General features: G+C 63.2%; 104 protein-coding genes and 3 tRNA genes (1 of these 107 running past the window's edge). 67 read left to right on the top strand and 40 right to left on the bottom strand.

The genetic code is table 11. The features are described 5' to 3' along the window. Positions 1-129 precede the first annotated feature (129 nt). Complete coding sequence (locus ACKAMS_RS12370; protein WP_408989087.1) at positions 130-399, top strand: putative quinol monooxygenase; 270 nt, start codon at positions 130-132, stop codon at positions 397-399. A gap of 26 nt (positions 400-425) precedes the next feature. Here the strand turns inward: ACKAMS_RS12370 and ACKAMS_RS12365 are convergent, their stop codons facing one another. The 4 genes from ACKAMS_RS12365 to ACKAMS_RS12350 form a co-directional block, all read right to left on the bottom strand. Beyond that, on the bottom strand, positions 426-1,157 hold the full coding sequence (locus ACKAMS_RS12365; RefSeq protein ID WP_408989086.1) for a DUF6226 family protein: 732 nt from the start codon (positions 1,155-1,157) through the stop codon (positions 426-428). Positions 1,158-1,186: 29 nt separating this feature from the next. Continuing rightward, positions 1,187-1,510, bottom strand: coding sequence for a hypothetical protein (locus ACKAMS_RS12360; protein ID WP_021344742.1), 324 nt, complete (start codon positions 1,508-1,510; stop codon positions 1,187-1,189). 26 nt (positions 1,511-1,536) lie between these two features. Beyond that, positions 1,537-1,695 (bottom strand): hypothetical protein, encoded by a 159-nt coding sequence (locus ACKAMS_RS12355; protein WP_003945304.1) that lies wholly within the window; start codon positions 1,693-1,695, stop codon positions 1,537-1,539. 118 nt (positions 1,696-1,813) lie between these two features. Further along, a tRNA-Arg gene (locus tag ACKAMS_RS12350) sits at positions 1,814-1,889 on the bottom strand. Between the two features lie 97 nt (positions 1,890-1,986). Between ACKAMS_RS12350 and ACKAMS_RS12345 the strand changes: the two genes are divergently transcribed. After that, complete coding sequence (locus tag ACKAMS_RS12345; RefSeq protein ID WP_020908246.1) at positions 1,987-4,122, top strand: cytochrome c oxidase assembly protein; 2,136 nt, start codon at positions 1,987-1,989, stop codon at positions 4,120-4,122. Positions 4,123-4,303: 181 nt separating this feature from the next. Continuing rightward, positions 4,304-4,717, top strand: coding sequence for a single-stranded DNA-binding protein (gene ssb, locus ACKAMS_RS12340; protein ID WP_408989085.1), 414 nt, complete (start codon positions 4,304-4,306; stop codon positions 4,715-4,717). Positions 4,718-4,721: 4 nt separating this feature from the next. On the opposite strand, the gene ACKAMS_RS12335 is transcribed toward ssb, so the two are convergent. Continuing rightward, on the bottom strand, positions 4,722-5,180 hold the full coding sequence (locus tag ACKAMS_RS12335) for a MarR family winged helix-turn-helix transcriptional regulator (RefSeq protein WP_003945320.1): 459 nt from the start codon (positions 5,178-5,180) through the stop codon (positions 4,722-4,724). A 106-nt stretch (positions 5,181-5,286) separates the two neighbouring features. On the opposite strand from ACKAMS_RS12335, the gene ACKAMS_RS12330 reads away from it, so the two are divergent. The 7 genes from ACKAMS_RS12330 (at position 5,287) to ACKAMS_RS12300 (ending at position 16,689) form a co-directional block, all read left to right on the top strand. After that, the gene (locus tag ACKAMS_RS12330) at positions 5,287-7,104 is read left to right on the top strand and encodes an ABC transporter ATP-binding protein (protein ID WP_053061983.1); all 1,818 of its coding nucleotides are present in this window, start codon (positions 5,287-5,289) and stop codon (positions 7,102-7,104) included. A 94-nt stretch (positions 7,105-7,198) separates the two neighbouring features. Further along, on the top strand, positions 7,199-8,377 hold the full coding sequence (locus tag ACKAMS_RS12325) for an acyl-CoA dehydrogenase family protein (protein WP_269577852.1): 1,179 nt from the start codon (positions 7,199-7,201) through the stop codon (positions 8,375-8,377). Between the two features lie 166 nt (positions 8,378-8,543). Continuing rightward, positions 8,544-10,223 (top strand): energy-dependent translational throttle protein EttA, encoded by a 1,680-nt coding sequence (ettA, locus tag ACKAMS_RS12320; protein WP_007730925.1) that lies wholly within the window; start codon positions 8,544-8,546, stop codon positions 10,221-10,223. A gap of 4 nt (positions 10,224-10,227) precedes the next feature. Continuing rightward, positions 10,228-10,647 (top strand): thioesterase family protein, encoded by a 420-nt coding sequence (locus tag ACKAMS_RS12315; protein ID WP_019749099.1) that lies wholly within the window; start codon positions 10,228-10,230, stop codon positions 10,645-10,647. A 99-nt stretch (positions 10,648-10,746) separates the two neighbouring features. Then, entirely contained in the window at positions 10,747-15,594 is a 4,848-nt protein-coding gene (locus tag ACKAMS_RS12310) for an NAD-glutamate dehydrogenase (protein WP_097387216.1), read from the top strand. Further along, positions 15,591-16,010 (top strand): thioesterase family protein, encoded by a 420-nt coding sequence (locus ACKAMS_RS12305; protein ID WP_003944573.1) that lies wholly within the window; start codon positions 15,591-15,593, stop codon positions 16,008-16,010. Before ACKAMS_RS12310 ends, ACKAMS_RS12305 begins: the two co-directional genes overlap by 4 nt. Continuing rightward, entirely contained in the window at positions 16,003-16,689 is a 687-nt protein-coding gene (locus ACKAMS_RS12300) for a hypothetical protein (RefSeq protein WP_408989084.1), read from the top strand. The genes ACKAMS_RS12305 and ACKAMS_RS12300 overlap by 8 nt, the downstream gene beginning before the upstream one ends. Before the next feature lie 66 nt (positions 16,690-16,755). Here the strand turns inward: ACKAMS_RS12300 and ACKAMS_RS12295 are convergent, their stop codons facing one another. After that, positions 16,756-18,354, bottom strand: coding sequence for a glycoside hydrolase family 13 protein (locus tag ACKAMS_RS12295; protein ID WP_020970005.1), 1,599 nt, complete (start codon positions 18,352-18,354; stop codon positions 16,756-16,758). Positions 18,355-18,460: 106 nt separating this feature from the next. Here ACKAMS_RS12295 and ACKAMS_RS12290 point away from each other — a divergent pair, with 106 nt between their 5' ends. Then, positions 18,461-18,952 carry a cupin domain-containing protein gene (locus tag ACKAMS_RS12290; protein ID WP_019749095.1) on the top strand — a complete coding sequence of 164 codons (492 nt, stop codon included), beginning with the start codon at positions 18,461-18,463 and terminating at the stop codon, positions 18,950-18,952. A gap of 4 nt (positions 18,953-18,956) precedes the next feature. Here ACKAMS_RS12290 and ACKAMS_RS12285 read toward each other — a convergent pair whose 3' ends face one another. Further along, the gene (locus tag ACKAMS_RS12285; RefSeq protein ID WP_003944464.1) at positions 18,957-19,364 is read right to left on the bottom strand and encodes a globin; all 408 of its coding nucleotides are present in this window, start codon (positions 19,362-19,364) and stop codon (positions 18,957-18,959) included. Positions 19,365-19,546: 182 nt separating this feature from the next. Between ACKAMS_RS12285 and ACKAMS_RS12280 the strand changes: the two genes are divergently transcribed. From ACKAMS_RS12280 to ACKAMS_RS12270, 3 genes are all read left to right on the top strand, one after another. Further along, positions 19,547-20,245, top strand: coding sequence for an HNH endonuclease (locus ACKAMS_RS12280; protein ID WP_020908239.1), 699 nt, complete (start codon positions 19,547-19,549; stop codon positions 20,243-20,245). Positions 20,246-20,391: 146 nt separating this feature from the next. Next, complete coding sequence (locus tag ACKAMS_RS12275; protein WP_007730943.1) at positions 20,392-20,655, top strand: hypothetical protein; 264 nt, start codon at positions 20,392-20,394, stop codon at positions 20,653-20,655. Continuing rightward, positions 20,642-21,121 carry a DUF5130 domain-containing protein gene (locus ACKAMS_RS12270; protein ID WP_019749092.1) on the top strand — a complete coding sequence of 160 codons (480 nt, stop codon included), beginning with the start codon at positions 20,642-20,644 and terminating at the stop codon, positions 21,119-21,121. The genes ACKAMS_RS12275 and ACKAMS_RS12270 overlap by 14 nt, the downstream gene beginning before the upstream one ends. A gap of 71 nt (positions 21,122-21,192) precedes the next feature. Here ACKAMS_RS12270 and pepN read toward each other — a convergent pair whose 3' ends face one another. Together pepN and ACKAMS_RS12260 are read right to left on the bottom strand one after the other, a co-directional pair. Further along, positions 21,193-23,772 (bottom strand): aminopeptidase N, encoded by a 2,580-nt coding sequence (gene pepN, locus ACKAMS_RS12265; protein WP_408989083.1) that lies wholly within the window; start codon positions 23,770-23,772, stop codon positions 21,193-21,195. 65 nt (positions 23,773-23,837) lie between these two features. Continuing rightward, complete coding sequence (locus ACKAMS_RS12260) at positions 23,838-25,073, bottom strand: NAD(P)/FAD-dependent oxidoreductase (protein WP_020908238.1); 1,236 nt, start codon at positions 25,071-25,073, stop codon at positions 23,838-23,840. 166 nt (positions 25,074-25,239) lie between these two features. Between ACKAMS_RS12260 and ACKAMS_RS12255 the strand changes: the two genes are divergently transcribed. Beyond that, positions 25,240-25,863, top strand: coding sequence for a DsbA family protein (locus ACKAMS_RS12255; protein WP_003944541.1), 624 nt, complete (start codon positions 25,240-25,242; stop codon positions 25,861-25,863). Here the strand turns inward: ACKAMS_RS12255 and ACKAMS_RS12250 are convergent. Then, complete coding sequence (locus ACKAMS_RS12250) at positions 25,851-26,729, bottom strand: M48 family metallopeptidase (RefSeq protein WP_021333424.1); 879 nt, start codon at positions 26,727-26,729, stop codon at positions 25,851-25,853. The two genes, ACKAMS_RS12255 and ACKAMS_RS12250, sit on opposite strands and share 13 nt — an antisense overlap. A 100-nt stretch (positions 26,730-26,829) precedes the next feature. Here ACKAMS_RS12250 and ACKAMS_RS12245 point away from each other — a divergent pair, with 100 nt between their 5' ends. Both ACKAMS_RS12245 and ACKAMS_RS12240 read left to right on the top strand, forming a co-directional pair. Next, positions 26,830-27,303, top strand: coding sequence for a ribose-5-phosphate isomerase (locus tag ACKAMS_RS12245; RefSeq protein ID WP_408989082.1), 474 nt, complete (start codon positions 26,830-26,832; stop codon positions 27,301-27,303). A gap of 15 nt (positions 27,304-27,318) precedes the next feature. Beyond that, positions 27,319-28,116 carry an Fpg/Nei family DNA glycosylase gene (locus ACKAMS_RS12240; protein WP_021333423.1) on the top strand — a complete coding sequence of 266 codons (798 nt, stop codon included), beginning with the start codon at positions 27,319-27,321 and terminating at the stop codon, positions 28,114-28,116. Here the strand turns inward: ACKAMS_RS12240 and ACKAMS_RS12235 are convergent. Continuing rightward, positions 28,113-28,907, bottom strand: coding sequence for a hypothetical protein (locus ACKAMS_RS12235; RefSeq protein WP_044480384.1), 795 nt, complete (start codon positions 28,905-28,907; stop codon positions 28,113-28,115). The genes ACKAMS_RS12240 and ACKAMS_RS12235 overlap by 4 nt on opposite strands. A 193-nt stretch (positions 28,908-29,100) precedes the next feature. After that, a tRNA-Gly gene (locus ACKAMS_RS12230) sits at positions 29,101-29,174 on the bottom strand. 399 nt (positions 29,175-29,573) lie between these two features. Here ACKAMS_RS12230 and ACKAMS_RS12225 point away from each other — a divergent pair. From ACKAMS_RS12225 to clpX, 5 genes are all read left to right on the top strand, one after another. Beyond that, positions 29,574-29,647 (top strand) — tRNA-Pro (locus tag ACKAMS_RS12225). A 115-nt stretch (positions 29,648-29,762) separates the two neighbouring features. After that, positions 29,763-31,136 carry a trigger factor gene (gene tig, locus ACKAMS_RS12220; protein WP_019749086.1) on the top strand — a complete coding sequence of 458 codons (1,374 nt, stop codon included), beginning with the start codon at positions 29,763-29,765 and terminating at the stop codon, positions 31,134-31,136. Positions 31,137-31,352: 216 nt separating this feature from the next. Beyond that, positions 31,353-31,940: an ATP-dependent Clp protease proteolytic subunit gene (locus ACKAMS_RS12215; protein ID WP_007730960.1), complete on the top strand. Its 588-nt coding sequence runs from the start codon at positions 31,353-31,355 to the stop codon at positions 31,938-31,940. Between the two features lie 48 nt (positions 31,941-31,988). Beyond that, positions 31,989-32,651 carry an ATP-dependent Clp protease proteolytic subunit gene (locus ACKAMS_RS12210; RefSeq protein ID WP_003944539.1) on the top strand — a complete coding sequence of 221 codons (663 nt, stop codon included), beginning with the start codon at positions 31,989-31,991 and terminating at the stop codon, positions 32,649-32,651. 369 nt (positions 32,652-33,020) lie between these two features. Continuing rightward, positions 33,021-34,301, top strand: a complete 1,281-nt coding sequence (gene clpX, locus ACKAMS_RS12205; RefSeq protein ID WP_003944582.1) for an ATP-dependent Clp protease ATP-binding subunit ClpX — start codon at positions 33,021-33,023, stop codon at positions 34,299-34,301. An 86-nt stretch (positions 34,302-34,387) separates the two neighbouring features. Here the strand turns inward: clpX and ACKAMS_RS12200 are convergent, their stop codons facing one another. From ACKAMS_RS12200 to ACKAMS_RS12190, 3 genes are all read right to left on the bottom strand, one after another. Continuing rightward, a complete protein-coding gene (locus ACKAMS_RS12200; protein ID WP_020908234.1) occupies positions 34,388-35,725 on the bottom strand; it encodes an MFS transporter in 1,338 nt (445 codons plus the stop codon). 203 nt (positions 35,726-35,928) lie between these two features. Continuing rightward, the gene (locus ACKAMS_RS12195; RefSeq protein WP_070797109.1) at positions 35,929-38,151 is read right to left on the bottom strand and encodes a glycoside hydrolase family 3 C-terminal domain-containing protein; all 2,223 of its coding nucleotides are present in this window, start codon (positions 38,149-38,151) and stop codon (positions 35,929-35,931) included. 71 nt (positions 38,152-38,222) lie between these two features. Continuing rightward, positions 38,223-38,897, bottom strand: coding sequence for a TetR family transcriptional regulator (locus ACKAMS_RS12190; protein ID WP_042952259.1), 675 nt, complete (start codon positions 38,895-38,897; stop codon positions 38,223-38,225). 127 nt (positions 38,898-39,024) lie between these two features. Here ACKAMS_RS12190 and aroQ point away from each other — a divergent pair, with 127 nt between their 5' ends. Genes aroQ through ACKAMS_RS12175 form a run of 3 tightly spaced genes read left to right on the top strand, consistent with a single transcriptional unit; the run spans position 39,025 to position 42,262 of the window. Further along, complete coding sequence (gene aroQ, locus ACKAMS_RS12185; RefSeq protein WP_408989081.1) at positions 39,025-39,474, top strand: type II 3-dehydroquinate dehydratase; 450 nt, start codon at positions 39,025-39,027, stop codon at positions 39,472-39,474. Beyond that, positions 39,474-40,352, top strand: a complete 879-nt coding sequence (locus tag ACKAMS_RS12180; protein WP_021333420.1) for a shikimate dehydrogenase — start codon at positions 39,474-39,476, stop codon at positions 40,350-40,352. Before aroQ ends, ACKAMS_RS12180 begins: the two co-directional genes overlap by 1 nt. Continuing rightward, complete coding sequence (locus ACKAMS_RS12175; protein WP_020908230.1) at positions 40,349-42,262, top strand: sugar phosphate isomerase/epimerase and 4-hydroxyphenylpyruvate domain-containing protein; 1,914 nt, start codon at positions 40,349-40,351, stop codon at positions 42,260-42,262. Before ACKAMS_RS12180 ends, ACKAMS_RS12175 begins: the two co-directional genes overlap by 4 nt. Here ACKAMS_RS12175 and fdhD read toward each other — a convergent pair. Together fdhD and ACKAMS_RS12165 are read right to left on the bottom strand one after the other, a co-directional pair. Continuing rightward, entirely contained in the window at positions 42,213-43,082 is an 870-nt protein-coding gene (gene fdhD / locus ACKAMS_RS12170) for a formate dehydrogenase accessory sulfurtransferase FdhD (RefSeq protein ID WP_408989080.1), read from the bottom strand. The genes ACKAMS_RS12175 and fdhD overlap by 50 nt on opposite strands. Before the next feature lies 1 nt (position 43,083). Beyond that, positions 43,084-45,393: an FdhF/YdeP family oxidoreductase gene (locus ACKAMS_RS12165; protein ID WP_408989079.1), complete on the bottom strand. Its 2,310-nt coding sequence runs from the start codon at positions 45,391-45,393 to the stop codon at positions 43,084-43,086. Positions 45,394-45,513: 120 nt separating this feature from the next. Here ACKAMS_RS12165 and ACKAMS_RS12160 point away from each other — a divergent pair, with 120 nt between their 5' ends. The 3 genes from ACKAMS_RS12160 (at position 45,514) to ACKAMS_RS12150 (ending at position 49,245) form a co-directional block, all read left to right on the top strand. After that, positions 45,514-46,521: an iron-siderophore ABC transporter substrate-binding protein gene (locus ACKAMS_RS12160; protein ID WP_003944558.1), complete on the top strand. Its 1,008-nt coding sequence runs from the start codon at positions 45,514-45,516 to the stop codon at positions 46,519-46,521. Between the two features lie 63 nt (positions 46,522-46,584). Continuing rightward, positions 46,585-47,199, top strand: coding sequence for a GNAT family N-acetyltransferase (locus tag ACKAMS_RS12155; protein ID WP_003944518.1), 615 nt, complete (start codon positions 46,585-46,587; stop codon positions 47,197-47,199). Between the two features lie 12 nt (positions 47,200-47,211). After that, positions 47,212-49,245, top strand: coding sequence for a S9 family peptidase (locus tag ACKAMS_RS12150; RefSeq protein ID WP_069146890.1), 2,034 nt, complete (start codon positions 47,212-47,214; stop codon positions 49,243-49,245). 72 nt (positions 49,246-49,317) lie between these two features. Here ACKAMS_RS12150 and ACKAMS_RS12145 read toward each other — a convergent pair whose 3' ends face one another. Next, entirely contained in the window at positions 49,318-49,476 is a 159-nt protein-coding gene (locus ACKAMS_RS12145; RefSeq protein WP_408989078.1) for a hypothetical protein, read from the bottom strand. A 12-nt stretch (positions 49,477-49,488) separates the two neighbouring features. Then, a complete protein-coding gene (locus ACKAMS_RS12140) occupies positions 49,489-50,019 on the bottom strand; it encodes a hypothetical protein (RefSeq protein WP_408989077.1) in 531 nt (176 codons plus the stop codon). Positions 50,020-50,191: 172 nt separating this feature from the next. Between ACKAMS_RS12140 and ACKAMS_RS12135 the strand changes: the two genes are divergently transcribed. From ACKAMS_RS12135 to proB, 9 genes are all read left to right on the top strand, one after another. Next, entirely contained in the window at positions 50,192-52,873 is a 2,682-nt protein-coding gene (locus tag ACKAMS_RS12135; RefSeq protein WP_024487630.1) for a valine--tRNA ligase, read from the top strand. Next, positions 52,870-54,309: a bifunctional tetrahydrofolate synthase/dihydrofolate synthase gene (gene folC, locus ACKAMS_RS12130; RefSeq protein ID WP_080910044.1), complete on the top strand. Its 1,440-nt coding sequence runs from the start codon at positions 52,870-52,872 to the stop codon at positions 54,307-54,309. The genes ACKAMS_RS12135 and folC overlap by 4 nt, the downstream gene beginning before the upstream one ends. Next, a complete protein-coding gene (locus ACKAMS_RS12125; RefSeq protein WP_019749071.1) occupies positions 54,306-54,761 on the top strand; it encodes a DUF4233 domain-containing protein in 456 nt (151 codons plus the stop codon). The genes folC and ACKAMS_RS12125 overlap by 4 nt, the downstream gene beginning before the upstream one ends. Before the next feature lie 18 nt (positions 54,762-54,779). Continuing rightward, the gene (ndk, locus tag ACKAMS_RS12120; RefSeq protein ID WP_042952256.1) at positions 54,780-55,199 is read left to right on the top strand and encodes a nucleoside-diphosphate kinase; all 420 of its coding nucleotides are present in this window, start codon (positions 54,780-54,782) and stop codon (positions 55,197-55,199) included. A 492-nt stretch (positions 55,200-55,691) separates the two neighbouring features. After that, on the top strand, positions 55,692-58,955 hold the full coding sequence (locus tag ACKAMS_RS12115) for a translation initiation factor IF-2 N-terminal domain-containing protein (protein WP_408989076.1): 3,264 nt from the start codon (positions 55,692-55,694) through the stop codon (positions 58,953-58,955). Positions 58,956-59,274: 319 nt separating this feature from the next. After that, on the top strand, positions 59,275-59,586 hold the full coding sequence (gene rplU, locus ACKAMS_RS12110) for a 50S ribosomal protein L21 (RefSeq protein WP_003944533.1): 312 nt from the start codon (positions 59,275-59,277) through the stop codon (positions 59,584-59,586). A 42-nt stretch (positions 59,587-59,628) separates the two neighbouring features. After that, the gene (gene rpmA, locus ACKAMS_RS12105) at positions 59,629-59,898 is read left to right on the top strand and encodes a 50S ribosomal protein L27 (protein ID WP_003944532.1); all 270 of its coding nucleotides are present in this window, start codon (positions 59,629-59,631) and stop codon (positions 59,896-59,898) included. A gap of 212 nt (positions 59,899-60,110) precedes the next feature. Further along, positions 60,111-61,562 (top strand): GTPase ObgE, encoded by a 1,452-nt coding sequence (gene obgE / locus ACKAMS_RS12100; protein ID WP_019749068.1) that lies wholly within the window; start codon positions 60,111-60,113, stop codon positions 61,560-61,562. A gap of 44 nt (positions 61,563-61,606) precedes the next feature. After that, a complete protein-coding gene (proB, locus tag ACKAMS_RS12095; protein ID WP_020908223.1) occupies positions 61,607-62,710 on the top strand; it encodes a glutamate 5-kinase in 1,104 nt (367 codons plus the stop codon). Here the strand turns inward: proB and ACKAMS_RS12090 are convergent. Then, positions 62,683-63,540 (bottom strand): NAD-dependent protein deacetylase, encoded by an 858-nt coding sequence (locus tag ACKAMS_RS12090; protein ID WP_019749066.1) that lies wholly within the window; start codon positions 63,538-63,540, stop codon positions 62,683-62,685. The two genes, proB and ACKAMS_RS12090, sit on opposite strands and share 28 nt — an antisense overlap. A 50-nt stretch (positions 63,541-63,590) precedes the next feature. On the opposite strand from ACKAMS_RS12090, the gene ACKAMS_RS12085 reads away from it, so the two are divergent. Beyond that, entirely contained in the window at positions 63,591-64,112 is a 522-nt protein-coding gene (locus ACKAMS_RS12085; RefSeq protein ID WP_019749065.1) for a VOC family protein, read from the top strand. 44 nt (positions 64,113-64,156) lie between these two features. Here the strand turns inward: ACKAMS_RS12085 and ACKAMS_RS12080 are convergent, their stop codons facing one another. The 9 genes from ACKAMS_RS12080 to ACKAMS_RS12040 form a co-directional block, all read right to left on the bottom strand. Further along, complete coding sequence (locus ACKAMS_RS12080; RefSeq protein ID WP_007731007.1) at positions 64,157-65,089, bottom strand: D-isomer specific 2-hydroxyacid dehydrogenase family protein; 933 nt, start codon at positions 65,087-65,089, stop codon at positions 64,157-64,159. A 9-nt stretch (positions 65,090-65,098) separates the two neighbouring features. Continuing rightward, complete coding sequence (locus ACKAMS_RS12075) at positions 65,099-65,497, bottom strand: ectoine synthase (RefSeq protein ID WP_003944463.1); 399 nt, start codon at positions 65,495-65,497, stop codon at positions 65,099-65,101. A 15-nt stretch (positions 65,498-65,512) separates the two neighbouring features. After that, positions 65,513-66,775 carry a diaminobutyrate--2-oxoglutarate transaminase gene (gene ectB / locus ACKAMS_RS12070; protein WP_020969986.1) on the bottom strand — a complete coding sequence of 421 codons (1,263 nt, stop codon included), beginning with the start codon at positions 66,773-66,775 and terminating at the stop codon, positions 65,513-65,515. A gap of 48 nt (positions 66,776-66,823) precedes the next feature. Beyond that, positions 66,824-67,339, bottom strand: a complete 516-nt coding sequence (gene ectA, locus ACKAMS_RS12065) for a diaminobutyrate acetyltransferase (protein WP_019749063.1) — start codon at positions 67,337-67,339, stop codon at positions 66,824-66,826. A gap of 160 nt (positions 67,340-67,499) precedes the next feature. After that, the gene (locus ACKAMS_RS12060; RefSeq protein ID WP_046378764.1) at positions 67,500-69,599 is read right to left on the bottom strand and encodes a DEAD/DEAH box helicase; all 2,100 of its coding nucleotides are present in this window, start codon (positions 69,597-69,599) and stop codon (positions 67,500-67,502) included. 39 nt (positions 69,600-69,638) lie between these two features. After that, on the bottom strand, positions 69,639-70,460 hold the full coding sequence (locus ACKAMS_RS12055) for a MerR family transcriptional regulator (protein ID WP_021333411.1): 822 nt from the start codon (positions 70,458-70,460) through the stop codon (positions 69,639-69,641). Between the two features lie 69 nt (positions 70,461-70,529). Next, positions 70,530-71,396, bottom strand: coding sequence for a ribokinase (locus tag ACKAMS_RS12050; RefSeq protein ID WP_269577838.1), 867 nt, complete (start codon positions 71,394-71,396; stop codon positions 70,530-70,532). Further along, on the bottom strand, positions 71,393-72,835 hold the full coding sequence (locus ACKAMS_RS12045; protein WP_029255664.1) for an MFS transporter: 1,443 nt from the start codon (positions 72,833-72,835) through the stop codon (positions 71,393-71,395). Before ACKAMS_RS12045 ends, ACKAMS_RS12050 begins: the two co-directional genes overlap by 4 nt. A gap of 243 nt (positions 72,836-73,078) precedes the next feature. After that, on the bottom strand, positions 73,079-74,182 hold the full coding sequence (locus tag ACKAMS_RS12040) for an NADH:flavin oxidoreductase/NADH oxidase (RefSeq protein ID WP_020908218.1): 1,104 nt from the start codon (positions 74,180-74,182) through the stop codon (positions 73,079-73,081). Positions 74,183-74,354: 172 nt separating this feature from the next. On the opposite strand from ACKAMS_RS12040, the gene ACKAMS_RS12035 reads away from it, so the two are divergent. The 11 genes from ACKAMS_RS12035 to holA all read left to right on the top strand — a co-directional run bounded on the left by ACKAMS_RS12035 (position 74,355) and on the right by holA (position 85,899). Continuing rightward, positions 74,355-75,641: a glutamate-5-semialdehyde dehydrogenase gene (locus tag ACKAMS_RS12035; protein ID WP_019749057.1), complete on the top strand. Its 1,287-nt coding sequence runs from the start codon at positions 74,355-74,357 to the stop codon at positions 75,639-75,641. 41 nt (positions 75,642-75,682) lie between these two features. Further along, the gene (locus ACKAMS_RS12030) at positions 75,683-76,594 is read left to right on the top strand and encodes a MoxR family ATPase (protein ID WP_019749056.1); all 912 of its coding nucleotides are present in this window, start codon (positions 75,683-75,685) and stop codon (positions 76,592-76,594) included. Positions 76,595-76,602: 8 nt separating this feature from the next. Beyond that, positions 76,603-78,066 (top strand): VWA domain-containing protein, encoded by a 1,464-nt coding sequence (locus ACKAMS_RS12025; RefSeq protein WP_020908216.1) that lies wholly within the window; start codon positions 76,603-76,605, stop codon positions 78,064-78,066. Positions 78,067-78,084: 18 nt separating this feature from the next. Then, positions 78,085-78,801, top strand: coding sequence for a nicotinate-nucleotide adenylyltransferase (nadD, locus tag ACKAMS_RS12020; protein ID WP_003944462.1), 717 nt, complete (start codon positions 78,085-78,087; stop codon positions 78,799-78,801). 46 nt (positions 78,802-78,847) lie between these two features. Then, positions 78,848-79,294, top strand: a complete 447-nt coding sequence (rsfS, locus tag ACKAMS_RS12015) for a ribosome silencing factor (RefSeq protein ID WP_003944502.1) — start codon at positions 78,848-78,850, stop codon at positions 79,292-79,294. After that, positions 79,291-79,965 (top strand): histidine phosphatase family protein, encoded by a 675-nt coding sequence (locus ACKAMS_RS12010; RefSeq protein WP_019749053.1) that lies wholly within the window; start codon positions 79,291-79,293, stop codon positions 79,963-79,965. Before rsfS ends, ACKAMS_RS12010 begins: the two co-directional genes overlap by 4 nt. Next, positions 79,952-80,734, top strand: a complete 783-nt coding sequence (gene octT, locus ACKAMS_RS12005) for a diglucosylglycerate octanoyltransferase (RefSeq protein ID WP_020969980.1) — start codon at positions 79,952-79,954, stop codon at positions 80,732-80,734. The genes ACKAMS_RS12010 and octT overlap by 14 nt, the downstream gene beginning before the upstream one ends. Positions 80,735-80,738: 4 nt before the next feature. Then, a complete protein-coding gene (locus ACKAMS_RS12000) occupies positions 80,739-81,581 on the top strand; it encodes a DegV family protein (RefSeq protein WP_020908214.1) in 843 nt (280 codons plus the stop codon). Positions 81,582-81,662: 81 nt separating this feature from the next. Then, the gene (locus ACKAMS_RS11995; RefSeq protein WP_408989075.1) at positions 81,663-82,568 is read left to right on the top strand and encodes a helix-hairpin-helix domain-containing protein; all 906 of its coding nucleotides are present in this window, start codon (positions 81,663-81,665) and stop codon (positions 82,566-82,568) included. Further along, positions 82,565-84,925 (top strand): ComEC/Rec2 family competence protein, encoded by a 2,361-nt coding sequence (locus ACKAMS_RS11990; RefSeq protein WP_408989074.1) that lies wholly within the window; start codon positions 82,565-82,567, stop codon positions 84,923-84,925. The genes ACKAMS_RS11995 and ACKAMS_RS11990 overlap by 4 nt, the downstream gene beginning before the upstream one ends. Then, entirely contained in the window at positions 84,922-85,899 is a 978-nt protein-coding gene (gene holA / locus ACKAMS_RS11985) for a DNA polymerase III subunit delta (RefSeq protein WP_003944476.1), read from the top strand. The genes ACKAMS_RS11990 and holA overlap by 4 nt, the downstream gene beginning before the upstream one ends. A 666-nt stretch (positions 85,900-86,565) precedes the next feature. On the opposite strand, the gene rpsT is transcribed toward holA, so the two are convergent. Further along, a complete protein-coding gene (gene rpsT, locus ACKAMS_RS11980; RefSeq protein ID WP_003944567.1) occupies positions 86,566-86,826 on the bottom strand; it encodes a 30S ribosomal protein S20 in 261 nt (86 codons plus the stop codon). A 197-nt stretch (positions 86,827-87,023) separates the two neighbouring features. On the opposite strand from rpsT, the gene ACKAMS_RS11975 reads away from it, so the two are divergent. Genes ACKAMS_RS11975 through ACKAMS_RS11960 form a run of 4 tightly spaced genes read left to right on the top strand, consistent with a single transcriptional unit; the run spans position 87,024 to position 91,346 of the window. Further along, positions 87,024-88,646, top strand: coding sequence for a circularly permuted type 2 ATP-grasp protein (locus ACKAMS_RS11975; protein ID WP_019749047.1), 1,623 nt, complete (start codon positions 87,024-87,026; stop codon positions 88,644-88,646). A gap of 56 nt (positions 88,647-88,702) precedes the next feature. Beyond that, positions 88,703-89,674: an alpha-E domain-containing protein gene (locus ACKAMS_RS11970; RefSeq protein WP_019749046.1), complete on the top strand. Its 972-nt coding sequence runs from the start codon at positions 88,703-88,705 to the stop codon at positions 89,672-89,674. An 8-nt stretch (positions 89,675-89,682) separates the two neighbouring features. Continuing rightward, a complete protein-coding gene (locus tag ACKAMS_RS11965) occupies positions 89,683-90,513 on the top strand; it encodes a transglutaminase family protein (protein WP_007731033.1) in 831 nt (276 codons plus the stop codon). A gap of 59 nt (positions 90,514-90,572) precedes the next feature. After that, on the top strand, positions 90,573-91,346 hold the full coding sequence (locus tag ACKAMS_RS11960) for an aquaporin (RefSeq protein WP_019749045.1): 774 nt from the start codon (positions 90,573-90,575) through the stop codon (positions 91,344-91,346). Between the two features lie 30 nt (positions 91,347-91,376). Here ACKAMS_RS11960 and ACKAMS_RS11955 read toward each other — a convergent pair whose 3' ends face one another. Further along, positions 91,377-91,910, bottom strand: coding sequence for a type II toxin-antitoxin system PemK/MazF family toxin (locus ACKAMS_RS11955; RefSeq protein WP_161120668.1), 534 nt, complete (start codon positions 91,908-91,910; stop codon positions 91,377-91,379). Positions 91,911-91,982: 72 nt separating this feature from the next. On the opposite strand from ACKAMS_RS11955, the gene lepA reads away from it, so the two are divergent. The 3 genes from lepA to ACKAMS_RS11940 all read left to right on the top strand — a co-directional run bounded on the left by lepA (position 91,983) and on the right by ACKAMS_RS11940 (position 95,872). Beyond that, complete coding sequence (lepA, locus tag ACKAMS_RS11950) at positions 91,983-93,875, top strand: translation elongation factor 4 (protein WP_003944564.1); 1,893 nt, start codon at positions 91,983-91,985, stop codon at positions 93,873-93,875. A 6-nt stretch (positions 93,876-93,881) separates the two neighbouring features. Then, positions 93,882-94,811, top strand: a complete 930-nt coding sequence (locus ACKAMS_RS11945; RefSeq protein WP_029255656.1) for a nitronate monooxygenase family protein — start codon at positions 93,882-93,884, stop codon at positions 94,809-94,811. Positions 94,812-94,891: 80 nt separating this feature from the next. Then, positions 94,892-95,872: an ABC transporter substrate-binding protein gene (locus ACKAMS_RS11940; protein WP_256064402.1), complete on the top strand. Its 981-nt coding sequence runs from the start codon at positions 94,892-94,894 to the stop codon at positions 95,870-95,872. A 57-nt stretch (positions 95,873-95,929) separates the two neighbouring features. Here ACKAMS_RS11940 and ACKAMS_RS11935 read toward each other — a convergent pair whose 3' ends face one another. After that, positions 95,930-97,888, bottom strand: coding sequence for a glycoside hydrolase family 15 protein (locus ACKAMS_RS11935; protein WP_003944557.1), 1,959 nt, complete (start codon positions 97,886-97,888; stop codon positions 95,930-95,932). A gap of 82 nt (positions 97,889-97,970) precedes the next feature. On the opposite strand from ACKAMS_RS11935, the gene ACKAMS_RS11930 reads away from it, so the two are divergent. The 6 genes from ACKAMS_RS11930 (at position 97,971) to ACKAMS_RS11905 (ending at position 102,323) form a co-directional block, all read left to right on the top strand. After that, a complete protein-coding gene (locus tag ACKAMS_RS11930) occupies positions 97,971-98,177 on the top strand; it encodes a hypothetical protein (protein WP_003944489.1) in 207 nt (68 codons plus the stop codon). A 123-nt stretch (positions 98,178-98,300) separates the two neighbouring features. Continuing rightward, positions 98,301-98,390, top strand: coding sequence for an Ms4533A family Cys-rich leader peptide (locus tag ACKAMS_RS11925; protein WP_309599318.1), 90 nt, complete (start codon positions 98,301-98,303; stop codon positions 98,388-98,390). Between the two features lie 196 nt (positions 98,391-98,586). Beyond that, a complete protein-coding gene (locus ACKAMS_RS11920) occupies positions 98,587-99,618 on the top strand; it encodes a sulfate ABC transporter substrate-binding protein (protein WP_003944569.1) in 1,032 nt (343 codons plus the stop codon). A gap of 7 nt (positions 99,619-99,625) precedes the next feature. Further along, positions 99,626-100,474 (top strand): sulfate ABC transporter permease subunit CysT, encoded by an 849-nt coding sequence (gene cysT, locus ACKAMS_RS11915; protein WP_003944556.1) that lies wholly within the window; start codon positions 99,626-99,628, stop codon positions 100,472-100,474. Further along, positions 100,471-101,277 carry a sulfate ABC transporter permease subunit CysW gene (cysW, locus tag ACKAMS_RS11910; protein ID WP_003944503.1) on the top strand — a complete coding sequence of 269 codons (807 nt, stop codon included), beginning with the start codon at positions 100,471-100,473 and terminating at the stop codon, positions 101,275-101,277. Before cysT ends, cysW begins: the two co-directional genes overlap by 4 nt. After that, positions 101,274-102,323, top strand: coding sequence for a sulfate/molybdate ABC transporter ATP-binding protein (locus ACKAMS_RS11905; RefSeq protein ID WP_408989073.1), 1,050 nt, complete (start codon positions 101,274-101,276; stop codon positions 102,321-102,323). The genes cysW and ACKAMS_RS11905 overlap by 4 nt, the downstream gene beginning before the upstream one ends. A 147-nt stretch (positions 102,324-102,470) precedes the next feature. Here the strand turns inward: ACKAMS_RS11905 and ACKAMS_RS11900 are convergent, their stop codons facing one another. From ACKAMS_RS11900 to ACKAMS_RS11870, 7 genes are all read right to left on the bottom strand, one after another. After that, positions 102,471-103,367: a universal stress protein gene (locus ACKAMS_RS11900; RefSeq protein WP_019749037.1), complete on the bottom strand. Its 897-nt coding sequence runs from the start codon at positions 103,365-103,367 to the stop codon at positions 102,471-102,473. 55 nt (positions 103,368-103,422) lie between these two features. Continuing rightward, positions 103,423-104,199 (bottom strand): DUF998 domain-containing protein, encoded by a 777-nt coding sequence (locus ACKAMS_RS11895; protein WP_256064280.1) that lies wholly within the window; start codon positions 104,197-104,199, stop codon positions 103,423-103,425. Between the two features lie 94 nt (positions 104,200-104,293). Next, positions 104,294-105,049: a sirohydrochlorin chelatase gene (locus tag ACKAMS_RS11890; RefSeq protein ID WP_020969974.1), complete on the bottom strand. Its 756-nt coding sequence runs from the start codon at positions 105,047-105,049 to the stop codon at positions 104,294-104,296. A gap of 4 nt (positions 105,050-105,053) precedes the next feature. After that, a complete protein-coding gene (locus ACKAMS_RS11885) occupies positions 105,054-106,340 on the bottom strand; it encodes a sulfate adenylyltransferase subunit 1 (protein ID WP_408989072.1) in 1,287 nt (428 codons plus the stop codon). After that, positions 106,340-107,275, bottom strand: coding sequence for a sulfate adenylyltransferase subunit CysD (gene cysD, locus ACKAMS_RS11880; RefSeq protein ID WP_020908199.1), 936 nt, complete (start codon positions 107,273-107,275; stop codon positions 106,340-106,342). Before cysD ends, ACKAMS_RS11885 begins: the two co-directional genes overlap by 1 nt. Next, on the bottom strand, positions 107,272-108,015 hold the full coding sequence (locus ACKAMS_RS11875) for a phosphoadenylyl-sulfate reductase (protein ID WP_046378754.1): 744 nt from the start codon (positions 108,013-108,015) through the stop codon (positions 107,272-107,274). The genes cysD and ACKAMS_RS11875 overlap by 4 nt, the downstream gene beginning before the upstream one ends. Beyond that, positions 108,012-109,742 (bottom strand): nitrite/sulfite reductase, encoded by a 1,731-nt coding sequence (locus ACKAMS_RS11870; protein WP_019749031.1) that lies wholly within the window; start codon positions 109,740-109,742, stop codon positions 108,012-108,014. Before ACKAMS_RS11870 ends, ACKAMS_RS11875 begins: the two co-directional genes overlap by 4 nt. Before the next feature lie 503 nt (positions 109,743-110,245). Here ACKAMS_RS11870 and hemW point away from each other — a divergent pair. Both hemW and ACKAMS_RS11860 read left to right on the top strand, forming a co-directional pair. After that, entirely contained in the window at positions 110,246-111,472 is a 1,227-nt protein-coding gene (gene hemW / locus ACKAMS_RS11865) for a radical SAM family heme chaperone HemW (protein WP_408989071.1), read from the top strand. Positions 111,473-111,507: 35 nt separating this feature from the next. After that, a complete protein-coding gene (locus ACKAMS_RS11860) occupies positions 111,508-112,128 on the top strand; it encodes a CG0192-related protein (protein ID WP_408989070.1) in 621 nt (206 codons plus the stop codon). 26 nt (positions 112,129-112,154) lie between these two features. Here the strand turns inward: ACKAMS_RS11860 and ACKAMS_RS11855 are convergent, their stop codons facing one another. After that, positions 112,155-112,478, bottom strand: a complete 324-nt coding sequence (locus ACKAMS_RS11855; RefSeq protein WP_003944521.1) for a type II toxin-antitoxin system VapB family antitoxin — start codon at positions 112,476-112,478, stop codon at positions 112,155-112,157. A 157-nt stretch (positions 112,479-112,635) separates the two neighbouring features. Here ACKAMS_RS11855 and hrcA point away from each other — a divergent pair, with 157 nt between their 5' ends. The 3 genes from hrcA to ACKAMS_RS11840 all read left to right on the top strand — a co-directional run. Further along, positions 112,636-113,679 carry a heat-inducible transcriptional repressor HrcA gene (gene hrcA / locus ACKAMS_RS11850; protein WP_019749027.1) on the top strand — a complete coding sequence of 348 codons (1,044 nt, stop codon included), beginning with the start codon at positions 112,636-112,638 and terminating at the stop codon, positions 113,677-113,679. Positions 113,680-113,760: 81 nt separating this feature from the next. Next, on the top strand, positions 113,761-114,912 hold the full coding sequence (gene dnaJ / locus ACKAMS_RS11845) for a molecular chaperone DnaJ (protein WP_019749026.1): 1,152 nt from the start codon (positions 113,761-113,763) through the stop codon (positions 114,910-114,912). Between the two features lie 2 nt (positions 114,913-114,914). Continuing rightward, positions 114,915-115,343: the 5' portion of a 16S rRNA (uracil(1498)-N(3))-methyltransferase gene (locus tag ACKAMS_RS11840; RefSeq protein WP_021333396.1), read on the top strand. The gene runs 333 nt beyond the window's last position; the window shows 429 of its 762 coding nt (coding positions 1-429); the start codon lies at positions 114,915-114,917; its stop codon lies beyond the right edge, outside the window.

Below are 115,343 nucleotides of genomic sequence, written 5' to 3'. Positions count from 1 at the left end.
ATATTGCGCCTGTCCGCAAACTTCGAGTCACAACGGAAATGTCGATCTGTCGGAGGTCTACGGCAGACTTCGAGCCGACGGGCTATTGAAGGACAGTCGAATCGGAGAGTCTTTGTGATCAGGGTGTTGGTGCCAACAACGGTGGAGCAGGGCGATCTCGCGGAAGTGCTTCGGTTGTATGACGAACTTGTCACCGAGACCCGAAAAGAGGACGGCTGCATCAATTACGAGTTACTGCAGCGCACCGACAATACCTGCGAGCTCGTGTTGGCGGAGGAATGGGAATCGCAGGAGCACCTCGACGCCCACACTCATACCGAGCACTTCGTCAGGTTGGTTGAGGCGCTGGACAAGCTCGAGACGGCAGCGCCGGCGCAGATCTTCACGAAGGTTCTGTAGCGGCGGGATCGGGGCTCAGCGCCTGCTCATCTTGTAGACGCGAACGAGCGTGCCGTCCAATTCGGGGGCCACGGTGCCGCAGTGAAAGCTGTGGGTTCGTCGAGGTACTGGACCCCGTGCCTTCCGCCGTGAAAAGAAGTTTGAATCGAATAACAGGCGGCTGTGACGTCGACTTCGAGGGAACCGTCGACCACTGACAACACCCAGGTGTCGAATTCTTCGAGCAGTACAGCGGACCCCCTGTCGCATCCGTCGCAGGCACAGTCAGGAATGGACGCCATCGCCACAGCCGGGTTGCCCGCGGCGATCGTGACATTGAACGGGTGGGCGCTGTCGACCGGAGTGTGCGTGGTCAGCACGAGCGGAACCGCACCGTCACTCGAAGGCTCCAAAACGGTGTCGGCCCCGCCGGACTCCAAGGGACGGAGCGCCCATCGCACAGGCGGTACTTCTCGTGCCCAGCCGCGACCGACGAGGACCTTTGTCCACGCTCGAGCTCTTGCCACCACGATCAGGAACTTCTCCGGATCGGTACAACGCTCGTACGAGTCCTTGCGGGGTTGGACGTCGCCGCTGTATGGGCTCAGCCACCCTGGTGTCTGCGCGCCCGTGATGGCGAACGCGGCAGCGACGTCATCGAGTAGGTCGCATAGTTCGCGAGAGAGCCTGGAATCGTCTTCGCTCCAGCCATTTTCGCGGGCGGAGAGGACGTTGTTGTTGTAAGTCTCCCACCACGGCCTCGTCGGGTCCGTAATCATGACGGCAACGCTACTGGCAACTCTGACGATCAGTCTCCGATATATCCGGTCTCCGGGTTGACCTTGCTGAGGAAGTCGCGGATCGACGCACGGTGTTCATCGATAGTTTCGGGCTGAATTTCGTTCGATGGACTGTTCGCTCGGTCGAGGACACTGTAGTAGGAAACACGGTGAAAACTGGAAAACCCGTACCCCTCGTTCGGCCCCGATTTCCAGTCGTAGTCGGACGCGCCCGGCTCCCCGGGGCGGACCGTCACCGTGAAGATTTCTCCATCGACTTCCAGCGTGAATGGCCCATCATCTGCGATCGGACGGCTTTCACATGTCGACTCGTCCTGTTCCTCGAACGTCATGTGTCGACCCTGTCACAAGGGAAGGGCTACAACGATTGGTCGGGTCCGGTCAACGAGGCGGGACCGGTAGTCGGTTGGTGTGCGCCGGTGAACCGCTCGACGACGGATACAACGACGATCGCGAGTGCCAGGATTCCAACCGTCCGGGCGAGTGACTTCAGGGTCTTCGGAAGTGCCTTCTTCATGCGAGGCAGATTACTGCGGACGGCACGTAATTTGTGGGCTAGGTTTCGGTCCGTATCGGACTGCTCTGCCCAGTGGCCGCTCGTCCACGCAGTGTGACTATCCGTGAATCAAATCTTGTGGTGCCCCCGGCAGGATTCGAACCTGCGACCAAGAGATTAGAAGGCTCTTGCTCTATCCCCTGAGCTACGGAGGCGCGTGGAACATCATACTCGAGGGTTCGGGATGTGACGCGCGCCGCCCAACTCCGACGCGTTGTCGTAGTCGGTTCGCGAAGGTCCTACCCTTGAGGTATGGCTACACCCGACCTCGCGCCGACAGATTCCCCACCGGAGTCCACACAGCACAGCGGTGCACCCGCTTCTTCGACCGCGATATTCGTGGTCAGTGGACTCATCGCAGGGCTCACCGCAGCCATCGTGGTGGGATTCTCCGCGTCGCAGGCGCTGACTCTTCTGGGTATCCCGGATCCAGGTCCGATCACCACGTACGGCCTCCCCGCGATGCGCGCACTGGGGGAGATCGCCGCGGTCATCGCGATCGGGTCACTGCTGCTGGCCGCGTTCTTCGTGCCGCCGCAGAAGTCGGGCGTCCTCGACGTCGACGGCTATCGAGCAGTCCGAACCGCATCGCACGCCGCGATCGTGTGGGCAATCTGTTCGTTCATGATGGTGCCCCTGACGCTCTCCGACACGTCGGGTCAGCCGTTCGCCGAAGCGATCAAACCGGCAAACCTCTGGTCGGGACTCGATCAGGTCGAGATCGCCGGCGCCTGGCGCTGGACGGCGATCATCGCGGTTGTTCTGGCGATCCTGGCCCGACTGACACTGCGCTGGTGGTGGACTCCGCTACTGCTGCTGGTCGGTCTTCTCGGACTGATGCCGCTCGCTCTCACCGGTCACTCGTCTTCGGGCGGGTCGCATGACATCGCTACCAACAGCCTGATCCTGCACCTCGTGGCGGCTTCGCTCTGGGCCGGCGGCTTGTTCGCGCTACTGGCCCACGCGCGGCGCGGCGGCGATTACACCGACGTAGCGGCTCGACGCTTTTCGACGGTCGCATCCATCTGCTTCGTCGTCATGGGATTCAGCGGCGTCATCAATGCGATTGTCCGTCTGCCTCTCGACGACGTGTTCACCACGACCTACGGACGATTGATCGTCGCCAAAACAGTTGCACTGATCATCCTCGGGTTCTTCGGTTGGGCTCAGCGGAGTCGGGCGCTACCGGCGCTGGCGGAGAACCCGAAGAGTCGCTCTGCCCTGATTCGATTTGCCGGCGCCGAAACGATCGTGATGGCGGCGACCATCGGTCTCGCGATCGGCCTCGGTCGTACCCCGCCGCCTCCGCCGCTGTCGATTCCCTCGATTCCCGAGGTCGAACTCGGTTACAACCTTCCGGACCCGCCGTCGTTCATGGCGTTCGTGACGGACTGGCGATTCGACCTCATGTTCGGCACCGCCGCAATTGCTGCGGCGATTCTGTACGGCATCGGCCTGCGCAAGCTGGCCAAGCGTGGAGACTCCTGGCCCGTCGGCCGAACCATCGCCTGGATGAGCGGTTGCGCGGTGCTCCTGATCGCCACGTCGTCCGGTGTCGGCAAGTACGCGCCGGCAGTCTTCAGCGTTCACATGGGCGCACATATGGCGCTGTCGATGTTGGGCCCAGTCCTGCTGGTTCTGGGTGCGCCGATCACTTTGGCTCTGCGGGCGCTCGATCCGGCGGGCAAGGACGGCGTGCCAGGCATTCGCGAGTGGATTCTGACCGCGCTGCACAGCCCGTTCTCACGATTCATCACCCACCCGATCGTGGCGGCAGTTCTCTTCGTCGGCGGTTTCTACGCGCTGTATCTCGGCGGAATCTACGGCGCGACCGTCGACTCGCACAGCGCTCACCTGCTGATGAACCTGCACTTCATCCTCAGCGGCTATCTCTTCTACTGGGTGGCGATCGGAATAGACCCGTCACCACGCCAATTGCAGCCGGTGACCAAGCTGGCGATGGTCTTCGGCTCACTTCCGTTCCACGCGTTTTTCGGCGTGGCATTGATGAGCACCACCGCCGTCATGGGCGGCGCGTACTTCCGCTCGCTCGGACTCGGTTGGAACAACGACCTGATCGGCGATCAGCAGCTGGGCGGCAGCATCGCGTGGGCGACCGGCGAGATCCCACTCATGGTGGTCATGCTCGCGCTGCTGGTTCAGTGGTCGCGCAGTGACGGAAGGACCGCGCGCCGAACGGACCGTGCGGCCGAGCGTGACCACGACGCCGACCTCGCTGCTCACAACGCCATGTTCGCCGAATTGGCCAGGCGGGACCGCGAGGGGTGGAAACCGCGTGAGGCTGCTGACGCGGAGACTGCAAGCGAGGACTCTGCGGACGAGACACCCAGCGAGAAGAAATCCGACGAATCCTCCACTAGCACTTAGTTCCGACACTGCCCGGGCCGTTTGGCTCGGGCAGTGCTGTTTCTCCACAGCTGTCCCGCCGATGCACAGGTGGAAATCGAAATCCCGAGCCAGGCGTTTGCCGTTCCACAATCGAAACTGCCGACGCAATGATCGGCCCCGCGACAGTTGGCGGGTTCTGGAGTTCGAAGGGGGATCGGACATGTACGAAACGCATGCAACGGTTGTCGGAACCGTCATCACCAATCCGGTGAAGCGGCAGACCACCAATGGCGAAGAGGTGCTGAGCTTTCGGATGGCGAGCAACACGCGTCGCAAAGACGCGGTGACCGGAGAGTGGACGGACGGAGCGACCCTCTATCTCACGGTGAGTTGCTGGCGGCGGTTGGTCACCGGCGTCGGCGCATCCATCATGAAGGGTGATCCGGTCATGGTGGCGGGGGAGTTGCGCACCAACGAGTACACGACCAAAGAGGGTGTGCCTCGTTCCGATCTCGAGCTACGGGCGACTGCGGTAGGCACGGACCTTGCTCGTTGCATCTCGAAGATCGAGCGTCAGAGCAAGCCGACGTCGGCGGAGAATGTCGAGGACGCAGTCGACACCGTCGCTGCGTGAGGACTCACACCGAAGGTTTCGGGCAGTCGCGGGGCCGAGAGTCGTGCCCCGCGTCCACTCGCTCGAGAAGTTCGGTGAGAGTTGCTCGCTCCGACTCGTCGAGGTCGTCGAACACATCCGAGGATTCGCGTCGTTGAGCTTTCGCGACGTCGGCAGCGAGGGTAGCGCCGGCGTCGGTGAGCTCGAGTAATACAGCTCGCCGATCGTTCGGATCGGGAGTGCGGCGCACCCATCCGGCCTCTTCGAGGGAATCCACGACGTCGGTCGCCGACCGCGGAACGATGCGCAATCGCTCGGCAAGAAACCCGAGTCGAACCGGCTCGCCCACTCGGGTCAGTACTCGCAGCGCTCGGCTTTGCGACGGCGAGAGGCCGAATGGTTCCAGCGCTGCCACTTGGCGTCGCCGGATGAGCCGTGCCACGGACATCACGACGTCGGTGAGTTCGCGCTCTCGGGAATGCATGGCGTCAGTCTAGCGTTGTTGGTGTCAGCCTCATAGTGAGGTAACCTCATCAATATGAAACTAGGGTGAGAAAGCCTCCAGGAGGTAGAACGTGAAACCAGATCACATGCGAAACATCGAACGATCCGCTGTCGAGATCACTCCGGCGGACTCTGTACCGGCAAAGCGCGTACTCGGACTGTTCGCGCCGTATCGAACTCAGATCGCCATCGTCACCGCGGTCATCACACTCAGCGCGATCGTGGCGTTGGGCAGTCCGCTGCTCCTACGCGAAATGCTCGACAAGGCGATCCCGGACAAGAACCTCGGACTCGTCAGCGTTCTGGCCATCGGCATGATCGCCATTGCCGTGATCACGAGCTGTCTCGGCGTGGCGCAGACTTGGATGTCCAACAGCATCGGCCAGAAACTGATGCACCAACTGCGTGTGCGGGTCTACTCGCATCTGCAGAATCAGTCGCTCGGATTCTTCGCTCGAACCCGAACCGGAGAAGTTCAGTCGCGCATTGCCAACGACATCGGCGGTATGCAGTCGGTGGTCACCAACACGGCAACGTCCATCGCGCAGAATGCAACGACCGTGGCAGCCACCATTGTTGCTCTGTTCCTTCTGGATTGGCGGCTTGCCATCTTCTCGCTGGCGATCTTGCCGGTGTTCATCCGTATCGCACGCAAGATCGGTGACGAGCGCCGCAAGATCTCGGGTAAGCGGCAGAAGCTACTCAGTGATCTGTCGGTGCAGGTGGAGGAATCTCTCTCCGTCAGTGGCATTCTCCTCGGCAAGACGACCGGCGCGAAGTCGGCTCTGACGGATCGATTCACCGAGCGTTCAGCGGAAGTCGCGGACGTCGAACTCCGGGCCATGATGGCCGGCAAGTGGCGCATGGCGACCATGTCGATCACCTTCGCAGCCATGCCCGCACTGGTCTACTGGTTCGCCGGTTTCACTCTCGATCACGGCAACACCATCACCGTCGGCACCCTCGTCGCATTCACCACACTGCAGACCCAATTGTTCCGCCCCACCATGATGCTGCTCAACACGGGCGTCGAGGTGCAGAGTTCGATGGCACTGTTCAGTCGCGTGTTCGAGTACCTGGATCTGCCGATCGACATCGCGGATCCGGAAGAGTCGAAGAGCTTCGACCGCACCAAGATGTCCGGCGAACTTCGGTTCGACCACGTCGACTTCTCGTATCCAGGAACCGACAGCAAGACTCTCGACAACATCGACCTCGCGGTCCCGGCCGGCGGAACCTTGGCGCTGGTCGGCTCCACAGGTTCGGGCAAGACCACCCTCGGATACTTGGCCGCACGTCTGTACGACCCGACTGCGGGATCGGTGAGAATCGACGACATCGATCTGCGGGACCTCGATCTCGCGACGGTCTCCGATCTGGTGGGCGTGGTGTCGCAGGAGACGTACCTCTTCCATACGACGATTCGTGAGAACCTTCGGTTCGCGAAACCCGATGCCACCGACGCCGAGATCGAGCAAGCAGCGCGCATCGCGCAAATCCACGAGTTCATCTCCGGTCTCGACGACGGGTACGACACCATGGTCGGCGAGCGCGGCTACCGATTCTCCGGTGGTGAGAAACAGCGCATCGCGATCGCGCGCACAGTTCTGCGGAATCCGCCGATCCTGGTCCTCGACGAGGCGACGAGCGCCTTGGACAATCGCACTGAACGTGCGCTGCAGGACGCGCTCGACGAGCTGATGGTCGGACGCACCACTCTTGTTGTAGCGCACCGACTCTCCACGGTTCGAGATGCGGATCTCATCGCGGTCCTCGACCAGGGCGTGGTTGTGGAAAAGGGCACCCACGACGAACTTGTGCAACAAGGTGGGCGATACGCACAGTTGCTTGCGGCCTCGGGTAGCGACGCCGTCGAACTCCCGTCGGAACTGCAGACCGTGTGAGTGTAAGAAATGTCGGCCATTTCACTTCCGCAAGTTTCTAGAACGTGTTCTACTTTATTGAAGGTTGGCGGGCTATCAATGGAGGCGGAAGATCATGGGTCAGGTTCTGGACAACATCTCACAGTTCGCCGACGAGATCCGCGCCGACGGAGTCGAGGGCGACAAGCTGATGCGCTTGACGGACGGCAGCGCGAAGCGCCTGCGCGACGCCGGCGTCATCCGGATGTTCCAGCCGAAGGAATTCGGAGGCCTCGAGGCGCATCCGCGTGAATTCGCCGAGACGGCAATGGCTATCGGTGCGATGGATGGTGCCACGGGCTGGGTCAGCGGCATCGTCGGTGTTCATCCGTGGGAGCTTGCGTTCTTCGACCGCAAGGCTCAGGAAGAGGTGTGGGGAACCGATCCCGATACGTGGATGGCGTCGCCGTATGCGCCGATGGGTGTTGCGAGGCCGGTCGAGGGTGGCTACATCCTCAACGGTCGTTGGTCGTTCTCGTCCGGTACCGATCATTGTGACTGGATCATGATCGGTGCGATGGTCGGTGACGAGTCCGGTAAGCCGTTGATGCCGCCGAAGATCCTGCACGTGTTGTTGCCGCGCTCCGATTACGACATCGACCAGGACAGCTGGAATGTCGTGGGCCTGCGCGGTACGGGGTCGAAGGATCTGATCGTCAAGGACGCGTTCCTGCCGACGTATCGGACTCTTGATGCGGGAAAGGTTTTCGACGGGACGGCGTGGAAGGAAGCGGGCCGTACGGAGACGTTGTACAAGTTCCCGTTCTCCTGCATTTTCCCGTTGGGGATCACTTCGTCGTTGATCGGTATCGCGGAGGGTGCGTTGGCGTGCAACATGGCGGCGCAGCGTGAGCGTGTGACGGTCAGTGGTGTTCCGATCAAGGAAGATCCGTACGTGTTGTTCGCGATCGGTGAGGCGGCGGCCGAGATCGCTGCTTCTCGGGCTGCGATCTTGGAGACGGTGGATCGTTTCTGGGACATGACCGAGAAGGGGCAGGAAGTTTCGTTCGAGCTTCGTGCGATCGGTCGGCGCACGCAGACTGCTGCGGCGTGGCGTGCGGTGCGGGCGGTGGACGAGATCTTTGCTCGTTCCGGTGGTGGCGCGTTGCAGTTGAACACGCCGATGCAGCGGTTCTGGCGTGACGCTCATGCCGGTCTCGCGCACGCGATCCATGTGCCTGGTTCCATTTTCCATTCGTCGACGCTCTCGCAGCTCGGTGGCGAGCCGAAGGGCATCCACCGGGCAATGATCTGAGCCGTCCGGGGGACACCCGGAGGTGTCCCCATCGCGGTTTTCGTGGGGGTCGATGAGCATGTCGGTGAATCCGGTCGATGACCTCGGGCTGTCCGCAGAACCCGCATCGGAGTGAGCGCCAACGCGCAATGTGGGTTATAGGACAAACACCGATAGGCTGGCGGTCATGGCTGAGTTCATTTACACGATGAAGAAGGTGCGCAAGGCGCACGGTGACAAGGTCATCCTCGATGACGTCACGATGAGCTTTTACCCCGGCGCGAAGATCGGTGTCGTCGGACCGAACGGCGCTGGTAAATCCAGCATCCTCAAGATCATGGCCGGACTGGACCAGCCGGGCAACGGCGAGGCATTCCTGGCTCCGGGCGCGACCGTCGGCATCCTCATGCAGGAGCCGGAGCTCGACGAGACCAAGACGGTTCGCGAGAACGTCGAGGACGGTCTCGGAGAGACGATGGTCCAGCTCAAGCGGTACAACGAGATCGCCGAGCTGATGGCCACGGATTACTCCGACGAGCTCATGGAAGAGATGGGCGAACTGCAGGAGAAGCTCGATCACGCAGACGCGTGGGAGATCGACTCGCAGCTCGAGCAGGCTATGGACGCCCTGCGCTGCCCCCCGCCGGAAGAGATGGTCACCCACCTCTCCGGTGGTGAGAAGCGACGCGTTGCGCTCTGCAAGCTGCTGCTGAGCAAGCCCGACCTCCTGCTCCTCGATGAGCCCACCAACCACCTCGACGCCGAATCTGTCCTGTGGCTCGAGCAGCACCTCGCTGCATACCCCGGCGCAATCCTCGCCGTGACCCACGATCGTTACTTCCTCGATCACGTCGCGCAGTGGATCTGTGAAGTCGACCGCGGACGCCTGTACCCGTACGAGGGCAACTACTCCACCTACCTGGAGCAGAAGGCTGCACGCCTCGAAGTTGCCGGCAAGAAGGATCAGAAGCTGCAGAAGCGCCTCAAGGACGAGCTCGCATGGGTTCGTTCCGGCGCCAAGGCCCGCCAGGCCAAGAACAAGGCTCGTCTCGATCGCTACGAGGAAATGGCGAACGAAGCCGAGAAGACCCGCAAACTCGACTTCGACGAGATCCAGATCCCGGCACCGCCGCGCCTGGGTGACGTGGTCGTGGAGGTCTCGAACCTCGACAAGGGCTTCGACGGCCGCGTGCTGATCAAGGATCTTTCGTTCACGTTGCCGCGCAACGGAATTGTCGGCGTCATCGGCCCCAACGGCGTCGGTAAGACGACGCTGTTCAAGACCATCGTCGGTCTCGAGGAGCCTGACGCCGGTGAGGTCAAGATCGGTCAGACGGTCAAGCTGAGCTACGTCGACCAGAACCGTTCCGGAATCGACCCCAAGAAGACGGTCTGGGAGACCGTGTCCGACGGGCTCGATTTCATCGTCGTCGGCCAGACCGAGTTCCCCTCGCGCGCGTACATCAGCTCGTTCGGTTTCAAGGGCCACGATCAGCAGAAGCCGGCCGGCGTCCTCTCCGGTGGTGAGCGCAACCGTCTGAACCTGGCGATGACGCTCAAGCAGGGCGGCAACCTGATCCTGCTCGATGAGCCCACCAACGACCTCGACGTCGAAACCCTCGGCTCGCTGGAGAACGCTCTCGAAGAGTTCCCCGGCTGCGCCGTCGTGATCTCGCACGATCGCTGGTTCCTGGACCGGACCTGTACCCACATCCTCGCGTGGGAAGGTGGCTTCGGCGACAACGAGGCAGCTTGGTACTGGTACGAGGGCAACTTCGAGGGCTACGAGGCGAACAAGGTCGAGCGACTCGGCCCCGACGCCGCACGCCCGCACCGCGTGACTCACCGCAAGCTCACCAGGGACTGATCCGGTGTCCGACGTATACACAGCGCAGATCCAGGTCCGGTGGGGCGATTCCGACCGGTTGGGTCACGTCAACAACACGCGTTACGTCGAGTACATGCAGGAAGCTCGCATCCAGTTCCTGGAAGCGAAACTGGCGCCGCTCGGCGGCCGGCCGGGATACCTCGTGGTTCGAAAGATGACCATCGAGTTCCTCAAGCCGGTCACCGATCGGTCCGGTCCGTTGAACGTGGAGATCTTCACGACTCACGTCGGGACTTCCTCGTTCACGGTTCGGCACGTCATCCGTGACAACGCGGGTGTCGAATGCGCCTTCGGCGACGCGTTGATGGTCGGATTCGACACCGTGTCCGAAAAGTCCAGACCGCTGGCGGACAGCGAACGTGCGGTGCTCGAAGCATCGCTTGTTCAGATGACGACATCGTAGATTTCGTTTCTCAGTTCACCCTAGGTACTGGTTGCCGCGGCTAGTCTCGAGTCAGAGATTGGTCGCGGCGATCAGAACCCACAAGGATGTGAGCCAGGAATGACAGACCGTGTACGGCAGCAGGGCACAGGCCTCGACGAAGCGACGTTGTTGACGCGTCTTCGCGAGGCCTTTTTCACGCACATCGACGAGGGTGACAGCGACGACGTCATCAACGGTCGATCGGATCGAGTCCTGCTCGCGCATCTCGCGCTCGGGAGGCAGCGGACGCCAGGCACGGCCGTATGGCGTGTGTACCGCCCGTCAGGATCCGAGGGTCTCGGCGCTGCCGTCCAGATCGTCACCGACGACATGTCGTTGCTCGTCGAGTCCGTTACCGCGATGCTCAACCGACAAGGCGTGGGAATCAGTCAATTCGCCCATCCGATCCTGACGGTTGAACGCGACAACGCGGGCAATCTGATTTCCTTGGGCGACAGCGGTATCCAAGAATCCTGGATGCACGTCCAGTTGGACTCCGAAGTCGAGGATTCCGATCTCGACGCGATCGAAGCCCACCTCGGCAAAGTGCTCGCGGACGTCCGCCAGGTGGTTGGTGACACCCCGGACATGAAGGCACTGCAACTGCGCGTTGCCGACGAGTTGGAGAGTGCTGCAGAAACTGCCTCCGGGAGGATCACCCCCGAAGAATTCTCCGATACCGCTCGGCTGCTCCGGTGGATGGCGGACGGAAACTACGCCGTACTCGGATACCGGCGATTCGAGGGCACGAAGGACGGCTCACGCACGGTCGCCGGCAGCGGGCTCGGCGTGCTGCGCTCCGACGCGGTCACCGAAGGCCCGATGAGTTTGCCTCCAGTTGCAGATCTCCCGGATCGACCGCTTCTGGTCCTGACGCAGGGATCGTTCCCCGCCACGGTGCACCGCGCTGTCTACCCGTACTTCGTGGGTGTCTCGATCCTCGACGACAGCGGAAACATCGTGGGGGAGCACAGATTCCTGGGTGTGTTCACCGTGGTCGCACTCCACGAGAACGTTCTCGCGATTCCCCTGATCGAGCGCCGCGTCCGCGAAGTCATCGCGCGTGCCGGTGTCGACCTGCATTCGTACTCCGGGCAGGCGATGCTCGAGGTCATCCAGTCTTTCCCGCGCACCGAGTTGTTCTCGAGCGATGCCGAGACCTTGTTCGAGACCGTCCACGCCGTGCACAGCATCGGGCTGCGTCGACAGGTGCGACTCTTCGTCCGCGAGGACACGTTCGGACGGTTCGTATCCTGCTTGGTGTATCTGCCTCGCGACCGGTACACGACGCGGGTGCGACTGGCGATGCAAAACCTGTTGTGGCGCGAATTCGGCCCAGGCACAGTTGATTACACCGCCCGGGTTACCGAGAACGATCTTGCGCTGTTGCACGTGACGATCCGGCGCGATCCGGACAGTGAGCCGGTTCATCTGGATGTCTCCGAGGCCAACCGCGAGCGAGTTCAGGCCCTGCTGACCGAAGTCAGTCGTAGCTGGGACGACCGCATCAACGACCTTGTTCGCGACATTCCGGGTGTGGATCCGGAACTGGTGCAACGGTATTCGCGGGTACTTCCCGATGGATACAAGGAGGACTTCGAGCCGTCACGCGCGCTGGCCGACATCGCCAGGCTCGAGGCGTTGGCGCCAGGCGCGATCGACGTACTGCTCTATCGCGCTGTGGACTCCGCGCCCGGTGCCTGGCGCTTCACGCTCTTCGTCGGCGGCGACGGTATCTCGCTGAGCCAGGTGCTACCGGTGCTGCAGTCACTCGGCGTCGAAGTTCTCGACGAGCGGCCGCACGTCGTGCAGCGACTCGACGGCGTTCAGTGCTGGATCTACGATTTCGGATTGTCGGTACCGGCGGATCTTCGGGCGTCGGTCGAGATCGACCTCGATGCGCAGGTGCCACTCGAGACCAGCACCGCCCCGCTGACCGAGGTCCAGAAGCGATTCACGGCTGCATTCGGTGCAGTCTGGTTCGGCCGGGCAGAAGCTGACCGATTCAACGAGTTGGTGCTGCGGGCCGGAATGTCCTGGCGGCAAGCCGTGGTGCTGCGTGCTTACGCAAAGTATCTGCGCCAGGCCACATTTCCGTACAGTCAGTTCCACATCGAAGGAATCGCGCTTACGCACCCGCAGACCGCGTTTGCATTGGTGCAGTTGTTCGAGGCGATGTTCGACCCCGAGAAGCAGGACGACATCCGCGTCGCCGAATTGGACGAGCAGTTGCGTGCGTCCATCGACGAGGTACTCAGCTTGGATGCCGATCGCATTCTGCGTGGAATGTTCTCCTTGGTGAAGGCGACCTTGCGTACCAATTTCTACGTCGTCGACGCCGATGGCCGCTCTCGCGACTACCTGTCGGTCAAGCTCGATCCCTCGCGGATCAGCGAGCTGCCCAAGCCGCGGCCGGCTTTCGAGATCTACGTGTACTCACCCGAGGTCGAAGGCGTCCACCTGCGATTCGGCGCAGTCGCGCGCGGCGGACTCCGCTGGTCCGACCGGCGCGAGGATTTCCGCACCGAGGTGCTCGGCTTGGTGAAGGCTCAGGCCGTCAAGAACGCGGTGATCGTGCCGGTCGGCGCCAAGGGCGGCTTCGTCGTGAAGAATCCGCCTCTGCCGACGGGTGATCCGGCCGCTGATCGAACGGCGACGCTGGAAACCGGCAAAGCCTGCTACACCACGTTCATCTCCGGATTGCTCGACATCACCGACAACGTGCACGCGGCCACCGGCGAAGTTGTGACGCCGGATCGAGTGGTGCGCAAGGACGATCAGGATCGCTACCTGGTGGTCGCCGCGGACAAGGGCACGGCTACGTTCTCGGATCTCGCGAATTCGGTTGCCGCCAAGTACGACTTCTGGCTCGGCGATGCGTTTGCCTCCGGTGGCTCCGTGGGATACGACCACAAGGGCATGGGAATCACCGCTCGCGGCGCCTGGGAAAGCGTCAAGCGGCACTTCCGCGAACTCGGGGTCGACACGCAGACGCAGGATTTCACGACGGTAGGCGTCGGCGACATGAGCGGAGACGTGTTCGGCAACGGAATGCTCCTCAGTCGGCACATCCGTCTGGTGGGCGCGTTCGACCATCGACACATCTTCCTCGATCCGAACCCGGATGCAGCGAGCTCGTTCGTCGAACGTCAACGACTTTTCGAGTTGCCACGGTCGTCATGGGCCGACTACGACAAGAGCCTGATCAGTGAAGGTGGCGGCGTCTGGGACCGCACGGTCAAGTCGGTTCCGATCGCCGAAAGCGTCAGAATCGCACTGGGTCTGGCCGAGGGGGTCACGAAGCTCTCGCCGCCGGAATTGATGCAGGCGATTCTGTCGGCACCGGTGGATCTGCTGTGGAACGGCGGAATCGGTACATACGTCAAGGCTTCGACCGAGACGAACGCGCAGGTCGGAGACAAGAGCAACGACGCGGTGCGAGTCGACGGTCAAGACCTACGAGTCAAGGTGATCGGTGAGGGCGGCAACCTCGGCGTGACTGCTCTGGGACGAATCGAGTTCAGCGCCAACGGCGGTCACATCAACACCGACGCCATCGACAACTCGGCCGGCGTCGACTGCTCCGATCACGAAGTGAACATCAAGATCCTTCTCGATTCGCTCGTGCGTTCGCAGTTACTGCCGACTCAGGAACGGAATCCGTTGCTGGCGTCGATGACCGACGACGTGGCGGCGCTGGTGTTGGCGGACAACATCGCCCAGAACGCGCTGCTCGGAATCTCCCGCGTGACCGCGCCGCAGATGCTCGGTGTTCACCGCCGTCAGTTGACGGATCTGACCAAGGCACGTGGACTTGACCGCAAGCTCGAGGCGTTGCCGACCGACAAGGAGATCGAGCGTCGCCTCGAGGCCGGTGTGGGTCTGACGTCGCCGGAATTGGCGACGCTGACGGCGCACGTGAAGCTTTCACTCAAGGACGATCTGCTCGCAACCGAGTTGCCGGACAACGATTTCTTCGCCCAGCAGATCCCGCAGTACTTCCCGACCGCTGTTCGCGATCGGTTCGAAACAGAGATCAAGGCACACCCGTTGCGGCGGCAGATCGTCGCGACGATGCTCGTGAACGAAGTGATCGACAACGGCGGAATCACGTACGCCTACCGCCTGGCCGAGGAGACCGGAGCGAGCAGTACGGACTCGATCCGCGCGTACGCCGCTGTGCGAGAGGTCTTTGCGCTCGACGAGGTGTGGTCGCGAATCCGCTCGGCCGGCGTCAGTGCAGAGATCGAAAACGAGCTGATCGTGGAGTCATGCCGCTTGCTCGACCGCGCGTCGCGGTGGTTCCTGGCCAATCGGCCCCAGCCGATCGCGGTCGGCGCCGAAGTTGCGCGCTACTCGGCAGCGTATCGGGCGACGGCGCCGCTGGTTCCGGGGCTGCTCGCCGGCCACCAGCTCGACGATCTGCTCGTGCGCGCTCAATCCGTGATCGATCGCGGGGCTCCGGAAGCGTTGGCGCTGGACGTGTTCCGACTGCTCGACGTCTACTGCCTGCTCGACATCGCGGATATCGCCGACATCGCAGATCACGACATCACCGAAGTCGCGGAGCTGTACTACGCCTTGGACGCGCATCTGGGAATCGACTGGCTGCTGAGCGCGGTCTCGGGACTCGAGCGCGGCGATCGCTGGCACTCGCTCGCTCGGCTCGCGTTGCGAGACGACCTCTACAGTTCGCTGCGGCAGCTGACGATGGAGGTTCTGGCCGGCGGCGAGCCGGGGGAGTCGCCGCAGGAGAAGATCGACGAATGGGAATCGACCAACGCCTCGCGGCTGAGTCGGGCGAGGGCAGCTCTCGTCGAGATCTTCGAGTCTGGGACGCTTGACCTCGCGACGCTCTCGGTGGCGGCGCGTCAGGTTCGTAGCATGGTGCGCAGCATGGGCACCCGATCGGAGGTAGGACGTTGAGCGAAGGATTCCACGCCGAAGTTGTGGTTCGGTGGTCCGACATGGATGCCTTCCAGCACATCAACCACGCACGGATGGTGACGTTGCTCGAAGAGGCGAGGATTCCTTGGTTGTTCGAAGACTCGCGCCCGACGGTCACCCTGCGTGACGGGGCTGTGATTGCCGATCTCCATGTGCGGTACCGCGGGCAACTGCGGCACGACGATTCACCGCTCGATGTCTTCATGTGGGTGGAAAAGGTTCGCGCGGTGGACTTCACCATCGCGTACGAGGTTCGCCCCCGCGGCGCCGATCTCAGCGTCCCGCCGTCCATCGTGGCATCGACTCAGATCGCGGCCTTCGATATCGACACTCAACGTCTGCGCCGCCTCAGCGGGCCCGAGCGGGAGTACTTGGAGAGCTGGCAACGTGCATGAACGTGTCCTGACCGTGCCCGAGGAGGCCGAGCGAAAGAACTTGGCCGGCTTCATCGGTCACGCCTTGCGTTTGGACGAGTCCGCGGTCATCCGAATGCGTCGACGCGGCGATGCGCACCTGAGCGTCTGGGCGTCAACGGGTTTCGACGCTCTGGCGACGCGAACCGTGGCGGGCACCATCAACCCTGACGACACGTCGGCTGCCGGCGATCAGTTGCTCTCGGCGGTGGAGCAGGCAACAGGTGAGCTGATCGATCCGGGGTTCGCCATGGATTCGGCGTGGCGTGGGGCGTTGCCGCCGATGGACGGCTTCGAGCACCTGGACGACGTACCCGCCCGGGTGTTGATCGAACTGGCGCAGCGGGGCAACGCCTTGGCGCTCGAGCATGGAAGTAGTCACGGGCCGCCGGCGTCGTTGCTCGATCAGGACGTGCTCGAGGTCAGTGGTCCATCAGGCACGGTCGGGATCTCGATGCGAGTTATTTTTGCCTTGACCGCAATGGGATTCGTTCCGCACACCGGATCCGAAGCGATGACTGCGGACATCGATCTCGAACAGATCGACGCGTCGGAACTGGTTCGGGTGCGGGCGAGTCGATCGTGGGTGCGCCTCGATGCACGGTTTGGTTCGATCTACCGTCACCGCGGTGGTTCGATACCGCTGATGGTTGCGCGGTAGGAGTTCAGGCGACGGCCACCACCAGCGCGATGGGGCCGCCGCCTGACGACGTGCGAGAGTGTTCGGTCAGATCAGCCACGCCGCAGCGTTGACGGGCAACTGACCGTCGACGAGTGGTGCGCTGCTCAACAGCAGCTGCCCGCTCGGCAGTGCGATCGGCACCTCCGTGGTGTTGAGAGCACAGATCAGACCGCCGCGTCGACGGAAAGCGAGGCAGCCGGGGGGACTGCCGTACCAATCGATGTCGGTGCCGGAAAACTCCGGCCTGGCGCTACGAAGTTCGAGGGCGGCGCGATACAGCGAGAGCATCGAGTCGACGTCCTCGATCTGAGCCTCCACGGTGAGCGTCGACCACTCGGCCGGCATCGGCAGCCAGGTGCTCGCACCGGTGGTGAATCCGAAAGGCGGCTCGGTTCCTTCCCAGGGAAGGGGCACTCGGCAGCCGTCGCGTCCTCGCTCGGCATGTCCGGATCGTTCCCAGACCGGGTCCTGTAGTGCATCGTCGGGCAGGTCGACGTTCGGCAGGCCGAGTTCGGCTCCGTTGTAGATGAAGCTCGCGCCCGGAAGCGCCAACTCGACGAGGATCATCGCCCGTGCGCGTTGCGTTCCGATCTCGCCCCCGCCGTAGCGCGTGACTTCACGTTCGACGTCGTGATTCGACAGTGTCCACGTGGGCACACCCCCGACCTCGGCGACGGCCGCGAGGGAGTTCTCCACGGCCTCTCGGACGGACTCGGCGGAGAATTCGGTTTCTGCAAGCCGGAAGTTGAATCCGAGATGCAGTTCGTCTGGCCGGATGTATTCGCCGAACTTCTGGTTGTCCTTCACCCAGATCTCGCCGACGGTCATCGCCTCCGGGAACTCGTCCATGACCTTGCGGATGCCGCGGTGGATTTCGTGAACTGCCGGATTGTTGAACCGCGGGTCGTCGTCGGAATTGCGCATGAGCTCGTTGAGCTCCCAGTCGTGGTCCGGCAAACCGTCGGGCTTGGCCATTCCGTGGGCCACGTCGATGCGGAATCCGTCGATTCCGCGCTCGAGCCAGAAGCGCAGAGTCTTGGCGAGGTCGTCGAAGACCTCGGGGTTGTCCCAGTTCAGGTCCGGCTGTTCCTTGGCGAAGATGTGCAGGTACCACTGGCCGGGTGTTCCGTCGGCTTCGGTGACACGGGTCCATGCCGGGCCGCCGAAGATGCTCGGCCAGTTGTTCGGCGGTTCGTTGCCTTTTTCACCTTTGCCGTCTCGGAAGATGTAGCGGGATCGCTCCGCAGAACCGGGCGCCGACGCCAGGGCTGCCTTGAACCACTCGTGCTGATCACTCGTGTGGTTCGGGACCAAGTCCATGGTGACCTTGATTCCGCGCTCGTGGGCCGACGTGATCAGCGAATCCATCGTCGCCAGATCACCGAACAGGGGATCGATGTCGCGAGGATCCGAGACGTCGTAGCCGTGGTCTGCCATCGGTGACTTCATCACCGGGCTCAACCAGATCGCGTCGATGCCGAGCAGCTCGAGGTAGCCGAGTTTCTCCTCGACTCCGCCGAGGTCGCCGATACCGTCACTTCCCGAATCGGCAAAGGAACGCGGATAGATCTGATAGAAGACCGCCTCGTTCCACCACGGGGCTTCGGGCCGGCTTACAGAGGACGAATCCGCGGGGGTGCTCACAGCAGTTCATAGTGCCAAACGTCTGGCACTCTCACGACTTGGACACGGCAAAAGCGTGACTCTTTACCTAGCCTTGGTGTACTTTGCATTCACGCGGTGACTCCATGTGGCAACTTTGGTGTTACTGCCGGGGGAGAAGTATCGAGAATTCAACCAAGGGGGCTTGGCCTTGACTTTGTCGGCAATCGAAGCGGTCAGTTTGGATCACGTACTGCTCGACGATGATCCGATCAACCGGGACTGGATAATCTTCGGCACACCGGTTGCACGGTCGGCGCAATGGTCGGCGAGTAAAGACGGGACCACGACTACGCACGTCTGGGATTGCACGAAGGGGCGCTTCCGCTGGTACTTCCATGCGGACGAAATCGTGCACATCATCGAAGGGTCGGTCACCGTTCAGGGCGACGGAATCGCGAAACGAACCCTGGGCGTCGGCGATGCCGCACTCTTCCGGGCGGGCAGCTGGTCGGAGTGGGAGGTCGAAGAGTACGTGCGCAAGCACGCAATCTTGAGTTCTCCGCTACATCCCACGGTGTCGTTCGGGGTACGAGCGGCCCGCCGGATCGCGCGTGTGTTCAGGCCGAAGGCGAAGTAAACGGTCAGATGGCGGAGTTCACCATGGACGCAGCAGCCATCTCCATGTAGTCGATCAACTGCTTGCGGTGCACCGGGCTCAGGGTCTTCTCGTCGATGGACGCGATGGCGACGTGCATGCACCTAAGCCACGCATCACGCTCGATCGGGCCGATCACGAAAGGATTGTGGCGCATCCGCAGACGCGGATGCCCACGCTCCTCCGAGTACGTGTGCGGCCCGCCCCAGTACTGCTCGAGGAACATCCGCATCCGCCGCTCTGCCGGGCCGAGATCGGCCTCGGGGTAGAGCGGGCGCACAACCTCGTCCTTCGCGACTTCTTCGTAGAATCGCGCGGTGAGCTTGTGAAACGTCTCGGCTCCGCCGACGGCGTCGTAGAAGGTCTGCTGCACGTCGTGCTGTACGTCATTCATGGCAAGTTCCATTGTGCCTGACGGCCGTAGTGGTCGGTTTCCGGGTCGACGACGGTTGCATCGGGTCGGAATGCGTACCCATTCACCGGAAATTCACCGGCCGTCCTGGCAATTTTGTTCGAAATGGGAGTGCGTAACGCGATCATCCGTGGTCAACTTGGGGGCAGTCTCCCGGAGGTCGTATGAAGAACCGACATGCTGCACGCAATCACCGACAACTCCAGCCCACTAGCGCGCGGAACGACCACGCGTTAGGGGCTGTTCTGGAAGTTGTTCCTGACGGGTTCGCGCACACTGCTGACCCACTCTTTTCCGAAGAGCATTCTCACCTCGAGATGTTCCCTCCCGATCGCGTTGTGCCCGAGTGGGTAAAACGTCGGGTGCTACTGCTCAACGTCACGTACGAACCGCTGACCGCCCTTCCTGCCAGGCGCGCGGTCGTACTGATGGCCTGCGGCAAGGCCGATACCGTCCACGAGGACGAACAAGGCCCGGTAGTCCATTCTGCGGACTGGTCGGTGCAGGTTCCCTCGGTCATTCGATTGCGCACCTACGTGCGCGTTCCGTATCGCGCCCGCATCCCCATGACCCGTGCCGCACTGATGCATCGTGACCACTTCCGATGTGCGTACTGCGGAGCCAAAGCCGAAACCATCGACCACGTCGTTCCTCGCAGCCGAGGTGGCGGGCATTCGTGGGAGAACTGCGTCGCGTGCTGTGCCCCCTGCAATCACCGCAAGGCCGACAAGATGCTCAGCGAACTCGGATGGACTCTCCGTGCGGAACTGGTCCCCCCGTCCGGTCCGCATTGGCGTCTGCTCGCGGCGACCAAGGAATTGCATCCGGCGTGGATGCCGTATCTCGGCGTGGGCGCAGCCTGAGCTATGTGTCGGCGTGGGCGCAGCCTGAGCTATGTGTCGGCGTGGGCGCAGCCTGAGCCGCGTTCTGTCGTCACCGAAACGAAATTGCCGGGGAATTTGTGGCCCTGACGCTTTCCTTCCTGGCGTTCTGGGCTACGTTATCTGGTGTGAGCATTCTCGAGGTAGTACTGATATACGTTGGGATTCCGGCCTTGATCACCGCGTTCTTCGCGGCTGCGTCCTTCCTCGGGAAGAAGACGCCGGGACCGGTTCCGCCGGCGTTCCATCTCGGTGAGTCGTGGGATCACGCTCCCGTGCTGTGGAGTGCTGTCGACGAAGTCACCGTTCGCGGTGGCCATCACGGCAGTGCACACGCAATCGAAGCCGGTTCGGCTGATCTGATCGGAGGGTCCGCAAGTGGCAAGTGGTGATCATTCGACCGCGCTCGCAGTAGCGCCCGAGGACCTGCCCGTCGGCAGCGTCGTCACGTCCAGCGGACGCGTTTCCGGTGTGCACCGCATCGGCGAGCCGTTCACCGACGATCTTCCGTTCGAGACCATGGATCTGGTCGCGCTCGACGTCGCGATGACCGAAGCGACGCGGGCCACCAAGGTGCGATTCAACGCCTACATCGGTGATCTCGGTTCTGATCCGGCAGCGGGTGCAGACGCACTGTTCCCGACCACGCCCGAAGCCGAGCGTTCCGTGCTGATCGCCGTCTCGCCCAACCAGCGCACCGTCGAGGTACGCAGCGGGCGGGCAATCGCCGATCGGGTCACTGATCGCGTTACCCAGCTCGGAGCAACGGCAGCTGTTGCATCCTTCAGTGAAGGCAACCTGATCGACGGACTGATCAGTGCCATCCGCGTTATGGCAGCCGCAATTTCAGCGCCGTAACTGTTTGTCAGACACCGGCCGGTGCCCGCGTCGATTCGTGAGAATCGACGCGGGCACCGGCCTTTCGCATGTCAGCTCGCGTCGAACTTTCGTGCTGCGAGTGAACGAACCACACCAGCCTGGCCTTCGACGACCAGACGACGTAACGCGGGAGGGATGTCGCCTTCGAGGAATCGGTCTGCCGCCGCGACGGATTCTGCGGAGATCGACCACGCCGGGTAGAGCCCGATGACGACGGTCTGTGCCACTTCGCTCGAGCGTCGTTCCCACACCGCCGCGATGTCGGCGAAGTAGCGGGAGACGAAGGGTTCGAGCAATTCGTCCTGGCCTTCGCGAGCGAACCCGCCGATGATCGATCGTGCGGTGATGTTGGGCACCGAGTCGTCGCCGACGACCTTCCCCCAGACCTCTTCCTTGACAGCGGCCTGCGGACGTCCGGCCGCGGCCGCCGCGGCTTGACGAGCGCCCGCAGCGGTCGGGTCACGCTGGGCTTCGGCGTCGATGAACGGAGTCGCGGTTCCTTCAGCGTCGATCTCACCGGCAGCTGCCAGTGCCCCGACGATGCGCCAGCGCAGGTCCGTGTCGACGATCAGGCCGTCGAGCCCAACGGTGGAGGGATCGGCGTCGAGCAATTCGCGCAGTACCTCGGTGTGCCACGGGGAGAGTGCTGCACCGGTGAGTGCGTTGACGAATGCCAGCTGGTGGTCGGACCCGGCCTCTGCCTCACGTGCGAGTTCGAGCAACCGATTGGCGAAGCTCGCCGCGCCTTCGGCCTCGGCCCAGGCCGGATCTGCATAGGAGCCGATGGCGGTTTGGGCTTGGAGCAAGAGACGTTGCACCACACCGACTTCGGTCTCCGAACTGATACCGCGCTCGACCAGTGCGACGAAGTCGCGTGCCTTCAGTTCGGCCTGACGGGTCATTTCCCACGCCGCCGACCAGATTAGAGTGCGGGGGAGTGAGTCGGTGATGTCGCCGACCCGCTCGATCGCCGTCGCCAAGGATTCGGGATCGAGTCGCACGGAGCCGTAGGTGAGATCGTCGTCGTTGACCAACACGAGTGCACCGCGGGCGACGCCGACAAGTTCGGGGACATCCGTGCTTTCCACAGCATCGAGGTCGAGTTCGACGCGATGGCTTCGTATCAACTTGCCGTCGACGTCGTCGTAGATGCCGATGGCGATCCGGTGGATTCGCCGCTCGCCGGCGCCTGGTGCCGCACCGTCCTGCAGGACGGCGAAGCGGGTGAACTTTCCGTCTGCGTCGACATCGAAGTCGGGGCGCAGGATGTTCAAACCGGTGGTCTTGAGCCACTGCCGACCCCAGTCGGAAAGGTCACGGCCCGAGGACTTTTCGAGTGAGCCCAGCAGATCGTCGAATGTTGCATTTCCGAATGCGTGCTCACGGAAGTACTCACGCAGTCCGGCGAGGAACGGCTCGAGTCCGACGTATGCGACCAACTGCTTGAGGACGCTGGCGCCCTTCGCGTAGGTGATGCCGTCGAAGTTGACCTCGACGGCAGCCAAGTCCGGAATGTCCGCGGCAATCGGGTGCGTCGACGGCAACTGATCCTGGCGGTATGCCCACGACTTCTCGACGTTGGCGAACGTCGTCCAGGCGTTCGTGTACTCCGTGGCCTCGGTCTGGCACAGGACCGAAGCGAAGGTCGCGAACGACTCGTTGAGCCACAGGTCGTCCCACCACGCCATCGTGACGAGGTCGCCGAACCACATGTGCGCCATTTCGTGCAGCACCGTCTCGGCACGACGCTCGTACGAGTAGCGGGTCACCTTGGAGCGGAAGACGTAGTCCTCGAGGAAGGTCACGGCGCCGGCATTCTCCATCGCGCCCGCATTGAATTCGGGGACGAAGAGCTGGTCGTACTTGCCGAAGGCATAAGGAACACCGAAGTTGCGGTGGTAGAAGTCGAATCCCTGCTTGGTCTCGGTGAAAAGCCGCTCCTCGTCCATGAACTCGGCCAGCGAAGCGCGGCAGAAGATTCCGAGCGGGATGTCGCCGTGCTCGTCGGAGTAGTTGTCGGTCCACTGCGCGTAGGGACCGGCGATGAGCGCCACCAGGTACGTGCTCATCTTCGGGGTGGTCCGGAAGACGTGCTTGCCGGGATCGGCGGCGAGGGTCTCGACGACCGCGGAGTTGGAGATGACCTTCCACGACGTGGGAGCGGTGACGCGGACGTCGAATGTCGCCTTCAGATCGGGTTGATCGAAGCACGCGAACATGCGCTTGGCGTCAGCCGTCTCGAACTGTGAGTAGAGGTAGACGGCGTCATCGGTCGGGTCGACGAATCGGTGCAGCCCCTCGCCGGTGTGGGAGTAGATGCAATCGGCCTCGATGACCAACTCGTTGTCGGCAGCGAGGTCGGGAAGGCTGATGCCCGTCGACTCGTCGTAGTCGGAGACGTCGAGTGCGGTGCCGTTGAGGACCGCGGAATGGACTCGGGCCGCGACGATGTCGATGAAGCTGCTTGCTCCGGCCGTAGCCGTGAACGTGACGGTGGTCTTCGAAGAGAACGTCTCCTCGCCGGGTGCGTCGTTGCCGTCGGTGAGATCGAGTTCGATCAGATAGTTCTCGACGGTCAGGATTGCTGACCGTTGCGCTGCGGTTTCGCGTGTCAGGTTCGGTGCGACCACAAAGATCTCCTCGTAGATGGTGCGGATCTATTACGTCCATCCCATCACGAAGAGAACGGCTCTACTCAAGCGGACACTTCTGCCAACGGAATCTCCGGATCGGCCAGCCGCTCCGGATCGACAGGACGCGAAGAGGCGACCAATTCCTTGATGGCGTCACCGGCATCCCAGATGTTCACGTTCATGCCGGCGAGCACCTTGTTCGCGGAATCGAGCCAGAAGGCCAGGAACTCGCGCTTGTCGACATCGCCGCGAGTGACGACACGGGAGTAGCCGCCGTGCGGCGCGTGACCCACGTATTCCATCCCGAGGTCGTACTGATCGGTGAAGAAATACGGCATGCGCACGTACTCGGCGGGCCGACCCAACATGGTGTCTGCGGCGGTCTCGGGTTGGTTGAGTGCGTTTGCCCAGTGCTCCACCCGAATTCGTGCATTCAGAATCGGATGCTGTGCGGCCGCGATGTCGCCTACTGCAACGACGTCGGGGTCGCTGCTCTGCAGACCGGCGTCGACGAGAACTCCGTTGTCGACGTCGATACCCGCCTCCGACGCCAACTCGGTGTTCGGCAACGCGCCGACAGCAATCAACACGGCGTCGGCTGGAATCACGGTGCCGTCGCTCAAAGTGACGCCGGCGGCGTGATCGCCGTCGACAGAGATTGCGCTGACGTCCGTGCCAGTGCGCAAGTCGACGCCGTTCTGGCGGTGCAGAGCGGCGAAGACCTCACCCATTTCCGGGCCCAGGGTCGATTCGAGCGGAAGGCCGGCATGTTCGAGCACGGTGACGTCGACGTCGAAACCGCGAGCCGACGCGGCAATTTCGAGACCGATCCAGCCGGCACCGATCACGACGAGCTTCTTGTCGGCGGCCAGGGTGCGCAGTAGCGCAGCGGCTTGATCGACTGTTCGCACGTAGTGAACGCCCTCGGCGTCGGACCCCGGGATGTCGAGGCGCCGCGAACGTGAGCCGGTGGCCAAGGCGAGCTTGTCGTAGCTGATCGTGGAACCGTCCGGAAGTGACACGGTGTGCGCAGCGGGGTCGATGGCCGTTGCCGTCGTTCCCGGACGAAGATCGATGTGATGGTCGCGGAACCACTCGCCGTCGTGGACGGTGAATTCGGGGAGTGTCTTCTTGCCTGCGAAGAACTCTTTCGACAGCGGCGGCCGCTCGTACGGAAGGTGGTCTTCTTCGCTCAATACGGTGATCTCACCGTCGAAATCTCTGTCACGCAGGGCTTCTGCGATCTTTGCGCCCGCGAGCCCGCCGCCGACGATCACGAATCTCCGGTTGGTGCTCATTACTGAACTACTCCTTCGTACTCGTTTCTTTTCGACACTACTGCGATCGGAAGGTGGTTCGGGGGAAAGCGCGGGAAGGATTGCGGGTTCATGATTGTTGGCAGAACGGGAGTATGTCCCCGAACTGACAGAACCTGACCGACATGAACTGATAGGGAGTTTCTTCGTGAGCGCAACCTCGAGTAAGACCACGGACACTGCTGACTTCTGGTTCGACCCGCTCTGCCCGTGGTGCTGGATCACCTCGCGCTGGATTCTCGAGGCCCAGCAGGTACGCGACATCGAGGCCAAGTTCCACGTGATGAGCCTTGCGGTTCTCAACGAGGGCCGCGACCTCCCCGACGAGTACCGCGAGATGATGACCAAGGCCTGGGGCCCGGTCCGCGTCGCTATCGCTGCAGCGCAGCTCAAGGGTGACGAGATCCTGCTGCCGCTGTACACGGCCATGGGTACGAAGATCCACAACGAGGGCAACAAGGACTTCGCCGACGTCATCAAGTCGTCGCTCGCCGAGGTCGGACTGCCGCCCGAACTGGCCGAGGCTGCCGACACCGACAAGTACGACGAGGCACTGCGTGAGAGCCACCACAAGGGCATGGACGCCGTCGGACCCGACGTCGGAACCCCGACGATCCATGTCAACGGCGTGGCGTTCTTCGGTCCCGTGCTGTCACGTATCCCGCGCGGCGAGGATGCAGGCAAGGTGTGGGACGGCGCCGTCGCGCTGGCCGGCTACCCGCACTTCTTCGAGCTCAAGCGGACCCGCAACGAGGATCCTCAGTTCGACTGAGCGGTAGTGAGCGCCGGATTTCGGTAGAGCTGACCGGGCCGGAAGAACAGATGTCCTGAGTGCGTGCGGTTGCGAAGCGCGGCCGCACGCCAGGTCAGCACCGGATGCGACGACAAGATGTTGACGAACCACGGGAAGAAACCGGATTCGAGTGTCGCGCGATCGGCGAGTTCGTCGAACCCGACCAGACCCACGAGATACTTGCCGGCGCCGAGGACACCCATCGCGCCCGGTGCGCCCTGTGGGCGCATGTGAAAACCGAAGTTGTCTGCCGTGTACTCCATGGAACGCGACAGCGAAGACCCGATCACCGGAATGTAGTTCGACGCGAACTGTCCCCACTGGCGCCAGTACGACGCATGCCCAGCAGCGATGTGGCCGACCTCGTGACCGATGATGAATGCGAGCGCATCGGGCTCGCGGGCCTGCCCACCGACCTCGAACAGGTCGCTGTAGACGACGACGAAACGCCGAAATCCGTGCCCTGACGCAAATGCGTTGATCCGTCCGTTCCCCAGCACGACGTAGGCATCCGGCGGAGTTTTCATGCCGAACCGTGCCGCGGCCTCGGCAACCAGCTGATACCCCTCCGGAAATTGCGAAGGCGTCATCTTGATTCCGTTGACCTGCTGCGATCCGTACAGCTGACCTCGCGCGAGGAACAGCAGGATCGGAGCCGCGAGCACCACGAGGATCCACGTCGACAGATCACCCGCAGCGATCAGAACGATCGCCACCACATAGGTGACGACTGTCGTCAGAACGGCGAGCACGAGTAGCGGGATTTCCCACGGGTGGCGAACCGCGTCACTGCCTGGTGACACACGAACGGCGGGTGCAGCGGCCTGGCCGTTGACGGGGTACATGGGCACCACGATAGGTGCGCTCGCGCGGCGATGCGTGTTCCTGAAAGTGTGACGTCGACCCGGGTGCGCCCGGCTGGTCGGGCCTGAGAGAATTGTCGCCATGCGCGTATACCTGGGTGCCGACCATGCCGGATTCGAACGTAAGAACGAGATCATCGAACACCTGAAAGCGAACGGCCACGAGGCTATCGACTGTGGTGCTCACGAGTACGACGCCGTGGACGACTACCCGGCATTCTGCATCGAAGCCGCAAAGCGCGTCGTTGCCGACGAGGGCAGCCTGGGAATCGTCCTGGGTGGCAGTGGCAACGGTGAGCAGATCGCCGCGAACAAGGTTCCCGGCGCACGGTGCGCTCTCGCTTGGAGCGTCGAAACGGCGAAGCTGGCCCGCGAGCACAACAACGCTCAGCTGATCGGCATCGGTGGACGTGTGCATTCCCTGGAGGAATCACTCGCCATCGTCGACGCTTTCCTCGCCACCGCATGGTCGGGTGAAGAGCGTCATCAGCGTCGTATCGACATCTTGTCCGAGTACGAGAAGACCGGCGTCGCACCGGCTCTGCCGCAAGTCTGATCCGAAAGTTGTTCCGTGCCTGAAGGTCATACCCTGCATCGACTGGCACGGTTGCATGCCCGCAAGTTCGTCGGTTCACCGGTCCGCGTCCTCAGCCCGCAAGGCAGATTCGCCGAGGACGCGCGTCTGGTGGACGGACATGTACTCACGTCCTCGGATGCCTGGGGGAAGCACCTCTGGCACACCTATGACAACGGATTGACAGTTCACGTACACCTCGGGCTGTACGGAAAGTTCACCGACTCCGCCCTGCCGATGGAAGAACCGGTAGGCCAGGTCCGGATGCGAATGGTCGGTGCCGATTTCGGCACCGACCTTCGTGGTCCCACCGCCTGCGAAGTCCTACTGCCGCCTCAGGTCGCCGTGATCGAGGCCAGACTCGGGCCGGACCCACTGCGCCGCGGCGCGGATCCACACCAGGCATGGGTGCGAATCTCCAAGTCCAAGAAGGCGATCGGCGCGCTGCTCATGGATCAAGCGGTCCTGGCGGGTGTCGGCAACGTCTATCGCGCCGAACTTCTCTTTCGTCACGGAATCAGCCCTGAACGACCGGGGAATCTCGTCTCTCACGACGAATGGACTGCCATGTGGGCAGATCTTGTCGAATTGATGAAGGTTGGTGTCAGGCGCGGGAAGATGCACGTCGTTCGCGCCGAGCACGACAACGGTGATCCGGCGTACGCGAAGGATCGTCCGCGGACTTACGTTTACCGAAGAGCAGGATCGCCGTGCCGCGTGTGCGGCACACCGATCCTGCATTCCGTCATGGAGGCGCGAAACCTGTTCTGGTGCCCGGTGTGCCAGCCGGCTTAGAAGTCGAAGCCGCCGAAGTCTCCGCCGCCGAAGTCTCCGCCTCCGAAGTCCCCGTAGTCGCTGCCTCCACCGTCTGCGGTGAAATCGGTGTTGTCGACACTTCCTTGTTCCGCGCCGGAGTCACCGGCGTCCATACCTTGATCTCCCGAGTCGCCCTGATCTCCCGAGTCACCCTGATCTCCCGAGTCGCCGGCTCCCGTATCGCCACCCTGTGCGAAAGCTTCTGCGCCGTAAGGAACCCCGGCCATGCCGGAGAACATGGTCGAGAACAGCATCATCGAACCCAGACCCCAGGCGCCGGCGACGAGGGCAGGCTTCCACCATGGCTCGGAGTACCAGCCGGCCGGGACCGGGCGTCCGGCGACTCGGCCACCGGGGTAGTAGTTGGGTGTGTGCGACGACGGATTGGGTGATGCCGCGACCTTGCGGCCCTCGAATTCGACCTCACGGTCTTCGGTGACCGAACCCGCAGCCTTCTGTCCGTCGATGGAAGGAACTTCCGGTCCCGGATCCATGCCCATTGCCACCCGCGCCGCGCGGATGTAGTAAAGCCCTTCCAGCGCAGTCTGTTTCGCGAGACGTGCCTGCACCGGCGTTGCGGCCTGATCGATCTGCGAGCCTGCGGCGTTGTACCGTTCGGCCGCGTCGGCGAGGGCTTGGCGCGACGCGTCGTCACTGCCGGTCAGGTTGTAGACCTGACCGCCGAGGCGTTCGATCGCCTGCCTGGCATCGGCTTTCGCGTCGTCGAGTTGTGTTGCGCTGTGGCCGGAACCGCGTTGCTGGCTTTTCATGACCAGAAATACGACTACGGCCAGAACGACGAGTATGAGAAGAATCGTGGTCACGAGTGGCCTCCCGAGCAGAATCGATCCGGACAACTCCAGGATACGGACCACAGGGGAGTGGCCTGAGTGCACAAAGTCTGAACACAAAAAATCCGCACCGGCCAGGCCGATGCGGATTTTTGTGGAGTTTCCCTCCTCATGGAGGGGATGACGGGAATCGAACCCGCGTGATCAGTTTGGAAGACTGAGGCTCTACCATTGAGCTACATCCCCGTGCATACGACAACTCGGGATCGCCGTGTTCGTCGTCTGCGATACGAAACTGTACCCAATGCCCCACCGGATTTCATAATCGGGGGGTTGGAGAAGTTCGATACCGTCGTTCACCTGGGGAATTGCCGAAATGCCCGGCGAGTCGGGGTGTCTTGCCTTGCGGCCCGGCTTCTGATTCCGGCTGTCATCACGTTTCGTTCAGCCAAGGCTGTATGTGGCGGCGGTCGGATGACATACTGACGGGGTCGGACAGGCGGGCCGTGTACAAACGACGGTCGGGTTCGTGAGAGAGTAGTGAGCGCGATAGGGTTGTGCGCGGTCACCGATGGTGGCTGCCTTTGTGGCCCGCTGTCTTTGTGGCCTCGGATGGCCGTATCGTGTGTTTCATGTGATCGGAAACGGGATGTAGCGCAGCTTGGTAGCGCATCCGCTTTGGGAGCGGAGGGTCGCAGGTTCAAATCCTGTCATCCCGACAAGTACGTACATGGCACTTCACCTCCAGTAAGTCCGGGAGTGAAGTGCCGCGCCAGACAGCAGTACCGATTCAACACAAGTTGTGAGCAAGACCAGACGAAGGAGCGAAGTTTCGTGAAGAGCACCGTCGAGCAGCTCAGCCCGACGCGAGTCCGTATCAACGTTGAGGTGCCCTTCGCGGAACTCAAGTCTGATTTCGACAAGGCCTACAAGGCCCTCGCGCAGCAGATTCGTCTCCCCGGCTTCCGTCCCGGCAAGGCTCCGGCTCGCCTCCTCGAAGCACGTGTCGGTCGCGGCGCTGTGCTCGAGCAGGTCGTCAACGACGCTCTGCCGTCGCGTTACTCCGAGGCTGTCACCAGCGCCGGCGTGAAGGCCATCGGCCAGCCCGAGATCGAGGTCACCAAGATCGAAGACGGCGAGCTCCTCGAGTTCACCGCCGAGGTCGACGTGCGCCCCGAGATCGAGCTCCCTGACTTCAGCTCCATCAACGTCGAGGTCGATCCGATCGAGATCACCGACGAAGCCATCGAAGAGCAGCTGCTTTCGCTGCGTCAGCGTTTCGGCACCCTCACCGGCGTCGATCGCGCAGTCGAGGACGGCGACTTCGTCTCCATCGACCTGTCGGCCACCGTCGACGGCGAGAACGTTGCCGAGGCAACCGCTAGCGGACTGTCGCACGAGGTCGGATCGGGCCAGCTCATCGAGGGCCTCGACGAAGCCATCATCGGCCTCAAGGCGGGGGAGTCCAAGGACTTCACGTCGACGCTGGTCGCCGGCGAGTACGCGGGCAAGGAAGCTGTTGTCACCGTGACCGTGCAGACGGTCAAGGAGCGCGAGCTTCCGGCTGAGGACGACGAGTTCGCTCAGCTCGCCAGCGAGTTCGACACCCTGGAAGAACTGAAGGCTGACCTCCGCGAGCGCGTCGCACGCGTCCGCAAGGTCGAGCAGGCCGGTCAGATCCGCGACAAGGTTCTCGAGCAGCTGCTCGAGACCGTCGAGGTTCCGTTGCCGGAAGCCGTCGTCAAGGCTGAGGTCGATGCTGCACTGCACGACGCCGTTCACGGTCTCGATCACGACGAAGAGGCACTGAACAAGCTCCTCGAAGAGCAGGGCAGCAGCCGCGAAGAATTCGACAAGGATGCCCAGGAAGCCGCTGAGCGCTCCGTCAAGACGCAGCTCTTGCTCGACTCGATCGCCGATGCGGGCAACGTCACCGTCGGTCAGGACGAGCTCACCGAGCGCATCCTGTTCCAGGCGCAGCGTTACGGCATGGCTCCTGAGCAGTTCATCCAGCAGATCCAGCAGGCCAACCAGCTCGGCGCCGTCTTCGCAGACGTCCGTCGTGGCAAGGCTCTCGCGTCCGTCGTCGAGTCGGCCGGTGTCAAGGACACCTCCGGCGCCGTTGTCGACACCGCTGAACTGTTCGGCAGCAGCGAGGACGAAACCGAAGCGGATGCGTCTGATTCCGCCGAGAGCGAAGACAAGTAAAAACGCAGGCGGACGGGTGTTTTCACCACGATCGACTGCACTGAGTTTTCCGCTTTGAGCGAAGTAGGGCGGCACCGGGACTCCGGTGCCGCCCTACTTCGTTACTGTCTGTGTCAGTAGAAGTGTTTCGCATAGACGATCCACCGCACAAGTAGATCCACATAGAAGGCAGGTACCGTGACTTCCAATCACCTGGAGACTTTGCAGAGTCCCGCCATGACTTCAGCGACCGCTGGGTTGAACCTCAGCGACTCGGTGTACGAGCGCTTGCTGCGAGAGCGCATCATTTTCCTCGGTACCCAGGTCGACGACGACATCGCCAACAAGCTGTGCGCGCAGATCCTGCTGCTCTCGGCCGAGGACCCGACGCGAGACATCTCGCTCTACATCAACTCGCCCGGTGGATCTGTCACCGCAGGTATGGCGATCTTCGACACGATGCAGTTCGCCGAGTGCGACATCGCCACCTTCGGTATGGGCCTTGCGGCGTCGATGGGTCAGTTCCTGCTCTCGGCAGGCACCAAGGGCAAGCGTTACGCACTGCCTCACGCCCGCATCATGATGCACCAGCCGTCCGCCGGTATCGGTGGTTCCGCCAGTGACATCGCGATCATGGCCGAGCAGTTCAAGCACACCAAGCGCGAAATGGCCGAGCTGATCGCTCAGCACACCGGCCAGACGGTCGAGCAGATCACCGCGGACTCCGACCGTGACCGTTGGTTCACGGCGAAGGAAGCTCTCGAGTACGGCTTCGTCGACCACGTCGTCTCCCGTGCGAATCAGGCCGGCGGCACCGGCAACTGAGCCGGTTCGTCCATCCTTTCGCTGCCCAATTCATACTTTGGAGAACTGATGACCAATCTTTTCGGAGCTAACTCGCTGGGCGGCCAGGCGCCGTCGGGCCCCCAATCGCGTTACATCCTGCCCCAGTTCACGGAGCAGACCAGCTACGGCGTCAAGACGTCCGACCCGTACAACAAGCTGTTCGAGGAGCGCATCATCTTCCTCGGCTCGCAGGTCGACGACGTCTCCGCCAACGACCTCATGGCACAGTTGCTGGTTCTCGAATCGCAGGATCCGGACCGCGACATCACCATGTACATCAACTCGCCCGGTGGTTCGTTCACCGCGCTGATGGCGATCTACGACACGATGCAGTACGTCCGTGCCGACATCTCCACCGTCTGCCTCGGTCAGGCTGCTTCGGCAGCTGCTGTCCTTCTCGCCGGTGGTACGCCGGGCAAGCGCTTCGCGCTCCCCAACTCGCGCATTCTGATTCACCAGCCGGCCACGGGCGGCATCCAGGGTCAGGTTTCCGATCTGGAGATCCAGGCTGCGGAAATCGAGCGTATGCGTCGACTCATGGAGAGCACGCTGTCGCTGCACACGGGCAAGGATCCGGAGACCATCCGCGTCGACACCGATCGCGACAAGATCCTCACGGCCGAGCAGGCCAAGGAGTACGGCATCATCGACGACGTGCTGGCTTACCGGAAGCTCAGCGCACAGAAGTAGTCGATTTCCGCCTCGTGTCGAGGATCTGTATTCCGATTCCCGACACGAGGCGGACACGTCGAGAAGTGCCTGGTGGAGCGCTCGCCAGGCTGAAATCTCGACTCTTTTCTTTTTTATCCGCAGGCGAAACGCCGAGAACAGGTCGACCCCGTTCGGGATCTGCGGGTACCGTCACTTCACGGGCTGGTTCTCGACCGGCGTTCTGCGATTGTTCGACCAGATTTGTTCGATCAGTTTGTTGATCAGTTTGTCTGATCCGACAACTTCTGATCTGACAACTTCTGATCTGATACCGAGTACTGCGGAGCGTCTCGACCGATCGAGTGGCGGCGAGTGCACGTACATGATGGAAAGTAGGGACCTCACGAGATGGCACGCATCGGCGACGGCGGGGATCTGCTCAAGTGCTCTTTCTGCGGCAAGAGTCAGAAGCAGGTCAAAAAGCTCATTGCAGGACCCGGGGTGTACATCTGCGACGAGTGCATCGACCTCTGCAACGAGATCATCGAAGAGGAATTGGCCGAATCGAGCGAGGTCAAGCTCGACGAGCTTCCCAAGCCTGCGGAGATCCGAGAATTCCTCGAGAACTACGTCATCGGTCAGGATTCCGCCAAGCGGACGCTGGCCGTGGCCGTCTACAACCACTACAAGCGCATTCAGGCCGGAGACAAGGGCCGTGATGCGCGGGGTGAGACGGTTGAGCTCGCAAAATCCAACATCTTGATGCTCGGCCCCACTGGCTGTGGCAAGACGTACCTCGCTCAGACTCTCGCGAAGATGCTCAACGTCCCGTTCGCCATCGCCGATGCGACGGCGTTGACCGAGGCCGGCTACGTCGGTGAGGACGTCGAGAACATTCTGCTCAAGCTGATTCAGGCTGCCGACTACGACGTCAAGCGCGCCGAGACCGGAATCATCTACATCGACGAGGTCGACAAGATCGCTCGCAAGAGCGAGAACCCGTCGATCACGCGTGACGTCTCCGGCGAAGGTGTTCAGCAGGCGTTGCTGAAGATCCTCGAAGGTACGCAGGCGAGCGTCCCGCCGCAGGGTGGTCGCAAGCATCCGCACCAGGAATTCATTCAGATCGACACCACGAACGTGCTGTTCATCGTCGCGGGCGCTTTCGCTGGTCTCGAGCGGATCGTCTCCGATCGTGTCGGCAAGCGCGGTATCGGTTTCGGCGCCGAGGTTCGGTCGAAGGCCGAACTGGATACGGTCGATCGTTTCGCCGAGGTCATGCCGGAGGATTTGATCAAGTTCGGTCTGATTCCCGAGTTCATCGGCCGTTTGCCGATGATCGCGTCGGTGACCAACCTCGACAAGGAATCGCTCGTTCAGATCTTGTCGGAGCCCAAGAACGCTCTCGTCAAGCAGTACCGTCGTCTCTTCGACATGGACGGCGTCGAACTCGAGTTCACCGAAGAAGCGCTCGACGCTATTGCCGATCAGGCGATCTTGCGTGGAACCGGCGCTCGTGGCCTGCGCGCCATCATGGAAGAGGTTCTTCTTCCGGTGATGTACGACATCCCCAGCCGTGACGACGTCGAAAAGGTGGTCGTCACCGCGGAGACCGTCAACGACAACGTACTTCCGACCATCGTTCCGCGTAAGCCGGAGCGTGGCGAGCGTCGCGACAAGACGGCGTAGAAACTTCAAAACGACTGTGGCCCGGTAACTCTCGCGAGAGATACCGGGCCACAGTCGTTCGTGCAGGGTGTCTGGGGGGTGTTCGGCTAGATCGGGTTGCCGAGTTCCTTGAGGGGAGTGCGGAACGTCTCCTTGGCGGTGAACGCGGAGATCGCGCAGATGACGCAGGCCGCCGATGTCAGAATGGCAACGGGCATCCAGTGTGTCTTGTCCCCGCCCATGAGGGCGTTGCCGATGGCGGGTGCAAAGCCTGCGAGGGCGAAGCCGACCTGGGTGCCGATCGCGATGCCGGAGTAGCGGACCTTGGTGTTGAACATTTCGGAGTAGAACGACGGCCAGATGGCATTCGGGGCAGCGTAGAAGACGGACATCAATCCGATTGCGGCCAGGAAGATCAGCGGGACGTTGCCGCTGGCGATTGCGCCGAAGTACACGTAGATGAACACCGCGCTACCGAGGGCGCCACCGATGAACAGCGGCCTGCGACCGATCCGGTCGGAGAGAATCGCCCAGGCGGGCTGGCTGAGCAAGGCCACGGCGTTGGCTGCGATGGCCACCCAGAGCATGGTCGACTTCGGAATCCCCACTTCCTCGGTGGTCGCGAAGGCGAGTCCGAAGACGGAGAAGATGGTCGAGACGACGGCGATGAAAGCGCAGCAGATCACGCGAATCAGATTTGCGCTGTGGGTGCGAAGGAGATCGGCAACAGGCAATTTGGCGACGGCCTTCGACTCCTGCTGCTCGGTGAACTCTTCCGGCTCTTCGAGCTTGAGACGCATGATGTATGCAGCCACGAGAACGATCAGGCTGCCCCAGAACGGGATTCGCCAGCCCCACGTGTAGAGGATGTCGTCGGGGAGTGCGGCGATGGGCAGGAAGACGAGGCTGGCGAGGATGAAGCCGGCCTGGGTGCCGTTGAGGGTCCAGCTGCAGAAGAATGCCCGCCGACCTTCGGGAGCATGTTCGAGAGTCAGTGAGCTGGCGCCACTCTGTTCGCCAGCGGCGGAGATGCCCTGAGCGATTCTCATCAGGACCAGCAGTATCGGTGCAAGAACTCCGATCGAATCCGCGCTGGGAATACATCCGATGAGGAATGTTGCTGCGCCCATCATGATGAGCGTGAGCAGCATGATCTTCTTGCGGCCGACGCGGTCACCGAAATGGCCGAGGACTACAGCGCCGAGGGGACGCGCGACGTACGCGACACCGAAGGTGGCCAGCGAAAGCAGTGCCGCATGTCCGCTGTCCGGGAAGAACACGGTGGGGAAGATGAGTGCAGCGGCGGATGCGTAGATGTAGAAGTCGTAGTACTCGAGCATGCTGCCGAGAAACGACGACGTTGCGGCGCGCTTGACCTTGGTCGTGTCCGGCCTGGCCAAGGATCCCGCCTCGGGGCCGGACGGTGTAACCGTGCTAGCTGACATGCTCATCTCCTGAGTGGAAGCGTCGTGGAGGCTCTACATCCGCCGATGATGTTCGTCGAGGGTGTTCGTATCGAGAACGTCTGTGCGGAGAGCGATACAAGGAATGTAACCGACGCCACAGCGACTACACAAGATTATTAACCAAATAGTTCATAAAAATCTACCGGCGGACTCTTCGCACGTCGAAACCGCAGTTCAGGCGGTCAGGAGCCTGGCTGCGCGGCGGCCGCCACCAACTGCGCCACCTGTTCCTCGGTGATGCCGAGGCCGAAGGTGGCGAGTTTTCCGAGCGGCATCGAGCCTGCGAGTGCCATCATCTCGGGGCTGACCGCCTGTGCACCGTCGCCCGCTGCGGCAGCCATGGCGGCGCCGAGAACTGCGCTGCCGACGGGATGGGCGAGCCATTCGCCGATGGTCGACATGGCGTCGAGCGTGCCGACGCCGACGTTCCCGGCCAGGGTGATCGTGTCGGTGGTTGCGATGTCCCGAGACGAGAAACCGACGCGGATCTCGTAGTCGCCAGGTTCGATCGCCCAGTCCTGCGCCGCGACGGACCAATAGGCGAATGCCCTGGTGTCGAGCGTGATGGTCACAGTCGCGGATTCGTCGGGGTCGAGGTGGACCTTGGCAAAGCCCTTCAATTCCTGCGCGGGTCGATCGATGCTTGCCGAGGCGTCGTGGACGTAGACCTGAACGACGGTGCTGCCCGATCGGTCGCCGCTGTTGCGCACGGTGACGGTCACTTCGGCGGAGTTCTCACCGGCCTCGACGGAGGTATCGGTGATGTCGAAGGTGGTGTAGCTCAGCCCGAACCCGAACGGGTACGCCACTTCGCGCAGCGCGGAGTCGTAGTAGCGGTATCCCACGTACAGGCCTTCGCCGTAGCGGACGTGCTGCTGTGATCCCGGGAAATGCAGATACGACGGATTGTCTTGGAGGCGAAGCGGAATGGTCTCCGTGAGGCGGCCGGACGGATTCGTGATGCCGAACAGAAGATCGGCAATCGCCGAGCCGCCCGCCTGGCCGAGTAGCCAGCCCTCGAGGATTGCGGCGGCATGATCCTTCCAAGGCTCGATCGAAACCACACCGCCGTTGGCGAGCACGACGACCGTGTTCGGGTTCGCGCCGTGGACCGCTTCCAGCAGGGCGATCTGGTCAGCCGGCAGTTCGATGTCGGTTCGGTCGAATCCTTCGGATTCTGTGGCGGACGGTAGTCCGAGGAACAGCACCGCGACGTCAGCGCGGCGTGCGGCGTCGACAGCCTCGGTGACCATGTCGTCGTCCGGAGTGCCGTCGAAGGTGAAGCCCGGTGCGAAGGTGACGCGGTCGGCGCCTTCGAGGTCGAGGATCGCGTCCAAGGCATTGTCGAGCTTGGTGGGAACCACCTGTGAACTGCCGGCCCCCTGGTACCGCGGGCTGCACGCGAATTCGCCGATCACCGCGACAGTTTGCCCGCCGGGGGTCAGCGGCAGTAGTTCTCCGTCGTTGGCCAGCAAGACAGCGGACTCCGCTGCAGCGGTCCGTGCCAGTTCGTGGTGACGCTCGACGTCGTACGTGTGGCCTTCGGTGCGCGCGGCGGCGGTGCGTTTCACCAGCGTCGACAGTCGTTCGGCGGCAGTGGTGAGCACGGATTCGTCCAGGTCGCCGCCGCGCACGGCGTCGACGATCTGGGTATCGGTTCCGGTCGGCGGCATTTCCAGGTCGAGGCCCGCGGCGAGTGCCGCCACGCGGTCGTTGACCGCTCCCCAGTCCGAAACGACGAGGCCGTCGAAGCCCCACTGTTCGCGGAGTACCTCGGTGAGTAGCCAATGGTTCTGGCTCGAGTACACACCGTTGATCTTGTTGTACGAGCACATGACCGTCGTCGGGGCCGCGGTCTTTACGGCGTATTCGAAGCCGGCCAGATAGATCTCGCGCAGCGTCCGTTCGTCGACGTCCGCACTGACTCTCATCCGGTCGTGTTCTTGGTTGTTGGCAGCGAAGTGCTTGAGCGAGGTTCCGACGCCGCGAGACTGGATGCCGGTGATCAGCGCTGCCGCGACGCGGCCGGAGAGGAATGGGTCCTCGGAGACGTATTCGAAATTCCTGCCACACAAGGGTGATCGTTTGATGTTGATGCCTGGGCCGAGGAGGACCGAGACCTGTTCGGCTTTGGCTTCGTCGCCCAGAGCCTCACCGACCTGGCGGATGAGGTCGAGGTTCCACGACGAGCCCAACCCGACCGCCGGTGGGAAACATGTCGCTGGAATGCTGTGGCCGAGTCCGAGTGCGTCGCCGCCCTCGGGTTGTTTCCGGACTCCGTGCGGACCGTCGGTCAGGAGTATCGATTCGATTCCGGCAACGGACTGGCTGTGCCAGAAATCCGAGCCGGACGTCAACGACGCCTTCTCCTCGAGTGAAAGCCCGTCTACGTAATTCTCGGTCACGTCATTCCTCCCGGTGGCAGCTGTGAGTTCCACTCACCACCGTAGGGGGATTTTTCGGACTTCGGGGTAGGTCAGGACGGCGCCTTCGAGGTCAGGAACGCAACAACCATGTCGCCGAGCATTGTTCGAAGATGCTCACGATGCGTCGAGTCGGTCAGATCGCGGTCGAAGAGCGCTTTGAAGGTGTACCGATTGGCGATACGAAAGACGCAGTAACTGCTGATCACCATGTGAATGTCGAGAGCATCGACGTCGGAGCGGAATGCCCCAGACTGCTGCCCGTCTTGCAGGATCTGCGAGACCAGGTCGGCGGCAGGGGCGCCGAGGCCGCTGAGTAACTCGGATTTCTCGATGTGCTCGCCGCGGAGCATGTTCTCGTTGGCCACGAGCCGAATGAAATTCGGGTGCTGTTCGTGGTGGTCGAAGGTGAGTTCGGCCAAAGCGCGGACTGCTGCCGTGGGGTTCAATCCCTCGAGGTCGAGTTCACGTTCCTGCGCACGAATGACGCTGTACGCATGCTCGAGTACCGACTTGTACAGCCCTTCCTTGTCGGTGAAGTAGTAGTAGATCATGCGCTTGGTGGTATGCGTCTTGGTTGCGATCTCGTCGACCCGGGCGCCGGCGAAGCCTTTGTCGGCAAACTCCTCGGTCGCGACGGCGATGATGTTCACCCTGGTCAGATCGCTGTTTCGGCGTCGTTTCTCCGGCTTCGACACCACAGAGTTCACTGACTGCTCGGAAACCATGTGCTCACTCTATCTGCCAGCAGTTTGTCGACTTTGCTTGTCGAGTTCACGTCGGGGGAGTAACGTCCAGTGAACTAACTCACTAGTTCGTACATTAGTTTCGAGCGTCAACCCCGAGGTGCCCCTGATGACTCCATCTCTACCGGTTCTGGTCCTCAACGGACCCAACTTGAATTTGTTGGGCCAGCGCCAACCGGAGTTCTACGGGAGAGACACCCTGGACGACGTCGTTTCCCGCTGTGAAGCGGCGGCCGAGAAGTTCGGAGTGGTGGTCGAGGCAAAGCAGTCGAACGACGAGGGCCAACTGATCGATTGGGTCCACGAGGCCAGGGGAAATGTCGCGGGCATCGTCATCAATCCCGGTGGGTACTCGCACACCTCCGTTGCGTTGCGCGACGCTCTGGTCACACTCGATGCCCCCGTCGTGGAGGTGCACATCAGCAACATCCACAGTCGCGAAGAATTCCGTCACCACTCGTATGTCTCCGGCATCGCCGACGCCGTCATCTGTGGATTGGGAATCGACGGATACAGCGCCGCAGTCGAATTCGTCTGCATCCGAGAAGGGAAGAACTGATGAGTGATTCGATCCTCTGCGGTCTGATCGGCACCGGAATCGGAGCCTCCTTGACTCCGATCATGCACGAGGAAGAAGGGCGCAGACAGGGCCTGCCTTACGTCTACCGCATCCTCGATCTCGACGTGATGGGAATGGCGCCGTCGGACATCGGTGAACTTCTCACCTATGCAAGACGTTTCGGCTTCCGCGGCCTCAACATCACTCACCCGTGCAAGCAGTTGGTGATCGAGCACCTCGACGAGCTCTCGCCGGATGCGAGCCGGCTCGGTGCGGTGAACACGGTCCTCTTCGACTCCGGCAAGGCGATCGGACACAACACTGATTGGTCGGGCTTCGGCCGAAATTTCGACGACGGACTTCCCGGAGCACAGCTCGATCGCGTCGTGCAGCTCGGTGCCGGCGGAGCCGGTGCGGCGGTTGCCTATGCAGCGCTCACCCGCGGTGTCGGGACACTGACGTTGGTCGATTCGAGCCTGCCTCGCGCGGAGGAACTTGCACAAACCTTCGCGCAGCAGTTTCCGGCGCAGGTTGTCGAGGCGCGGCACACGAGCGACCTCGCCGAAGTGCTCGGCAACGCAAACGGATTGATCCACGCGACGCCGATGGGAATGGCGGCTCATCCCGGAATGGCATTCTCGCCGGATCTGCTCCGTCCAGATCTGTGGGTAGCGGAAATCGTCTACCGCCCGCTCGAGACCGAGCTGTTGCGTCAAGCGAGGTTGATCGGAGCCCCGACGCTCAGCGGAGGCGGAATGACTGTCTTTCAGGCCGTCGACGCGTTCCGGATCTTCACGGGCATCGAGCCCGACAGTAAGCGGATGCTCGCGCACATGACGGAACTCGTGCACGGCGAACAGACTGCGGCAGCGCTGTGAGTGCCCCGGTCCGGACGTCGATCGCGACGGTATCGCTCAGTGGCACTCTCGAGGAGAAGCTGGACGCCATCGCTGCTGCCGGCTTCGACGGCTTCGAGGTGTTCGAGCCGGATTTTGTTGCTTCGCCGTGGTCCCCGAAGGAATTGCGAACGCGGGCTGCGGATCTGGGCTTGACCCTCGATCTGTATCAGCCGTTCCGTGACTTCGACACGGTGGACGAGGCCCAATTTGCTCGGAATCTTGTTCGAGTGCAACGCAAATTCGAGCTGATGGATCAACTGGGGTGCGAGACGCTCCTGGTGTGCTCCTCGCCCCTGCCGACCGCAAGTCACGATGACGGTCAGTTGACAGAGCAATTCGGAGCTCTCGCCGAACTGGCGTCCGAGCACGGCAAGAAGGTTGCCTACGAGGCGCTCGCGTGGGGTGCCCACGTCAACACGTACGGCCATGCGTGGCAGATCGTCGAGGGCGTCGACCATCCTTCGCTCGGTACCTGTCTGGACAGCTTTCACATCCTCTCGCGCGGTGACGATCCCGCCGGAATTCGCGAGATTCCCGGCGAGAAGATCTTCTTCCTCCAGTTGGCGGACGCTCCGTTCTTGGCGATGGACATCCTCCAGTGGAGCCGGCATCACCGAAACTTCCCGGGGCAGGGCAGCTTCGATCTCAGTGCGTTCGCTCAGCATGTCTACGCCACCGGTTACGACGGACCGTGGTCGCTCGAGATCTTCAACGACGTATTCCGCCGCGCGGACACCCAGCGGACGGCAATCGACGCTCATCGGTCGCTCCTCCATCTGGAAGAACAGGTCGCCGCCGCGAACCCTGCCGCCGGTGGACCCACGCTGTTCACCGCCCCGGAGCGCACCCCGCTCGAAGGGATCGTGTCTCTGCGAATCGCTGCGGGTCCGGCTAAACAGGACCAGGTGCACTCGATGCTCTCTCGCGTCGGTTTCCATCTGGTCGGACGGCACCACGATCACGACTTGCAGTTGTGGCGGCACGGACCGCTCACCGTTGCCGTCGACGCGACAGCGGGCACGGTGTGGACGGCGCCCGGGCTGCCCGCGGATCTGCCGGTTCTCACTCAGATCGGCATCAGGGCAACCGAACCCGAAGTGTGGGGAGAGCGCGCTCTGGCTCTCGAAGTACCGGCGACGCGCGTGCAGTTGCCCGGTTCGAGCGACGAGAACTCCGAGGTACCGGACGTCGTACGCTTGAAGGTCACCGATGCGACATCGATCGACCTTCGTGGCCCCGGCAGCGCTGCAGCGTGGGAATCGGCATTCGAGATCTACCCGCTGCCCGCCGAGCGCAATCGTGAACAGGGCGCAGTGTTCACCGGGATCGACCACGTGGCACTGGCAGTTCCGGCGGAGAGTTGGGACGGCATCATGCTGCTCCTGCGGTCCGTGTTCGAGATGCAACCGCACGAGGGGCAGGACGTCACCGATTCGGTCGGACTCATGCGGAGCCAGGCACTCACGCTCGTTCAGGACGGTGACGGACATACCCTGCGGATCTCACTGAACATGGTGGAGGGCAGTCGAAGCGGGCTGCCGACGGTCCGTCGCGGCGGCGTCAGCCACGTCGCTTTCGCGTGTGAGAACATCTTCGGTGCCGCTGCGTCCATGCAGGACTGGGGCTTTGCTCCGCTACCCATTTCCCCGAACTACTACGACGATCTGGACGCACGTTTCGGTCTGAATTCAGAACTGCTCGACCGGATGCGCAGCGCCGGAATCCTTTACGACGCTGACGCCCGCGGTGAGTTCTTCCACCTGTTCACCCCGACGGTCGGGGGAGACCTTTTCTTCGAGGTCGTGCAGCGAGTGGGTGGATACGAGGGCTACGGGGAGGTCAACTCCGCTGTGCGACTGTCGGCTCAGTTGCGCGCGAATCAGACGTGACCTCGACTCGGTGCGGGTGCGAGTAGATATTCATCGAATCGCCGCGAATGAAACCGGCGAGGGTCAACCCCGATTCCTGTGCCAGGTCCACGGCCAATGACGACGGCGCGGAGACTGCGCCCAGAATCGGAATGCCCGCCATGACGGCCTTCTGGACGAGTTCGAACGACGCCCGCCCACTGACGATCAGGATCGTGTCGTAGAGCGGCACTCGGCCGTCGGTGATTGCCCACCCGATCACCTTGTCGACTGCGTTGTGCCGGCCGACGTCCTCGCGCAGCGCCAGGAGTTCGCCGGTGGCGGTGAACAATCCGGCTGCGTGCAGGCCTCCGGTGCGCTCGAAGATCCGTTGGCTCTCCCGAAGCGTGACCGGCATGGCAGACAGGACGGTGGAGGTGACGGAAGTCGTGTCACCGACCAGGGGATGCCGCGTGGTGGTTCGGACGGCATCGAGTGACGTCTTGCCGCACACGCCGCACGCGGAACTGACGACGGTGTTGCGATCGGTGGTGTGATCGGGCAACGGCACTCCGGGAGCGAGCGCGATGTCGAGGACGTTGTAGGTGTTCGCGCCGGTTTCGTCGACGCCGTCGCAGTACCGGACGACGCTCACGTCGTCGCGGGTACCGATGACGCCTTCGCTGAGAAGGAATCCGTGGACGAGGTCGACGTCGTTGCCTGGTGTTCGCATCGTCACGGCCAGCACCTGACCGCCAACCCTCATTTCGAGTGGTTCTTCGACGGCCAGCGTGTCGGGGCGCGTGACGACCCGATCACCCGAGATTCGAACGACCGGTGTTCGTGCGGTGACCCGTCCCATCTCAGGCGCCTGATGCTTCGAGTCGAACAGTGACGGCCTTCGAGACCGGCGTGTTCGACTTGGCTGCAACGTGTTCGAGGGGAACGAGCGGATTTGTCTCGGGGTAGTACGCCGCCGCATTGCCGCGGGGGGTGTCGTAGGAGACGATGCGGAATTCCGTGACCCGACGCTCTTCGAGTGTTCCGTCTGGTGTTGTCCACTCGGACACGATGTCGACGAGATCGCCGTCGCGGAATCCGAGTGCAGTGATGTCTTCGGCATTGACGAGGATGACCTTGCGTCCGCCCTTGATACCGCGGTATCTGTCGTCGAGGCCGTAGATCGTGGTGTTGTACTGGTCGTGGCTGCGCATGGTCTGCAGAATCAGGCGCCCGCTCGGAGTGGGTATCCAGTGCAGTTCGTTCACGCCGAAGTTGGCTTTGCCGGTGTGCGTGCGGAACTCACGCGAGTCACGCGGTGGGTGTGGGAGCTGGAATCCATCCGGCTGGCGAACCCGGGTGTTGTAGTTTTCGCATCCGGGCACCACTCGTGAGATGGAGTCGCGAATCAGGTCGTAGTTGCCCTCGAAGGCCGACCAGCGGACGGAGTGATCGCTGCCGAGTAGTTCGCGGGCGAGTTGGCAGATGATGGCGACTTCGCTACGTAGGTAGGGGCTGACCGGCGTGAGGCGTCCGCGCGACAGGTGCACCATGGACATCGAATCTTCCACGGAGACAAGCTGCTTTCCGCCGGCCTGGACGTCGAGGTCGGTGCGTCCGAGGGTGGGGAGGATGATTGCGGTCTGCCCGTGAACGACGTGGCTTCGGTTCAGTTTGGTGGAAACCTGAACGGTGAGTTCGCATTGGCGCAGCGCGGTTTCGGTGGCTGCGGTGTCCGGGCTGGCCTGGATGAAGTTGCCGCCCATCGCCATGAAGAAGCTTGCCTTGCCGGCATTCATCGCGCGGATCGCGTCGACGGTGTCCCACCCGTGCTTGCGGGGGCTCGAGATCGAGAACTCGGTGTCGAGCGCGGCCAGGAACTCTTCCGGCATCTTCTCCCAGATGCCCATCGTGCGGTCACCCTGGACATTGGAGTGTCCTCGCACCGGACAGACCCCGGCACCGGGTTTGCCCATCATTCCACGCATGAGCAGCAGGTTGACCGCTTCTTCGATGGTGGCGACTCCGTGTGTGTGCTGAGTGATGCCCATGGCCCAGCAGGTGACGGTTCGCTCGGATCGGGCAAGCGCGGCAGCCGTTTCCTCGAGCTGCGCCATCGACAGGCCCGTCGCCTCGAGTACCGTGTCGAGATCGACCGCGCGGATGTGCTTCTCGTATTCGTCCCAACTGGCGCAGTAGCGGTCGACGAATGCGCGATCGACCACCGTGCCGGGAGCGCGATCTTCCTGCTCGAGCAGCAGCTTCCCCAAGCCTTGGAACAGCGCCATGTCGCCGCCCAGCCGGATCTGCAGGAACTCGTCCGCGATGTCGACTCCGTGCCCGATCACGCCGGAGACTTTCTGCGGATCCTTGAACCGCCGCAATCCCGCCTCGGGGAGGGGATTGATGGCAATGATCTTGGCGCCGTTGCCCTTTGCCTTCTCGAGTGTCGAGAGCATTCGTGGGTGGTTGGTGCCGGGATTCTGTCCGGCGATGAGGATGAGATCGGCGTTCTCGAGGTCGGGAACCGTCACCGAGCCTTTGCCGATGCCGATGGATTCGGTCAGTGCGCTTCCGGACGACTCGTGACACATGTTGGAACAGTCGGGCATGTTGTTGGTGCCGTAGCTACGAATCATCAACTGGTAGAGAAACGCTGCTTCGTTGGACGTGCGACCGGAGGTGTAGAACACTGCTTCGTCCGGCGACGCGAGGCCGTTCAGATGTTCGGCGATCAGTGCGTACGCGCCATCCCAGTCGATCGGCTGGTAATGGGTTGCTCCCGGGGTCAGGACCATCGGGTGCGTCAGTCGGCCCTGTTGGCCGAGCCAGTAATCGGTCTTGCCTTCGAGGTCGGCGATCGAGTGCTCCGCGAAGAATTCAGGCGTGACCGTGCGAAGCGTTGCTTCCTCGGCAACGGCCTTCGCTCCGTTCTCGCAGAACTCGGCGGGCTTGCGATGTCCGGGAGTCTCCGGCCACGCACACCCCGGGCAGTCGAAGCCGTGACGCTGGTTGAGCCTGGTGAGCGTTCGGGCGGTCCGCAAGGCTCCCATCTGCTCGATTCCTCGTTGCAGCGACACCAGAACGGCCGGCACTCCGGCGGCGTAGTCCTTGGGGTGCGTGACTTCGAGATCCGATTCGTCGATGTCTTTCGAGGGGCCCTGGCGCGTCATGTCTCCATACTGGCCCGAACGGCGCGGTACTGCCATCGAATGGGACGGTCGAACTCACCGGAATGCGACATTCATCGGCTAGCCTTACCTACCGAACGAGCGGACTTAAGGGGTAAGAGCATGGATCGAACGGACGCAGGTCGGCTGACCCGGCGCGGATTTCTGATCGGCACGTCGGGAGCGTTGCTGGCATTCGCCGCAGCCTGCTCCAGTTCGAACGACGAGGACACGCCCCCCAGCGGTGACTCTGCGGGATCGATCACCCACAAATTTGGGGCTACCGAGCTGCCCAAGGATCCGCAGCGGATCGTCAGTGTCGGATACAACGATCAAGATGCGATCCTCGCCCTCGGTGGGACTTTGGTCGGAACCTTCGACTGGTACGGCGATTACCCCTACGGTGTGTGGCCATGGGCGCAGCCGCTGCTGAACGGGGCGACTCCCGAGATCATCGGAACCGCGGGCACCACCATTCAGATGGAGAAGGTCGCTGCCACGACACCCGACCTGATTGTCGGCACCTACTCCGGGCTCACTCAGGCGCAGTACGACAAACTCAGTGCCATTGCGCCGACGGTGGCGCAGCCGAAGGAGTTCGCGGATTACGGAATCCCCTGGCAGAACCAGACGACCATCATCGGCGAAGCGCTGGGGCAGCAAGGAAAGGCCACCGAGCTGATCGCCGGCGTCGACAAGAAGTTCGCCGACGTGAAGACGGCCAATCCGGCGTTTGCCGGCAAGACCGTTCTGGTCGGCGCGTTGAAGGGGCCGGGGCAATTCGGGGTCTACGGACCGGAAGACCCCAAGGTGAGGTTCTTCACTGAACTCGGATTCGTGAATCCGCCTGTCACCGATCAGATCACGGGTAACTTCGCCGAGATCAGCACCGAGCAACTCTCGCTTGCGGACGTCGACGTACTCGTCTGGTACGCCGGTGGTGGCTACGGCGACAAGCTTCGGGCGGAATTGGACAAGACCCCGATCTACCAGGAACTCGACGTCGTGAAGGACGGCCGCGCGATCATTCTGGAAGACGCTGCTGCCGAAGCCATGACGTGGAGCACCGTACTGAGCTTGCCGTATGCGCTCGAACAGATTCCGCCGCGGATTGCGGGCTTGCTCGTCTGATCGGTTCAAGGACAGCGCTGTTCAAAGTCCAGGGATTCGGGCAGTCGGCGGTACTCTCGCCTCATGGGTGTACACGTGCGGCCGGCTGTCCGATCCGATATTCCGGCGCTGTCGGCGGTGTTGGCCGAGGCGTTCGAAGATGATCCTTTGATGGCCTGGATGTTGCCGGACGAGGACTCCAGGGCTGAGCGCCTGACGAAACTGTTTGCCGCAGAAGCTCGTTACCACCACTTCGCCGGTGGCGGTGTCGAGGTAGCCACCGATGACAACGGCGTGATCGGCGGGGCAACTCTGTGGGATCCGCCGGGGCGGTGGAAGCAGTCGTGGATTTCCGGGCTCGTGAGCCTGCCCGCAATGGTGCGTGTCTTCGGCAGGGGGCTACGACACGCGGCCGAGGTCAGCTCCGTTCTCGAAGGAGCACATCCGAATTCGCCGCACTGGTATCTCGCGACGGTCGGGACCGGCAGCGCGGCGCGCGGTGGGGGATACGGCAAAGCCCTACTGAACTCCCGGTTGGAGCGTTGCGATCGTGAACACGTCGACGCTTACCTCGAGAGCAGCAAGGAATCGAACATCCCGTACTACAACCGCTTCGGTTTCGAAGTGACCCGTGACATCGTCATGCCAGGCGGCGGGCCGACGATCTACGCAATGATGCGTCAACCGCGGGGCGCGTGATACCAACTAGTGGTGACCCAGATTCCCGAGCTCCACGCAGGCACACCGTTCGACGAACTCGACGACTACATCGCCTTGGCCAGGTTGTCCGGCCTGGTGTTGTCACCCGACGGCTCGCTGCTGATCTGCGCGCGCGCCGTTCTCGACGACAAGAGCGCCGAATACGTGTCCTCGTTGTGGGAGATCGACCCGGAAGGTCGGCGTCCGGCGCGTCGGTTGACCTGGGGCTCGACCAGCGAGTCCGGTGCTGCCTTCGCGTTCGACGGCGACGTGCTCTTCACCGCCACGCGAGCCGTGCCGGGCGAGAGCGATCCGCAACCCGCACTCTGGCGCTTGCCCGCGGCGGGCGGAGAAGCTCAGCTGTTGATCTCACGTCCCGGTGGTGTCTCGTCGGTATCAGCGGCCAAGGCGGCGCCGACGTTCGTGGCCCAGACGTCGGTCATGGCTTCGGCGATCAGCCTCGACCAGGACGATCAGGTGCGATCGGCGCGCAAGGACAAGAAGGTCACGGCGATGCTGCACACCGGGTATCCGGTGCGCCACTGGGACCACGACCTGGGTCCCGATCATCCGCATCTGGTTGTCGCCGAGACAGATTCGAAGGAATCCGTCGAATTGCGGGACATCACACCAACTGCGGGCGCGGCGCTGCGAGAGACGTCGACCACGATTTCCGACGACGGTCTCTTCGTCGTGACAACGTGGACTGTCGGCGATGCGAGTGCCGCCCGCCGATCGACGTTGGTTCGGATCGACACGGTGACCGGCGACCGAACCACCCTTGTCGACGAGGCTGACGCGGACGTCTACAACCCGGTGCTCTCGCCGGACGGAACCAAGCTCGCGTTCATCCGGGAGACTCTCACCACGCCGGAGTCCGCACCGCGAATGACTCTGCAGCTCTACGACTTCGGATCCGGTGCCGTGACCGGCGTGGCCGACGGCTGGGATCGCTGGCCTACCTCACTTGCCTGGCTACCCGACGGATCCGGGCTGGTGGTCACCGCCGACGACGGCGGCCGAGGGCCGATCTTCACCATCGACCTGTGGGGCCAGCCGGTGCGCCTGACAGCCGACGACGCGGCGTACACCGATGTTCGAGTGGCGCCGGACGGCGAGTCGATCTACGCGTTGCGAGCCTCGTACGAAGCGCCCCCGCACGTGGTGCGGGTGGATCTGGGATCCGGTGAGATCACCGCACTTCGTGGACCCGACGCATTGCCGGAGCTGCCGGGAACACTGACCGAGATCACCGCTCGCGCCGAGGACGGTTCGACAGTCCGGAGTTGGTTGGCACTGCCGACCGGCGCCGCACCGCACGCACCGGTGCCATTGCTCCTCTGGGTCCACGGCGGCCCACTCGGTTCGTGGAACACCTGGTCCTGGCGGTGGAACCCGTGGCTGCTCGTCGCCAAGGGCTATGCCGTACTGCTGCCCGATCCCGCACTCTCGACCGGATACGGGCAGGATTTCGTCCAGCGCGGGTGGGGTCAGTGGGGCAAGGCGCCCTTCACCGACCTGATGGCGATCACCGATGCTGCCGTCGCGCAGCCCGAGATCGACCCCAAGCGAACCGGCGCGATGGGTGGTTCGTTCGGCGGTTACATGGCCAACTGGATCGCCGGCCATACCAACCGTTTCGACGCGATCGTCACCCACGCAAGCCTCTGGGCACTCGATCAATTCGGCCCGACGACGGACGCGGCCTGGTACTGGCAACGCGAGATGTCGCCGGAGATGGCCGTCGAGAACTCGCCACACCTGTACGTCGCGGACATCACGACTCCGATGCTGGTCATCCATGGCGACAAGGACTACCGGGTTCCGATCGGTGAGGGCTTGCGACTCTGGTACGAACTGCTCGCCGAGTCAGGTCTGCCCGCCGACGACGACGGGAAAACGGACCATCGCTTCCTGTACTTCCCCGACGAGAATCACTGGGTGCTCAAGCCACAGCACACCAAGATCTGGTACGAGGTGGTCACCGCGTTCCTCTCCGAGCACGTTCTCGGCGAAGATGTCGCGCTGCCCGAGATTCTGGGCTGAACGCGCGCGTGCCTCGTTCGGCTGAAACAGCCGAACGAGGCACGATCGTCTTCGCGTGGATCCGGACCGGACTCAGGCGCCGGGGCAGCGAACCGTGTACGCCCACTCGGTGTGGTCGGGGCCGGTGACGCGAACCAGCACGGACGATGCACCGCCGGCGGGCACGTTGACGACCGCCGAACCAGTTCCCTCGTTGATGTCGTCGCCGATGTATCCGGTGCTGTGGATCAACCGTCCTTCGTACTACACCTCGATCAGGTCCGGGATGTCCTCGGTTTCGTAGCCGAGTACGAACGACGTCGGTCCGCCGCGGCCGAGCTCGTGCTTGGTGCTGGTGATTCCTGCGCCGCCGGAGACCGTCGAGGCGTCACACCGTTGCGTCGGAGCAAACGATCCGCCGCCGCCGCTGCCGCTGGCCAGCCCACTGAGAATGTCCCTGACATTGCCACTGGCCAGGCCGTTGACGATGTCCGTCGCGCTGGTCGAACCGGCGTTCAGGCCGCCGAGGACGTCGTTGAGGTTCCCAGTGGCAATCCCGCCGACGATGTCGCCCACGCTGCCGCTGGCGATGCCGTTTGCGATGTCGTTCCCGATATCGCCGACGCTTCCGTTGATCGTGGCGCTGCCACTGTCGATGCTTCCTTGCACACTTTCTTCGATGCCGGGGGCAGCGGACGCAGTCGCCGGAAGCACGAGGGCAACCGCCGCTCCGATCGTCGCGGCCGCCGCCAAGGTTCGAACGCCGGGACGGCGAGAACTCCAGTTGTTCAACATATTTGCTCCACAGGTAGTTGGTCGGTCGTCCTTCAGAGCGATCCTGTCAGCGGAGCGGATCGGTGAATATCGTTTGTTCGGCTGACCCCGGACTGCGGGGCAGTCGTTCGTGTGCGCCGCGGCGGCCGACGGGCGAATTCGTTCACGACGGGGGAGTCATTAGGATCAAGTGGTGACCAGTGCAGCTCCAGAGAACCCCCAGACCCCCGCCGACGCCCTACCCAAGAGCTGGGACCCCAGCGCTGTAGAGGCCGATCTGTATCAAGGCTGGGTAGACGCCGGGTACTTCCAGGCCGACGCGACCAGCGACAAGCCCGGCTACTCCATCGTGCTGCCGCCCCCGAACGTCACCGGCAGCTTGCACATGGGCCATGCCCTGGATCACACCCTCATGGACGTGCTCAGCCGTCGCAAGCGGATGCAGGGCTACGAGGTGCTGTGGCTACCTGGCATGGATCACGCCGGTATCGCCACGCAGTCCGTCGTCGAGAAGCAGCTCGCTGCCGACGGCAAGACAAAGGAAGATTTCGGCCGCGAGCTCTTCATCGACAAAGTCTGGGACTGGAAGCGCGAATCCGGTGGAACCATCGGGGGCCAGATGCGGCGCATCGGTGACGGTGTCGACTGGAGTCGCGATCGTTTCACGATGGACGAGGGCCTCTCGCGTGCCGTTCAGACCGTCTTCAAGCGCATGTTCGACGAGGGTCTGATCTACCGCGCCGAGCGTCTCGTGAACTGGTCGCCGGTGCTGCAGACCGCGATCTCCGACATCGAGGTGAAGTTCGAGGACGTCGAGGGTGAGCTGGTTTCCCTGCGCTACGGCTCGCTCGACGACAACGAGCCGCACGTCATCGTCGCGACCACTCGCGTCGAGACGATGCTCGGTGATACCGCAGTGGCGGTCCATCCAGAAGACGAGCGCTACAAGCACCTCATCGGAACCACTCTCGATCATCCGTTCACCGGGCGTCAGATTCCGATCATCGCGGACGACTACGTCGACCCCGAGTTCGGAACCGGCGCAGTGAAGATCACGCCGGCTCACGACCCCAACGACTTCGAGATGGGCCTGCGGCACAACCTGCCGATGCCCACCATCATGGACAAGACCGGCAAGATCGCCGACACGGGAACCGAATTCGACGGTATGGACCGCTTCGAGGCTCGCGTCAAGGTTCGCGAAGCTCTCGCCGAGCAGGGCCGCGTCGTCGCCGAGAAGCGCCCGTACCTGCACAGCGTCGGGCACTCCGAGCGCAGTGGCGAGGCCATCGAGCCTCGTCTCTCGTTGCAGTGGTGGGTCAAGGTCGAGACGCTCGCCAAGGCTGCGGGTGACGCGGTTCGCAACGGGGACACCGTCATTCACCCGGCGAGCCAGGAACCGCGATGGTTCGACTGGGTCGACAACATGCACGACTGGTGCATTTCCCGCCAGCTCTGGTGGGGTCACCGCATTCCGGTCTGGTACGGCCCCGAGGGTGAAGTTGCGTGCTTCGGTCCCGACGAAACGGCACCGGAAGGCTGGGTCCAGGATCCCGACGTCCTCGACACCTGGTTCTCCTCGGGACTGTGGCCCTTCTCGACGATGGGCTGGCCCGACAACACGCCCGAACTCGAAAAGTTCTATCCCACCAGCGTTCTCGTCACCGGCTACGACATCCTGTTCTTCTGGGTCGCCCGCATGATGATGTTCGGCACCTACGTGTCCGAGGACGAGTCGATCACCGCCGGTCCGGGTAAGTCCGGCGCGCAGATGCCGTTCAAGGACGTGTTCCTGCACGGACTGGTCCGCGATCAGTACGGCAAGAAGATGTCGAAGTCTCGCGGCAACGGTATCGACCCACTCGACTGGGTCGATCGTTTCGGCGCCGACGCCCTGCGATTCACACTCGCACGCGGCGCCAACCCGGGCAGTGACCTTTCCGTCGGTGAGGATTCGGCGCAGTCCTCGCGCAACTTCGCGACCAAGTTGTTCAACGCGACCAAGTTCGCTCTGATGAACGGCGCTGCTCCCGCGCCGCTGCCCGCTCGAAGCGAACTGACCGACGCCGATCGTTGGATCCTCGACCGTCTCGACACGGTCCAGGCCGAGGCGGACGCCGCATTCGATCGCTACGAGTTCAGCAAGGCGTGCGAAGGCTTGTTCCACTTCGCGTGGGACGAGGTCTGTGACTGGTACCTCGAACTCGCCAAGGTGCAGTTCGCCGCCGACGAGGCTGTCGCCGCGAACACCCGCGCCGTGCTCGGCAACGTTCTCGATGCACTGCTCCGCCTCCTGCACCCGGTCATTCCGTTCGTGACCGAAACCCTGTGGAAGGTGCTCACCGGTGGTGAATCCGTCGTCGTCGCCGACTGGCCGACGTTGTCCGGTGTGGCCGTCGACACCCAGGCCGCCACCAGGATCGAAGACACCCAGAAGCTGATCACCGAGGTGCGACGTTTCCGAAACGATCAGGGGCTCAAGCCTTCCCAGAAGGTTCCGGCTCGTGCGTCCGGGCTCTCGGAGGCAGGCATGGACGGCCAGTTCGCCTACGTGGCGGCGCTTGCCAAGCTGACCGAACCCGAAGAGGGATTCACCGCGTCGATCTCCGTCGAGGTGCGTCTGAGCCAGGGCACCGTCACGGTCGACATCGACACCTCGGGCACCATCGACCTCGGCGCGGAGAAGAAGCGGCTCGAAAAGGACCTCGCCGCAGCGCAGAAGGAGCTCGTCACCGCTGACAACAAGCTGGCGAACGAGGCCTTCCTGGCGAAGGCGCCCGACGCCGTCGTCGACAAGATCAAGACACGTCGCCAGATCGCCGTCGAAGAGATCGAGCGCATCACAGGACGTCTGAAGGAGTTGGCCGACAAGTGAGTTCGTACGAGCCGTCCCAATTCGACGCTCAGAGTTCGGTTCCGACCCCGGTCGACATCGCCGAACTGGCGCTGGTGGAAGCAGAACTCGACAAGCGTTGGCCTGAGACCAAGATCGAGCCGTCACTGACTCGTATCGAGGCGCTCATGGATGTCCTGGGCTCACCGCAGCACAACTATCCGTCGGTGCACGTCACGGGAACCAACGGCAAGACGTCGGTGACGCGCATGATCGACTCCTTGATGAGCGCTCTGCATCGTCGTACCGGCCGAACCACCAGCCCTCATCTGCAGATCGCGACCGAGCGGATCAGCATCGACGGTCATCCGATCTCCCCGCGGCTCTACGTGGACACGTTCCGCGAGATCGAACCGTACGTGCAGATGATCGACGCACAGTCGCAGGAAGCCGGGGGACCGGCGATGAGCAAGTTCGAAGTGCTCACTGCGATGGCCTATGCGGCATTCGCGGAGGCTCCGGTGGACGTCGCCGTGGTCGAGGTCGGCCTCGGCGGACGCTGGGACGCCACGAACGTGATCGACGGACAGGTCGCGGTGATCACGCCGATCAGCCTCGATCACGCCGAGTACCTGGGCACCGACCTGGCCGGAATCGCGGAGGAGAAGGCCGGGATCATCAAGAAGGGCCGCGAGGACCTGGTTCCGGTGGACACCGTCGCGATCATCGCCGAGCAGACTCCAGAAGTGATGGAGGTATTGCTGCGGCGAGCAGTCGAGGTCGAGGCCGCGGTCGCGCGTGAAGGCTCGGAGTTCAAGGTGCTTGCTCGCCAGATCGCGGTAGGCGGACAGCAGCTCGAACTTCAAGGCTTGAGTGGCGTGTACACCGACATTTTCCTCCCCCTTCACGGTGAGCATCAGGCGCGCAACGCCGCGCTCGCGCTCGCTGCCGTCGAAGCGTTCTTCGGTGCCGGTCCGGATCGACAACTGGATCAGGACGCTATCCGCAACGGGTTCGCCTCGATCGTCAATCCCGGTCGCCTCGAACGTGTTCGGAGTGCGCCGACGGTCTTTCTCGACGCCGCCCACAATCCAGACGGCGCCCGCGCTCTCGCCGCCGCACTTTCCGCCGAGTTCGACTTCCGCAAGCTCGTGGGAGTGGTCAGCGTCATGGCGGACAAGGACGTCGACGCCATCTTGACCGCATTCGAATCCGTCTTCGACGAGATCGTCGTCACCCACAACGGGTCACCCCGGGCGATGGATGTCGAGGAGCTGGCGAACATTGCCGTCGCGAAGTTCGGCGACGAGCGCGTCGTCGTGGCGCCGGTGCTTGCCGACGCGTTGGAAGTCGCGATCGAAATCGCCGAGCAGGTCGCCGAACCCGGCGAAGCCGTATCAGGGGCAGGTGTGGTGGTGACGGGATCCGTCGTGACCGCAGGCGCCGCCCGCACGCTGTTCGGAAAGGACCCCGCGTGAGTACCCCGTCAGATGCCAATCCCGAGTCCGGAGGCCACGAGCCCGGAGACCCCGAGTCCGGAGACACTGCCGGCGAGTTCGGGCCTCCGACCAAGGACCCCTGGAAAAGTTTCCGCGGAGTGATGGCCGGAACCCTGATCCTCGAGGCGATCGTCGTGCTGCTGGCTTTGCCGGTTGTCGCGGTCGTCGGCGGTGGCCTCACCGCGGCCTCCGCGGGATTCATCATCGGGTTGGCGGTACTGATGATTCTGGGAGCCGGCGTCCAGGGCAAGCCGTGGGCGATGGGGTTCAACGTCGCGCTGCAGGTGATTCTTCTATTCGGATTCTTCGTCCACCCGTCGATTGCCGGTGTGGCGATCACCTTCGGGATCGTCTGGGGATACCTCGTCTACCTGCAGAGAGACATCAAGCGCCGGATGGACAAGGGCCTGCTTCCCGGCCAGCGGGACTGACCATTTAGGCTGTCCGCTGTGACTGAGCGCACCCTCGTACTGATCAAGCCCGACGCCGTTGCCCGTGGATACGTAGGAGAAATCCTCAGCCGTATCGAGCGCAAAGGCCTGACAATTGCAGCACTCGAACTCCGTGTAGCTTCCGAAGAGGTGGCTGGTAGCCACTACGCAGAACACTCCGAGCGCCCGTTCTACCCGAGCTTGTTGGAGTTCATCACCTCCGGTCCGCTGGTGGCCGCAGTGCTCGAAGGCCCCCGCGCCATCGCTGCTTTCCGTCAGTTGGCCGGCGGAACCGACCCGGTCGACAAAGCTCTTCCGGGCACCATCCGTGGCGACTTCGGACTCGAAGCGCAGCAGAACCTCGTTCACGGCAGTGACTCCGTGGAGTCGGCAGAGCGCGAAATCGCTCTGTGGTTCCCCGCGCTGTCGTCCATCTGAATCTTCGATCGGGGCCTCTGGCCCACATGTAACGGGCCTCTGGCCCACATGAACGGGCCTCCGGCCCACATGAACGGGCCTTCGGCCCACATCTCCACAGCGAATTCTCGGCACGTATCCCACATCGGTGCGCCCTTTGCAGTTGCAGGCGCGTTGGTGTGGGATACTGCTTTCAGTTGAACCGCAATTTGTTTTACGCACGTTCAACCGGATGACACCTAGGTTCGATGCCCTTTCATCGCTGCTCCAGGTCAACAGGAAATCCCTGGACCTCTGCACGCTGGATGATCAGGCGCTCGCGCACAGGACAACGGCCATCCAGCCAGGCACTTCATGTGCTCGCAGTGAATAACGGGCATTGCGGACCATGCGGAGCGAGACCTTACAATCTCGCACTCACTTCTGAGTGCGAGTACACACAGCACGCTCCCGCGTGGCCGCGTGACAACTCGACTTCTGGGTTGGACGCGCCCGGGGGCTGAGGAGACTTACGTGGCCGATCAATCCCCAACCGAATCAGATTCCAGCACCACCCCGGAATTTCCCGACAAGATGCGCGTACACGCGCTGGCGAAGCTGCTCGGTGTCACCAGCAAGCAGGTCCTTGCCGAAGCCGCAGCGCTCGGTACCGAATTGCGCAGTGCGCAGTCGAGTCTCCAACGGGACGTTGCCCAGCGGATTCACGCCTCGCTGACTTCCGCGGCCGAGGCCATCGAGCCGGTCGTCGCCGAGCTCGATAGCCTCATAGACCCGGTTGTCGAGGCGCCGGTTGTCGAGGCCCCGGTTGCCGAGGCCCCTGTTGCGGAAGAGCCTGCTGCAGAGGCTCCGGCCGAGAAGCCTGTCAGGGCTCGTCGCACCCGCAAAAAGGTCGTTGTCGAAGAACCGGCCGCCGAAGAACCTTCAGCAGAAGAAGCAGTGGATCCGGCTGTCGCCGAGATCAGCGCTGGACTCGACGCCGCTGCTGCGCTGCAGAGCAAGGAAGCCGAGCAGTCCGATCTGTTCACTTCCTTCGAGGCGCCGCAGACCCATCAGCCCGAGGTGGCTCCCGCCGCGCCGCAGGTCCCGCTGTTCCTGCAGCCGGATCTCGAAGCCGCCGAGGTAGCTCCGCGTCGCCGTCGCGCACGCCGCGAACCCGCTGCACCGGCGGTCGTCGAAGAGAAGCAGACAACTACGGAAGCCGAAACCGTCGTTCCCGAGGCAGCACCGGTTGCAGTTCCTGCCGTCGAAGAGCCGGCTGTGACCGCACCGCAAACCGAGGGCGAGAGCGCCGAGTCCGAGGACGAGGACGACGATCAGCCGCGTCGCCGTCGTCGTGGACGACGTGGACGTGGACGTGGTCGCGGTGAACAGGGTGGCGAGCAGGGCTCGGACGAAGAGTCGGATACCGCTACCGAATCGGAGCAGGAATCTGCCCCTGCGGCAGTCGAGAAGCAAACCGACGACGCTGCCGGCGAAGAATCCGGTGATAAGTCCGAGTCCACCGCTGATGCGGATTCCGAGAATGCCGACGATTCCGATCTCGATGCCGACGGATCGAGCCGCCGTCGCCGCCGTCGTCGTCGTCGCAAGACCGGCACCGACGGCGTCACCGACGCGACTGCGACGTCCGAGGACGATCCGCCGAACACCGTCGTTCACGAGCGCGAACCTCGCAACAAGACCCGCGTCAAGGACGAGGTCCAGGGCATCAGTGGTTCGACACGTCTGGAAGCGAAGCGTCAGCGTCGCCGCGACGGTCGTGACGCCGGCCGTCGTCGTCCGCCGATTCTGACCGAGTCGGAGTTCCTCGCGCGTCGTGAGGCCGTCGATCGCGTCATGGTTGTGCGCGATCGAGCAGACAGCGGTCAGCCGCATGCGACTACACAGGTAGCAGTCCTCGAAGACGGAGTGTTGGTCGAGCACTTCGTCACCAACTCGGCGTCCGCGTCGATGGTCGGCAACGTGTACCTCGGACGTGTCCAGAACGTGCTCCCCAGCATGGAAGCGGCGTTCATCGACATCGGACGTGGCCGCAACGGCGTTCTCTACGCCGGTGAGGTCAACTGGGAGGCTGCCGGTCTCGGTGGCAACTCGCGCAAGATCGAGCAGGCCCTAAAGCCGGGCGATCAGGTGCTCGTTCAGGTCAGCAAGGATCCGGTCGGTCACAAGGGTGCTCGACTGACCACACAGATTTCGCTTGCCGGTCGTTTCCTCGTCTACGTGCCCGGTGGTACGTCCACGGGTATCAGCCGCAAGCTTCCGGACACCGAGCGCAAGCGTCTCAAGGAAATCTTGCGCGACATCGTTCCCGCCGACGCCGGCGTGATCATTCGCACGGCGTCCGAGGGCGTCAGCGAAGAAGAGTTGGCGCGCGACGTGACTCGTCTGCAGGCTCAGTGGGCCGGCATCGAGGAGCAGGCCGCGGCTGCGGACACCGGTAAGTCCGGCAACCCGCAGGCGCTGTACGAAGAGCCTGACATGCTGGTCAAGGTCATTCGTGATCTGTTCAACGAGGACTTCTCCAAGCTGGTCATCGAGGGCGAGAAGGCGCATACGACGGTCGAGAACTACATCAACTCCGTTGCGCCCGATCTGCTTCCGCGACTCGAGAAGTACACGCCGAACAACGGTATCGACGTCTTCGCCGCTCGCCGTATCGACGAGCAGTTGGCCAAGGCACTCGATCGCAAGGTGTGGCTGCCGTCCGGCGGCACCTTGGTGATCGATCGCACCGAGGCCATGACCGTCGTCGACGTCAACACCGGAAAGTTCACCGGAGCCGGCGGAAACCTCGAAGAGACTGTTACCCGCAACAACCTCGAAGCAGCCGAGGAGATCGTTCGCCAGATGCGCCTGCGGGACATCGGCGGAATGATCGTCGTCGACTTCATCGACATGGTCCTCGAATCGAACCGGGACCTGGTCCTGCGTCGGCTCACCGAATGCCTGGGTCGCGATCGCACGCGCCATCAGGTGTCGGAGGTCACGTCACTCGGACTCGTGCAGATGACGCGCAAGAAGTTGGGCACCGGATTGGTCGAGGCCTTCTCGACCACCTGTGAGCACTGCCACGGCCGCGGCATCATCGTCCACTCCGAGCCGGTCGAGGTGAAGTCCTCGGACGACGGGGGATCGCGTTCGGGCTCGCAGCGAAGCGAATCCGGCACCTCGCGCAAGAACAAGCGAGGCCGCGGAGACAAGTCGCCTTCGACCGAGTCCAACGGACAGGAAGCTCCGGCGCCGGAGGTTCCGGCTGTCGACGCGACCGTCAAGCGGGCTCATCCGGTGGCATTGGCGATGGCCTCGCACCACCACGACGACGACGAGACCGTCGCGGCCGGCTCGATCGAGTCTGATTCCACCGGTACGTCTTCGGGGGATGATGCATCCAAAAGTGCCGATCGGCAACAGGATCGGCCGATCGATACTCCTGCTGCTACTGAGCGCCATGACGTTCCTGTTGTGGACTCTGCTGCGGAAGAAGTATCCGCAGTGGACAACGAGTCGGCGACAGCTTCGACCGAAGCAGCTCCGCGCGGTCGTCGGCGTAGTCGCCGGGCGTCGCGGGCAGCGTCGGCACCGGTTGCCGAGGCAGCTCCCGAGGTGGGTACGGTCTTCGTGATTCCGACTCCGGAACCCGTGGCAGAAGCGGTCGTGGAAAACGTTCCGGCTCCGGCCACCGAAGTTCCGGCTGAGGAAGAAGTTGTCGTCGTCAAGCGACCCCGTCGCAGGCGTGCAGCAGCACGTCCCGCAGGTCCTCCGGTAGACGGAGAGTAAGAACTACTGGCTTTCGGTCGGTTGGATGACTTCGCGATGAGCGAGGACATCCAACCGTTATCCGAAGTTTCAGCTGGTAGAAGCAGTATAGAGTAGTAAGCACCACCCCTCGGCGGGGCGGTTTGACCCTGACGGTTGCTTTCCCGTAACCTTGGAGGGTCGCCACCCGGCGGTAGAGATTCCGTGTGCCTAGAGTGCGCGTGAATGTCCCGGTACGTCAGTGCCGAGCCGAGGTGACATAAACCAGACCAGTCGCGATGCATTTGAAGCCTCAGGCAGCAGCGCGAGCAAGTTCGAAGAAGCAAGGGGTAGCCCTCCGATGGCAACGTACGCGATCGTCAAGACCGGCGGAAAGCAGTACAAGGTCGCTGTTGGTGACCTCGTCAAGGTCGAGAAGATCGAGGGTGAGCCCGGCACTGCTGTCTCGCTTGCTCCCGTTCTCGTGGTCGACGGATCTGACCTGACCACCGACGCGGCCAAGCTGGCCAAGGTCGCAGTCACCAGTGAGATCGTCGAGCACACCAAGGGCCCGAAGATCCGCATCCACAAGTTCAAGAACAAGACCGGTTACCACAAGCGTCAGGGCCACAGGCAGCCGATCACGGTGCTCAAGGTCACGGGCATCAAGTAACCAGTTCTTTCTAGCTAATTTCACCCGAGGAGGGTCAATAGCATGGCACATAAGAAGGGTGCATCCAGCTCCCGTAACGGTCGCGATTCAAACGCCCAGCGCCTCGGCGTGAAGCGCTTCGGCGGCCAGTCGGTCAGCGCAGGCGAAATCCTGGTTCGCCAGCGCGGCACGCACTTCCACCCCGGCGTCAACGTCGGCCGTGGCGGCGACGACACCCTGTTCGCTCTCGCTGCCGGTGCAGTCGAGTTCGGCCAGAAGCGTGGACGCAAGACCGTGAACATCGTTCCGGCCGTCGTTGCGGCTGAGGTCTAGTCTTTCTCGCTAGTTGTGCGTCACCGGTTCTACTTTCGGTAAGAGAGTGACGCGTTCCAAGCTCCCGATAGGGGCGGACCAGGGTTGAAATAACCCGGTCCGCCCCTATCGTTTGTTTAAGCAGTGCCAGTTTTACCCCGAGCAACCCTGCTCACCAGAAGTTCAGCTCATCGCGTGAGACCCGCAATTGACTGAGGAAGGATCCGGCAGTCATGTCCCGATTCATTGACCGTGTTGTGCTGCACGTCAGCGCTGGAAAAGGCGGCAATGGTTGCGCCTCCGTACACCGCGAGAAGTTCAAACCGCTCGGCGGTCCGGACGGTGCCAACGGAGGTCGCGGTGGCGACGTCATCCTCGTGGTCGACGAGAACATCCACACCCTCCTCGACTTTCACTTCCATCCCAACGCGAAGGCGACCAACGGCAAGCAGGGCGCCGGCAGTAACCGCGAGGGTGCAAACGGTGAAGACCTCATCCTCAAGGTCCCGGATGGAACTGTGGTTCTCGATACCGACGGCAACGTCCTTGCCGACCTCGTCGGTGTCGGCTCGCGCTACGACGCCGCTCAGGGCGGCCGCGGCGGACTCGGCAACGCAGCACTCGCCTCGAAGGCTCGCAAGGCCCCAGGTTTCGCACTCCTCGGTGAAGACGGTGTCGAGCGTGACCTGGTTCTCGAACTCAAGTCGGTAGCCGACGTCGGTCTGCTCGGATTTCCCTCTGCCGGTAAGTCTTCGCTGGTGTCCGTTCTCTCGGCGGCCAAGCCGAAGATCGCCGACTACCCCTTCACCACTCTGGTCCCCAACCTCGGCGTCGTCTCGAGCGGTGACACCACCTTCACCGTCGCCGACGTGCCCGGGCTGATCCCCGGTGCCAGCGAAGGCCGCGGTTTGGGCCTGGACTTCCTGCGCCACATCGAACGCTGCGCCGTATTGGCGCACGTGATCGACTGCGCCACCCTCGATCCGGGGCGTGACCCGATATCCGACATCGACGCCCTGGAAGCAGAGCTGGCCGCGTACACGCCCGCGCTCTCCGGCGACTCGGGACTCGGTGACCTCGACAAGCGCCCGCGCGTCGTCATCCTGAACAAGACCGACGTTCCGGAGGCAGCCGAGCTGGCCGAAATGGTCACACCCGAGATCGAAGCTCGCGGATGGCCGGTCTTCACCATCTCGGCGGTGAGCCGAGAAGGTCTGCGACCGTTGACATTCGCGCTGGCGAAGATGGTCCGCGACTACCGCGAAGCTCATCCGAAGCCCGAGCCGAAGCGCCAGGTCATTCGCCCGGTCAAGGTCAAGGATTCCAGCTTCACCATCGAGAAGGATCCCGATATCCCCGGTGGGTTCGTCGTCCGAGGCACCCGCCCGGAGCGGTGGATTCGTCAGACCGCCTTCGACAACGACGAAGCCGTTGGTTACCTCGCCGACCGTCTTGCACGCTTGGGTGTCGAGGACGCATTGGTCAAGAAGGGCGCTCAGCCAGGGGCTTCCGTCACCATCGGTGACGTCAGCTTCGAGTGGGAGCCGATGACGCCGGCCGGTATCGATCTGACCCGTACGGGCCGTGGAACCGACCCGCGTCTCGATCAGGTGGAGCGTATCGGCGCCGACGAGCGCAAGCATGCTCGTCGCGTCCGCCGCGGGCTGCTCGACGAAGACGCCTGACTCACGCGATTTCAGGACGAAAACCGAAGAGAGGGAACGGGACTGTGCTCGGGTCCACCAGGGAGTCGATAGCGTCGGCTCACAGTATCGTCGTGAAGATCGGGTCGTCTGCGCTCACCAGTCTGGTGGCGGGACTCGACACTCACCGACTTGATCTGTTGGCCGATGCCATCGAGACCCGCATGCGCGCGGGCTCCGATGTAGTCGTCGTCTCGTCCGGTGCCGTCGGCGCCGGACTGGCGCCGCTGGGACTGACCAAGCGACCGCGGGATCTCGCGACCAAGCAGGCTGCGGCCAGCGTCGGTCAGTTGGCGCTGGCTCACGCCTGGGGTACGTCGTTCGCCCGTTACGGGCGAACCGTCGGGCAGGTTCTACTCACGGCGGACGACATTGCTCGACGGACGCAGCACCGCAACGCCCAACGGACACTCGATCGTCTACGGGCATTGCACGCGGTGGCGATCGTGAACGAGAACGACACCGTTGCCACCACCGAACTTCGATTCGGTGACAACGATCGGCTGGCTGCTCTGGTTGCTCATCTCGTCGGCGCCGACGCGTTGATCCTGTTGTCGGATGTGGACGGCCTGTACGACGGGGATCCCCGAAAGGGCGATGCCACACTGATTCCCGAGGTCAACAGTCCCGAGGATCTCGACGGTGTGGTTGCCGGATCGGGTGGCGCTCTCGGTACCGGAGGCATGGCGTCAAAGCTCTCAGCAGCACGCCTGGCCGCTGATTCCGGAGTGCCGGTGCTGCTCGCGGCAGCATCGGACGCTGCGCAGGCACTCAGTGGTGCCGATGTCGGAACAGCATTTGCGCCCCGGCCGACGCGATTGTCGGCTCGCCGATTCTGGGTACGTCACGCCGCTGACACATCGGGTGACCTTCACCTCGACGAAGGCGCCGTTCGCGCGGTGGTGTCCAAGCGTCGAAGCCTGCTGTCCGCGGGCATCGTCGGTGTGTCCGGCGATTTTCACGCCGGCGATGTCGTGTCGCTGATGGGACCGGGGGAGAAGCCCGTCGCTCGGGGTGTCGTTGCGTTCGACGCTACGGAGATCGAGGAGATCCTGGGGCGCTCCACCGCCGATCTACCGGCCGACATGCAGCGTCCCGTGGTTCACGCGGACGACTTGGTGGCGCTGTAGCTGTCGTACTCGACCAGGGCGGAAAGTGCTTCAGCACAACCGACTTCGAGCTTGAGGTCGGCGTATTCGTCACCTCGGGTCGTTCCGCGATTGACGATGGCGATCGGCTTCCCGGTCTTGGCGGCATGCCGCACGAAACGCAGACCGGACATCACCGTCAACGACGACCCGGCTACCAACAGTGCATCGGCTTGGTCGACGAGGCTGTACGCCCGGGCCACACGTTCCTTGGGGACGGATTCACCGAAGTAGACGATGTCCGGCTTGAGTAGCCCACCGCACACGGCGCAATCCACGACGCGAAAGTGTGCGGTGGATTCGATCACGGCATCTGCATCGGGCGCGATCTCGACTCCCGTTGCAGCAGCCACAGTTTCGGCAAATCCGGGGTTGGCTTCCTCCAGTCTCTCGGCGAGAGTGGTGCGGGAGATCAGCCGCTGGCAGCTCAGGCATCGAACCTGCGCGTAGGTGCCGTGGAGGTCGATGACGTTTCGCGCGCCGGCCTTGGTGTGCAGGAGGTCGACGTTCTGGGTGATCACACCGACGGCTCGCCCTGTTCGCTCGAGTGCCGCGACGGCCCGGTGGCCCTGGTTGGGCCGCGAGCTGTCCATGTATCGCCAGCCGATGTGGTTACGCGCCCAGTAGTGACGTCGAAACGCCGGATCCCCGATGAACTGCTGGAACGTCATCGGATTGCGCGGGGGTGAATCGGGGCCACGGTAGTCCGGGATTCCGGAGTCGGTGGAGATGCCTGCACCCGTCAGAACTGCCAGGCGACGGCCGGCCAGGAGCTCGGGAAGGGCGTCGAGGCGGCTGTTGTCGGTAGGCACCGTTCCAGGATAGGCGCGTGTGCGAGACGGCGGCGCGGAGGAAGTCCGAAATGTTCAATAGAACACGTGTACGACTGTCGATACTCGTAGACATGAACACAGTGAACCCAATTCCCGCTGGTTACCACACGATCACTCCCTACCTTGCGGTGCCGGACGGCCATGCCGCACTCGACTACTACAAACGAGCACTCGGAGCTGAGATCGTCGACGCGATGAATGCACCTGACGGCACTCTCATGCATGCCGAGATTCGGATCGGTGATTCGATGCTGCAGCTTTCGCAGGAGATGCCGGACTTCGGTCTCAGGTCGCCGCAGGACGGCTGGGTGCATTCGTCCATCGTCGTTTACACCGAGGACACGGATGAGTTCGTCGATCGGGCCGTCGCCGAGGGAGCCACGCTGGTCACGGCGGTCGCCGATACGTTCTCGGGTGACCGGCACGGAGTGTTTCTCGACCCATTCGGCCATCGGTGGGCCGTATGCACGAAGGTCGAGGACGTACCTGCGGAGGAGGTGGCTCGCCGGGCGCGGGCGCTCTTCTTCCCGGATACGGATTCGCCACAGTAACTTTCGGCAGCTTTCACCGGATCATTCAGGCTGCGGCGGCGTGCTCAGTATCCGGCGACCGGGTCGACGAGGGCAGCCAGTGCCTCGCCCTTCGCGAAGCGGGTCACGTTCTTGGAGACGTGATCCGCAAACGCGGCGGGGCGAACTCCCGGCGGATTGGAATCGTGGGGTGTGATGATCGCATTCGTCAGATCCCACAGCGGGTGACCGTCCGGGAGGGGTTCGGGGTCGGTGACGTCGAGACCGGCGCCGCCGATCTGCTCCGACTCGATTGCCTCGACCAGCGCGTCGGTATCGACCAGTGATCCGCGCGCGACATTGATCACCCAGGAATGGGGTTGCATCGCCGCCAACTGCGCGCGGCCAACGAGGTGACGGGTGGCCGGGGTGGCGGGCGCAGCGATCACGAAGTGATCTGCGCGAGAATAGATTTCATCCATCCTGGATGCGGGGTACGTCGAGATGGCCCCGGGAACCGGGCTACCGGAACGATTGACTGCGATGCTGTCCGCCCCCTGCGCGGCCAGCATCGGAATCAGCGCGCGGCCGATACCGCCTGCGCCGATGATCGCAACCGTCGAGCCACGAAGGGTGCCGATCTTGGGAAAGAACTCGAACTGACGCCACGTTCGAGCTTCGATGTGTGCGGGCAGGTGACGAACTCCGGCCAACAGCAGCATGAGCGCGTGCTCGGCCACCGAGGCCGAAAACGCGCCGGCCGCCGAGGTCCACGTGATTTCGGTGTCCTTCGGAATCACGCCGGAGTCGAACCAATCCTCGATTCCCGCCGACGGCAGCTGCACCCACCTGACCGACGCCGGTAACTCCGACGGAAAAGTTTCGGGTGAGCCCGCCCAGATCAGGGCGTCGGCAGTGTCGATCGGACTGATCAGACCTCCGCCCCGAAGCACCGCGCTGTCGAGCAGTGCATCGGGGACGGGGCCGATCGCTACGCGTGGAGAGGTGTCAGTCGCCATGACTAGACGCTACGCGGGGACCTCCACCAGTGGGTAGACACCGTTCTCGTCGTGTACCTCACGCCCGGTGACCGGCGGATTGAAAACGCAGAGCATGCGCATCTGCGTATCGGGCTCGACGCGGTGACGCTCGTGACCGTTGAGCAGGTACATCGACCCCGGTGCGAGATCGTATTCCTTGTTGTTGTCCAGGTCGATCAGCTTGCCGGTGCCCTCGACGAGCCAGACCGCTTCGACGTGGTTGGCGTAGTGGAACTCGTTGACCGAACCTGCCTTGATGGTGGTTTCGTGGAACGAGAACCCGACGCGGTCGCCGCCGAGGACGATGCGCTTGCTGCGCCAGTTGCCGTCCTCGCTCGTGATGTCGCGGTCGGTGTCGGTGATCTCGGTGGTGGTGCGAACGATCATGGGAGAGTCCTTCCTCTAGCTGCAGACCTTGAGTGTCGCCTCGGCCAGGATGGAGAGGCCGTGCTCGAGCTCGTCATCGGTAATCGTCAGTGCCGGAAGCAGTTTCACAACCTGGTCGGAGGGTCCGGAGGTCTCCGCGAGCAATCCCTCGTCGAATGCCAGCTGGCAGACCTTGCCGGCGCGCTCGGGCTGATCGAAAACGAGGCCCTGAACCAGGCCGCGTCCACGGTGCGAGACCTCGCCGGGGAACTGATCGGAGAGATTGGCGAAGCATTCGCTGATGCGTGCGCCCTTCTTCAAGGTTGTCTTCGTCAGTGCGTCGTCGGACCAGTAGTGGTCGAGTGCAACCTTGGAGGTGACGAACGCCGGGTTGTTGCCACGGAAGGTGCCGTTGTGTTCGCCCGGTCCCCAGACGTCGAGTTCACGCTTGAACAGCGTGAGCGCCATCGGCATTCCGTAACCGCTGATCGACTTGGACAGCGTGACGATGTCGGGAACGATTCCGGCCTCTTCGAAGGAGAAGAACGGGCCGGTGCGGCCGCAGCCCATCTGGACGTCGTCGACGATCAGCAGGATGCCACGATCCGAGCACAGTGTTGCCAGTGCCCGAAGCCATTCGGGGCGAGCGACATTGACGCCGCCTTCGCCCTGAACGGTCTCGACGATCACTGCCGCGGGACGGTTGATGCCGCTACCGGAATCATCGAGAACGCGGGAGAACCACTGGAAGTCCTCGGTGACGCCGTCGAAGTAGTTGTCGAAGGGCATCGGTGTCGTGTGCACGAGCGGAACACCGGCGCCCGCGCGCTTCATCGAGTTGCCGGTCACGGAGAGTGCACCAAGTGTCATTCCGTGAAATGCGTTGGTGAAGTTGATGACTGCCGAACGTCCGGTCACCTTGCGAGCCAGCTTCAGTGCAGCCTCGACGGTGTTCGATCCGGTCGGGCCGGGGAACTGGACCTTGTAGTCCAGGCCGCGCGGCTCGAGGATGTTGCGCTGAAAGGTCTCGAGGAACTCGCGCTTGGCGACTGTCGACATGTCGAGGCCGTGCGTGATGCCGTCGCTCATGATGTAGTCGACCAGCGCCGATTTGAGCACCGGGTTGTTGTGGCCGTAGTTGAGGGCGCCGGCACCGGCGAAGAAATCGAGGTATTCGCGTCCGTTTTCGTCACGAATCCAGGATCCGGATGCGCTGGTGAACACCGCAGGCCAGTCACGGCAGTAGCTGCGGACCTCGGACTCGAGGGTTTCGAAAATGCTTGCTTCGTTGATATTCATATCTTCTTTGTTCCTCCGGGGCATGCTGTATGCCGAGCGCGAAATGCGCTAGGCGCCGATCGTGTAAAGATCTTCGGCTTCGTGTCCATCGGGAAAATCTTTGGGCGAGAACAAGTTCTGCCTGGTTATCGGTACTTCGCGTCGACGTGCGAGCGCGGTGAAGAGTGCGATCGAAGCCTCGTTGTCGGGGCTGATCGTCGTCTCCAGATGTGTAACACCCAGTGGGGCAGTGCGATCCATCAAGTCGGACAGCATGCGAGCAGCAATTGCCTTGCCGCGCTGGTCCTCGTCGACCGCGACTTGCCACACGAACAGGGTTTCCTGCGCGCTGGGACGGGTATAACCGGAAACGAATCCGACTACGCGGCCGTCTACCTCTGCGACGATGGACGTCGCGCTGAAATCCCTGCACCACAACAGGTATGCATAACTCGAATTGAGGTCGAGCACCTTCGAATCACGTGCGATCTCCCAGAGCCGGACTCCGTCATCGATCTGTGGGCTTCTGAACAACACCGCGTCCGGCGCGGTGGTCGGGATAGCTCTCGTATCAACAGGCTTCATCGGTCATCTGAACGTAACAATCATTGCTGTCGAAGTCATGCAGATGTCCGTTTCGGGCCGTGCGGAACCCGTTGCGCCCCAGGTGAGGACATGAATGTGATCGTGCTCACATTATGTAACTTTTGGTGTTGTCCGAGCGACTATTTCGGGCCAAAACTCGCTATTTGGGGCTCGCGAGCGCCAATGGGAGGACCGAATGCGCACCCGCCTGCCGAAGTGCGCGTGCGGCCATCGTGAAAGTCCAACCGGTGTCGGCGATTGCGTCGACAAGAAGTATCGGTCCCTGATGGATACTCATGTCCGGGACTTCCCAAACATCGACCAGTCCGGACACGCGATAGGCGGAGTTCGCTGCCGACACCGGAGGGTGGTCGGGTCGCAAGCGAAGGGTGCCCAGGTCGGTCAATCGCCCGACCTCGGCCAGCTTGGCAGCCAGGCTCGACACCAGCAACGGATGCGTCGTGGATTCGAGGGCCATGACACCGGTGGGGCGCTCGGCCCAATTCCAGGCGGCCAGAACGCTGATACACGCGCTGACCACCGCATCGGGTACCTCGGCGTCGGGTCCGTCGAAAAGCGCGCGGAGACGTTGGCCCCAGCCCAGGTCCGACATCCGTCCGAGAATGCGCCCGGTTTCCGGTCCCTCGGTGATCTTCCCGGACAGCTTGACGCCCAGCTTGCTCAGGCCGGTCGGCCACATCTTGCGCGGCTCCAGGTCGAATCCGGGGCGCTGCAAGCGCGCCCGAGTCTCGTCGAGGGCGGTGGTGTCGACAGTGGTGTCGTAGCGATTGCCGGTGCAGTTGTCACAGCGTCCACACTGTGAGTTCTCCGATGTCAGACCAGGATCGTCGAGTTGTTCACGCAGGAAGGTCATTCGGCACGTGGTGATGCTCTGGTACTCGACCATTGCAGCCTGCTCGGCCTGGCGAGCGTCGTCGAGTCGACCGTAGCGCTCGGCGTCGTACACCCAAGGTTCCCCGGTGCTGATCCAACCGCCCTTGACTCGTTTGACCGCGCCGTCGACGTCGAGAACTTTGAGGACCATTTCGAGACGGGTGCGATTGAGCTCCACCAGCGGTTCGAGTGCCGGTGTCGACGTGGCCTTTTCGGTGTCGAGGTGCTCGATGACGCTGCGGACCAGATGCTCGCGGGGGAAGGCGACCGAGGCGAAGTAGCTCCAGATCTGCTTGTCCTCGGCGCCCGGCAGCAGGATCACGTCGGCCCTGTCGGTGGAACGCCCGGCGCGGCCCACCTGCTGGTAGTACGAGATAGGTGACGACGGTGCGCCGAGGTGGACGACGAACCCGAGATCAGGCTTGTCGAAGCCCATCCCGAGGGCCGAGGTGGCCACCAGAGCCTTGACGCGATTGCCCAACAGGTCCTGCTCGAGGGATTCACGTTCGGTGGGATCGGTCTGGCCCGTGTAGGCGGCGACGGTATGACCGCGCTCGGAGAGCAGGCTTGCGAGGTCGCGAGCGGCCGAAACCGTCAGCGTGTAGATGATGCCCGATCCCGGCAGCGTCTCGAGCATGTCGGCGAGCCAGGCAGCGCGCGCCGTCGCCTCGGGAATGTGAACCACGGAAAGGTGAAGTGACTCGCGCTCGAGCCCGCCACGAAGTACGAGCGTTTCCTCGCCGCCGACGCCGAGTTGGGCGGACACGTCCTCGACGACGCGGTTGTTGGCCGTAGCCGTGGTCGCGAGGACGGGAATGCCCTCGCCGAGTTCGGCGATCAAAGTCCTGATACGCCGATAGTCGGGACGGAAGTCGTGTCCCCAGTCGGAAACACAGTGAGCCTCGTCGACCACTACCAAGCCGGCATCAGCTGCCAGGGACGGGAGAACCTGATCGCGGAAGTCGGGGTTGTTCAGGCGCTCGGGGCTGACCAGAAGTACGTCGAGATCATTGGCTGCGACGCGGGCGTGGATGTCGTCCCACTCTGTGACATTGCCCGAGTTGATGGTCGCGGCTCGCACCCCGGCACGCTCGGCAGAACTGACCTGGTTTCTCATCAGGGCCAACAAGGGCGAGACGATGACCGTCGGGCCGTGACCTGTTGCCCGGAGCAGCTTCGCCGAGATGAAGTAGACCGCAGACTTGCCCCAGCCGGTCCGCTGGACGACGAGGGCACGCTTGCGTTGCACCACCAGCGCCTCGATGGCCGTCCACTGGTCCTCGCGTAGGCGGGCATCCGGCCCCGCGAGTTCACGGAGCAGTCGCTCGGCTTCGTCGCGCATGGCTGGGGCAGTGGCGGTGGTCATGGAACCCATGGTGCACGACCCTGCCGACACGTGCGGGCTTCAGGCCTTGGCAACAGGTTCCTGCAGCTCGGTGACCCAGCCGTCGACGTCCTCCGGGCACGCCAGCGTGACCTCCCGGCTGGGGCCGGCATTGCGGTATCCCGCTGCGTCGATCCACTGAGCCAAGGCTTGATAGGCGGGCAGGCAGTTGTCCATCGACCCCTTGTGCAGCAGCGAGGCCACCTGAGCTTCGGCCTGCAGTTCGACGACCGCGAACTCGTAGTCGCCCTCGGGATCCGCATCGACCGGTAGTGCGGCATGCACGACGACGTTTTCGTCGTCACCGGCATCCTCGTAGTACGCGAGCGCAGGTCCGATCGCGGCGATACCGGCACGATCCAAACCGGTGCACAGGCGCTCGTACAGCCCGCGAACCACCGGACCGATCGACGACGGATCCATCGTCTTGGCGGTACCGGTCAACTCCGCGACCCGCAGCGCCGGAACGGACTTGATCACAACCTCGTATGCGGACATCTGTCCCTCACTTTCGATGATGCGTAGGCGCGCCTGTACATGCGCCAGTCGCGCGGTGTCTTCCTGGATTCGGGTCTCGAGTTCTGCTCGGCGAAGCGTGAGCATCCCGCGGATTTCGTCGACGGTGACTGCCGACTCCACCACCTGCTGGACCTGGGCCAGGGTCAGGCCCAACTCCTTGAGTGCGACGATGCGGTTGAGCAGCGCCAACTGGCCCGCGGTGTACGAGCGGTACCCGGTGGATGCGTCGACCCTCGCGGGCGCGAGCAGGCCGATGGCGTCGTAGTGGCGGAGCATGCGCACGGACACGCGACCTGCTCTCGCGAAGTCTCCGATGCTCAACATGGTTACTTGCCCCGTTTCTCCCTCACGAACCCGACACCTACAGGTTTACGACCTCACACGGTGTCAGAGTCAAGCCTGACGCTTCAGCACTTTCTCGATCGCAGCGCGAGTGGGTGACGACACCGAAGCGCCGCGGACCGTCGTCGCCAGACTTCCCGCCGTGGCAGCGAACTGCAGGGCGCGGTCCTGGCCCTGTACCCACTCCACGGCGAAGGCGCCGGTGAAAGCATCGCCTGCGCCAGTTGTATCCACGGGTGTCACGGCCGGGGAGTCGGCGTGGATTGTCTCCTCGCCCGACCGGAGATCCGCGCCGCCGGCCCCGAGCGTCGTGACGAGGTATCGGACGCGACCGGTGACCGCGGCCAACTGCTCCGACTCGGTCTGGTTGACGATCAAGATGTCGACTGCATCGATCAGTGGATCCGGAAGTTCTTGCACAGGAGACGGATTGAGGATGACCGTCGTCCCGTTAGCATGTGCGTGCTCGGCTGCTGCTGTAACTGTCTCGACCGGGATTTCGAGTTGGCACAATAGAACGTCGGCGTGTGCGATCGCGTCGAGGTCTGCGTCTGACAACGAGGTGACCGAGGAATTGGCGCCCGGGACTACGATGATGTTGTTCTCCGCGTCTTCGCTCACGGTGATGGCCGCGACGCCACTCGGGCCGTCGACACTACGTAGGAGTGCGGTGTCGACCCCGGCGTCTTGCAGGGTCTCGCGCAATTGGGTCCCGAAACCGTCGTCGCCGACCGCGCCGATGAAGGACACGTCCCCACCGGCCTTCGCGGCGGCGATGGCCTGGTTACTGCCCTTACCTCCGGCCGCGGTGGCAAAGGCAGTGCCGAGCAGCGTTTCTCCCGGAGCGGGGAATCTGGACACTGACGTGGTCAGATCCATGTTGATACTGCCGACGACGACGATTCGAGGCGTGCTCATACCTCGAGGTTATCGGCCTTCATTCTCTTTCGACGAACCTTGCGGATGATCCGGCGTGCTTCCTCGTCGGTGGCGACGGAGGGCGGAGAGCCGTCGAGTGGCTTGCGTGCGGTCTCGGGGATCATCAGGACTGCGATACCGCCGATCACGGCGGCGATCATCATGTACATCGGTGCGACCAAGTTGCTGCCCGTTGCACTTTCGAGGGCGGTGAGCACCAGGGGAGTGGTCCCGCCGAAGATGGAGACCGCGAGGTTGTATCCGATTGCCAAGCCGCCGTACCTGATTCCGGTCGGAAAGAGTGCGGGAAGCACGGACGGGAACACTCCGACGAACAGCAGGAGCAAGCCGCCGAGAATGGCGAGTCCCAAAAAGACCGTCACGTAGTTGCCGATGCCGATCAACAGGTAGGCAGGCAGGGACAGGACGAAGAATCCGATGAAACCGCTGAGCAGCAAGGGTTTACGCCCGACGCGGTCCGAGAACTTTCCGACGTAGCTGATTCCCATCATCATCACGATCATGACGATGATCATCAGAACGAGTCCGTGGGATTCGTCGTAACCCAACGTGTTGGTCAGATACGTCGGCATGTAGCTGAGCAGCCCGTAGTGAGCGATGTTGTACGTGGCCACCAGGACGATGCACAGAACAAGCGGACGCCAGTTGTCGACGAGAGTTTCGCGTAGTTTCTTGCCGGTGGATTCGTCTGCGAGGGAACGCTCTTCGGCCTGCTCCATCATCTGGAATGCGGGAGTTTCCTCCAAACGTAGACGGAGGTACAGGCCGATGAGACCCAGCGGTCCGGCAATGAGGAAGGGGATGCGCCAGCCCCACTGGAGGAGGTCCTCGGCGCTGACGACGGTCTGGATGATCGTCACGATGCCCGCTGCCGCCACATATCCTGCCAGAGTCCCGAATTCGAGGAAGCTGGCGAAGAAACCGCGCCGCTTGTCCGGCGCGTATTCGGCAACGAACGTACTGGCCCCGCCGTATTCGCCGCCCGTGGAAAAGCCCTGCAACAGGCGTAGGAGTACCAGCAGGATCGGGGCGGCGATACCGATGGACTCGTAGCTCGGGATGAGGCCGATGGCGAAGGTACTGCCGGCCATCAGAATGATGGTGGTGGCAAGGACTTTCTTGCGTCCGATGCGGTCACCGAGTGGACCGAAGAACAATCCGCCGAGAGGGCGGACGATGAAGGCTGCTGCAAAAATTGCAAACGTCGAGAGGAGTTGAGCGCTGCCGCTCGCGTCCGGGAAGAACACTTTTCCGATAGTGGTAGCTAGATATGCGTAAACGCCGAAATCGAACCACTCCATGGCATTTCCGAGCATCGTTGCCTTGACAGCGCGCTTGACGGACGCATTGTCGGTGACGCAGACATCGGGTGATTCGGCCACTTCGAGAGCGCTGATCGAGTTCTCTGGTGTAGTCATGACATGCGCTCCCCAGCGCAATCATCGAACCGAGCGGGGCACGTACCTGATGCACGCATCTTTTCGTTGCCCACTCGCCGATGAGCCGGTCGGGAAATCGAGCGTCCGCGTGCCCTGTGGCTCGTTGCGACCCCCGTCGCACGGCTCTGGCCTGCGGCAGTGTCCGGAGCCCACAGGGCTCCGGACTACCGGCAAGTAAGACGCTTACGCTATCAAAGTTGGGCGCGGGAGCCGATTTTCGGGCTAGAAGGCGCGGGCGTACTGCGACGGGATATGCGGTCCTACCTCGGCGTTCAGTTCACGGGCCGCCCGGCGCGCCCAGTAGGGATCACGCAACAGTTCGCGGCCGAGGAGCACCGCCACTGCGCTTCCGTCTTCGACGATCTTCTCGGCCTGTTCGGGTTCGGTGATGAGGCCGACGGCGGCGGCCGGTAGCAGGCTCTCGTTCTGCAGGCGACGGGCGAACGGAACCTGGTATCCCGGTTCCACCGGAATCTGTGCCGCCGGTGAATTGCCGCCAGTGGAGACGTCGACGAGATCGACCCCGTAATCGGAGAGGATGTTGGCCAGGGCAACGGTCTGATCCGCGGTCCAGCTGTCGACCTCGAGCCCACGCTCTTCCGTCAGCCAATCGGTCGCCGAGACCCGGACGAAGAGCGGTAGCTCGGCCGGCCACACCTCGCGGACTGCTGTCAGGATTTCGAGGAGCAATCGAATGCGGTTCTCGAAGCTGCCTCCGTAGCGGTCCGTTCGCTTGTTGCTCTCGGGGGAGAGGAACTGATGGATCAGGTATCCGTGGGCCGCGTGAATTTCCACGACCTTGAATTCGGCCTTCAATGCGCGGGTAGCCGCCGCTGCGAAGTCCGCGACGACCTTCTCGATGCCCTCCGTGGTGAGCTCTACCGGATCGGCAAGGTGACCGAACGGAACCGCGCTCGGGGCAACCGTCTGCCACGAGAGTCGGTCGTCGGCGGGCAGGCTCTTGCCGCCGCGCCACGGAACCTGCGTCGACGCTTTTCGTCCGGCGTGCGCCAACTGGATTCCGGGCACTGCGCCGAAGTACGCGAGTTGCGCGTTGATCTCGGCGAAGGCTTGCGCCTGCGTGTCGTTCCAGATCCCCAGATCAGCTGCCGATATCCGGCCTTCGGGACTGACGGCCGTCGCCTCGGTGAGAATCAGGCCGGTGCCGCCGATTGCACGGCTCACCAGATGCGTGCGATGCCACTCGTTGGGCACTCCGACCTGGTCGCCGATGACGTCGGCCGAGTACTGGCACATCGGTGCCATCCAGACGCGGTTCGGGATGGTGACGCCACGCAGGGTCAAAGGCTCGAACAACACACTCACGGATGGCTCCTGACTCGAAGAAGAAGGTCGGTGGGTGCAACAGCGCCGCGCGTCGGAATTGTTCCCCGGCGGTCCGCCGAAATGTTCGCAGGCGGTCCGCCGGAATGGTCCCGGGTGGTCACAGCCTCGTTCCGCCGAGCAGGCCGCGGAGGTGGGTGGTTAATGTGTATTCATGACCGCTGTGACTTCCAACGCAGAAACCGTCGACTCGAACGCGTCCGACACCAAGTCCGTCGTGCACGACGCCGCACGCCGAGCCCGTAAGGCTTCGCGTGTCCTGGCTTTGCTGACCACGGCGCAGAAGGATGCTGCGCTCCACGCCGCAGCCGACGCGGTACTCGCGGCAAGCGATCGGATTCTCGCGGCCAACGCTCTCGATATCGACACCGCGAAGGCGGGCGGCACCGAGGAATCGCTGCTCGACCGTCTTCGTCTGACGGCTGACCGGATCGAGGGCATCGCGTCGGGTTTGCGTCAGGTTGCCGGACTACCCGATCCGATCGGTGAAGTTCTTCGCGGCTCCACTCTGCCGAACGGTTTGGAGCTACGCCAGCAGCGCGTTCCGCTCGGTGTCGTCGGCATGGTCTACGAGGCTCGCCCCAATGTTACCGTCGACGCTTTCGGGCTGACTCTCAAGTCGGGAAATGCTGCGCTGCTTCGTGGTTCGTCCTCGGCAGTCAAGTCCAACGAAGCGTTGGTGGCGGCGCTACGCGCGTCGTTGGTTGCTCAGGGGCTCCCCGAGGACTCCGTTCAACTTCTGCCGAGTGCGGATCGGTCGACGGTCACGCACCTCATCCAGGCCCGCGGCCTCGTCGACGTCGTCATCCCGCGCGGTGGCGCCGGCCTGATCAGCGCCGTCGTGCGTGATGCCACCGTGCCCACCATCGAGACCGGTGTCGGTAACTGCCACGTCTATGTTCACTCGGCCGCCGATCTACTGATGGCCGAGAAGATTCTTCTCAACTCCAAAACCCGTCGGCCCAGTGTCTGCAATACAGCCGAAACCGTCCTGGTCGACGCCGCCATCGCCGAGACGGCCGTGCCGAAGTTGCTTCAAGCGCTTCAGATGCACGACGTCGTCGTGCACGGCGATCTGCCGGGACTCGTCCCGGCCACCGAGGACGACTGGTCGAAGGAGTACCTCACGCTCGACGTCGCGCTCAAGGTCGTCGAGAACCTGGACGCTGCGGTCGAGCACATCGACCAATACGGGACCGGCCACACCGAAGCCATCGTGACTTCCGATCTCTCGGCTGCCCGTGAGTTCACCGCTCGCGTCGACGCCGCGGCAGTGATGGTCAATGCGTCGACTGCCTTCACCGACGGTGAGCAGTTCGGATTCGGCGCCGAGATCGGCATCTCCACCCAGAAACTGCATGCGCGTGGCCCCATGGGGCTACCGGAACTGACGTCCACCAAGTGGATCGTCTGGGGCGACGGGCACACCCGACCCGCCTGAAAAGTTCACCAGACTTGCCCCACCCTTTTTAGGAGTTAACCGTGGACCGAGCTCTTCCCGATACAACACCGTTCTTCTCGAGCGTCGACGACGTGATCGAGCGTTTGGCCGAGACGGGTTACCTGTCCGACAAGGGCACTGCAACGGCAGTGTTCCTTGCCGACCGACTGGGCAAGCCCCTGCTCATCGAGGGACCGGCCGGTGTCGGTAAGACGGAACTCGCCCGCGCAGTCGCCCAGACCACGGGCGCAGAACTGGTGCGTCTGCAGTGCTACGAGGGCGTCGACGAGGCTCGTGCGCTGTACGAGTGGAATCACGCGAAGCAGATTCTTCGGATTCAGTCGGGCGGGGCGAGCGGAGCGAGGGGTGATGTCGCGGTCGACCACAGCTGGGACTCGACGAAGGCGGATGTCTTCTCGGAGGAGTTCCTGCTCGCACGTCCACTGCTCAAGGCCATTCGCCGCGAGGACCCGACGGTGCTGTTGATCGACGAGACGGACAAGGCAGACGTCGAGATCGAAGGTCTGCTCCTCGAAGTGCTCAGCGACTTCGCGGTCACGATCCCCGAGCTCGGAACGATCACCGCCACCCGCAAGCCGTTCACGGTGCTGACGTCCAACGCCACGCGCGAACTCTCGGAGGCTCTTAAGCGTCGTTGCCTCTTCCTGCATCTCGATTTCCCGGACGCCGACCTCGAGCGTCGCATCCTCGCAAGCCGGGTGCCGGAGCTTCCTGAAGCGATTGCCGAGCAGCTGGTCAACACCATTCGTGTTCTTCGCGGAATGCAGCTCAAGAAGGTTCCGTCGGTGTCCGAAACCATCGACTGGGGACGCACCCTTCTCGCTCTGGGCATGGACACGCTCGACGACGACGCCGTACGCGCCACGCTCGGTGTCATCCTCAAGCACCAGTCCGATCAGGTGCGCGCCGCCGCTGAACTTCGGCTGAACTGAGGTCTGTCATGGCTCCCGCAGGATCGACGTCGCCGCTCTCACCCGGCGGCCTGGCAGCGCCGCACGGGATTCCCGGTCACCTCGTCGATTTTGTCGAGGCTCTGCGACGACGCGGAATCATGGTCGGCCCGTCCGAGACCGTCGACGCCGGTCAGGTCATGTCGGTTCTCGACCTGCTCGATCGTGAAGCGCTTCGTGAAGGGCTGGCATGCTCGCTCCTGCGTCGACCTACCCACCGGGCGACGTTCGACGCCGTCTTCGACCTGTGGTTCCCCAAGGCGATCGGTGACCGTGCGGTCGGCGACGTCGACGTCACACTGCCGCGCAAGCCAGACGGCTCGATCGACCTACAGGCATTGCGTGAGCTGATCGCCGAACTGCTGACAGACGGCAGCGACGAGGCGATGGAGATGACCGAACTCCTGACCGCCGCGATGGTCGAGGAACTCGGGCAGTACCAGTCGAGTAACGGCCCGTCGTTCTCCGCCTATCAGGCGCTGCGCGACGTCGCCCCGGAGACGTTGCTCAACAAGATCCTGCAAGGTCTACTCGGCAACCAGGAAGGCGCCGGGTCCGAGGGCAAGGACAATTCCGACTATCAGTCCGAGGTCGCCAAGCGCACGGCAGCGCAGCGCATCGCGGACTTCCGCAAGATGGTCGAGAAGGAAACGCGTCGACGCACCGCCGAGAATTTGGGTAAGGAACGCGTCGCCACGTACGGCGTTCCGAAACTCGCCGAGGAAGTCGACTTCCTGCGGGCCTCCGACGCCGAACTCACCACACTGAAGAAGAACGTCGCACCCCTCGCTCGTCTGTTGGCCAGCCGTCTCGCGGTGCGTCGTAGCCGCTCCCGCTCGGGTTCGATCGACCTGCGTCGCACGTTGCGCAAGTCCATGTCGACGGGCGGAGTGCCGATCGATCTGGTGCAGCGCAAGCCGAAGCGAGCGCGGCCGGAACTTGTGGTGATGTGTGACGTGTCGGGTTCGGTAGCGGGGTTCAGCCATTTCACCCTGCTCCTCGTCAACGCGTTGCGCGAGCAGTTCTCACGAGTGAGGGTGTTCGCGTTCATCGACACGACCGACGAGGTCACGCGGTTCTTCGACTCGAACGCAGACCTCGGGTCCGCGATGTCACGGATGGTGCGTGAAGCCGAACTGATCACCTACGACGGCCACTCCGACTACGGGCACGCCTTCGGGGTCTTCCAGGAGAAGTTCGCGCAGTCGATCACCAGTCGCACGTCGCTGCTGGTACTCGGCGACGGTCGCAACAACTACCGCGATCCCAACCTCCAGTCGCTGTCGCAGATGGTTGCGGTTGCCAAGCACGCACACTGGCTCAACCCTGAGCCGAAGGGGCAATGGGGAACGGGTGACTCCGCGGCGAAGGTGTACAACGAGGTCATCAGCATGCACGAGTGCCGCTCGGCCCAGCAGCTTGCCGACGTCGTGTCCCGTCTGCTGCCGGTCTGACCCGTAAGCTCGACACTCGTGCAGAAGGGACTATCGGTGGAACGTGCTCGACGCCTCGGAGTGATGGGTGGCACCTTCGACCCCATTCACCATGGCCACCTCGTTGCGGCCAGTGAGGTCGCCGACCGGTTCGGACTCGACGAAGTGATCTTCGTCCCCACCGGGCGGCCCTGGCAGAAGCAGGGGAAGGGCGTCAGTCCTGCCGAGGACCGGTACCTCATGACGGTCATCGCCACCGCCTCCAACCCGCGGTTTTCCGTCTCTCGGGTCGACGTCGACCGTGAAAAAGTGACGTACACCGTGGACACACTGCGAGACCTCCGGGCCTACCATCCCGACGCCGAACTCTTCTTCATCACCGGTGCCGATGCGCTGGCCAGCATCCTTTCCTGGCAAGATTGGGAAGAGTTGTTCGCATTGGCGAAGTTCGTCGGGGTATCGCGACCGGGTTTCGATCTCAATGCAGAGCACCTGGCCGGTCACCTCGACACCATGCCCGCCGACGCGGTCACGTTGATAGAGATTCCGGCACTTGCCATTTCGTCGACCGAATGTCGTCGTCGGGCAAGTGAAGACCGCCCTGTCTGGTACCTGGTGCCGGATGGAGTGGTGCAGTACATCTCGAAGCGGAACCTGTATCGACCTGTCGACGCGGAGCGCCGCGACGGAGCTACAACGATGTCGGAGCCCGCACCGGGGAAGTCGGAAGCCGTCCCGGGCGCCGAATCGAGCTAGCCGAGAACAACAAGTACTTTCTGAAGACGAAACTGGAGAACATCGAGTGAGTGCAAACACCGAAGCCATCGACATGGCACGCATCGCGGCCTTGGCAGCCGACGAGAAGCTGGCCACCGAAGTGGTGGTGCTCGATGTGTCCGAACAGTTGGTCATCACGGACTGCTTCGTGATCGCATCTGCGACCAACGAGCGTCAGGTCAACTCGATTGTCGAGAACATCGAAGACCGCCTCCGCGAAGCGGGACACAAGCCGGTCCGCCGTGAAGGCACCCGCGAGGGCCGCTGGGCACTGCTCGACTACGCCGACATCGTCGTCCACGTCCAGCATGACGAGGAGCGCAACTTCTACGCTCTCGATCGTCTGTGGAAGGACTGCCCGACGGTCGAGGTCGAAGGCCTCGGACAGAACCGTCCCGGCCCCGCCGATGCCAACACGGTGTTCGAGACCGACACGGTTTCCGAGCCGGACGCGCAGGATCCCTCGCTGTGACTTCGTCGGCGCCCAGTGCGGCGTCGAACCCTGTCCGCCGGCTCATCCTGCTGCGTCACGGACAGACCGAATACAACGCCGACTCTCGGATGCAGGGGCAACTCGACACCGACCTGTCGGAGTTGGGACGTACGCAGGCCAAGAGTGCAGGTCCGGTGATCGCCGATCGCAGACCGTTGACGATCGTGTCCTCGGATCTGCGGCGCGCGTATTTCACGGCAGTCGCTGTCGGTGACGCCGCCGGACTTCCGGTCCTCACCGACACGCGTCTGCGTGAGACACACCTGGGTGAATGGCAAGGCCTGACTCATCATGACGTCGACGAGCGCACTCCCGGTGTGCGATCTGCCTGGCGAGCGGATGCCACGTTGGCGCCGCCCGGCGGCGAAAGCCGAATCGACGTCGCGAATCGCAGCCTCCCCGTAGTTCACGAATTGCTCGACACGCACCCGGACTGGGCCGAGCGGCCCGTAGTTCTGGTGGCGCACGGAGGCTTGATCGCGGCACTGACAGCGGCATTGCTCGACCTACCCGTCGATCGCTGGGCCGTCCTCGGCGGATTGGGAAACACCAGTTGGGTGCAACTCAGCGGACACGGCGACGTCAAGTCGATCGAGTGGCGACTCGACGTATGGAATGCTTCTGCGAGTGTCGCAAATGACGTCCTCTGAAAGTGCCGACGGGCAGCGCCCCGTCCTCCTCGTGCTCGCGGATTCGCTGTCGTATTTCGGCCCCAAAGGCGGCCTCGCGGCAGATCATCCACGCATCTGGCCCAACGTCGTGGCCGACGAACTCGGCTGGGACGTCGAGTTGGTCGCCCGTATCGGCTGGACGTGCCGCGACGCGTGGTGGGCACTGACTCAGGATCCTCGTGTGTGGGCGGCGGTGCCGCGGGCCGGCGCCGTCGTGTTCGCGGTCGGCGGTATGGACTCGCTACCGTCCCCATTGCCTACCGCGCTCCGCGAGACCATCCGCTACGTTCGTCCTCCGGCGCTTCGACGCGTGGTGCGCGAGGGTTATCAGTGGCTGCAGCCGCGGCTTGCACCTCTGGGCCGCCCGGTCGCACTTCCGCCCAAGCTGAGCGTCGAGTATTTGGAAAGCTCGCGAAATGCGTTGGAGTACATGCGGCCGGAACTGCCGATGATCGCGACCCTGCCGTCGGTGCACCGCAGCGATGCCTACGCGAGCGTGCACGCCGGACGACCTGCCGCGGTGTCCGCGATCACCGAGTGGGCTACGGAGAAAGACGTTCCCGTAGTCGATCTCGCGGATGCAGTGCGTGACAACGTCTTTTCCGAGAACGGCAACCCCGACGGTATTCACTGGGGTTGGGACGGTCATGTCGGTGTAGCCCGCGCGATGATCGCTGCGATTCGCGGGGTGGAGTCGAAGAAAGTGGTTTCGCCGCAACTGGTATCACCGCCGAGCGAAGTCGGGTAGCAGAATGCCGGTCGTCGTCGTCACGGATTCCTCCGCCTGCATCCCGCAGGAGTCGGCCGACGCATGTGGGATTCAGGTGGTTCCGCTCCATGTGCTCCGTGACGGCTGCGACTTGCGTGAGGGTGTCGACGCAATGCCGAGCGACCTGTCAGGAGTGACAACGGCCGGAGCGTCGCCCGCCGAGTTGTCCGAAGCGTATGCACGCGCCCTGGACATGAGCGACGGTGACGGCGTTCTCGCCGTGCACATTTCACGGCAACTCTCGGGAACGTGGGAAGCCGGACGAGTCGCAGCCCAGGAGTTCGGTGGCGCCGTCCGGATCGTCGATTCGCAGTCGGCCGGAATGGGTTTGGGCTATCCCGCTCTCGAAGCTGCGCGCTTGGCCGAGAAGGGTGCGTCACTCGAAGAGGCGTACGGCCGGGCGGTCGACGTCGCGAGTCGTGGGCGCTGCTACATCGTCGTCGACAAACTTGATCAATTGCGTCGGGGCGGACGAATCGGAACCGCAGCCGCGTTGTTGGGTACTGCATTGGCGATGAAGCCGATCCTGCATCTGGTGGACGGCAAGCTCGTGCTCGGTGAAAAAACCCGTACGACCACCAAAGCGCTTGCACGCTTGGTGGATTCGGCAGTCGAGCGCGCCGGTCTCGGCCGCGTGGCGATAGCCGTGCATCACATGCGAGCGCGAGAGCGTGCCGACGCGATAGCGGAACAGTTGGCCGAGCGCATTCCCGATGTGGCGGAATCCGTGGTCACCGACTTCAGCGCGGTTATCGGAGCGCACGTCGGTGTCGGCGCGATCGGTGTTGTGGTGTGCCCGCTGCCGGAGATCGACACGAGCGCCTGACCGTTCCTCCACAATCCGCGAGTTCTCCACAGACTGAAATTGTTCGTCTTCGGCGGCATGGTCTCTCGTTAGCGTCCAGTCATGAGGATCAGCGAGGAGCGCGAGCGGGCGCGTGATCGCCTCGCGGCGATGGACGGGAACTACCGGCAGCGACAGGCCGTCGACGACTTCGAGGATTCAGCGTCTTTCGAGAGGTCCCCGCAGCCATTCGAGAGGTCCCCCGAGTGGCTTCAGGACTTCGACGAAGACGAATACGAGGCTCAACCCGACTCGTCACGGTTCGATCGGCTGCCCGAGCGCTGGCGCGGTACGCGTTGGCGCCCGAGCCGATCGGCGACCTGGGTGTTGGCGATTGTTGCAGTTCTGGCCACCGCAATCGGCTTTTTCACGGCGTGGTGGGATTCTCCGAGTTTGCAGGCGGTCCCACCGTTGCCCTCGCCCCAGAATGTCACGGAGCAGAATGTCACTGCCGACGATGGTGAATCAGTCAGTCCCGTACCGACCGGCGTCGTAGCGGAGCAGCCGCCTGAGGCTTTGGTGGTCAGTGTCGTCGGACTCGTGCGCACGCCTGGGCTTGTCAACCTTCATTCGGGCTCGCGCATCGCCGACGCGCTCGCTGCGGCAGGTGGAGTGCTCGAGGGCGCCGAGACGGTGGGCCTGAATCTGGCACAGAAGCTTGCCGATGGTGATCAGATCGTGGTGGGGGCCGCCGATCAGTCCGGTGGTGTTTCAGCGAGTTCGAGTACCACTGCGGGAGTGACCGGCCCCGCCGCTGCGGGGGAATCCGGCGGGGCTGGTCTGGTGAACCTCAACACCGCTACCGAGGCCGAACTGGACGACCTTCCCGGGGTAGGGCCGGTAACGGCTGCGGCGATCATCTCCTGGCGAACTTCCAACGGAAAATTCACGGACATCGAACAATTGGGGGAAGTCGACGGGATCGGCCCGGCAAGGTTGGCCAAACTGCGAGTGCTGGTATCGGTGTGAACGAACCGGAAGCCTCGCCGGTCCTCGACGCTCGACTGCTTCTGTCGGCCGTCGCAGTGTGGGGGAGCAGTGCGGTGGGGATCCTGTTCGGCGCGGTCGCCGCGTGGGTACTGGCGGTGGCATGCGCTATTCCAGCGGCAATCCTCACTTACGTGGTTGTACGCCGGACATCTGCGGCGTGGGCACGAATCATGTTGGTTGCATTGCTGTTCGGTGCCGGGTGTAGTGCCGTCAGCGCGTGGCGGGCGACCGAGGTCGAGGGGCACCCACTGACCGGGGCTGCCCTCGATGGATCGTGGGTGAGTGTCGAAGTGGAACCCGCGGAGGATCCGCACGCGGTCTCCGGCGCGGCGGGTCAAGGTCAGGTTTTCTTCAGGGCAACCGTCAATTCGGTGACTTCCCAGAATCACAGGTACTCCGGAGGCGGCCTGGTCACGATCCGGGCGCCCAGTTCGTCGTGGCTCGAAGTTGTTCCAGGGCAGAGCCTCACGGTTCGCGGCCGGGCGAGTCAGCCATGGCGTAGCGATTCCACACTCGCGGTGATCACGTCCGAAGGCCCTCCCGTCGCGGTGGGAGAAGTGCCCTGGTATCAGCGATGGGCGAGTGTGGTGCGTACTCGTTTCGCCGCTGCGTGCTCGGCTGCGCTCCCGCCGGATCAGGCAGGTCTGTTGCCTGGCCTCGTCGTCGGAGACACATCGGCGTTGTCGCCGGTGGTGAAGGACAACTTCACCGTTGCCGGGCTTTCCCATCTCACCGCGGTGTCCGGCGCCAATATCAGCATTCTGCTCGGGGCGGTTCTGCTGCTGGTCAGAGCCGCGGCGCTCAGTCCGCGCGTCGGCGCTGCTTTGGCGCTGGTAGCCCTCATTGCGTTTGTTGTCGTCGCGAGGCCGTCGCCGAGTGTTCTGCGCGCCTCGGTGATGGGCCTGATCGGCCTGCTCAGTCTGGTGACCGGTCGACGCAAACAGGCACTGCCCGCTCTTGCCGCAGCCGTCATCGTTTTGGTTGTCGTGATGCCCGAACTTGCCGTCGACTGGGGGTTTGCGCTGTCGACCACGGCCACGTGCGCGTTGGTAATCATTGCTCCGGTGTGGGTGGACGTGCTTCGTCGACGAGGTTGGCCCCGTTGGTTTTCGGAGATGACAGCTGTCTCAAGTGCTGCGTTTGTCGTGTCTGCGCCACTGGTGGGCGCCATGGCGGGAACCTTCAGTGTGGTTACGATTGCCGCGAACATGGCCGTGGCGCCTGTGATCGGAATCATCACGGTGTTCGGTGCGGTGATTGCCTTGTGTGCGCTGATCTGTCCACCGATCGCGGTGTTCATCACGCCACTGGTCCGGCCGCCGATGGGGTGGCTGCTGTACGTGTCCGAGCGGGCGGCGGCGCTTCCCGGAGCGTCGGTGGCGGTGCCGTCAGGGCTCATCGGTGCTCTGGTCGTCGTGGGCGTCTTACTGGCCGCGGCCCTGACGCTGTGGAATCGGATCTCGAGATGGGTGGTCGGCGTCCTCGTTCTGGGAGTTGTTCTAGCCCTCATCTTTCAGCACGTGTTCGGCGGTGGTCGTATTGCTCCGGGGTGGGTACTGGTGATGTGCGACGTCGGTCAAGGGGACGGTCTTGTGCTCTCGACTGGAGACCGCAGGGTGATCGTCATCGATGTCGGTCCTGATCCCACGTCGATGGATCGTTGCCTGAACATGTTGGACGTCAACGACATTGCGTTGCTGATGATCAGTCATTTTCATGCCGATCACATCGGTGGATTGGAAGCAGTTCTGGGTGGGCGTTCGGTCGCTGCGGTCGGAGTCGGGTCGATGTTGTTGCCGGAGTCAGGTTTTCGGGCGGTAAAGGATGCCGCCGAGTCGCACGGCGTTCCGGTTGTCTCGTTGCGTGCAGGTATGGAGTTGACGTTGGGATCGGTGAACATGGAGGTTCTCGGACCGTTGCTTCCGGCTCCCCGCGATACGGGGGACGCCGCGGACGCCGCCAACGATCAGTCGCTGGTGGTGATGGCACACACGGACGCGGGTCGAATTCTGTTGACGGGCGACGCCGAAGTTGCGGGGGAGGAGGCCATCCTCCGATCGGGAACGGACGTGAAGGCCGATGTGTTGAAGCTGCCCCATCACGGTTCTCGGACCACGTCGTCGGCATTTCTGGAAGCGGTGCGTCCGAGGTTGACGATGATCAGCGTCGGCGACGGCAACAGTTTCGGGCACCCGAATGAGGAGGTTCTCGACGAACTGGTTTCGTTGGGCGGGGCGGTGGTTCGGACCGACGTCGACGGCACCGTCGCTGTGTACGGCGGGGGCGGCGGGTCTGTGTCGATCGTGTCGGTTCCTCGTGGGACCATCTTCGGGTGAGTAATCCGTCTGGAGTCGATCCGCTGCATCTTGTTCTCGGGGACGACGAGTTCCTGATCGACCGCACGGTATCGCAGCTCATCAGAGCCGTCCGCGGTGACCGCGGCCAGGGTATTTCGGATCTCCCGGTGACCAAGATGCGTGCCGGAGACACCAATGCTCCCGAGTTGGCTGAGCTGCTCAGCCCCTCTCTTTTTGCCGAAGACCGTGTGATCGTCCTGGAATCGGCCGCAGAAGCAGGCAAAGATGCCGTAGCTCTTGTTCTCGAGGCGGCGCGTGAGCCGGCAGAAGGCGTCGTTCTGATCGTCGTGCACTCGGGCGGCGGTCGCGCAAAGGCGTTGGCGCCGGCCCTCGAGAAGCTCGGCGCGACGGTTCACAACTGCGGAAAACTGAACAAGAGTCAGCTTGTCGACTTCGTCCGGGGTGAGTTTCGGACCGCCGACGTGAGGGTTGCTCCCGATGCGATCGCCGCGATGATCGAAAGCGTCGGCTCCAACCTTCGCGAACTTGCGTCGGCCTGCTCGCAATTGGCGGCCGATACCGGCGGCAAGATCGACGTGGATGCAGTCCACAAGTACTACTCGGGCAAGGCCGAGGTTTCCGGATTCGATGTGGCCGACAAAGTTATCGTCGGCGATACCCGGGGTGCGCTCGAGGCTCTGCGATGGGCTGACCAGATCGGAACTGCGCACGTTCTGCTCGCTGACGCCCTCGCCGATGCAGTCCACACCATCGCGAAGGTCGGCCCGTTTGCACGGGGCGGTGACCCGTTCCGGTTGGCGTCGGATCTCGGGATGCCGCCGTGGAAGGTCAAGAAGGCGATCAAGGAAGTCGGCGGTTGGGATCCCACGTCGATCGGCGCTGCGATGCAGATCGTCGCCGCTCTCAATGCCGACGTGAAGGGCGCCGCAGTCGACTCGTCCTTCGCCCTGGAGATGGCAGTGCGGAAAGTGTGCGCGTTGCGGAAGAACTGAGGACAACATGGCCGATCGCGCGGCCGGCCAGAAGTAGTCCGACGACAGTGGCGGCCGTGGCCTCGGCCACCCGGTAGTCGAGGCGTTTCACGCAGGCTTGCTCCAACTGGGTGTGCGGAATGGCCTGAGGCCGTGTCGTTGGTTCACCAGTCCTGATGTCGGTCACTCGTAGGGAGTCGTTCGGCGCCGGATTCATCACACTGCCGCAGACAATTGTTTCTTGGCCGATGCTGTCTACCGGCACCTTCACGGTGGTGAGAAGCGCTCGTCCAGTGACGAGAAACGCCAGAATCGCAACGAGTGAACACATCACGCCGAAGAAGATCCAGAATTCGCTCCGTTGCCTGCGCCTCCACCATCCGTAGCTTGCTGCGACTCCGACGACTGCAACCGTCAATGATTCCCACCAACGAGGGATCCCCAGGGCTGCCAATACGCCGAAAGCGACGACCGCCCAGAAGACAGTCGTGAACAACCAGCTACGAGGGCGTTTCCCGTTGACCGCCATCATCAGATGGTCGCAGCCCGATCCACATATTCCGTGCAAGACATGGATGGCGGGTTTTTGCTCTGATCCGATTGAGCACGCAAAATAGCCGCCTGGTCTTTCGACCTGGCGGCTATCGAGACGAACCAGTATGACGGCGAACCGTCACAGTGGAAACGTCAGAGCTTGTTGGCAGCCTGCGAGAGTGCAGACTTCTTGTTGGCAGCCTGGTTGGCGTGAATGACGCCCTTGCTGGCTGCCTTGTCGAGCTTGCGGCTGGTGGAGACGAGGAGCTCGTTGGCCTTGTCCTTGTCACCGGCTGCCGCAGCCTCGCGGAATGAACGGATCGCGGTACGCAGCGAGGACTTCACCGACTGGTTACGGAGTCGGGCCGCCTCGTTGGTACGGATTCGCTTCACCTGGGACTTGATGTTGGCCACGCGTAAAATCCTTGTCGTCTTTAGCTGGTTACGGTCGAGAAAGCTGTGGGCGCACTGATGCACCGACTGGCAAGATTACCAGCCGAGGGCCCAAGAACCCAAACCGTCGCACGTTGCGTCTGTCGAGAAGAGTACACCGAGCGCCCGATTTCTCGCCGCGCTGCCGAATAGCCCCACTTGTAGCAGCATGTTGCCCTATGACGCCGCCGCCTTCGAAAAGTTCGAGTAAAACAGGTTCGACCACCACCCGAGCGCGTCCAGCCGCAGTGTTCGACGGATATTCAGACATCGGTCGCTACGAGTTGGCTTTCGACGAGATGTTCGAGCCCGACGGCTCGGTGCGTGCCCCGTACAAGGGTGTGTACAAAGCCCTGGCGCCGACGAGCAGCGCCGACCTTGCCGCGCGTGCCGACGCACTCGGACGCGCATTCATCGACCAGGGCGTGACGTTCTCGCTGTCCGGGCAGGAGCGACCGTTTCCGTTGGATCTGGTGCCGCGCGTCATCGCCGCGCAGGAGTGGTCGCGGCTGGAAAAGGGCATCAAGCAGCGGGTGAAGGCGCTCGAGTTGTTCCTTGCGGACATTTACGGCGAGCAGCGAATCCTGCGCGATCACGTGTTGCCGCGCCGCCTGGTGACCTCGTGCGAGCACTTCCACCGTGAAGCAGCCGGCATCGTGCCGCCAAACGGTGTGCGAATCCACGTCGCGGGTATCGACCTGGTCCGAGACGAGGCGGGAGAGTTCCGAGTTCTCGAGGACAATCTGCGATCTCCGTCCGGTGTCTCCTATGTGATGGAAAACCGTCGCACCATGACTCGGGTGTTCCCGGATCTGTTCATGTCCCACAAGGTGCGGGCGGTAGGTGATTACGCAACACACCTGCTGAGGGCGCTGCGTGCGGGTGCTGCACTCAACGAAGCGGACCCGACAGTGGTTGTTCTCACACCGGGTATCGCCAATTCCGCCTATTTCGAGCATTCATTGCTCGCTCGTCAGATGGGTGTGGAACTCGTCGAAGGTCGCGACCTGTTCTGCCGCGACAACATGGTGTACATGCGCACGACGGAAGGCGAGCGTCAGGTCGACGTCATCTATCGCCGCATCGACGACGAGTATCTCGACCCGATGCACTTCCGTCCGGATTCGATTCTCGGCGTCGCAGGCCTACTGAATGCGGCGCGAGCGGGCAACGTGGTGATCTCGAGTGCCGTCGGCAACGGAGTCGGTGACGACAAACTCGTCTATACCTATGTTCCGCAGATCATCGACTACTACCTCGGTGAGAAGCCGCTCTTGCAGAACGTCGACACGTTCCGCTGTTGGTTGGACGAGGAGTGCGAGCAAGTCCTCGACCGCGTCGCCGAACTCGTCATCAAGCCGGTGGAAGGGTCCGGCGGCTACGGAATCGTCTTCGGACCGGACGCGAGTCCCAAGGAACTGGCCGCGATCACCCGCAAGATCAAGGCAGACCCGCGCGGGTGGATCGCGCAGCCTCTCGTGCAGTTGTCCACGGTGCCGACCAAGATCGACGACGTTCTCTCGCCGCGCCACGTGGACTTGCGACCCTTTGCCGTCAACGACGGTGAGGACGTGTGGGTGTTGCCCGGCGGCCTGACCCGGGTGGCACTTCCGGAAGGTTCGCTGGTGGTCAACTCGAGCCAGGGCGGCGGAAGCAAGGACACATGGGTGCTCGCCAGCCGCAGCTCGGACGAGGACCCAGAGCTGTCCGGTGAGGAACTGGTGTCCGAGCCCCCGGAATCCGCGGAGCCGGTGCAGGGACCCGAACTGAGCACCTCTCAACAGCAGCAGCAACAACAGTGAACACCTCAGAAGTGCCCAGCTACCAAGAACTATCAGCGAACGGAGCGTGGTGACCGATGCTTGCTCGCAACGCAGAGTCCCTCTACTGGATCGGCCGCTACGTCGAGCGCGCCGACGACACCGCTCGGATCCTCGACGTCGCCGTCCACCAACTGCTCGACGACGCAACCGTCGACCCGGACCGCACGTCGCGTCTGCTCCTGCGTGTCCTCGGCATCGAAGCGCCGGAGGAGAAGCTCGACGTGCGCTCGCTCACCGACCTGGTTGCGTTCAGCCGCAATCAGGTTGGATCGATCGTGGACTCGCTGGCAAGTGCCCGTGAGAATGCTCGCGGAGCACGTGAGGTCACGTCGAGTGAGATGTGGGAGTGCCTGAACACCACGTACAACGGACTGGCGGAGCGTGAACGCGCGTCACGCAGGCTGGGGCCACACGAGTTCTTCCGTTATGTGGAGGAACGCGCAGCGATGTTCGCGGGGCTGGCGGATTCCACACTCAGCCGCGACGACGGTTACCGGTTCCTTCTGCTGGGCAGGTCGATCGAACGTGTCGACATGATTGTGCGGATGCTCCTGGCGCGCGCCGGTGACCGCCCGTCGTCGCCGGCGTGGGTCAGTGTTCTTCGCTCGGCGGGCGCACATGACACGTATCTGCGTACGTATCGCGGAGCGCTCGACGCCAACCGCGTCGTCGAGTTCATCTTGTTGGACAGACTCTTTCCGCGCTCGGTGTTCCATTCGATCAGGCAGGCCGAGAAGTGCCTGCAGGAACTCGACCCGCAGCCGGGCAGCCGCGTCGGAATCCGGGCGGAGGCGCCGCGGCTTCTCGGCCGCGCACGCAGCGAACTGGAGTTTCTGCCGCAGGGCGTGTTGCTCGAAGATCTGCAAGGACGGTTGCTCGGTTGGCAGGAGACCTGTCGCGAACTGGGTGAGGCGATTGCATTGCAGTACTTCCACGCTGCGCCGTGGGTCGCGTGGACGGATGCCGGCGCCGCGTATGCGGAGTCGACGGTGGAGGGAGAGCTGTGAGCTGGCGAATGAGGGTCGTGCACACCACGGGATATGCGTACGACGCCCCGGTGACGTCGTCGTACAACGAAGCGCGATTGACACCCCGCGGCGACACCAGGCAGACGGTGATCCTCACGCGCGTCGAAACCCAGCCGGCAACGCGTTCCTATAGGTACACCGATTACTGGGGCACCGCGGTGACCGCCTTCGACTTGCACGCCCCGCACACGGAGCTGGAAGTGACCGGACTGTCGGTGGTGGAGACGGAACCGTTTGTTCAGCCCGAGGAAACCGTCGACTGGGATGAATTGTCGGGAAACGCGATTAAAGATCGATTCAACGAACAACTGAGTTTCACGAGATATGTTCCGCGTGATCGTAAGCTGGCGACAATTGCCAAGGAATTGCGCAAAGATAAATCACCTGAAGATGCAGTAGTGGCTGCGTCGCAATGGGTTTACGGTGAAATGTCATATGTTCCGGGTACGACCGGAGTGCATACGTCGGCGGTCGAGGCCTGGTCGGCCAGGAAAGGCGTCTGCCAGGATTATGCACATCTGACCTTGGTGTTGCTTCGAACGATGGGCATTCCCTGTCGGTACGTTTCCGGCTATCTCCACCCCAAACGTGATGCGGCAGTCGGGGACACGGTGGTCGGGGAATCGCACGCGTGGATCGAAGCGTGGACCGGCGCGTGGTGGGGATATGACCCGACCAATGCGATAGCTGTGAATGAACAGCATGTCTCGGTCGGAATAGGAAGGGACTATTCGGATGTGCCGCCTTTGAAGGGAATCTTTTCCGGTGGACGCTCCACAGATCTCGAAGTTGTTGTGGAGATCACCAGGCTTGCGTAAAGTCCGGCAAATCTAGGCGCGTGAGCATTACTACCGTTCGATGAGAAGAAGGTGGGAATATGTCTCCAACTGCACAGGAATTGACTGAGATCGAACCGATCTCGGATGTGAAGAAGTATGCGGCCGAAGCGGTGGGGACATTTGTGCTCGTGTTCTCCGCGGTCGGAACTGCCGTCTTCGCAGGTGCGAAAGTCGGCAATCTCGGAGTTGCCTTCGCATTCGGCTTGACCCTGCTGTTCCTCGTATATGCGATCGGACCGATTTCCGGTTGCCACGTCAACCCAGCCGTGACTCTCGGCCAATTCGTGATCGGGCGCATCTCGGCCGTCAATGCGGCGATTTACGTTGTCGCGCAAGTGATCGGCGGCTTGGTCGCCGGCGTCGTGATCTACACGGTGGCCAACAGTCTCCCGGCGTACAACCGGGCCGCAGACGGACTCGGCGCAAACGGTTGGGGCGCACACAGTCCGTCAGCCGAGAAGAATCTTCTCGGACAGGTGGTTTCCGACGGTTACGGCATCGGTGCCGCGATGATCATCGAGATTCTCCTGACCGCTCTGCTCGTGTTCGTCGTTCTCGCGTCGACCGACCAGATCTCCGACGTGCCGCTCGCCGGGGTGTCCATCGGCTTCACCCTGGCCGTCATTCACCTGATCTCGATCCCGATCGACAACACCTCCGTCAACCCCGCTCGAAGTCTCGCTGTCGCGCCGTTCCAGGACGGTGCACTCGGTCAGGTGTGGTTGTTCATCGTGTTCCCGCTGATCGGCGGTGCGCTCGGTGCACTCATCTATCGAGCACTCTTCGGACGGTTCAACCGTCTGGACAGCTGATCGATACTGTTTCCATCGTTCGGGTCGGCTTCAGCTCCAGCTGAAGTCGGCCCGAAGTTTTGCCGCGACGGCGTCGAACTTCTTGTGATCCATGACGGCGCCCTCGCGCCGAATCCCGCTCTCGGGAACGTCGAGCACCCGGTCGAGCCGGACCCAGCTGGGCCTTCCCTCGCCGTCCCACGGGCCCGAACCGATTGCGAGCCAATCACGCTCGCCTTCGCGTTTGCTCTGCGAGGACAGCATCAAACCGAGCAGCGTGTTGCCGTCGCGGCCGACAACCAGCACCGGGCGGTCTTTGCCCTGGGTCGGATCCTCCTCGTAGGCAACCCAGGTCCAGACGATCTCGCCCGGATCGGCCTTGCCGTCGAGGTCGGGGGAGTACTCGACCTTGCGGGCGCGATGTGCGGTCGGAGACGTTCGCGCGGCGATCGGGCGGCCGGTCGGACCCGGCTTCGAGGCAGACGACTGAGACGTGGACGACTGCAACTGGCGCAGCAACGCAGGGCCCTTCTCCACCGCGAGGGCGCCGAGGGTTCTGCCGATCTGCTTCCACATGCTTGCCATAGCGTTCGAGCATAATCACCCACCCGTGGGAACCCCTGGTACGGCGGCGCCGAGACTTGGATATCCTGAGGGTTGACAGTGGCCCGGATCCGGGCCGGTGCCGGTCCGACTAAGGGGTCTCCCATCAGCAGCTTCGCCGACAAGACGTTCACGGATCCTGCGCAGATCCGGAACTTCTGCATCATCGCGCACATCGACCACGGTAAGTCGACGCTGGCAGATCGCATGCTTCAGCTCACCGGCGTGGTCGAAGAGCGGGCGATGCGTGCGCAGTACCTGGACCGCATGGACATCGAGCGTGAACGCGGCATCACCATCAAGGCCCAGAACGTTCGTCTGCCCTGGACCGTCGACGGCGAAGAATTCGTCCTCCACCTCATCGACACACCCGGCCACGTCGACTTCACGTACGAGGTCTCCCGCGCGCTCGAAGCATGTGAGGGTGCAATTCTGCTGGTCGACGCAGCTCAGGGCATCGAAGCTCAGACGCTGGCCAATCTGTACCTGGCGATGGAGAAGGATCTCAAGATCATTCCCGTCCTCAACAAGATCGACCTCCCGGCCGCGGATCCCGACCGCTATGCCGAAGAGATTGCGCACATCACCGGCTGCGAGCCAGGCGATGTCCTGCGCGTCTCGGGCAAGACCGGCATGGGCGTCAAGGAACTGCTCGACGAGGTGATCAAGCAGGTACCTGCACCCGTCGGCGATGCAGACGGCCCCGCCCGCGCGATGATCTTCGACTCCGTTTACGACGCGTACCGCGGCGTGGTCACCTACGTGCGTGTGGTCGACGGTCGGATCCGTCCCCGCGAGAAGATCACGATGATGTCCACGGGCACCACACACGAACTGCTCGAGGTCGGCATCATCTCGCCCGAGCCGAAGGCCAGTATCGGTCTGGGCGTCGGCGAGGTGGGCTACCTCATCACGGGTGTGAAGGACGTCCGCCAGTCGCGCGTCGGTGACACCGTCACCACAACCCGCAACGGCGCGACCGAACCGCTGGTCGGCTACCGCGATCCAAAGCCGATGGTCTATTCCGGTCTCTACCCGATGGACGGCTCGGACTACCCGGTGCTGCGCGACGCTCTCGACAAGCTCCGTCTCAACGACGCCGCCCTGGCGTACGAGCCGGAGACGTCGGTTGCCCTCGGATTCGGCTTCCGCTGCGGCTTCCTCGGCCTGCTGCACATGGAGATCACCCGCGACCGCCTCGAACGTGAGTTCGGCCTCGAACTGATTTCCACTGCGCCCAACGTCGTCTACCGCGTCGTGATGGAGGACGGGGCCGAGGTCATCGTCACCAACCCGTCGTACTGGCCGGAAGGCAAGGTGCGCGAGGTCTACGAGCCGGTCGCCAAGTGCACCGTCATTGCCCCGAGCGAGTACGTCGGCGCCATCATGGAGCTGTGCCAGTCCCGTCGCGGTGAGCTCGGCGGCATGGACTACCTCTCCGAGACTCGCGTCGAACTGCGCTACGAACTGCCCATGGGCGAGATCATGTTCGACTTCTTCGACGCCCTCAAGTCCCGCACCAAGGGATACGCCAGCCTCGATTACGAGGAGGCCGGTGAGCAGCAGGCCGACCTGGTGAAGGTCGACATCCTTCTGCAGGGCGAGGCCGTCGACGCGTTCTCCTCGATCGTGCACCGCTCCAACGCCGGTGCCTACGGCGGACGCATGACGTCGAAGCTTCGTGAGCTGATTCCGCGCCAGCAGTTCGAGGTTCCGATTCAGGCTGCGATCGGCGCGAAGATCATCTCGCGCGAGAACATTCGCGCAATCCGCAAGGACGTTCTTGCCAAGTGCTACGGCGGCGACATCAGCCGTAAGCGCAAGCTGCTCGAGAAGCAGAAGGAAGGCAAGAAGCGCATGAAGACCATTGGTCGCGTCGAGGTGCCGCAGGAAGCATTCGTGGCGGCCCTGACGTCGGAATCGGTCGGCGAGAAGCCCAAGAAGTAGGAGCGCATGGTCACCACCTGGTTGTCCCGAGAGTTCGGAATCGAAATCCCAGTTCTCGGGGCGCCCATGGGTGGTCGCGCGGGCGGCGCGCTCGCCGGAGCTGTTTCGGCGGCCGGTGGGTTGGGTCTGCTCGGTGCGGCCCGGTACAACACACCGGAGTGGATCGAGGCCGAAGCCGAAGTGGCCCGCTCGATCGGCGGAAAATTCGGCGTCGGCCTGATGACGTGGTCGCTGCCCGAGAACGAGTTGATGCTCGACGCCGCGATTGCCGTCGAGCCGACCATGATCACCTTGTCGTTCGGTGATCCCGCCGCGTATGTCGGACGAATCCACGATGCGGGCATTCCCGTTGTGTCACAGATCAATACGCTCGCGGACCTTCGCATTGTCGAGGCCGCAGGTGTCGACGCTGTGATCGCGCAAGGCGGTGAGGCAGGCGGCCACACGGGCCGAATCGGCACCTTGCCGCTGCTGCAAGAGATCCTCGAAGCGACATCACTTCCGGTGCTGGCAGCCGGCGGAATCGGAACCGGACGCGGTTTGGCCGCCGTCCTGGCAGCCGGTGGCGAAGGCGTGATGATCGGAACGGCGCTGCTCGCCAGCCCGGAGACGGTCGGGCCGGACTATGCCCGCGACCGCGTCGTCGAAGCCGGAAGTGCGGACACGATTTACACCTCGGTATTCGACCGAGCGCGCAGTCAACCGTGGCCGCAGCGGTGGGGTGGCCGCGCGGTGGCCAACGAGTTCACTGCCGCGTGGCACGGAGTCGACGCCGACGAGGAAACGCTGGCACAGGCGTACGACCCGTCGGATCCGCACAGCGGAGTCGTCTATGCCGGAGAAGCTGTCGGACTCGTGCACGGAACCCATCCGGCCGGCGATGTGGTTCGACGCATCGGCGCGGATGCGGAGCGTCTGCTCTCTCGTTTCGCCTGAAAGCAAGGTCGGACACAGCCGGGTCCCATATGAGAAGGTAAGCCTCTACTAACTAGTGGAGGAGTATTTTCGTGCGTGCGATGAAGTTCTCGGCGGTGGCTCTCTTGGGAGCACTGGTCGTAGGTATCAGTGGATGTTCGTCCTCGGACGCCGACGAGATCGCGGACGGTCGGGTCACCACGATCGATCACAAGTTCGGCGCCACCACGATCACCGGGACGCCGACGCGTATCGTCGCGGCCGACACCCAGTGGCTCGACGCTCTGCTCGAACTCGGAATCCAGCCGGTGGGGTACCTGGCTGCCGGCCCGATGGGCGACGAGCGTGGCCTGTTCCCGTGGGAGAGCGGCGTGGACGCGTCGGCGAAGGAACTTGATCGCTCGGCGATCCAGCAGTTCGGTGTCCCGCTCAAAGCAGAAGAAATTGCAGCATTGGATCCCGATCTGATTCTCGGCGGGTTCTCCGTCGCCGATCAAGACGATTTCGACCAGTTGAGCAAGATCGCTCCGACAATTGCCGGTCTGTCCGACGTCCAGGTCGATCCGTGGCAGGACCAGGTCGAGATTCTCGGTCGAGTTCTCGACAAGGAGTCGCGCGCCGACGAGATCGTCGAGGCGACAAGCGGGCAGATCGATGCGCTCGCGCAGCGGCTGCCAGGCCTGAAGGGCAAGACGGCGCTTCTGTCGCAGTACGTCTTCCCGACGTCGCAGTTGGTGATCGTCGCCGATCCCAAGGACGGCGCATCGGGATTGTTCACTAGCCTGGGAATGTCGTTGCCGCCCAAGCTCGTCGAAGAGGCGGGCGTTACCGGTGGCCGGCTGATGCTCAGCCCTGAACGGGTCGACGCTCTGAGCGCCGACGTCGTGGTGTTACTGCCGAACGGCGGAACGCTGGAAGACATGATGACGCTGCCGGGGTTCGCCGACCTACCCGCAGTCAAGAGTGGCGGTCTGGCGATCGTCGACTATCCGACTGTCGCCGGGTTGAACACTCCGTCTTCGCTGTCGCTGAAGTACTCGCTCGAATCGATCACGCCGCAGCTCGAAGCGGTGGCCGGCTAGCACTGCTGTGCGCCTTTATTAACCGCGGGCGGTTAATAAAGGCGCACAGCAGGGGGTCTAGGTCGCGTTGTGCGCGGGCTGGAAAGCTCCGGCTTCGGCAGCTTCCTCGGCGCGGATCACGTGGACCACGGCGTTGATCAGCGCCAGGTGTGTGAACGCCTGCGGGAAGTTACCCAGATGGCGACCGGTGTGGGCGTCGATCTCTTCGGCGTACAGCTTGAGCGGGCTCGCGAACCCGAGCAGGCGCTCGCAGAGATGCTTTGCCCGATCCAGTTCGCCGATCTCGACGAGGGCGGAGACGAGCCAGAAGGAACAGATGGTGAACGTGCCCTCCTCTCCGCTCAATCCGTCGTCGGTGGTGTCGACGCGATAGCGCAGGACCAGCCCCTCCTCGGTGAGCTCGTCGGCGATCGCCAGCACCGTCGCCCGGATGCGCGGATCGTCGGCCGGCAGGAAGCGCAGCAGCGGTGCCAACAAGAGCGACGCGTCGAGTGAATCGTGGCCGTACCGTTGTGTCAGAACTCCGCGCGAGTCGACGCCGTGCGCGAGGATGTCGGCCTTGATCTCGTCCGCGATGGCCGTCCATTGCTGCGCAAAGCTCTTCTCGCCCTGCATCTCCGCCAGCTTGGCGCCGCGATCGAGTGCGACCCAGCACATGATCTTCGACGACGTGAAGTGCTGTGGTTCGCCGCGCACTTCCCAGATCCCACGGTCGGGTTGGCGCCAGTGCTTGATCGCTTCCTCGACCTGCTTCTTGAGTAGCGGCCACAGCGCTTCGGGGACACGCTCGCGGGTGCGGATGTGGAGGTACACCGAGTCGAGCATGGTGCCCCAGATGTCGTGCTGCTGTTGATCGAATGCGCCGTTGCCGATGCGCACCGGACGGGCACCGTCGTATCCGGAGAGATGGTTGAGTTCGGATTCCTCGAGTGTGCGCTCGCCGCCGATGCCGTACATCACCTGCAAGGGATGCGGCTGACCGTTGTCCGAACTCGACACGTCGTAGATGAAGTTGAAGAAGTCGTTGGCCTCACGGTCCAACCCGAGCGTGTAGAGACCCCACAGTGCGAAGGTGGAATCGCGAACCCACGCGTAGCGATAGTCCCAGTTACGTTCTCCGCCTGGTGTTTCCGGAAGCGAGGTCGTCGATGCCGCGAGCAAGGCTCCGGTCGGCGCGTAGGTGAGCCCCTTGAGTGTGAGCGCACTGCGCTGCAGGTATCCGCGCCACGGGTGATCGGGGAACTTGCCGATCGTCACCCACTCGCGCCACGACTTGGACGTCTGCCACATCTTGTCGGCGGCCTCGTCGAACGTCTGCGGCGCGGGAAGATCCGACCACGAGAGCGCGACGTACACGTTGTCGCCTTCGACCAGTCGCGTCCGGGCCCGAGCCTCACGACCTTCCAGGCCCAGTCGTAGGTCGGTGGTCAAGCGCAGAGTTGGGTGGTCTCCGGGCTTGGCGGAGCGACACGTTGCCGTTGCTTCCTCGTAGACCTTTCCGGTGTACTCCCAATTCGCCGTGCCGCGGTGATAGTCGAACGCGGGCTCGCAGCTCATCTCGAGTTCAACGGTGCCGCTGACGCATTTGACCGTACGGAGAAGGGTGTGTTCGGCATCCCAGTCTGTGGGTGTGCGCTTGTGGGTGTTCGATCGCTTGTCGACGTTGTGCCAGGGACCGAGAACCAGGGCGTCGCGTACGACGAGCCAGCCGGTCTCGGTCTGCCAGGTGGTCTCGAGAATGAGTCCACCCGGCAGATAGCGTCGGGCGGCCGGGACGTTCTGGCCGTACGGGCCGATGCGGAAATGGCCTGCGCTGCGGTCGAGGATGGCACCGAACACGCTGGGGGAGTCCGGGCGGGGAACGCACATCCACTCGACGGATCCGTTGCGGGCAATCAGGCACGAGGTTTCGCAATCGGAAAGAAACGCGTAGTCGTCGATAGGGGGAAAGTTGCTTCGATGGTGACCCGTGGAGGCGGGAGGAATAGTCTGCACCACTTCGTCGTCAGCACTCATTCGGCCATCATCCGGCCAGAATCGACACACGTCCAATCCACACGCTGTCGGGACCGTATCGTCCGAAGGATAGGGTGTTGGCGTGGATCGGATAGCGGATTGGTGGGACAGCTTCGAGCTGTGGATGGCGGGGCTCCCGTTCATCCCGCAGGTCGCGTTGGTCCTGATCGTCGTCGTTCCGCTGTGCCGCCTGGTGGCCATCGGTCTGGATCGCGCGTTGGCCGCCGTTCTCGCTCTGCCGCTCTTCGGCTGGTTGCGTAGGAATTCTCGAGAAGTAGAGGAAAGCTGATGCCCCGCTCACGGGTCACTCTCGCCCTGATAGCCCTGATTCTCCTCGTGATCGTCGCGTGGCTTCTCACCCGTTAGTTCTCCCGATTAGAGCGGGCGCCGGTGCTCTGCTAAAGTCCACCGCGTGTCCGAAGCAACAGCTCCCGTAATCCGCCACCAGTTGGCGTTGATTGCTGTCGGCATGCTCGACGTCGCTGACGTCGCCTGTTGTTGATTTCCTGAGTTCGACCTCTCCGGTGGTGCTGCGCACCCCACTCGAACTTCTCTGCGCGTAACTCGCGCCCCCGATTCAGGGCTCATTGCCCGTCGGCTCTCCATGTCTGAACATCCCGATGGAATCAGCCCCAGAGGTCTCGGACTTGTCGTTTGACCAACCCTCGTTTGTCAGTCCTTTCAGGAAGGTATCTGCAATGAAACGCCGTTCCCGCACACTTCTCACTGCTATCGCGACCATGGGGGCCGTGGTACTCACAGCGTGCAGTGGTGGCTCGAGCGACACCGTGGGTGGTGACAGCGCCGCCAGCGACGGTAGCGCCGGCACGATCAACCTGTTCGCCTACGCCGTGCCGAAGCCCGGCTTCGACAAGCTCACCGCAGCCTTCCAGGCGACAGACGAGGGCAAGAACGTCAACTTCAATCCTTCGTACGGCGCCTCGGGCGACCAGTCGCGCAAGGTGAAGGACGGCGCCGAGGCAGACTTCGTCAACTTCTCCGTCGAGCCCGACATCACCCGCCTGGTCGATGCCGGTCTGGTAGATCAGAACTGGAACCAGGACGCCTACAACGGAATTCCGTTCGGATCGGTAGTCACCATCGTGACGCGTCCGGGGAACCCGAAGGGCATCAAGGACTGGGACGACCTGCTTCAGCCCGGCCTCGAGGTCGTCACGCCGAACCCGTTCAGCTCCGGCTCGGCCAAGTGGAACCTCTTGGCGCCGTACGCCGCCAAGAGCGACGGTGGCAAGAACCCGCAGGCGGGTCTCGACTACGTCACCGCCTTGGTCAACGATCACGTCAAGATCCAGCCCAAGTCGGGACGCGAGGCTTCGGAAGCCTTCCTGCAGGGCAGCGGTGACGTTCTGATCAGCTACGAGAACGAGGCACTGTTCATCGAAGGCAACGGCGACCCGGTCGAGCACGTCACCCCGCCCACGACCTTCAAGATCGAGAACCCGGTTGCCGTGATCTCGAACAGCAAGGTCCTCGACAAGGCGACCGCGTTCAAGGACTACCTGTACACGACCGAGGGTCAGACGCTCTGGGCCGAAGCAGGATTCCGTCCCGTTGATCCCGCCGTCGCTGCCAAGTTCACCGACAAGTTCCCCGAGCCGACCAAGCTGTGGACCATCGCAGACCTCGGCGGCTGGAAGGCCGTGGACAGCGCTCTGTTCACCAAGGACACCGGTTCGATCGCAGTGATCTACGACAACGCGACCAAGTAAGTCTGACGTGACTGACACTATTGACCCCACCCCCGTGGCTCGTCGGCGAAAACTCGCGCGGGTCACGGGGAGTGTGGGGCCGCTCGGAATCGGAGTGGCCACCCTGTGGCTCTCCGTGATCGTTCTGCTTCCGCTCGCCGCGTTGACCGCCACCGCGTTCGACGAGGGGATCTCCGGATTCTGGGACGCCATCACCGCACCCGTCGCCTTGGCGTCGTTGCGCGTGACGTTGTTGGTCTCGGTGATCGTGGCATTGATCAACGTCGTGATGGGCACGATCATCGCGTGGGTGCTGGTCCGGGACGACTTCCCGGGCAAGCGCATCGTCAACTCGATGATCGATCTGCCGTTCGCGCTACCCACCATCGTGGCGTCGATCGTGCTGCTGTCTCTCTACGGCCCGCAGTCACCGATCGACATCCACCTCAATGCAACCCAGCCCGGACTGATCGTGGCATTGGCCTTCGTGACCTTGCCGTTCGTGGTTCGCTCGGTGCAGCCGGTGCTGATGGAGGTCGACCGCGAAGTCGAGGAAGCCGCTGCATCGTTGGGGGCTTCCAACTGGACGATCTTTCGTTCCGTCGTTCTTCCGACGCTGGCGCCTGCCGTCATCTCCGGCGCGGGGCTCGCATTCGCCCGAGCGATCGGTGAATACGGCTCGGTCGTTCTGATCGGCGGCAACATCCCACGCGTGACACAGATGACGTCGCAGTACATTCAGCAGCAGATCGAGATCGATCGTCCGACCAACGCCGCTGCCGTCTCGGTAGCGTTGCTGGCCATCGCATTCGTGACGCTGTTCGTCCTGCGAATCTTCGCCTCGCGGGGACAGCGACGTGAGGAGAGTTCCCGATGAACGTGTCCAGAGGATCGAAGATCGGTCTGCGGACCATCGCTCTCGTCTACCTGTTCGTGTTGTTGGTCGTGCCGATCGGTGTGATCCTGACGCGAACGTTCGAGAACGGAATCGGCCCGTTCCTCGAATCGATCACGACACCGGCAGCGATCTCCGCGCTGAATCTTTCGCTGATCATCGTGGCGATCGTGGTCCCGATCAACGTGGTGTTCGGTGTTGTCACGGCTCTGGCACTCGTGCGTGGGCGTTTCCCTGGGCGGGGCGTACTGCAGTCGGTGGTCGACCTGCCCTTCGCAGTCTCGCCCGTCGTCGTCGGTGTGTCGTTGATTCTTCTGTGGGGTGCCAACGGTTGGTTCGGCGGCATCGAATCGTTGGGGTTCAAGGTCATCTTCGGCTTGCCAGGCATGGTGATCGCGACGATTTTCGTGACGCTGCCCTTCGTCGTCCGGGAAGTTGAACCCGTACTTCACGAGATCGGCGACGAGCAGGAACAAGCAGCCGCGACGCTCGGTGCCTCGGGCTGGCAGACGTTCTGGCGGATCACCTTGCCCGCGATCCGTTGGGGCTTGACGTACGGAATCGTGTTGACGGTGGCGCGTTCGCTCGGTGAATTCGGCGCAGTCATCATGGTCTCTTCCGGCTTCCCGGGGGTATCCCAGACACTGACATTGCTGGTGCATTCGCGATACATCGACGACCACAACACTTTTGGTGCGTATTCGGCGGCAACGCTGCTGATGGGCATCGCCATCATTGTCCTGTTGCTGATGACGCTGCTGGACCGTAAGAGGAGCACCACATGATCACAGTGACCGGGGCCCGCAAGAACTACGGTGACTTCGCGGCGCTCGACGACGTGACGGTCAACATTCCCTCGGGTTCGTTGACGGCATTGCTCGGGCCAAGTGGCTCGGGAAAGTCGACGTTGCTGCGTTCGATCGCAGGGCTCGAAGAGCTCGATTCGGGAACCATCACCATCGCAGGCAAGGACGTCACCGGCGTCTCGCCGCAGAAGCGTGACATCGGTTTCGTGTTCCAGCACTACGCAGCGTTCAAGCACATGACGGTGCGAGACAACGTGGCGTTCGGGCTCAAGATCCGCAAGCGCCCGAAGCCGGAGATCGAGAAGAAGGTCAACGAACTTCTCGAGATCGTCGGCCTCGACGGCTTTCAGCATCGGTACCCCGCGCAGCTGTCCGGTGGTCAACGCCAGCGCATGGCGTTGGCGCGCGCTCTGGCGGTGGATCCGCAGGTGCTCCTGCTCGACGAGCCCTTCGGCGCCCTCGACGCAAAGGTCCGTGCCGACCTGCGCACGTGGTTGCGTCGCCTGCATGACGAGGTGCACGTCACCACCGTCCTGGTCACACACGACCAGGAAGAGGCTCTCGACGTCGCCGACCGCATCGCGGTGCTGAACAAGGGGCGGATCGAGCAGATCGGTGAACCTGCTGACCTGTACGACCGCCCGTCCAACGACTTCGTGATGTCCTTCCTCGGATCCGTCGCGAAGCTCAACGGGCAGTTGGTCCGTCCGCACGACATCCGTCTCGGCCGCGATCCGAGCATGGCTCTCGCTCAGGAGTCCGGAACGGCCGAGTCCCTCGGCGTCACACGCGCAACCGTCGAGCGCGTCGTGTATCTCGGCTTCGAGGTTCGAGTCGACCTGCGCAACGAGGCAACCGGTGAGTTGTTCTCGGCTCAGGTCACCCGCGGTGACAGTGCAGCTCTGCGCCTCGAGGCGGGGGAGACGGTCTACGCCCGGGCTACCCGGGTGCCGGATCTGCCGGAGACTCCGGTGGTGACGCCGGAGCAGGAGCCGGTGACGGTGAGCGTCGTCGGCCAGGTATGACCTGCTTGCCCTGTTTGACCTGTTTCACCCCCACTCCTGTTTGAGCGAACGGCACTTTCGGCCTCCTGATGGCGCCGAAAGTGCCGTTCGCTCAGAGGTGGGGGTCGGGCAACAGCGAGACGAGCTCAGCCCTCTCGGCAGACGAGTTCAGCCCTCTCGGCAGACGAGGACCGGGCATTGGGCGTGGTGGATGAGGCTCTGACTGGTCGATCCGACTATCGACGCCATGAACGGGCTGCGGCCGTGGCTACCGACGACTACGAGTTGCGCTTCCGCCGAGTGCTCGAGCAGTGCCTTCATCGGTCCGCTGCGCTGGACACTCCGGGTGACTTCGACATCCGGGTACTTCTCCGTCCAGCCGGCGAGGCACTCGGACAGCAGAGCATGCTCATGCTGTTCGTACGGTCCCCAGTCGACGAAGCGCCTGGCTTCGGAGTATCCGCCGAGCGAGGCGTGCTCGTTCCAGGTGTGGACCGCAACCAAGGGAGCGCCGAGGAACGCGGCAAACTCGAAAGCATGCGCGACGGCGAGTTCGCTGAGCTTGCTTCCGTCGACGCCGACGACGATGGGCCTGGTGTCGGCTACCGCGTGCTCGCCGGTACCGCGGAACACCGCCACGGGGCAGTGCGCCCGGTTGACCACTCGAATGGTGTCGGAACCGAGAAACACCGATTGCATTTCGCTGGTACCGGCCTGACCAAGTGCAACGATGCGAGCGGATTTCGAAAGTTCGACGAGTGTGGTTGCGGGAGTGCCGGTCACGAGGCCGCGTTCGACGGTGACGTCGGTGTGATCGTCGCGAATGGCGTCCTCGGCCTCGTCGAGTAACTTTGCACCCTCGACGCGAAGGTGGTGGTCGAACATCTCTTCGTCGGTGACGTTGGTACCGCCACCTGACTCGGGTTGTCCCGGCAGAACGTGGGTCAGTCGCAATGGTTCGTCGAATCTCTTTGCAGCCGATGCTGCCCACCTCGCGGCGTTGACCGCGCTTGCCGAGCCGTCGATGCCGGCCACGATTCCGTGTCGAACAGATGCACTGGTCATGGAAGTCTCCTCGCGTCGCCTCCCTACCAGTGTGTCCCTGGTCACCCCGGGTTCGCTACAAACTCGTCAGCTCCCGCGGTGCGAGAACGTCGGTAGGCACTGCTGCGCGAGTCCGACGCGGGCGCAACGACGACAGAGCGGTGATGAATCCGTTACCGGGCAGTGTCAATTCCACGTTCTTCAACACGGTTCGGCGCATCAACGCGAGCAGGGCTGCGACGCCGGTGACTGCCATCCACATCGGCAGCGGGTACAGCGTCAAGCGTTCACCCAAGCCGAAAGTGAGGGTTCGTCCGAGAAGCAGTACGGCGCCGACGATTCCGGTGGCCGCGCACAGTCCCGACCATACTGCGATCCATTTGCTGTGCTTCCAAAATTGAATTGCCATGAGTACGAGAACGGCATGACGGGCGACGAAGCCGGGAAGTACTGCGGTCCAGTGAACGAAGGTCCCGTCGTTGGCCGGGAAGAGGCCGGTAGCCGCGGTGCTCAGTGCAACGACGACGGCAAGGCCGAGAATCCACTTTTTCGCACGACCGTCCGGAATGTACTTGTGCAGCAAGGCTGCACCGAGGATGGTGAGCGCACCGAGGATCATGAAGGCCGCGTTCATGACGTCGTGCATCGGCGAACACGAATCCACGCTGCATGTCGTCACGCCCAGCGAACTGATGGAGTCACGCGCGAAGCTGTACGGCGTCTTCCAGGCTCCGGCCGTGAAGATCTCGACAAGCAGGTAGAGCACCGACAGGACCCAGGCGGTGCCGGCTGTGCCGAGGCGAAGATTGTGAGTGATGGTGTTCCCTCTCGCGGCGCTCTGAGGGGATTGCACCCAAAGATCTGTTTCGCAGGCGAAGGATGAACCTTCGCAGGCTGGACAGATCCAACACTACGGTAACAATCTGATAACGGCCTGTGAAACCGGATCAGGCGGAGCGGACCAGACGGTCGGGTAGTGCATCAGCGACTTGTCGGTAACGGTCGATCATCGTTTCGATCAGTAGAGAGTGCCCACCGATCGTTTCGGCGAAACGCGCGCGCGGACATACCGTTGCTGCTGCAGCGCTGAGCCGGTCGGTCAGTAGGCCGGGAGCCAAGAACCAGGGTGCGACGACAACGCGTTCGGCGCCGTTCTGCTCGAGAGCGGAGATCGCCTGGGCAACTGTTGGTTCCGCGGATGTCGCGAAACAGATTCGAACGCCCGACCAGTTGGTTCCGCTCAGGAGAGTGGACGCCAGTTCTGCGGTCGCGGCGTTGGCACGCGCGTCGGACGAGCCGACTGCCGCAAGAGCGACACCGACCGACGGATCGTCCGGCCGGGCGCCCGCTTCGAGGATTCGCTCGCGCACTGCCTCGATAAGCCGAGCATCGCGACCTAGTACGTCTGCTTGGAACACGGTCAGTTGGGGGTGGCGTGTCGCGGCAGCGGCCAAGAGCCCGGGCAGATCTACCCGAGCGTGGAAGGCGTTGCCCAGCAGCATCGGAACAACAACGGCGTGAGTGTGGCCGTCGTGTGCAACTCCGTCCAGGACCTGATCGATGGACGGTGCATTGAGATCGAGAAACGCCAGCCGGACATCGAGGTCTGGCCGGGCTTCACGAAGAGCCGCCACGGCAGCCGCGATCACCCGAGCAGAACGGGGATCACGGCTGCCGTGCGCAACAGCAATGAGCGGAACCATCGACTTAGACGCGCTCGCCCAGTTCGACAGCGGAAATGACGTCGCCGACCAAGCCGGCTGCGAGAGTGTTTCCACCAGCGGGATCGATCAACAGGAAGCTGCCGGTGTGGCGGTTCACTGTGTAGTCGTCGGCCACGATCGGCTCGGCCACGCGGATCGAAATCTTGCCGATCTCGTTGAGCTCGAGAGTATCCGGGCCCTGATCCGTGGTGAGATCCTGCTCGTTGAAGCGCTCCACCAAGCTGCCGACGATGGCCTGCGTCGTGCGCGTGCCGTGCTTGAGCAGCAGACGTGCGCCGGGGCGCAGCGACTTCTCGGCCAACCAGCAGACGGTGGCGTCGAATTCGCCGATCGGCTCGGGTGCGTCAGACGGCGAGGCGATGGTGTCGCCGCGAGAGACGTCGACGTCGTCGGCCAGGATCAGCGTGACGCTGCGTCCCGCGTGGGCGACGTCGAGTTCACCGTCGGCCGTGTCGATACGAGTGACGGTGGTGCGCGTACCCGAGGGCAGGATCACCACTTCGTCGCCGGGTACGACGGAACCGGCGGCAACCTGGCCGGCGTATCCGCGGTAGTCGAGGAACTCGGCGGTACGCGGACGGATCACGTACTGCACCGGGAAACGCAGGCCGACGCGATGCGGCTCGGCGTCGACGGGAATCGACTCGAGGTGCTCGATCAGCGTGGGGCCGGTGTAGTACGGGGTCTTGTCGGAGCGGATGGCGACGTTGTCACCGTGCAGTGCCGATACCGGGATCTCGACGACGTCTTCGCTTGCCCAGCCCAGTGAGCTGGTGAGTTCGTTGAACTCGGCGGAGATCGAGGTGAATACCTCTTCGGGGTTCTCGACGAGGTCGATCTTGTTCACGGCGAGAACGAGCTTCGGGACACCGAGCAACGCGAGAACCGCTGCGTGCCTACGAGTCTGCGCGATGACGCCCTTGCGAGCATCGACCAGCAGGATCACGAGCTGAGCCGTCGAGGCACCGGAGACCGTGTTGCGGGTGTACTGCACGTGGCCCGGTGTATCGGCAAGCACGAAGGTGCGCTTGGGGGTCGCGAAGTAGCGGTACGCCACGTCGATGGTGATGCCCTGCTCACGCTCGGCGCGCAGTCCGTCCACCAGGAGCGACAGGTCAGGGGTGTCGAGACCCCGGTCCACCGACGCACGGGTAACGGCGTCGATCTGGTCGGCGAGAACGGATTTAGTGTCGTACAACAGGCGGCCCACGAGGGTGGACTTTCCGTCGTCGACGCTGCCGGCAGTTGCCAGTCTGAGCAGATCGCTCATCAGAAGTAGCCCTCTCGCTTGCGGTCTTCCATGGCCGCTTCGGAAACTCGGTCGTCGCCACGGGTCGCGCCGCGCTCGGTCAAACGTGATGCCGCAACCTCGGCGAGAATCGCTTCGTTGTCAGCCGCATCGGAGAGAACAGCACCCGTGGTCGAACCGTCGCCGACGGTGCGGTAACGCACCGAAAGGGTCTGCAGCTCTTCGCCGTCAGCCGGACCACCCCAGACTCCGGGGGTCATCCACATGCCGTCGCGCTGGTACACCGGACGCTGGTGGGCGTAGTAGATGCTGGCGAGTTCGACGTTGTCGCGGGCGATGTAACGCCAGATGTCCAGCTCGGTGAAGTTGCTGAGCGGGAAGACGCGCACCTGCTCGCCGGGGGAGTGGCGACCGTTGTAGAGGTTCCACAGTTCCGGGCGCTGCTTCTTGGGATCCCACTGGCCGAAAGCGTTGCGCAGCGAGAAGATCCGCTCCTTGGCGCGGGCGCGCTCCTCGTCGCGGCGAGCGCCACCGAAGACGGCGTCGAAGCGGTTCTCGGAGATCGCGTCCAGCAACGGAACGGTCTGCAGCGGGTTGCGGATACCGTCGGGGCGCTCGGTGAGGCGACCGTCCGCGATGTACTCCTCGACGCTGGCCACGTGCAGGCGCAGGTTGTACTTGGCCACGACGTGATCGCGGAAGTCGAGAACTTCCTGCAGGTTGTGGCCGGTATCGACGTGCAGCAGGGTGAACGGCAGCGGCGCAGGCCAGAAGGCCTTGATCGCCAGATGCAGCAGCACGGTGGAGTCCTTACCTCCCGAGAAGAGAATGACCGGGCGTTCGAACTCGCCGGCTACCTCTCGGAAGATGTGGATCGCTTCGGACTCGAGGGCGTCGAGAGTATCGAACTGTGTGCCGTCGAGCTGAGGACGTGAAAGTGTCAAGTCAACTGTCATGATGCGTGCAACCCGCATTCTGTCTTGGAGGCACCGGCCCAACGACCGCTACGCGGATCGCTGCCGGGGGCTGGCTTGCTGGTGCAGGGTGCGCAGCCGATGGACGGATAGCCCTCGTCGACAAGAGGATTGACGAGGATGGAATTGGTGTCGATGTAGTTCTGCATCTCCTCGTCCGACCACGGAGCGATCGGGTTGATCTTCACGAGGCCGAAGGCGTCGTCGAAGGAGATCAGGGGAGCGTTGGCGCGGGTGGGCGCTTCGACGCGGCGGATGCCGGTCACCCACGCGCTGTAGCCGGACAGTGTCTGCTTGAGGGGTGCGACCTTGCGCAATGCGCAGCAGCGGTTGGGATCACGGGCGAACAGATCCTTGCCCTCGGCGACATCCTGCTCGGCGACGCTTGCCAGCGCGCGTGCATTGATGACGTTGACGCCGTAGACCTGCTCGACCGCGTCACGTGTGCCGATGGTCTCGGGGAAGTGGTAGCCGGTGTCGAGGAAGAGTACGTCGACGCCCGGATGAACTTGTGCGGCAAGGTGAACCAGCACTCCATCCTGCATGTTCGACGCCACGATGTAACCGCTACGTTCCCCCGTCGCTGCGCTCGCCCCGTCGCCGAACGTGTCCTCGGTCCACTGCAACAGCTCCTGTGCGCTGGCTCCGTCGAGTTCTACGGCACCGCGCTCGGCGATGGACCGAAGCTCGTCGGCGGTTGCTCGCGAAATGTCCACTGTCATCGCAAATCTCCTTCGTCTGCGCGCACTGCCCATTCGGCGAACCGTTCACCTTCGTTGCGGTTCTTGACGAACTGACGTACGACGCGGTCGATGTAGTCACCCATCTCGACGCTGGTGACCTTGTGCTGGCGCAGCTTGCGTCCGAAGGCGCTGTCGAATCCGAGGCTGCCTCCCAGGTGAACCTGGAAACCCTCGACTTGATTCCCCTCACCGTCGTCGACGAGCTGGCCCTTGAAGCCGATGTCGGCGATCTGCGAGCGAGCGCAGGAGTTGGGGCAACCGTTGATGTTGATGGTGATCGGCACGTCGAGCTGGCTGTTGATGTCGGCGAGACGCTGTTCGAGTTCGGGCACGAGCACCTGCGAACGCTTGCGGGTCTCGGCGAACGAGAGCTTGCAGAACTCGATGCCGGAGCAGGCCATCAGGTTCTTGCGCCAGTGCGACGGACGGGCGGGAAGGCCCAGCGCGTCGAGATCGGCGATGAGCGGCTCGAGGGTCTCGTCGGCGACGTCGAGGATGATCAGCTTCTGGTACGGCGTGAAGCGGATCCGGTCGCTGCCGGCTTTCTCCGCGGCGTCGGCGACCTGAGCCAGGATGTCTCCCGAGACGCGGCCGGCGATCGGAGCGAAGCCGACTGCGTTGTGGCCGTTGCGGGTCTTCTGGATGCCGACGTGGTCGATCGGGCGCTTGGGCTTCTCCGGCGCGGGGCCGTCGATGAGCGGGCGCTTGAGGTACTCGGTCTCGAGAACCTCGCGGAATTTTTCGATGCCCCAGTCCTTGATGAGGAACTTGAGCCTTGCCTTCGCGCGCAGACGGCGGTAGCCGTAGTCACGGAAGATCGAGACGACACCCTCCCAGACATCGGGGACCTCGTCGAGCGGAATCCAGGCGCCGACGCGCTGCGCCAGCATCGGGTTGGTGGACAGTCCGCCGCCGACCCAGAGGTCGAGGCCCGGGCCGTGTTCGGGGTGGTTCACGCCGATGAAGGCGATGTCGTTGATCTCGTGAACGACGTCCTGCTGACCGGAGATGGCGGTCTTGAACTTGCGCGGCAGGTTGGAGTACTTGGGGTCGCCGATGTAGCGGCGCACGATCTCGTCGATCGCCGGGGTGGGATCGAGGACCTCGTCGAGCGATTCGCCGGCCAGGGGAGAACCGAGGACGACGCGGGGGCAGTCACCGCACGCTTCGGTGGTCTTGAGTCCGACGGCTTCGAGCCGCTTCCAGATCTCCGGAACGTTCTCGACCTCGATCCAGTGGAACTGGACGTTTTCGCGGTCGGACAGGTCGGCGGTGTTCCGGCCGAATTCCTTCGAGATGCCGGCGATGGTGCGCAGCTGCTCGACGTTGAGAGCGCCGGCGTCGCAACGCACGCGCATCATGAAGTATTTGGCCTCGAGCAGGTCGATATTCTCGTCGCCGGTGAAGGTGCCGTCGTAGCCTTCTTCGCGCTGGGTGTAGAGACCCCACCAGCGGAAGCGGCCGCGAAGGTCGCCCTTGTCGATGCTGTCGAATCCCTGCTTGGAGTAGATGTTCTCGATGCGGGCCCGAACGTTGAGCGGGTTGTCGTCCTTCTTGGCCTGCTCGTTGGCGTTGAGCGGCTCGCGGTAACCGAGGGCCCACTGACCTTCGGCGCGACGCTTGGCGGGACGCGCAGCGCGTGCGGGCCGGGCTTCGGCAGGTGCTGCCGAATCGGCGGGTGTGGCGGCGTCGGTGGTCGACGTCATCGATGAACTCCTGGATCTGGGCGGTTGATCGGCACGCGGCACGCACTATCGACGAACTGTGGCGGTGTCTGATCGGGACGCACCGGTCCGTGTCGGAAATCGAGGGGGCTGTCCTCGGTCTCGGAAAGCTCGCGGCCGGCAGGTGTGCTCACGAAAACGAACAGCTGGAGAAGCTGTATCTCTGAAACGACGTGTCTCTGCAGAGAGTTGTTTCGGTGAAGCAGATGGAGATGAGCGGGAAAGGCTGGAAGATCAGTGAAAGATCAACAGCTACACAGGTGCAGACACGACGAGCTGCACACACGCTTGAAGTCGACATGGCGACGCGCCACAAGTCGCACTCCGAGTCCGGTCATGCGGACCATTGTGCCACGTCAACTCGATAATTCCGACTCGGGCGCATATTTCCACGAAAAACGGGGGAAATATCGAGTTCAGGCCACGCGCCGACCTGCATCGCAGGCTGAATAGGTGTGCGTTCCGGATGCTGGGACACTGGAGGCGTGAATGCCACCAGCACGACTCCCACTCGACAGAGCGAGGCGACGCCCTTCGCCTTGCCCGCGCGATCGCTCGAGGGTGTCGGGAAACGGCCGTTCGGGATCTACATCCACGTCCCGTTCTGTGCCACCAGGTGTGGGTACTGCGATTTCAACACCTACACGGCCGGTGAGCTCGGAACCTCGGCGTCGCCGCAGTCGTGGCTGGAGGGTCTGCGACGCGAACTCGATCTCGCGGCCGAGATGACGGGCGCCCCGGCGGCCGAGACGGTGTTCGTGGGCGGTGGAACGCCGTCGCTGCTCGGTGGCGACGGGCTGTCCGACGTGCTGTCGGCGGTTCGCAGCAGCTTCGGCTTGGCGTCCGGCGCCGAAGTGACCACGGAATCGAACCCCGAATCGACGTCGCCGGAATTCTTCGACGCTCTCCGCAGTGCGGGATTCACCCGCATTTCCCTCGGCATGCAGTCCGCGGCTCAGCACGTCCTGAAGATCCTCGACCGCACCCACACTCCCGGCCGCGCCGTCGCTGCCGCGAAAGAGGCTCGCGCAGCTGGTTTTTCGCACGTGAACTTGGATTTGATCTATGGAACGCCAGGGGAGCGAGACCAAGATCTGGACGCCTCACTCGACGCGGTTCTCTCCGCCGATGTCGACCACGTCTCGGCCTACGCGTTGATCGTCGAGGACGGCACCGCCATGGCTCGCAAGGTCAGGCGCGGCGAGCTGCCCGCGCCGGACGACGACGTGCTGGCCTCACGATACGAACGAATCGATTCACGCCTGTCCGAGGCCGGCTTGCACTGGTACGAGGTCTCCAACTGGGCAAAGGCGGAAACCGCGGACTCCGGTGACACCCGGTGCCGTCACAACCTCGGCTACTGGGACGGTGGTGACTGGTGGGGCGCCGGACCGGGCGCGCATAGTCACGTCGGCGGAGTGCGGTGGTGGAACGTCAAGCACCCGGCACGGTACGCGGAACAGTTGGCCCTCGGTGAACTTCCCGTCGGCGGCAGCGAAGAACTGACCGCCGAGGACGAACACATGGAGCGCGTCATGTTGACCGCGCGGTTGCGTACGGGACTTCCGTTGTCGGAACTGTCTGCATCCGAACGCCTTTCGGTCGAACAGGTGGTAGTCGACGGGTTGGCCGTGATCGAGAACGATCACGTGGTTCTCACCGACCGTGGCCGCCTGCTCGCTGATGCGGTGATTCGCACGATCCTGACCTGACGCGGCACCATCCTTCGCCGCGTAATGTGGCCGTGGTGGCCATCATTCATCGTGCGCAGCTGAATCCGTCCAAGAACGACCTGCTCCGAGCGTGGGTGCCCAAGCAGCCATGGGTCGGGTCGGTCGACTGTTCGACGCTCGAACGCGTCGACGCCTATCGTTTCGACGACCCGGACGGCGAGGTCGGAATCGAGACGCACCTGCTCCGCTCTGCCGACGGTCGAATTCTTCAGGTCCCGCTCACTTATCGTGGTGCTCCGCTGGACGGGGCGGAGACTGCGCTGATCGCAACCATGGATCATTCGGTACTGGGCGAGCGGTGGGTGTACGACGCTTGCTGCGATCCGGTCTACGTGAGCGCGGTGGCGACCGCGATTCTGACCGGTGGGGCCGGAGTCGATCTGGTTTTCGCGGACTCCGCCGATCACATCACGGTGACGGCTCACGTAGTAGGCAGCGGTACGGCCGGCGCTTCCGTACCGGACGTCGAATCGGTGACCGGCTCGACAGTCGGCACCGACACGATCATCAGCGCGGGAGAACTGGAATTGACCGTGGTGAGAGTGATCGACGCAGATCGAGTGTCAGGCTCAGCGACGCTCACCGGAACCTGGCCGGGGCAGCCGAATCCCGCACTGCTCGCGTTCGTCGGTTGAGTCTCGGCGCCTGAGTCGCGTGAGCGTCAGCGGACGCCCTCGATGACACCGGGCATCGCGTCGAAGTCGAAGACACGCGCGTGCAGCACGACGCGGTTTCGCAGGGCCGAACGAACCGCTCGGTGCAGGCCGTCCTCGAGGTAGAGAGTGCCGCGCCACTGCACTGCGTGAGGGAACAGATCGCCGTAGAAGGTCGAGTCCTCCGACAGCAGGCGATCGAGTTCGAGGACCTTCGTGGTGGTCACGATCTCGTCGAGTCGAACCTGACGTGGAGGGAACTTCGACCAGTCGCGTAGAGACAGTCCGTGATCGGGATACGGTTTGCCGTCCATCACGCCTTTGAAGATCATGTGCCGCCTTGTCCATGGTTGTGCGATCGACCCTTCGCCGATCTCACTCCACAGTAAGGGCAACAGCCGTCTCTGGCGCTCGGGCGATTAGACTGCCAGTGGGAACCGATGTGTAAATGTCGGTGTTCGTTCTGTTCAGGAAACGGAGGTGGCAACGATGTCGAGTACCGACGACAGGCGTTTCGAGGTCTTACGTGCAATCGTGGCCGATTACGTCTCCACCCAGGACCCGGTGGGATCCAAGGCCCTGGTCGAGCGTCACAACCTCGGAGTGTCGAGCGCCACTGTGCGCAACGACATGGCATTCCTCGAGGCCGAGGGCTACATCGCCCAACCGCACACCAGTTCCGGCCGCGTTCCGACCGACAAGGGATACCGCGAATTCGTCGATCGCATCGCCGACGTCAAGCCCATGTCCGGACCCGAGCGACGAGCGATCCTCGAGTTCTTGGAGTCGGGTGTCGACCTCGACGACGTTCTGCGCCGCGGTGTGCGACTGCTCGCGCAACTGACCCGTCAGGTCGCGGTTGTCCAATATCCGTCGCTGTCCGCGTCGTCGGTTCGCCACCTCGAGGTGGTCGCATTGACGCCGGCGCGCCTGCTTCTCGTTCTCATCACCGATTCCGGGCGAGTCGATCAGCGAATCGTCGAGCTCGGGGACGTCCTCGAAGACGAAGACCTGTCCCGGTTGCGCGCGCTTCTCGGCGGGGCCCTGGAAGGTAAGCGCCTGGCCGCCGCGTCGATTGCCGTGGCGGAACTGGCCGACGAGTCTCCGGCCGACCTGCGCGACGCCGTGATCCGGTCGGCAACGGTTCTGGTCGAGACCCTGGTCGAACATCCGGAAGATCGCCTCGTTCTGGGCGGAACCTCCAACCTCACGCGCAACGCCGCCGATTTCTCCGGTCTGGCCGGCTTCCCCGGTTCGCTGCGCGCAGTGCTCGAAGCACTGGAAGAGCAGGTAGTGGTCCTCAAACTGCTCGCTGCGACTCAGAATTCCGGCACGGTCACCGTCCAGATCGGTGAAGAGACGCAGGTCGAACAGATGCGCGGAACCTCCGTGATTTCGACTGGCTACGGCGCGGCCGGTACCGTTTTCGGTGGTGTCGGTGTGCTCGGACCCACTCGGATGGACTATCCGGGAACAATTGCATCGGTTGCCGCCGTTGCCAGATACATCGGCGAAGTTCTCTCCGAGCGATGACGGACGTCGACATTTGGTCGGCACACCTCCTCGCGAGGACTGAGGAAAACCTAGAAGTAAGAGAAGGACGAGAGACTCAACGTGGCACGGGATTACTACGGATTGCTCGGCGTCGGCAAGAACGCGACAGACCAGGAGCTCAAGCGCGCTTACCGCAAGCTGGCACGCGAACTGCACCCGGACGTCAACCCTGACGAGGCGGCGCAGGCCAAGTTCAAGGAGATCTCGACGGCCTACGAGGTCCTGACCGACCCGGAGAAGCGTCGCATCGTCGATCTCGGCGGAGACCCGCTCGAGTCCGGTGGCGGCGGAGGTGGTGGCTTCGGCGGCGGATTCGGTGGCGGTGGCCTCGGCGACGTCTTCGAAGCCTTCTTCGGCGGCGGTGGCGGCGCAGGTCGTGGGCCGCGCGGTCGCGTTCAGCCCGGAGCCGACTCGTTGCTTCGCACCAAGCTGACCCTCGCAGAATGTGCGACGGGCGTCAGCAAGCACGTGACCGTCGAGACGGCCATTCTGTGCGACAGCTGCACCGGAGCCGGAACCAACGGCGACTCCAAGCCTGTCCGCTGTGAGACCTGCAACGGTGCCGGCGAAGTTCAGTCCATCCAGCGATCGTTCCTCGGCCAGGTCATGACCTCGCGTCCCTGCCCGACGTGCCGCGGTGCCGGTGAGACCATCCCGGATCCCTGCCACAAGTGTGGCGGCGACGGCCGAGTGCGGGCCAAGCGCGACATCACGGTGAAGGTTCCGGCGGGCGTTGCCGGTGGCATGCGCATCCGTTTGACTGCGCAGGGTGAAGTCGGCCCAGGCGGCGGACACCCCGGCGACCTCTACGTCGAGATCGTCGAGCAGCAGCACGACGTCTTCGTTCGGGACGGTGAAGACCTGCACTGCACCATCCGTGTTCCCATGGTCGACGCAGCACTGGGTACCAGCGTCACCGTCGACACCATCATCGACGGCCCCAAGGAAATCACCATCGAGCCAGGCACCCAGCCCGGGCACGTTGCTGTTCTTCGCGGTCACGGTATGCCGAAACTGCGGTCGGGAGTGCGCGGCGACGTCCACGCTCACCTCGAGGTGGTCATCCCGAGCCGCCTCGATCACAAGCAGTCCAAGCTGCTCAAGGAATTCAAGCTGCTCCGCGATCGTGACGAAGCCGAGGTCGTTTCGACGACGTCGCAGAACAGCGGTGGTCTGTTCTCGCGTCTTCGCGAAGCATTCAGCGGCCGCTGACGGTGGCCGCAACGGTCTTCTTTCTCGACCCGGTTCCCGGCGTCGGTGAAATCGCAGTTCTGGACGGGCAGGAGGGCCGCCACGCGGCCACTGTCCGCCGGATCGGTGTCGGCGAGCGTTTGGTGTTGGCCGACGGACGTGGCCGGGTAGCCGACGCCGAGGTGACGAGCGTCGGCAAGGATCGCCTCGAACTGTTGGTCAGCGACGTTCAGGTTCTCGAGCAGCCCAAGCCGTTGGTGACCCTGATTCAGGCACTGCCCAAGGCCGAGCGCTCCGAGTTGGCCGTCGAACTGGCCACCGAGGCTGGTATCGACGCCGTGATTCCGTGGCAGTCCCTGCGTTGTGTCGCCAAATGGGAAGGCCCGAAGCTCGCCAAGGGCGTCGCACGCTGGCGAAGTGCCGCAGTGTCTGCGGCGAAGCAGTCCAGACGC

The sequence above is a fragment of the Rhodococcus sp. 5A-K4 genome, assembly GCF_046097995.1.
Lineage (GTDB): Bacteria > Actinomycetota > Actinomycetes > Mycobacteriales > Mycobacteriaceae > Rhodococcus_F > Rhodococcus_F erythropolis.
The sequence above is the reverse complement of the archived record's forward strand: the minus strand, read 5'-3'. Positions and strand labels throughout refer to the sequence as shown.

Coding starts and splice junctions, on each gene's coding strand:
- ACKAMS_RS12365 (WP_408989086.1), bottom strand. CDS start 1,157: ATGATTACGGACCCGACGAGGCCGTGGTGGGAGACTTACAACAACAAC.
- ACKAMS_RS12360 (WP_021344742.1), bottom strand. CDS start 1,510: ATGACGTTCGAGGAACAGGACGAGTCGACATGTGAAAGCCGTCCGATC.
- ACKAMS_RS12355 (WP_003945304.1), bottom strand. CDS start 1,695: ATGAAGAAGGCACTTCCGAAGACCCTGAAGTCACTCGCCCGGACGGTT.
- ACKAMS_RS12345 (WP_020908246.1), top strand. CDS start 1,987: ATGGCTACACCCGACCTCGCGCCGACAGATTCCCCACCGGAGTCCACA.
- ssb (WP_408989085.1), top strand. CDS start 4,304: ATGTACGAAACGCATGCAACGGTTGTCGGAACCGTCATCACCAATCCG.
- ACKAMS_RS12335 (WP_003945320.1), bottom strand. CDS start 5,180: ATGCATTCCCGAGAGCGCGAACTCACCGACGTCGTGATGTCCGTGGCA.
- ACKAMS_RS12330 (WP_053061983.1), top strand. CDS start 5,287: ATGCGAAACATCGAACGATCCGCTGTCGAGATCACTCCGGCGGACTCT.
- ACKAMS_RS12325 (WP_269577852.1), top strand. CDS start 7,199: ATGGGTCAGGTTCTGGACAACATCTCACAGTTCGCCGACGAGATCCGC.
- ettA (WP_007730925.1), top strand. CDS start 8,544: ATGGCTGAGTTCATTTACACGATGAAGAAGGTGCGCAAGGCGCACGGT.
- ACKAMS_RS12310 (WP_097387216.1), top strand. CDS start 10,747: ATGACAGACCGTGTACGGCAGCAGGGCACAGGCCTCGACGAAGCGACG.
- ACKAMS_RS12285 (WP_003944464.1), bottom strand. CDS start 19,364: ATGAATGACGTACAGCACGACGTGCAGCAGACCTTCTACGACGCCGTC.
- ACKAMS_RS12280 (WP_020908239.1), top strand. CDS start 19,547: ATGAAGAACCGACATGCTGCACGCAATCACCGACAACTCCAGCCCACT.
- ACKAMS_RS12260 (WP_020908238.1), bottom strand. CDS start 25,073: ATGAGCACCAACCGGAGATTCGTGATCGTCGGCGGCGGGCTCGCGGGC.
- ACKAMS_RS12250 (WP_021333424.1), bottom strand. CDS start 26,729: ATGTACCCCGTCAACGGCCAGGCCGCTGCACCCGCCGTTCGTGTGTCA.
- ACKAMS_RS12245 (WP_408989082.1), top strand. CDS start 26,830: ATGCGCGTATACCTGGGTGCCGACCATGCCGGATTCGAACGTAAGAAC.
- ACKAMS_RS12235 (WP_044480384.1), bottom strand. CDS start 28,907: ATGAAAAGCCAGCAACGCGGTTCCGGCCACAGCGCAACACAACTCGAC.
- ACKAMS_RS12215 (WP_007730960.1), top strand. CDS start 31,353: ATGACTTCAGCGACCGCTGGGTTGAACCTCAGCGACTCGGTGTACGAG.
- ACKAMS_RS12210 (WP_003944539.1), top strand. CDS start 31,989: ATGACCAATCTTTTCGGAGCTAACTCGCTGGGCGGCCAGGCGCCGTCG.
- clpX (WP_003944582.1), top strand. CDS start 33,021: ATGGCACGCATCGGCGACGGCGGGGATCTGCTCAAGTGCTCTTTCTGC.
- ACKAMS_RS12200 (WP_020908234.1), bottom strand. CDS start 35,725: ATGTCAGCTAGCACGGTTACACCGTCCGGCCCCGAGGCGGGATCCTTG.
- ACKAMS_RS12190 (WP_042952259.1), bottom strand. CDS start 38,897: ATGGTTTCCGAGCAGTCAGTGAACTCTGTGGTGTCGAAGCCGGAGAAA.
- aroQ (WP_408989081.1), top strand. CDS start 39,025: ATGACTCCATCTCTACCGGTTCTGGTCCTCAACGGACCCAACTTGAAT.
- ACKAMS_RS12180 (WP_021333420.1), top strand. CDS start 39,474: ATGAGTGATTCGATCCTCTGCGGTCTGATCGGCACCGGAATCGGAGCC.
- fdhD (WP_408989080.1), bottom strand. CDS start 43,082: ATGGGACGGGTCACCGCACGAACACCGGTCGTTCGAATCTCGGGTGAT.
- ACKAMS_RS12165 (WP_408989079.1), bottom strand. CDS start 45,393: ATGACGCGCCAGGGCCCCTCGAAAGACATCGACGAATCGGATCTCGAA.
- ACKAMS_RS12160 (WP_003944558.1), top strand. CDS start 45,514: ATGGATCGAACGGACGCAGGTCGGCTGACCCGGCGCGGATTTCTGATC.
- ACKAMS_RS12155 (WP_003944518.1), top strand. CDS start 46,585: ATGGGTGTACACGTGCGGCCGGCTGTCCGATCCGATATTCCGGCGCTG.
- ACKAMS_RS12140 (WP_408989077.1), bottom strand. CDS start 50,019: ATGTTGAACAACTGGAGTTCTCGCCGTCCCGGCGTTCGAACCTTGGCG.
- rplU (WP_003944533.1), top strand. CDS start 59,275: ATGGCAACGTACGCGATCGTCAAGACCGGCGGAAAGCAGTACAAGGTC.
- rpmA (WP_003944532.1), top strand. CDS start 59,629: ATGGCACATAAGAAGGGTGCATCCAGCTCCCGTAACGGTCGCGATTCA.
- obgE (WP_019749068.1), top strand. CDS start 60,111: ATGTCCCGATTCATTGACCGTGTTGTGCTGCACGTCAGCGCTGGAAAA.
- ACKAMS_RS12085 (WP_019749065.1), top strand. CDS start 63,591: ATGTTCAATAGAACACGTGTACGACTGTCGATACTCGTAGACATGAAC.
- ACKAMS_RS12080 (WP_007731007.1), bottom strand. CDS start 65,089: ATGGCGACTGACACCTCTCCACGCGTAGCGATCGGCCCCGTCCCCGAT.
- ACKAMS_RS12075 (WP_003944463.1), bottom strand. CDS start 65,497: ATGATCGTTCGCACCACCACCGAGATCACCGACACCGACCGCGACATC.
- ectB (WP_020969986.1), bottom strand. CDS start 66,775: ATGAATATCAACGAAGCAAGCATTTTCGAAACCCTCGAGTCCGAGGTC.
- ectA (WP_019749063.1), bottom strand. CDS start 67,339: ATGAAGCCTGTTGATACGAGAGCTATCCCGACCACCGCGCCGGACGCG.
- ACKAMS_RS12060 (WP_046378764.1), bottom strand. CDS start 69,599: ATGACCACCGCCACTGCCCCAGCCATGCGCGACGAAGCCGAGCGACTG.
- ACKAMS_RS12055 (WP_021333411.1), bottom strand. CDS start 70,460: ATGTTGAGCATCGGAGACTTCGCGAGAGCAGGTCGCGTGTCCGTGCGC.
- ACKAMS_RS12050 (WP_269577838.1), bottom strand. CDS start 71,396: ATGAGCACGCCTCGAATCGTCGTCGTCGGCAGTATCAACATGGATCTG.
- ACKAMS_RS12045 (WP_029255664.1), bottom strand. CDS start 72,835: ATGACTACACCAGAGAACTCGATCAGCGCTCTCGAAGTGGCCGAATCA.
- ACKAMS_RS12035 (WP_019749057.1), top strand. CDS start 74,355: ATGACCGCTGTGACTTCCAACGCAGAAACCGTCGACTCGAACGCGTCC.
- ACKAMS_RS12025 (WP_020908216.1), top strand. CDS start 76,603: ATGGCTCCCGCAGGATCGACGTCGCCGCTCTCACCCGGCGGCCTGGCA.
- octT (WP_020969980.1), top strand. CDS start 79,952: ATGACGTCCTCTGAAAGTGCCGACGGGCAGCGCCCCGTCCTCCTCGTG.
- ACKAMS_RS12000 (WP_020908214.1), top strand. CDS start 80,739: ATGCCGGTCGTCGTCGTCACGGATTCCTCCGCCTGCATCCCGCAGGAG.
- ACKAMS_RS11995 (WP_408989075.1), top strand. CDS start 81,663: ATGAGGATCAGCGAGGAGCGCGAGCGGGCGCGTGATCGCCTCGCGGCG.
- ACKAMS_RS11975 (WP_019749047.1), top strand. CDS start 87,024: ATGACGCCGCCGCCTTCGAAAAGTTCGAGTAAAACAGGTTCGACCACC.
- ACKAMS_RS11970 (WP_019749046.1), top strand. CDS start 88,703: ATGCTTGCTCGCAACGCAGAGTCCCTCTACTGGATCGGCCGCTACGTC.
- ACKAMS_RS11965 (WP_007731033.1), top strand. CDS start 89,683: ATGAGGGTCGTGCACACCACGGGATATGCGTACGACGCCCCGGTGACG.
- ACKAMS_RS11960 (WP_019749045.1), top strand. CDS start 90,573: ATGTCTCCAACTGCACAGGAATTGACTGAGATCGAACCGATCTCGGAT.
- ACKAMS_RS11955 (WP_161120668.1), bottom strand. CDS start 91,910: ATGGCAAGCATGTGGAAGCAGATCGGCAGAACCCTCGGCGCCCTCGCG.
- ACKAMS_RS11945 (WP_029255656.1), top strand. CDS start 93,882: ATGGTCACCACCTGGTTGTCCCGAGAGTTCGGAATCGAAATCCCAGTT.
- ACKAMS_RS11940 (WP_256064402.1), top strand. CDS start 94,892: ATGAAGTTCTCGGCGGTGGCTCTCTTGGGAGCACTGGTCGTAGGTATC.
- ACKAMS_RS11935 (WP_003944557.1), bottom strand. CDS start 97,888: ATGAGTGCTGACGACGAAGTGGTGCAGACTATTCCTCCCGCCTCCACG.
- ACKAMS_RS11920 (WP_003944569.1), top strand. CDS start 98,587: ATGAAACGCCGTTCCCGCACACTTCTCACTGCTATCGCGACCATGGGG.
- cysW (WP_003944503.1), top strand. CDS start 100,471: ATGAACGTGTCCAGAGGATCGAAGATCGGTCTGCGGACCATCGCTCTC.
- ACKAMS_RS11905 (WP_408989073.1), top strand. CDS start 101,274: ATGATCACAGTGACCGGGGCCCGCAAGAACTACGGTGACTTCGCGGCG.
- ACKAMS_RS11900 (WP_019749037.1), bottom strand. CDS start 103,367: ATGACCAGTGCATCTGTTCGACACGGAATCGTGGCCGGCATCGACGGC.
- ACKAMS_RS11890 (WP_020969974.1), bottom strand. CDS start 105,049: ATGGTTCCGCTCATTGCTGTTGCGCACGGCAGCCGTGATCCCCGTTCT.
- ACKAMS_RS11885 (WP_408989072.1), bottom strand. CDS start 106,340: ATGAGCGATCTGCTCAGACTGGCAACTGCCGGCAGCGTCGACGACGGA.
- cysD (WP_020908199.1), bottom strand. CDS start 107,275: ATGACAGTTGACTTGACACTTTCACGTCCTCAGCTCGACGGCACACAG.
- ACKAMS_RS11875 (WP_046378754.1), bottom strand. CDS start 108,015: ATGACAGTGGACATTTCGCGAGCAACCGCCGACGAGCTTCGGTCCATC.
- ACKAMS_RS11870 (WP_019749031.1), bottom strand. CDS start 109,742: ATGACGTCGACCACCGACGCCGCCACACCCGCCGATTCGGCAGCACCT.
- ACKAMS_RS11855 (WP_003944521.1), bottom strand. CDS start 112,478: ATGATCTTCAAAGGCGTGATGGACGGCAAACCGTATCCCGATCACGGA.
- hrcA (WP_019749027.1), top strand. CDS start 112,636: ATGTCGAGTACCGACGACAGGCGTTTCGAGGTCTTACGTGCAATCGTG.